At 59.1% G+C, this 103,319-nt stretch carries 92 protein-coding genes, 2 tRNA genes, 1 rRNA gene, 3 pseudogenes and 1 riboswitch (1 of these 99 only partly in view); of the genes and pseudogenes, 47 read left to right on the forward strand and 51 right to left on the reverse strand.

Annotated elements, in window-relative coordinates; genetic code table 11:
• The 4 genes from K5E40_RS15300 to rplM form a co-directional block, all read right to left on the reverse strand.
• On the reverse strand, positions 1–922 hold the 5' portion of the coding sequence (locus K5E40_RS15300) for a cytochrome bc complex cytochrome b subunit (RefSeq protein WP_221731518.1). It extends 290 nt beyond the left edge of the window; the window shows 922 of its 1,212 coding nt (coding positions 1–922); it begins with the start codon at positions 920–922; its stop codon lies beyond the left edge, outside the window.
• The gene (gene petA, locus K5E40_RS15305; RefSeq protein ID WP_221731519.1) at positions 922–1,515 is read right to left on the reverse strand and encodes a ubiquinol-cytochrome c reductase iron-sulfur subunit; all 594 of its coding nucleotides are present in this window, start codon (positions 1,513–1,515) and stop codon (positions 922–924) included. Before petA ends, K5E40_RS15300 begins: the two co-directional genes overlap by 1 nt.
• A 269-nt stretch (positions 1,516–1,784) precedes the next feature.
• Positions 1,785–2,177, reverse strand: coding sequence for a 30S ribosomal protein S9 (gene rpsI, locus K5E40_RS15310; protein ID WP_221731520.1), 393 nt, complete (start codon positions 2,175–2,177; stop codon positions 1,785–1,787).
• Between the two features lie 14 nt (positions 2,178–2,191).
• Positions 2,192–2,620, reverse strand: a complete 429-nt coding sequence (gene rplM, locus K5E40_RS15315; RefSeq protein ID WP_007917032.1) for a 50S ribosomal protein L13 — start codon at positions 2,618–2,620, stop codon at positions 2,192–2,194.
• A 245-nt stretch (positions 2,621–2,865) separates the two neighbouring features.
• On the opposite strand from rplM, the gene K5E40_RS15320 reads away from it, so the two are divergent.
• The gene (locus K5E40_RS15320; protein WP_221731521.1) at positions 2,866–3,906 is read left to right on the forward strand and encodes an NADP(H)-dependent aldo-keto reductase; all 1,041 of its coding nucleotides are present in this window, start codon (positions 2,866–2,868) and stop codon (positions 3,904–3,906) included.
• 104 nt (positions 3,907–4,010) lie between these two features.
• Here the strand turns inward: K5E40_RS15320 and K5E40_RS15325 are convergent, their stop codons facing one another.
• Entirely contained in the window at positions 4,011–5,147 is a 1,137-nt protein-coding gene (locus tag K5E40_RS15325; RefSeq protein ID WP_221731522.1) for an acyl-CoA dehydrogenase family protein, read from the reverse strand.
• A gap of 245 nt (positions 5,148–5,392) precedes the next feature.
• On the opposite strand from K5E40_RS15325, the gene K5E40_RS15330 reads away from it, so the two are divergent.
• Entirely contained in the window at positions 5,393–6,289 is an 897-nt protein-coding gene (locus K5E40_RS15330; RefSeq protein WP_221731600.1) for a GlxA family transcriptional regulator, read from the forward strand.
• A gap of 199 nt (positions 6,290–6,488) precedes the next feature.
• Here the strand turns inward: K5E40_RS15330 and zapE are convergent, their stop codons facing one another.
• The 3 genes from zapE to K5E40_RS15345 all read right to left on the reverse strand — a co-directional run bounded on the left by zapE (position 6,489) and on the right by K5E40_RS15345 (position 9,683).
• Positions 6,489–7,583: a cell division protein ZapE gene (zapE, locus tag K5E40_RS15335; RefSeq protein WP_150652045.1), complete on the reverse strand. Its 1,095-nt coding sequence runs from the start codon at positions 7,581–7,583 to the stop codon at positions 6,489–6,491.
• Between the two features lie 90 nt (positions 7,584–7,673).
• Positions 7,674–9,029: a tryptophan--tRNA ligase gene (locus tag K5E40_RS15340; RefSeq protein ID WP_221731523.1), complete on the reverse strand. Its 1,356-nt coding sequence runs from the start codon at positions 9,027–9,029 to the stop codon at positions 7,674–7,676.
• A 24-nt stretch (positions 9,030–9,053) separates the two neighbouring features.
• On the reverse strand, positions 9,054–9,683 hold the full coding sequence (locus tag K5E40_RS15345; protein WP_221731601.1) for an alpha/beta hydrolase: 630 nt from the start codon (positions 9,681–9,683) through the stop codon (positions 9,054–9,056).
• 144 nt (positions 9,684–9,827) lie between these two features.
• On the opposite strand from K5E40_RS15345, the gene K5E40_RS15350 reads away from it, so the two are divergent.
• Positions 9,828–10,262: a YhcB family protein gene (locus K5E40_RS15350; protein ID WP_221731524.1), complete on the forward strand. Its 435-nt coding sequence runs from the start codon at positions 9,828–9,830 to the stop codon at positions 10,260–10,262.
• A gap of 161 nt (positions 10,263–10,423) precedes the next feature.
• Here the strand turns inward: K5E40_RS15350 and K5E40_RS15355 are convergent, their stop codons facing one another.
• Entirely contained in the window at positions 10,424–11,158 is a 735-nt protein-coding gene (locus K5E40_RS15355) for an OmpA family protein (RefSeq protein ID WP_103306232.1), read from the reverse strand.
• Between the two features lie 116 nt (positions 11,159–11,274).
• Complete coding sequence (locus K5E40_RS15360; RefSeq protein ID WP_221731525.1) at positions 11,275–11,919, reverse strand: MBL fold metallo-hydrolase; 645 nt, start codon at positions 11,917–11,919, stop codon at positions 11,275–11,277.
• Between the two features lie 204 nt (positions 11,920–12,123).
• On the opposite strand from K5E40_RS15360, the gene K5E40_RS15365 reads away from it, so the two are divergent.
• Entirely contained in the window at positions 12,124–17,679 is a 5,556-nt protein-coding gene (locus tag K5E40_RS15365) for a M10 family metallopeptidase C-terminal domain-containing protein (protein ID WP_221731526.1), read from the forward strand.
• Between the two features lie 105 nt (positions 17,680–17,784).
• Here K5E40_RS15365 and K5E40_RS15370 read toward each other — a convergent pair whose 3' ends face one another.
• The 5 genes from K5E40_RS15370 to K5E40_RS15390 form a co-directional block, all read right to left on the reverse strand.
• Entirely contained in the window at positions 17,785–20,520 is a 2,736-nt protein-coding gene (locus tag K5E40_RS15370) for a LuxR C-terminal-related transcriptional regulator (RefSeq protein ID WP_221731527.1), read from the reverse strand.
• Between the two features lie 175 nt (positions 20,521–20,695).
• Entirely contained in the window at positions 20,696–22,060 is a 1,365-nt protein-coding gene (locus tag K5E40_RS15375; protein WP_221731528.1) for a DUF1329 domain-containing protein, read from the reverse strand.
• A 27-nt stretch (positions 22,061–22,087) separates the two neighbouring features.
• A complete protein-coding gene (locus K5E40_RS15380; RefSeq protein WP_221731529.1) occupies positions 22,088–23,977 on the reverse strand; it encodes a DUF1302 domain-containing protein in 1,890 nt (629 codons plus the stop codon).
• Positions 23,978–24,314: 337 nt separating this feature from the next.
• Positions 24,315–25,997, reverse strand: coding sequence for a fatty acid--CoA ligase (locus tag K5E40_RS15385; RefSeq protein WP_221731530.1), 1,683 nt, complete (start codon positions 25,995–25,997; stop codon positions 24,315–24,317).
• A 145-nt stretch (positions 25,998–26,142) separates the two neighbouring features.
• Positions 26,143–27,327, reverse strand: a complete 1,185-nt coding sequence (locus tag K5E40_RS15390) for an MFS transporter (RefSeq protein WP_221731531.1) — start codon at positions 27,325–27,327, stop codon at positions 26,143–26,145.
• Between the two features lie 85 nt (positions 27,328–27,412).
• Between K5E40_RS15390 and K5E40_RS15395 the strand changes: the two genes are divergently transcribed.
• Complete coding sequence (locus K5E40_RS15395) at positions 27,413–28,177, forward strand: helix-turn-helix domain-containing protein (protein WP_221731602.1); 765 nt, start codon at positions 27,413–27,415, stop codon at positions 28,175–28,177.
• A 117-nt stretch (positions 28,178–28,294) separates the two neighbouring features.
• On the opposite strand, the gene K5E40_RS15400 is transcribed toward K5E40_RS15395, so the two are convergent.
• The gene (locus tag K5E40_RS15400; protein ID WP_221731532.1) at positions 28,295–28,924 is read right to left on the reverse strand and encodes a LysE family translocator; all 630 of its coding nucleotides are present in this window, start codon (positions 28,922–28,924) and stop codon (positions 28,295–28,297) included.
• A gap of 91 nt (positions 28,925–29,015) precedes the next feature.
• On the opposite strand from K5E40_RS15400, the gene K5E40_RS15405 reads away from it, so the two are divergent.
• The 3 genes from K5E40_RS15405 (at position 29,016) to K5E40_RS15415 (ending at position 31,848) form a co-directional block, all read left to right on the forward strand.
• Positions 29,016–29,981, forward strand: a complete 966-nt coding sequence (locus K5E40_RS15405) for a 2-hydroxyacid dehydrogenase (protein WP_221731533.1) — start codon at positions 29,016–29,018, stop codon at positions 29,979–29,981.
• Positions 29,982–30,013: 32 nt separating this feature from the next.
• Positions 30,014–31,012, forward strand: coding sequence for a class I SAM-dependent methyltransferase (locus K5E40_RS15410; protein ID WP_221731534.1), 999 nt, complete (start codon positions 30,014–30,016; stop codon positions 31,010–31,012).
• Between the two features lie 40 nt (positions 31,013–31,052).
• Positions 31,053–31,175: riboswitch (yybP-ykoY riboswitch) on the forward strand.
• A gap of 88 nt (positions 31,176–31,263) precedes the next feature.
• Positions 31,264–31,848 carry a TMEM165/GDT1 family protein gene (locus tag K5E40_RS15415; protein ID WP_221731535.1) on the forward strand — a complete coding sequence of 195 codons (585 nt, stop codon included), beginning with the start codon at positions 31,264–31,266 and terminating at the stop codon, positions 31,846–31,848.
• A gap of 122 nt (positions 31,849–31,970) precedes the next feature.
• Here K5E40_RS15415 and K5E40_RS15420 read toward each other — a convergent pair whose 3' ends face one another.
• A complete protein-coding gene (locus tag K5E40_RS15420) occupies positions 31,971–32,789 on the reverse strand; it encodes a M48 family metallopeptidase (protein WP_221731536.1) in 819 nt (272 codons plus the stop codon).
• 1,350 nt (positions 32,790–34,139) lie between these two features.
• On the opposite strand from K5E40_RS15420, the pseudogene K5E40_RS35635 reads away from it, so the two are divergent.
• Together K5E40_RS35635 and K5E40_RS35640 are read left to right on the forward strand one after the other, a co-directional pair.
• A pseudogene (locus K5E40_RS35635) lies at positions 34,140–34,337 on the forward strand (HAMP domain-containing protein); the annotation flags it as partial.
• Positions 34,338–34,448: 111 nt separating this feature from the next.
• Entirely contained in the window at positions 34,449–35,192 is a 744-nt protein-coding gene (locus tag K5E40_RS35640) for a methyl-accepting chemotaxis protein (RefSeq protein ID WP_401138739.1), read from the forward strand.
• A gap of 111 nt (positions 35,193–35,303) precedes the next feature.
• Here the strand turns inward: K5E40_RS35640 and K5E40_RS15430 are convergent, their stop codons facing one another.
• Genes K5E40_RS15430 through K5E40_RS15440 form a run of 3 tightly spaced genes read right to left on the reverse strand, consistent with a single transcriptional unit; the run spans position 35,304 to position 36,416 of the window.
• Positions 35,304–35,927 carry an SOS response-associated peptidase gene (locus K5E40_RS15430; protein ID WP_221731538.1) on the reverse strand — a complete coding sequence of 208 codons (624 nt, stop codon included), beginning with the start codon at positions 35,925–35,927 and terminating at the stop codon, positions 35,304–35,306.
• A gap of 36 nt (positions 35,928–35,963) precedes the next feature.
• Entirely contained in the window at positions 35,964–36,224 is a 261-nt protein-coding gene (locus K5E40_RS15435; protein WP_221731539.1) for a putative signal transducing protein, read from the reverse strand.
• 9 nt (positions 36,225–36,233) lie between these two features.
• On the reverse strand, positions 36,234–36,416 hold the full coding sequence (locus tag K5E40_RS15440; RefSeq protein WP_221731540.1) for a CPXCG motif-containing cysteine-rich protein: 183 nt from the start codon (positions 36,414–36,416) through the stop codon (positions 36,234–36,236).
• A gap of 142 nt (positions 36,417–36,558) precedes the next feature.
• Here K5E40_RS15440 and K5E40_RS15445 point away from each other — a divergent pair, with 142 nt between their 5' ends.
• The gene (locus K5E40_RS15445; protein ID WP_221731541.1) at positions 36,559–37,722 is read left to right on the forward strand and encodes a 1-acyl-sn-glycerol-3-phosphate acyltransferase; all 1,164 of its coding nucleotides are present in this window, start codon (positions 36,559–36,561) and stop codon (positions 37,720–37,722) included.
• Positions 37,723–37,783: 61 nt separating this feature from the next.
• On the opposite strand, the gene K5E40_RS15450 is transcribed toward K5E40_RS15445, so the two are convergent.
• Complete coding sequence (locus K5E40_RS15450) at positions 37,784–38,062, reverse strand: hypothetical protein (RefSeq protein ID WP_221731542.1); 279 nt, start codon at positions 38,060–38,062, stop codon at positions 37,784–37,786.
• Between the two features lie 194 nt (positions 38,063–38,256).
• Between K5E40_RS15450 and K5E40_RS15455 the strand changes: the two genes are divergently transcribed.
• Positions 38,257–38,463, forward strand: a complete 207-nt coding sequence (locus K5E40_RS15455; RefSeq protein ID WP_016770662.1) for a hypothetical protein — start codon at positions 38,257–38,259, stop codon at positions 38,461–38,463.
• A gap of 191 nt (positions 38,464–38,654) precedes the next feature.
• Here the strand turns inward: K5E40_RS15455 and K5E40_RS15460 are convergent, their stop codons facing one another.
• Entirely contained in the window at positions 38,655–39,239 is a 585-nt protein-coding gene (locus tag K5E40_RS15460; RefSeq protein ID WP_221731543.1) for a YajG family lipoprotein, read from the reverse strand.
• A 204-nt stretch (positions 39,240–39,443) separates the two neighbouring features.
• Here K5E40_RS15460 and K5E40_RS15465 point away from each other — a divergent pair, with 204 nt between their 5' ends.
• Together K5E40_RS15465 and mqo are read left to right on the forward strand one after the other, a co-directional pair.
• A complete protein-coding gene (locus K5E40_RS15465) occupies positions 39,444–39,677 on the forward strand; it encodes a hypothetical protein (protein WP_221731544.1) in 234 nt (77 codons plus the stop codon).
• Positions 39,678–40,382: 705 nt separating this feature from the next.
• Positions 40,383–41,891 carry a malate dehydrogenase (quinone) gene (mqo, locus tag K5E40_RS15470; protein ID WP_221731545.1) on the forward strand — a complete coding sequence of 503 codons (1,509 nt, stop codon included), beginning with the start codon at positions 40,383–40,385 and terminating at the stop codon, positions 41,889–41,891.
• 64 nt (positions 41,892–41,955) lie between these two features.
• Here mqo and K5E40_RS15475 read toward each other — a convergent pair whose 3' ends face one another.
• From K5E40_RS15475 to K5E40_RS15485, 3 genes are all read right to left on the reverse strand, one after another.
• Complete coding sequence (locus K5E40_RS15475; protein ID WP_221731546.1) at positions 41,956–42,243, reverse strand: PA4642 family protein; 288 nt, start codon at positions 42,241–42,243, stop codon at positions 41,956–41,958.
• 63 nt (positions 42,244–42,306) lie between these two features.
• Positions 42,307–42,786, reverse strand: a complete 480-nt coding sequence (locus K5E40_RS15480; RefSeq protein ID WP_221731547.1) for a hypothetical protein — start codon at positions 42,784–42,786, stop codon at positions 42,307–42,309.
• 180 nt (positions 42,787–42,966) lie between these two features.
• A complete protein-coding gene (locus K5E40_RS15485) occupies positions 42,967–43,524 on the reverse strand; it encodes a hypoxanthine-guanine phosphoribosyltransferase (protein ID WP_221731548.1) in 558 nt (185 codons plus the stop codon).
• 165 nt (positions 43,525–43,689) lie between these two features.
• Here K5E40_RS15485 and upp point away from each other — a divergent pair, with 165 nt between their 5' ends.
• A complete protein-coding gene (upp, locus tag K5E40_RS15490; RefSeq protein WP_007912842.1) occupies positions 43,690–44,328 on the forward strand; it encodes a uracil phosphoribosyltransferase in 639 nt (212 codons plus the stop codon).
• Positions 44,329–44,330: 2 nt separating this feature from the next.
• Complete coding sequence (locus tag K5E40_RS15495; protein ID WP_221731549.1) at positions 44,331–45,605, forward strand: uracil-xanthine permease family protein; 1,275 nt, start codon at positions 44,331–44,333, stop codon at positions 45,603–45,605.
• A gap of 126 nt (positions 45,606–45,731) precedes the next feature.
• On the opposite strand, the gene hemH is transcribed toward K5E40_RS15495, so the two are convergent.
• Positions 45,732–46,757: a ferrochelatase gene (hemH, locus tag K5E40_RS15500; RefSeq protein WP_221731550.1), complete on the reverse strand. Its 1,026-nt coding sequence runs from the start codon at positions 46,755–46,757 to the stop codon at positions 45,732–45,734.
• A gap of 13 nt (positions 46,758–46,770) precedes the next feature.
• The gene (locus K5E40_RS15505; protein ID WP_221731551.1) at positions 46,771–47,673 is read right to left on the reverse strand and encodes a TIGR01777 family oxidoreductase; all 903 of its coding nucleotides are present in this window, start codon (positions 47,671–47,673) and stop codon (positions 46,771–46,773) included.
• 202 nt (positions 47,674–47,875) lie between these two features.
• Here K5E40_RS15505 and K5E40_RS15510 point away from each other — a divergent pair, with 202 nt between their 5' ends.
• The 12 genes from K5E40_RS15510 to K5E40_RS15565 all read left to right on the forward strand — a co-directional run bounded on the left by K5E40_RS15510 (position 47,876) and on the right by K5E40_RS15565 (position 57,902).
• The gene (locus K5E40_RS15510; RefSeq protein ID WP_221731552.1) at positions 47,876–48,862 is read left to right on the forward strand and encodes an NAD(P)/FAD-dependent oxidoreductase; all 987 of its coding nucleotides are present in this window, start codon (positions 47,876–47,878) and stop codon (positions 48,860–48,862) included.
• Complete coding sequence (locus K5E40_RS15515) at positions 48,859–49,074, forward strand: TIGR02450 family Trp-rich protein (protein WP_221731553.1); 216 nt, start codon at positions 48,859–48,861, stop codon at positions 49,072–49,074. Before K5E40_RS15510 ends, K5E40_RS15515 begins: the two co-directional genes overlap by 4 nt.
• Positions 49,075–49,187: 113 nt before the next feature.
• Positions 49,188–50,150: a DUF523 and DUF1722 domain-containing protein gene (locus tag K5E40_RS15520; RefSeq protein ID WP_221731554.1), complete on the forward strand. Its 963-nt coding sequence runs from the start codon at positions 49,188–49,190 to the stop codon at positions 50,148–50,150.
• The gene (locus K5E40_RS15525) at positions 50,150–51,091 is read left to right on the forward strand and encodes a MerR family transcriptional regulator (protein WP_221731555.1); all 942 of its coding nucleotides are present in this window, start codon (positions 50,150–50,152) and stop codon (positions 51,089–51,091) included. The genes K5E40_RS15520 and K5E40_RS15525 overlap by 1 nt, the downstream gene beginning before the upstream one ends.
• A 20-nt stretch (positions 51,092–51,111) precedes the next feature.
• A complete protein-coding gene (phrB, locus tag K5E40_RS15530; RefSeq protein ID WP_221731603.1) occupies positions 51,112–52,557 on the forward strand; it encodes a deoxyribodipyrimidine photo-lyase in 1,446 nt (481 codons plus the stop codon).
• The gene (locus K5E40_RS15535; RefSeq protein ID WP_221731556.1) at positions 52,550–52,972 is read left to right on the forward strand and encodes a nuclear transport factor 2 family protein; all 423 of its coding nucleotides are present in this window, start codon (positions 52,550–52,552) and stop codon (positions 52,970–52,972) included. Before phrB ends, K5E40_RS15535 begins: the two co-directional genes overlap by 8 nt.
• Positions 52,969–53,751, forward strand: coding sequence for an SDR family oxidoreductase (locus K5E40_RS15540; protein WP_221731557.1), 783 nt, complete (start codon positions 52,969–52,971; stop codon positions 53,749–53,751). Before K5E40_RS15535 ends, K5E40_RS15540 begins: the two co-directional genes overlap by 4 nt.
• A complete protein-coding gene (locus tag K5E40_RS15545) occupies positions 53,748–54,995 on the forward strand; it encodes an FAD-dependent oxidoreductase (RefSeq protein WP_221731558.1) in 1,248 nt (415 codons plus the stop codon). Before K5E40_RS15540 ends, K5E40_RS15545 begins: the two co-directional genes overlap by 4 nt.
• A complete protein-coding gene (locus tag K5E40_RS15550) occupies positions 54,992–55,807 on the forward strand; it encodes a DUF1365 domain-containing protein (RefSeq protein ID WP_221731559.1) in 816 nt (271 codons plus the stop codon). The genes K5E40_RS15545 and K5E40_RS15550 overlap by 4 nt, the downstream gene beginning before the upstream one ends.
• Positions 55,794–57,059 carry a cyclopropane-fatty-acyl-phospholipid synthase family protein gene (locus K5E40_RS15555; RefSeq protein ID WP_221731560.1) on the forward strand — a complete coding sequence of 422 codons (1,266 nt, stop codon included), beginning with the start codon at positions 55,794–55,796 and terminating at the stop codon, positions 57,057–57,059. Before K5E40_RS15550 ends, K5E40_RS15555 begins: the two co-directional genes overlap by 14 nt.
• On the forward strand, positions 57,052–57,543 hold the full coding sequence (locus tag K5E40_RS15560; protein WP_221731561.1) for a DUF2878 domain-containing protein: 492 nt from the start codon (positions 57,052–57,054) through the stop codon (positions 57,541–57,543). Before K5E40_RS15555 ends, K5E40_RS15560 begins: the two co-directional genes overlap by 8 nt.
• A gap of 53 nt (positions 57,544–57,596) precedes the next feature.
• Entirely contained in the window at positions 57,597–57,902 is a 306-nt protein-coding gene (locus tag K5E40_RS15565; protein WP_221731562.1) for a YkgJ family cysteine cluster protein, read from the forward strand.
• 143 nt (positions 57,903–58,045) lie between these two features.
• On the opposite strand, the gene K5E40_RS15570 is transcribed toward K5E40_RS15565, so the two are convergent.
• From K5E40_RS15570 to hemA, 6 genes are all read right to left on the reverse strand, one after another.
• A complete protein-coding gene (locus K5E40_RS15570; RefSeq protein WP_221731563.1) occupies positions 58,046–58,564 on the reverse strand; it encodes an acyloxyacyl hydrolase in 519 nt (172 codons plus the stop codon).
• Positions 58,565–58,675: 111 nt separating this feature from the next.
• Positions 58,676–59,467 carry a glutamate racemase gene (gene murI, locus K5E40_RS15575; RefSeq protein WP_221731564.1) on the reverse strand — a complete coding sequence of 264 codons (792 nt, stop codon included), beginning with the start codon at positions 59,465–59,467 and terminating at the stop codon, positions 58,676–58,678.
• On the reverse strand, positions 59,460–60,215 hold the full coding sequence (locus tag K5E40_RS15580; protein ID WP_221731565.1) for a molybdopterin-synthase adenylyltransferase MoeB: 756 nt from the start codon (positions 60,213–60,215) through the stop codon (positions 59,460–59,462). The genes murI and K5E40_RS15580 overlap by 8 nt, the downstream gene beginning before the upstream one ends.
• Positions 60,209–61,039, reverse strand: coding sequence for a peptide chain release factor N(5)-glutamine methyltransferase (prmC, locus tag K5E40_RS15585; RefSeq protein ID WP_221731566.1), 831 nt, complete (start codon positions 61,037–61,039; stop codon positions 60,209–60,211). The genes K5E40_RS15580 and prmC overlap by 7 nt, the downstream gene beginning before the upstream one ends.
• The gene (gene prfA / locus K5E40_RS15590; protein WP_221731567.1) at positions 61,040–62,122 is read right to left on the reverse strand and encodes a peptide chain release factor 1; all 1,083 of its coding nucleotides are present in this window, start codon (positions 62,120–62,122) and stop codon (positions 61,040–61,042) included.
• Positions 62,119–63,405 carry a glutamyl-tRNA reductase gene (hemA, locus tag K5E40_RS15595; protein WP_221731568.1) on the reverse strand — a complete coding sequence of 429 codons (1,287 nt, stop codon included), beginning with the start codon at positions 63,403–63,405 and terminating at the stop codon, positions 62,119–62,121. The genes prfA and hemA overlap by 4 nt, the downstream gene beginning before the upstream one ends.
• A 182-nt stretch (positions 63,406–63,587) precedes the next feature.
• Here hemA and K5E40_RS15600 point away from each other — a divergent pair, with 182 nt between their 5' ends.
• The 8 genes from K5E40_RS15600 (at position 63,588) to ychF (ending at position 70,508) form a co-directional block, all read left to right on the forward strand.
• Entirely contained in the window at positions 63,588–65,312 is a 1,725-nt protein-coding gene (locus tag K5E40_RS15600; RefSeq protein WP_221731569.1) for a tetratricopeptide repeat protein, read from the forward strand.
• Positions 65,313–65,315: 3 nt separating this feature from the next.
• Positions 65,316–65,933 carry a lipoprotein insertase outer membrane protein LolB gene (gene lolB, locus K5E40_RS15605; RefSeq protein WP_221731570.1) on the forward strand — a complete coding sequence of 206 codons (618 nt, stop codon included), beginning with the start codon at positions 65,316–65,318 and terminating at the stop codon, positions 65,931–65,933.
• 2 nt (positions 65,934–65,935) lie between these two features.
• Positions 65,936–66,787 carry a 4-(cytidine 5'-diphospho)-2-C-methyl-D-erythritol kinase gene (ispE, locus tag K5E40_RS15610; protein WP_221731571.1) on the forward strand — a complete coding sequence of 284 codons (852 nt, stop codon included), beginning with the start codon at positions 65,936–65,938 and terminating at the stop codon, positions 66,785–66,787.
• 36 nt (positions 66,788–66,823) lie between these two features.
• A tRNA-Gln gene (locus K5E40_RS15615) sits at positions 66,824–66,898 on the forward strand.
• Positions 66,899–66,943: 45 nt separating this feature from the next.
• Positions 66,944–67,885, forward strand: coding sequence for a ribose-phosphate pyrophosphokinase (locus K5E40_RS15620; protein ID WP_003171603.1), 942 nt, complete (start codon positions 66,944–66,946; stop codon positions 67,883–67,885).
• A 141-nt stretch (positions 67,886–68,026) separates the two neighbouring features.
• Positions 68,027–68,629 carry a 50S ribosomal protein L25/general stress protein Ctc gene (locus K5E40_RS15625; RefSeq protein ID WP_221731572.1) on the forward strand — a complete coding sequence of 201 codons (603 nt, stop codon included), beginning with the start codon at positions 68,027–68,029 and terminating at the stop codon, positions 68,627–68,629.
• 171 nt (positions 68,630–68,800) lie between these two features.
• Positions 68,801–69,385, forward strand: a complete 585-nt coding sequence (gene pth, locus K5E40_RS15630; protein WP_016773203.1) for an aminoacyl-tRNA hydrolase — start codon at positions 68,801–68,803, stop codon at positions 69,383–69,385.
• A gap of 22 nt (positions 69,386–69,407) precedes the next feature.
• On the forward strand, positions 69,408–70,508 hold the full coding sequence (ychF, locus tag K5E40_RS15635; RefSeq protein ID WP_221731573.1) for a redox-regulated ATPase YchF: 1,101 nt from the start codon (positions 69,408–69,410) through the stop codon (positions 70,506–70,508).
• 86 nt (positions 70,509–70,594) lie between these two features.
• On the opposite strand, the gene K5E40_RS15640 is transcribed toward ychF, so the two are convergent.
• Entirely contained in the window at positions 70,595–71,812 is a 1,218-nt protein-coding gene (locus K5E40_RS15640; protein WP_221731574.1) for an MFS transporter, read from the reverse strand.
• 331 nt (positions 71,813–72,143) lie between these two features.
• Between K5E40_RS15640 and K5E40_RS15645 the strand changes: the two genes are divergently transcribed.
• Entirely contained in the window at positions 72,144–74,201 is a 2,058-nt protein-coding gene (locus K5E40_RS15645; protein WP_221731575.1) for a methyl-accepting chemotaxis protein, read from the forward strand.
• A gap of 115 nt (positions 74,202–74,316) precedes the next feature.
• Positions 74,317–74,393 (forward strand) — tRNA-Met (locus tag K5E40_RS15650).
• 147 nt (positions 74,394–74,540) lie between these two features.
• Here the strand turns inward: K5E40_RS15650 and K5E40_RS15655 are convergent.
• Entirely contained in the window at positions 74,541–74,885 is a 345-nt protein-coding gene (locus tag K5E40_RS15655; protein ID WP_221731576.1) for a cupin domain-containing protein, read from the reverse strand.
• Positions 74,886–75,137: 252 nt separating this feature from the next.
• Between K5E40_RS15655 and ggt the strand changes: the two genes are divergently transcribed.
• Positions 75,138–76,970: a gamma-glutamyltransferase gene (gene ggt, locus K5E40_RS15660; protein WP_221731577.1), complete on the forward strand. Its 1,833-nt coding sequence runs from the start codon at positions 75,138–75,140 to the stop codon at positions 76,968–76,970.
• Between the two features lie 139 nt (positions 76,971–77,109).
• On the opposite strand, the gene K5E40_RS15665 is transcribed toward ggt, so the two are convergent.
• From K5E40_RS15665 to K5E40_RS15690, 5 genes and pseudogenes are all read right to left on the reverse strand, one after another.
• On the reverse strand, positions 77,110–77,643 hold the full coding sequence (locus tag K5E40_RS15665; RefSeq protein WP_311775955.1) for a hypothetical protein: 534 nt from the start codon (positions 77,641–77,643) through the stop codon (positions 77,110–77,112).
• 160 nt (positions 77,644–77,803) lie between these two features.
• Complete coding sequence (locus K5E40_RS15670; RefSeq protein WP_221731578.1) at positions 77,804–78,733, reverse strand: hypothetical protein; 930 nt, start codon at positions 78,731–78,733, stop codon at positions 77,804–77,806.
• A complete protein-coding gene (locus K5E40_RS15675; RefSeq protein WP_221731579.1) occupies positions 78,730–79,680 on the reverse strand; it encodes a DUF6708 domain-containing protein in 951 nt (316 codons plus the stop codon). The genes K5E40_RS15670 and K5E40_RS15675 overlap by 4 nt, the downstream gene beginning before the upstream one ends.
• Positions 79,677–82,964, reverse strand: a complete 3,288-nt coding sequence (locus K5E40_RS15685) for a toxin VasX (protein WP_260455797.1) — start codon at positions 82,962–82,964, stop codon at positions 79,677–79,679. The genes K5E40_RS15675 and K5E40_RS15685 overlap by 4 nt, the downstream gene beginning before the upstream one ends.
• Before the next feature lie 23 nt (positions 82,965–82,987).
• Positions 82,988–83,218 (reverse strand): annotated as a pseudogene (locus K5E40_RS15690) (type VI secretion system tip protein VgrG); the annotation flags it as partial.
• 577 nt (positions 83,219–83,795) lie between these two features.
• On the opposite strand from K5E40_RS15690, the gene K5E40_RS15695 reads away from it, so the two are divergent.
• A complete protein-coding gene (locus K5E40_RS15695; protein ID WP_221731580.1) occupies positions 83,796–84,164 on the forward strand; it encodes a DUF6124 family protein in 369 nt (122 codons plus the stop codon).
• 93 nt (positions 84,165–84,257) lie between these two features.
• Here the strand turns inward: K5E40_RS15695 and K5E40_RS15700 are convergent, their stop codons facing one another.
• The 4 genes and pseudogenes from K5E40_RS15700 to K5E40_RS15710 form a co-directional block, all read right to left on the reverse strand.
• Entirely contained in the window at positions 84,258–84,857 is a 600-nt protein-coding gene (locus K5E40_RS15700) for a flavin reductase family protein (protein WP_221731581.1), read from the reverse strand.
• A 178-nt stretch (positions 84,858–85,035) separates the two neighbouring features.
• Positions 85,036–85,644, reverse strand: coding sequence for a methyl-accepting chemotaxis protein (locus K5E40_RS35645; protein ID WP_409339139.1), 609 nt, complete (start codon positions 85,642–85,644; stop codon positions 85,036–85,038).
• Positions 85,624–86,352 (reverse strand): annotated as a pseudogene (locus tag K5E40_RS35650) (PAS domain-containing protein); the annotation flags it as partial. The gene K5E40_RS35645 and the pseudogene K5E40_RS35650, both read right to left, overlap by 21 nt.
• Before the next feature lie 115 nt (positions 86,353–86,467).
• Complete coding sequence (locus K5E40_RS15710; protein WP_221731583.1) at positions 86,468–87,781, reverse strand: MFS transporter; 1,314 nt, start codon at positions 87,779–87,781, stop codon at positions 86,468–86,470.
• 351 nt (positions 87,782–88,132) lie between these two features.
• Between K5E40_RS15710 and K5E40_RS15715 the strand changes: the two genes are divergently transcribed.
• The 3 genes from K5E40_RS15715 (at position 88,133) to K5E40_RS15725 (ending at position 91,828) form a co-directional block, all read left to right on the forward strand.
• Positions 88,133–89,833: an acid phosphatase gene (locus K5E40_RS15715; protein ID WP_221731584.1), complete on the forward strand. Its 1,701-nt coding sequence runs from the start codon at positions 88,133–88,135 to the stop codon at positions 89,831–89,833.
• A 119-nt stretch (positions 89,834–89,952) separates the two neighbouring features.
• Positions 89,953–91,122, forward strand: a complete 1,170-nt coding sequence (locus K5E40_RS15720) for a hypothetical protein (protein ID WP_221731585.1) — start codon at positions 89,953–89,955, stop codon at positions 91,120–91,122.
• A gap of 181 nt (positions 91,123–91,303) precedes the next feature.
• A complete protein-coding gene (locus tag K5E40_RS15725; RefSeq protein WP_221731586.1) occupies positions 91,304–91,828 on the forward strand; it encodes a lysine methyltransferase in 525 nt (174 codons plus the stop codon).
• Between the two features lie 8 nt (positions 91,829–91,836).
• On the opposite strand, the gene can is transcribed toward K5E40_RS15725, so the two are convergent.
• Positions 91,837–92,481, reverse strand: a complete 645-nt coding sequence (can, locus tag K5E40_RS15730; RefSeq protein WP_221731587.1) for a carbonate dehydratase — start codon at positions 92,479–92,481, stop codon at positions 91,837–91,839.
• Positions 92,482–92,632: 151 nt separating this feature from the next.
• Between can and K5E40_RS15735 the strand changes: the two genes are divergently transcribed.
• On the forward strand, positions 92,633–93,037 hold the full coding sequence (locus K5E40_RS15735; RefSeq protein WP_221731588.1) for a serine kinase/phosphatase: 405 nt from the start codon (positions 92,633–92,635) through the stop codon (positions 93,035–93,037).
• Positions 93,038–93,139: 102 nt separating this feature from the next.
• On the opposite strand, the gene rimI is transcribed toward K5E40_RS15735, so the two are convergent.
• Together rimI and K5E40_RS15745 are read right to left on the reverse strand one after the other, a co-directional pair.
• Complete coding sequence (gene rimI, locus K5E40_RS15740; protein WP_221731589.1) at positions 93,140–93,592, reverse strand: ribosomal protein S18-alanine N-acetyltransferase; 453 nt, start codon at positions 93,590–93,592, stop codon at positions 93,140–93,142.
• The gene (locus K5E40_RS15745; protein WP_221731606.1) at positions 93,585–94,334 is read right to left on the reverse strand and encodes an energy transducer TonB; all 750 of its coding nucleotides are present in this window, start codon (positions 94,332–94,334) and stop codon (positions 93,585–93,587) included. The genes rimI and K5E40_RS15745 overlap by 8 nt, the downstream gene beginning before the upstream one ends.
• Before the next feature lie 233 nt (positions 94,335–94,567).
• Here K5E40_RS15745 and mksB point away from each other — a divergent pair, with 233 nt between their 5' ends.
• From mksB to mksF, 3 genes are read left to right on the forward strand one after another with little or no spacing between them, the layout of a single operon-like run.
• Positions 94,568–95,845, forward strand: a complete 1,278-nt coding sequence (gene mksB / locus K5E40_RS15750; protein WP_221731590.1) for an Mks condensin complex protein MksB — start codon at positions 94,568–94,570, stop codon at positions 95,843–95,845.
• Complete coding sequence (gene mksE / locus K5E40_RS15755) at positions 95,835–96,536, forward strand: Mks condensin complex protein MksE (protein ID WP_221731591.1); 702 nt, start codon at positions 95,835–95,837, stop codon at positions 96,534–96,536. The genes mksB and mksE overlap by 11 nt, the downstream gene beginning before the upstream one ends.
• Positions 96,533–99,373 carry an Mks condensin complex protein MksF gene (gene mksF, locus K5E40_RS15760; protein ID WP_221731592.1) on the forward strand — a complete coding sequence of 947 codons (2,841 nt, stop codon included), beginning with the start codon at positions 96,533–96,535 and terminating at the stop codon, positions 99,371–99,373. Before mksE ends, mksF begins: the two co-directional genes overlap by 4 nt.
• 112 nt (positions 99,374–99,485) lie before the next feature.
• On the opposite strand, the gene K5E40_RS15765 is transcribed toward mksF, so the two are convergent.
• From K5E40_RS15765 to rrf, 4 genes are all read right to left on the reverse strand, one after another.
• Positions 99,486–101,789, reverse strand: a complete 2,304-nt coding sequence (locus tag K5E40_RS15765; RefSeq protein WP_221731593.1) for an intermembrane transport protein PqiB — start codon at positions 101,787–101,789, stop codon at positions 99,486–99,488.
• Positions 101,782–102,405, reverse strand: coding sequence for a paraquat-inducible protein A (locus K5E40_RS15770; protein ID WP_221731594.1), 624 nt, complete (start codon positions 102,403–102,405; stop codon positions 101,782–101,784). Before K5E40_RS15770 ends, K5E40_RS15765 begins: the two co-directional genes overlap by 8 nt.
• On the reverse strand, positions 102,392–103,051 hold the full coding sequence (locus K5E40_RS15775; protein ID WP_221731595.1) for a paraquat-inducible protein A: 660 nt from the start codon (positions 103,049–103,051) through the stop codon (positions 102,392–102,394). Before K5E40_RS15775 ends, K5E40_RS15770 begins: the two co-directional genes overlap by 14 nt.
• A 149-nt stretch (positions 103,052–103,200) precedes the next feature.
• Positions 103,201–103,316: ribosomal RNA gene (gene rrf, locus K5E40_RS15780) — 5S ribosomal RNA — on the reverse strand.
• Between the last annotated feature and the right edge of the window lie 3 nt (positions 103,317–103,319).

Genomic DNA, 103,319 nt, shown 5'->3' on the forward strand with positions numbered 1-103,319 from the left:
TAAGCTTGTCCGGAATCGCCCGCAAAATCGCGTAAAAAGGCGTGAAGTACCAGACCGGAGCAATGTGTTCAGGCGTCTTGAAGGCGTTAGCCACTTCAAAGTTCGGCTTCTCGAGGAAATAACCACCCATTTCCGGGAAAAAGAACACGATCGTGCAGAAGATGAACAGGAACACGACCACGCCGACAATATCTTTCACGGTGTAGTACGGGTGGAACGCAATGCCATCCAGCGGGATACCGTTTTCGTCTTTATGCTTCTTGATATCGACGCCGTCAGGGTTGTTCGAACCGACTTCGTGCAGCGCCAGGATGTGCAGCACCACCAGACCGAGAATCACGATCGGCAGGGCCACAACGTGCAAGGCAAAGAAACGGTTCAGGGTGATCCCGGAGATCAGGTAGTCACCACGAATCCATTGCGTCAGGTCGTTACCGATGACTGGAATCGCGCCGAACAACGAGATGATCACCTGGGCACCCCAATAGGACATCTGGCCCCATGGCAGCAGATACCCCATGAAGGCTTCAGCCATCAGCGCCAGGTAGATCAGCATGCCGAACACCCAGACCAGCTCACGCGGCTTCTGATACGAACCGTAGAGCAAGCCTCGGAACATGTGCAGATAGACCACGATGAAGAACGCCGAAGCACCTGTGGAGTGCAGCAAACGCAGGATCGAGCCGTACTCGACGTCACGCATGATGTATTCGACGGAAGCGAACGCTTCTTCTGCCGACGGGGTGTAGCTCATCGTCAGCCAGACACCGGTGACGATCTGGTTAACCAGAACCAGCAGCGCCAAGGAGCCGAAGAAATAGAAGAAGTTGAAGTTTTTTGGCGCGTAATACTTGCTGAGATGGTCTTCCCACATCTTGGTGGCGGGGAAGCGCGCATCAACCCAATCCATGAACTTGCTCATCACGCTTTCTCCGTATCGATGCCAATGACAATCAGGTCATCAGTCTCATAGGAATGCGGGGGAACTGGCAGATTCAAAGGCGCAGGTTGCGACTTGTAGACGCGGCCAGCCAGGTCGTAACGGGAACCATGGCAAGGGCAGAAATAACCGCCTACCCAATCTTTGCCCAGATCCGCAGGCGCCACTTCGGGACGGAAGGTCGGCGAGCAACCCAGGTGCGTACAGATCCCGATCACCAGCAGGATTTGCGGCTTGATGGAACGTACTTCCGGGTCGACATAGGTGGGTTGCGTGGAGTTTTTGGAGGTCGGATCGGAGAGCTGCCCCTCGATCTTTTTAAGATTCCCCAGGATTTCCTCGGTACGGCGGACAATGAACACCGGCTGACCGCGCCATTCAGCAATCATCTGCTGTCCTGGCTCGATTTTGCTGACATTCACTTTCACCGGTGCACCAGCGGCTTTCGCCTTGGCACTGGGAAACCATGACCCCACGAACGGGACCGCAGCCCCCACCGCTCCTGCAGCACCCACCACGGATGTGGCTGCTACCAAGAAGCGACGCCGGCCTGCATTCACGCCGTCATTGCTCATTCAGTCCTCTCCCATCAGCTTTGTGGCCTGTTAAATCAGGCATCTACTAAATAAATCAATGTTACTTATAAAAATTTTGCCGAGATGGTAATGAAAAGCCCCAGTTCTGACAAGGGAATTACCCGGAGCTCTCACCCTCAAGCCTTGTAGTATAGGGGGTCTACGAATGTGGCAAGTTGTCACAGCGCAATTCTTTGATAAATCGCAGGCATAAAAAAACGCCCGGTTCCGCGAGGAATCGGGCGTTCTTTTTGAACGTGGAAGCGGAATTAACGCTTCGAGTACTGCGGACGCTTACGCGCTTTACGCAGACCAACTTTCTTACGTTCAACTTCACGGGCGTCGCGAGTAACGAAGCCAGCTTTGCGCAGAGCGCCACGCAGGGTTTCGTCGTAGTCCATCAGAGCGCGAGTGATACCGTGGCGGATTGCGCCAGCTTGACCACTTACACCACCGCCGATCACGGTGACGTAGATGTCGAACTTCTCGACAGTCTCAGTCAGCTCCAGCGGCTGACGAACTACCATGCGGGCAGTTTCGCGACCGAAGAAGTTTTCCAGCGAACGGTTGTTGATGGAAATTTGACCAGTACCCGGACGCAGGAAAACGCGTGCGGTTGCGGTCTTGCGACGGCCAGTGCCGTAATTTTGAGTCGCCGACATAATGTACTATTCCGTTAAAACTTCAGTTCTTGGGGCTGCTGAGCAGTATGTGGGTGTGCAGCGCCCGCATAGACTTTCAGCTTACGGTACATGTCGCGACCCAGTGGGTTTTTAGGCAGCATGCCTTTAACCGCGGTCTCGATCACGCGCTCAGGGGCTTTGGCGATCAGCTTTTCAAAGTTGATCGACTTGATGCCGCCCGGGAAACCGGAGTGGGAGTAGTACATTTTGTCAGTGGTTTTAGCACCGGTAACACGAATCTGCTCAGCGTTGATTACGACGATGTAGTCGCCGGTGTCAACGTGAGGAGTGTACTCAGGCTTGTGCTTGCCACGCAGACGGCTCGCGATTTCGGTGGCCAGACGACCCAGGGTCTGACCAGCAGCGTCGACGACAAACCAGTCGCGCTTTACTGTTTCCGGTTTAGCAGTAAAAGTTTTCATTCTTTATAGCCTCAGGGGCCGCCCTGTAAATTAGACGGCGGATCTTACTGAATAGTGCGTACTTTGACAAGTCAAAGGCAGCCGGATACAGACGCTTTCGGGGGCTCGGGTCGGCGCGTCCGTTCAACGGCAAGATTCTTCGGCGGCGGCGCATCACTTCCACTGCAGAAAGAGGTCGGCAATTATGCAGATTGCGAAAAATATTTCAACCTGCTTTTATGATTGTTTTGCCCAAGGAGCACCCGATGGACTATCGCCAGCTAGGCCGTACCGACCTGAACGTGAGTGCAATCTGCCTCGGCACCATGACCTGGGGCGAGCAAAACACTGAAGCTGAAGCCTTCGCCCAGATCGAACGGGCCAAGGAAGCCGGGATCAATTTCATTGACACCGCCGAGATGTACCCGGTGCCGCCGAAAGCCGACACCTACGCCACCACCGAGCGTTACATCGGCAATTACTTCAAAAGTCGCGGCGATCGTGCCGACTGGATCCTCGCCAGCAAAATCGCAGGCCCGGGCAACACCATCGACTATATCCGCGACAAAAACCTGCGCCACAACCGTCAGCACATCACCGCAGCGGTGGACGCTAGCCTCAAGCGCCTCCAGACCGATTACATCGATTTGTATCAATTGCACTGGCCAGAGCGCAGCACCAACTTTTTCGGACAACTGGGCTACAAACACAAGATCGAAGCCAACCTGACACCTCTGGAGGACACCCTCGAAGCACTCGACGAACAGGTAAAGGCTGGCAAAATTCGCCACATCGGCCTGTCCAACGAAACGCCCTGGGGCACCATGCGTTTCCTGGCGCTGGCCGAAGCCCGTGGCTGGCCGCGCGCGGTGTCGATCCAGAATCCCTACAACCTGCTCAACCGCAGCTTTGAAGTAGGCCTGGCGGAAATCGCCATCCGCGAACAGTGCGGCTTGCTCGCCTATTCGCCGCTGGCGTTCGGCTTTTTGTCGGGCAAGTACGAAGGTGGTGCACGTCCGCCGAAAGGCCGTCTGAGCCTTTACAGCCGCTTCAGCCGCTATTTCAACGCGCAATCGGAGGCCGCGTGCACCCGTTATGTGGCGCTAGCCCGTGAACACGGTCTGGACCCGGCGCAGATGGCTTTGGCGTTCGTGACCCAGCAACCATTCGTCACCAGCAACATCATTGGTGCGACGACGCTTGAGCAACTGGACAGCAACATTGCCAGTTTTGATCTGAAGCTTTCGGATGACGTGCTGGAGGGGATTGAGGCGATTCATAAGGATCACCCCAACCCTGCACCGTGATCGGTAGATAAACCGCCTTCGCGAGCAAGCGCGCTCCCACAAGTGATCCCCTTACCTGTGGGAGCGCGCTTGCTCGCGAAGAGGCCCGCCAAGTCACCCTAAGTTCAAAGCGACCGCGCAATGATCTCCTTCATGATTTCATTGGTGCCGGCATAAATCCGCTGCACGCGCGCATCCGCCCACGCCCGGGCCACCGGGTATTCCCACATGAAGCCGTAACCGCCATGCAACTGCACGCACTCGTCGAGTACCTTGCATTGCAGGTCCGTGCCCCAGTACTTGGCCATCGCTGCCGTCGGCACGTCGAGTTTGCCTTGCAGATGCAGCTCCAGACACTTATCGACAAACACCCGTCCGATCTGAATCTCCGTGGCCATTTCCGCCAGTTTGAATCGAGTGTTCTGGAAGTCGGCAATCGCCTTGCCGAACGCCTTGCGATCACGGGTGTAATCGAGCGTCCATTGCAGCGCAGCTTCAGCTGAGGCCAGGCCACCGATCGCCACGGTCAGACGTTCCTGCGGTAGTTCCTGCATCAGATAAGCAAACCCTGCGCCGGCCTGACCCAGCAGGTTTTCTTTCGGCACACGCACGTCCTGAAAGAACAATTGCGACGTGTCCTGCGCCTTCATTCCGACCTTCTCCAGGCGCTTGCCCTTGTCGAAACCTGGCGTGTTCGCCTCGACCAGAAACAGGCTGGTGCCTTTGGCGCCGGCCTTCGGATCGGTCTTGGCGACAACGATAACCAGATCGGCAAGAAAGCCATTGGTGATGAATGTCTTGGAGCCGTTGATCACATACTCGTCACCGTCGAGCACGGCCGTGGTCTTGACCCCTTGCAGGTCGGAACCGGCGCCCGGCTCAGTCATAGCGATAGCCGTGACCATCTCACCCGACACCAGTTTCGGCAGGTACTTGTGCTTCAGCGCTTCGCTGCCGTAATGCAGGATATACGGCGCGACGATGTCCGAATGCAGTGAAAAACCGATCCCGGTCAGGCCCAACCTACCGACTTCTTCGATCACCACGGTGCTGTAAAGAAAGTCCGCCCCCAGCCCGCCGTATTCCTCAGGTAGATGCGAGCAGAGCATCCCAGCCTCCCCTGCCTTGTTCCACAGTTTGCGGTCGATATAGCCCTGTTTCTCCCACTGCGCATGAAACGGCACCGCCTCTTTTTCGAGGAATGTTCGTACGCTGTCGCGGAACAATTCGTGCTCGGAGCTGAACAAGGTTCTGGGAATCATGCGGCACCTTTCTTTGTTATTGGAGGGATACACCCTTCAGAGACTAAGCCTCCCCTCCGACACAGGACACTGGACACATCCGACAAAAAATAAGACGATCCAGCCGTCTGGTGACCACTTTCCCTTATAAAAACAAAAGTTGAATTATGTCTAAGCAAGTCTCCACGCCCTTACGGCGCGTCAGCATCCTGGCGATCGACCAGGTTTTCGCCTTCACCCTCATGCAAGCCAAGGATTTTTTCCATGTGGCCAGCCTGCGCTACGGCAAACAATTGGGCCACGGCCTGACACCGGCGTTTGAAACGCGCCTGGTCAGCCCTGATGGCCAACCGGTGAAAAGCTTTAGCAATGTAGTCATGCCGGTGGATGGCGGTCTCGAAAACACCGATATCATCATCCTCCCGGCGTTCTGGGACGATTTCGATACGCTGTGCAGCCGTTACCCACAAATCCTGCCTTGGTTGCGCGAACAACACGCTCGCGGCGCCGTGCTATGCGCCGAGGCCACAGGCGTGTTCTGGCTGGCCGAGGCGGGGCTGCTTAATGGCAAGGAAGCAACCACTTACTGGCGCTTCTTCAACGCCTTTGCCGAACGCTTCCCGCAGGTTCACCTCAATCAGGACAAGCACCTGACTGACGCCGACAATCTCTATTGCGCTGGCGGCACCACGTCGGCCTGCGATCTCTACATCTATCTGATCGAGCGCTTCTGTGGCGCCAACGTGGCGCAAGCTGTGGCCCGCGACATTCTTTACGAGGTGCAGCGTAACTACTCGCCAGGGCGCATCGGTTTCGGCGGGCAAAAGCTGCATCAGGACGTGATCATTCTGCAAATTCAACACTGGCTCGAAGAACACTTCGCCGACAAGTTCCGCTTCGAAGACGTGGCCCGCGAACACGGCATGAGCATCCGCAACTTCATGCGCCGCTTCCAGACCGCCACCGGTGACAAACCGCTGCATTACCTGCAACGGCTGCGCATCGAAACGGCCAAGGGTTTACTGTCGGGCAGCCGCAAGAGCATCAAGACCATCAGTTATGAAGTCGGCTATGACGATGCGAGCTTCTTTGCGCGGTTATTCCGCCAGCACACCGAGCTGTCGCCGAACCAGTATCGGCAGCAGTTTCAGCAGGCTGCCTAACCCCCGAAGCATACAGAGATCCGCTGTGTGAGCGGGCTTGCTCGCGAAGGCGGCGCATCAGCCGACATCGCTGTTGAATGACACACCGCTTTCGCGAGAAAGCCCGCTCCCACAGGGGGATTGCTGTGAGTCCGAGAAGTCTTCAGCGCAAATAAAAAGGGCCTGCATTGGCAGGCCCTTTTTTAATTGCCGAAGCTGTTCAAGGCTTGTGCGCCCGGGACAGGAATTCGTGGGATTGCATTTCCAGAAGACGGCTCAGCGTGCGCTGGAACTCGAAATTCAGGCGTCCGCCGGTGTACAAGTCTTTCAACTCGACTTCGGCAGAAATGATCAGCTTCACGTTGCGGTCGTAGAACTCGTCGACCATGTTGATGAAACGTCGAGCGATGTCATCGGTGGTGACGCTCATCTGCTCGACACCGCTGAGCAGCACGGCATGGAAGATCTTGCCCAGTTCGATGTAATCGTTCTGGCTACGCGGGCCGTCGCACAGTTCGCGGAAGTCGAACCAGGCCACGTCGTCACAGGTACGCAACGCGCGAATTTCACGATTTTCGATGATCAACACATCGTTCTCGACCGCAGCGGTGCATTCCGGCGTCAGTGCCTTGAAGCTTTTGCGCAGGCTTTCGTGAGCGGCTTCGTCGAGCGGATAGTGGAACAGTTCCGCTTGTTCGAGGTGACGCAGACGATAGTCGACGCCGCTGTCGACGTTGACGATCTCGGTGTTTTGCTTGATCAGCGCGATGGCTGGCAAGAAGCGCGCACGTTGCAGACCGTCCTTGTACAGGCCGTCCGGGACGATGTTTGAAGTCGCGACCAGGGTCACGCCATTCTTGAACAGCTCTTCCATCAGCGTGCCGAGGATCATGGCGTCAGTGATATCGGAGACAAAGAACTCATCGAAGCAGATGACCCGCGATTCAGTCGAAAAACGCTTGGCTATGATGGTCAGCGGGTTTTTCTCACCGCCGAGGGTCTTCATCTCTTCATGCACACGCTTCATGAAACGGTGGAAGTGAGTGCGGGTCTTTTCCTTGAACGGCAGCGCTTCGAAGAAAGTGTCGACCAGGTAAGTCTTGCCGCGACCCACGCCGCCCCAGAAGTACAGACCCTTGACCGGCGTCTGATCCTTTTTGCCAAACAGTTTGCTCAGCAGCCCCGGCTTGTTCTGATCGGCGGCGATCAGATCCTCGTACAGGCGCTGCAAATGACGCACAGCAGTTTCCTGCGCGGCGTCATGGAAGAAGTCCGGGCGTTTCAGATCAGCTTGGTATCGTTCTAGGGGCGTCATAATTCGTTAGCAAGGCAACAAAAACGGGCCGTCACTGTAGCGACGGCCCGTGGGAATGGCAATCAGCCCTTAGTCGGGCCGAGCCGCTGATTATTCCTGAACAGGTGTCAAAGCGATGCGCAGGGCCTCGATAGCCGCATCCCGCGCTGCACTGTCAGCGAATGCAGGGCTGTCGCCAACGCACTCGCCTTCCAGCCACACGCTGAAGTTCAGGTCTTCGCTGCGCACATCCAGAGGCTGGCCAGATTGCAGTTGCTTGGTCACCTGCCCTGCGGTTTTGCCATCGGCGAAGTTGCGCGACAGCAGCAGTTGCTCACCATCGGCGGCCAGCAGACGGAAACGGAAGCTGCCGTCGTCTTCACGGAAGCTGACGAATCGTGCGGCTTTCGCCGCTTTTTTCTTGGTGGTCGCTGCGACTTGAACCTGATTGACGAACGAACGCAGGCCGACGGCCTCACGCAGTTCGTTGAGGAACGGCGTGGCCACGGCACGGGCCTTTTTCGCGCCGATCTGCAGGATGTCTTCGAGATCCGCCGGACGCTCGATCAGTTGGTGATAACGCTCGCGGGACTCGCCCAGTTCGTTGTCGAGCAACTGGAACAGACGATTCTTCGCCTCGCCCCAACCCAGACCACCGAGCAGTTCGCTGCGGAATTCTTCGGACTGCGCCGGGGTGGAGAACGCCTGGAAGAGGGTGAACAGGTGCGAGTTGTCCGGATCTTTCGCCTCGCCCGGCGCACGGGAGTCGGTGACGATCCGCGAGATCGCGTCCTTCATCTCTTTGGCGCTGGAGAACAACGGGATGGTGTTGTCGTAGCTCTTCGACATCTTGCGCCCGTCGAGGCCTGGCAACGTTGCCACGCTTTCCTCGATCAGCGCTTCGGGCATGGTGAAAAACTCTTTGCCCTGACCAAACAAATGGTTGAATCGCTGACCAATGTCACGAGCCATTTCTACGTGCTGGATCTGGTCGCGACCGACCGGCACCTTGTGCGCGTTGAACATCAGGATGTCTGCTGCCATGAGCACCGGATAGCTGTAAAGGCCCATGGTGATACCGGCATCCGGGTCTTCACCGGTTTCAACGTTCTTGTCCACCGAAGCCTTGTAGGCATGGGCGCGGTTAAGCAGGCCCTTGGCGGCAACGCAGGTCAGCAGCCAGGTCAGCTCGGGGATTTCCGGGATGTCGGACTGGCGGTAGAAGGTCACGCGGTCGACATCGAGGCCACCGGCCAGCCAGGTCGCGGCGATTTCCAGACGCGAGCGCTGGATGCGCAGCGGGTCATCGCATTTGATCAGGGCGTGGTAGTCGGCCAGGAAGTAGAACGAATCGGCATTGCTGTCGCGACTGGCAAGGATTGCCGGGCGGATGGCGCCGGCGTAGTTGCCCAGGTGCGGCGTGCCGGTGGTGGTGATGCCGGTGAGGATGCGGGTACGGTTCGTCATGGGTAATCGCTTGTCAGACTGCAATCAATTCGAGAGACGCGGCAGGATCAGATCCTTGAGATCGGTCAACTTGCCATGAAAAAAGTGTCCGCATTCTGCCACTTTCAGCAGCTCATGGGGGCGCTGGAGTTTGTCGGACCAGTCGTAAACCAGTTGCGGATCGATCACTTCGTCGGTTTCCGGCTGGATCACGGTCAACTCGCCCTGCTGGGGCAGTTGATCCTGATCGCCCAGACGCATCACCGCCGGCGCGACCATGAACAGGTGCTTGAGTTGCTCGCCCTGCGCTTCAAGACGCCCGCCGAGACTTGCTGCAACAAATCCGCCGAAGGAGAAACCGAACAGGGTCAGCGGCAGATCCGGGTGCTTTTCCCGTAGCCACGCCGCGACAGCCTGGGCGTCGTCGACTTCACCGGTGCCCATGTCGTGCGCGCCTTCGCTGGCGCCGACGCCGCGATAGTTGAAGCGCAGGGTGATCAGCCCGGCGTCGCGCGCGGTGCGCTGCAGGGTCGAGACGACCTTATTGAGCATGGTGCCGCCCTGCACCGGGTTAGGATGGCAGATCAGCGCGATACCGCGCGGCTGCTCGTTATCCAGATACAGAGACTCAAGTTGGCCGATTGGGCCATCAATCACTACGGGGGTTTCACGCATCAGCAAGGAAGGAACTCCGTGACCTCGAGTCGGGTCGACTCGTCTAGCAAATTGTCTGTGCCAATCTATTGCGAGTGAATCGCGGTATACAGCGCAGGTTCGAGCCGTTAACGTAAAGCAAAGCCGTTTATAGAGGAAGGACTCGTGGAACACTCGCTCTTAGTTTGGTTGTTACCGACTCTTGCCCTGGTTGTGGGTGTCGCCATTGGATTCCTGATCGCGCGCGTTGCGCCGAACGCCGCGCCGAGCCGTACGCAGCGTCAACTGGATGATATCCAGGAGCGTTTCGACAGTTATCAAAACGAGGTGGTCACCCACTTCAACAGCACCGCGATGCTGGTGAAGAAGCTGACCCAGAGCTATCAGGAAGTGCAGGATCATCTCGCCGAGGGCGCCAATCGTCTGGCCCTGGACGAGCAGACCCGCCAGCGCCTGATCGCCGCCCTGCACGCTGACGCTGCGCAGGCACCGCGCGAACGCCTGACGCCACCGCGCGATCAGGAGCCTCCACGCGACTACGCACCGAAGACCCCGAACTCGCCGGGCATGCTCGATGAGCAATATGGCCTGAAGAAATAATCAGCCTTCGCTGCAAACAAAAAGCCCCCGGACAACGCTGTTGTCCGGGGGCTTTTTTGTATCTGATGGTTCTGTGGTGCCGATTTGATCGCCATCGCGAGCAGGCCAGACAAAAAATGCCCGATCACCAGGACCGGGCATTGCTTCACTCAAGCCTTCACTTATGGATACTGCTGAACCGTACCCGGCTGTTGCTGCTGACCACCATACTGCTGACCCGGGATCGCCTTCAGGTTGACTTCAACACGACGGTTCTGCGCGCGGCCATTGACGTCGCCGTTGCTGGCAATCGGGTTATCCGGACCGGCGCCACGGGCAGACAGGTTGGCACCGCTGACACCTTGCGAGGTCAGATAGGTCGCCACGCTCTGCGCACGACGCTGGGACAGGTCCATGTTGTGCTGGCGGCTGCCGGTGCTGTCGGTGTAGCCGACGATTTCGATCTGGTTCTGGTTGAACTCTTTCAGCGAGTTGGCCAGATTGTTCAGCGGTTGGTAGAAGCTGGACGCGATGTTCGCCGAATCGGTCGCGAACGTGATGTTGCCCGGCATGATCAGCTTGATCTGATCGCCCTGACGCTGCACCTCAACGCCAGTGTTGGCCATGCTGGCGCGTAGTTTCGCTTCCTGCTTGTCAGCGTAGTAACCGTAACCGGCCGCCGAAGCCCCCACTACCGCTGCACCGATCAAGGCGCCCTTGCCACGATTGTTGTGGTCGATAGCGGCACCGGCCAATGCACCGGCAAGTGCCCCGAGACCACCATACTTGGCGGTTTTGCTCATGCCTTGGGAGCCACCGTCGGCCTGGCCCTGATTGTCATAGGGGTTAGGCGAAGCACAGCCGGACAGCAAGGCCACGGCCGTGGCGACAATAATCAAACGACGCTTGGTGAACATGAAGAGCTCCTACGTTTCTGCATTCTATGGTGCAGCGGCCGTTTGGCAATGAACCTCTGCGGGCGTTTGATCATGACTATGCGTAAAAATTCCGCCGCACACCCATTACAAATTATTTACGCCCGCACGAAAGGATTTTCACGCATTTCATCACCCAGACGCGTATCCGGACCATGCCCGGTAACGACCGTCGCGTCTTCATCCAGTGTGTAAAGCCGCTGCTTGATCGATCGCACGATGGTCGCCTGATCGCCGCCCCACAAATCCGTGCGCCCTACGCCGCGACGAAACAACGTGTCACCGGCAATTAACAGCTTAGCCTCGGAGAACCAAAAGCTCATGGAACCGGGTGTATGACCCGGCGTGTGCAACGCCACACCGCAGCCACAGGCGAGTTCTTCATCGTCACTCAGCCAGCGATCCGGTGAGGGTACCGGGGTGTAAGGCACGCCGAACATCTGGCATTGCATCTCCAGGTTGTCCCACAGGAACTGGTCTTCCTTGTGCAGATGCAGGGTCGCGCCGGTTTTCTCCTTCATCTGCCCGGAGGCGAGGAAGTGATCGAGATGCGCGTGGGTGTGGATGATGCTGACCACCTTCAGACCGTGGGCATCGAGGCGCGCCATGATCAGGTCAGGATTGCCGCCCGGGTCGACGACGATGGCCTTTTTGCTGATCGGGTCGCCGATGATGGTGCAGTTGCACTGCAAAGGGCCAACAGGGAAGGTTTCGCGGATGAGCGCGAGGCTTGGCACGGTCATGATGATCCTGGACAAACGGCAGTGGGCTTCGCTCAGGATTCTACTGCACGCGCCGATATAGATCGCCAGGTCATTAAATTGGCGCCACTAATCAGAAAGTAGTGGCCCAATGATGTCAAATGTATAAATTCTGGTGCAAAATCGCCTTCTTTTTTGTAGCGGCCGCATTCAGGAAGGGCCGCAGACCTCATCCAGGAACGTCTCATGCCAAGCCCTCTCCGCTATTCGTTTACAACGTGGACTCAAATGACCGGCAACAAGGCCGTCGACGCATTGCTGGCAGATGATCATTGGACGGGGCGTTGGGACGAGCGAGGCATGCCGGTCAAACTGACCTACAGTTTCGTCGACACCGGTTCGTTTTTCGCCCGAGACTACAGCCCTTCCAACGAATACTTAAACGGTTTCTCCTTATCCACCGCTCAGCAAGTCGCCGTCTACAACGCGTTAAATGGCTGGAGCGCTGTGGCCAACGTGCAGTTTTCGCTGGTATCCGAAACAGCCGCGAATGTGGGCGATCTGCGTTTCGGTGGTTACATGGGCATGGACAGCAAATACGCCGCCTGGGCATATTTTCCGGACGAGACGCCAGTGGCTGGTGATGTCTGGATTGGCCCATCGACCGATGACCCGAACCCGGCCAAAGGCTCCTTCGACTATCTGACGTTCGTGCACGAGATCGGCCACGCTCTGGGTCTCAAACACCCGTTCGATACCACCCCGGATAACAGCACACTGCTTAATCCTGCGCTGGATGACGTGCGCTACACCGTCATGAGCTACAACGACTCGTATTCCTATCAGCCGACCACGCCGATGTTGCTGGATATTCTGGCGATCCAGAGCTTGTATGGGGCCAATACTCTATGGCACGCCGAGAACACCATTTACAAGTGGGCGCCCTCCCAGTCGGTGTTCGAGACCATCTGGGATGGCGGCGGCAGTGACACGATTGATGCCAGCAACCAGCTTTCGGGCGTCAGCATCGACCTCAACCCAGGCCAGTTCAGCACCATCGGCAAAGCGTTTCTGGACCCCAATGGCAATTTGTTCAACAGCGGCCTGGCCATTGCGTATGGCACCGATATCGAAAATGCTTACGGCTCGAACTTTGACGACACACTGATCGGCAACGCACTGGACAATACCCTAGTGGGCCTGGAAGGTGCTGACACCATGAGTGGCGGAGCCGGTAATGACGCCTACTACGTCGACAACGTCGGCGACGTCGTGATCGAACAGGATGCGTCGCCGACGCAGATCGATGCCGTCAATTCACTGATCAGCTACACCCTTGGCGCCAATGTCGAGTGGCTGAACCTGATCGGCACCGCCGACGTCAATGGCACCGGCAACGCGCTGAACAACCGTATCCTTGGTAACAGCGGCAGTAACATCCTGGACGGCGGTCTCGGCGCCGACGTGATGGCCGGCGGTGCGGGCAATGACACCTACATCGTCGACAACGTCAACGACGCCATCAACGAAACCAGCACCGCGGCCAGCGAAATTGATACGGTCATCTCCTCGGTCAGCTGGCGACTCGGCGCCAACCTGGAAAACCTTACGCTGACAGGGACGGCCAATAATTACGCCGCAGGCAATGCCTTGAACAACGTGCTGATCGGCAACGACGGCAACAACGAGCTCAACGGCGGCGCCGGGATCGACACCCTGATCGGCGGGAAGGGCGATGACTCCTACGCCGTGGACAACGCTGGCGATGTCGTCATCGAAGCCGCCGGCGAAGGTTACGATACGGTACTGAGTTACGTTAACTACAGCCTGGGCGACAACATCGAGGAAGGTCGGTTGATCGGCAATGCCATCAGCCTGAGCGGCAACGATCTGGACAATGTGCTTGTCGGCAACGCCTTGGCCAACACCCTGTCCGGCGGGGCGGGCAACGACGTACTCAACGGCGGTGTAGGCGCCGACCGCATGATCGGTGGCCTGGGTGATGATGTTTACTCTGTCGATGATGTCGGTGACACCGTCGTTGAAGCCGCGGGCGAAGGTCACGACAAGGTCCAGAGCAGTGTCAACTACACCCTGACCGCCAATGTCGAGGATGGCCAGTTGAGCGGCAATGCCATCAGCCTCACCGGCAACGACCTGGACAACGTGCTGATCGGCAACGCCATGAACAACAACCTCAATGGTGGGGCCGGTGCCGATACCCTCGACGGTGGTGCAGGCAACGACAGCTATTTCGTCGACAACATTGGCGATGTCGTCATCGAACGCGATGCCACGCCGACGCAAATCGACGCGGTAAACTCGACGATCGATTACACCCTCGGCGCTAACGTCGAGTGGCTGAACCTGCTCGGCAGCGCCGACCTCAATGGCACCGGCAACGCTCTGAACAACCGCATCACCGGTAACAGCGGGAATAACATCCTGGACGGTGGTCTTGGCGCCGACACCATGATCGGTGGTACGGGCAACGACACCTACATGGTCGACAACATCAACGACGTCATCAACGAGACCAGCACCCTTGCAAGCGAAATTGATACGGTCATCTCCTCGGTCAACTGGCGACTGGGCGCCAACCTGGAAAACCTGACGCTGACAGGGACCGCCGACATCTACGCCGCCGGCAATGCTTTGAACAACGTGTTGATCGGCAACGATGGCAACAACGAGCTCAACGGCGGCGCCGGAATTGACACCCTGATCGGCGGCAAGGGCAATGACTCCTACGCCGTCGACAACGCTGGCGATGTGGTCATCGAAGCGGCTGGCGAAGGTTACGATACGGTACTGAGTTACGTTAACTACAGCCTGGGCGACAACATCGAGGAAGGCCGGTTGATCGGCAACGCCATCAGCCTCAGTGGCAACGATCTGGACAACGTGCTGATCGGTAATGCCTTGGCCAACACCCTGTTCGGCGGTGCCGGCAATGACTCGATCGATGGTGGTGTGGGTGCCGACCGCATGATCGGGGGCGTGGGCGATGACGTTTACTATGTCGATGATGTCAGCGATAACGTCGTCGTGGCGGCGAACGAGGGTCACGACAAGATCCAGAGCAGTGTCAACTACACCCTCACCACCAATGTCGAGGATGGCCAGTTGACCGGCAGTGCCATCAGCCTGACGGGCAACGGCCTGGATAACGTGCTGGTCGGTAACGCCATGAACAACAACCTCAATGGCGGAGCCGGTGCCGATACCCTGGACGGCGGTGCAGGCAACGACAGCTATTTCGTCGACAACGTTGGTGATGTCGTCATCGAACGCGATGCCTCACCAACGCAAATCGACGCCGTGAACTCGACGATCGATTACACCCTCGGCACCAACGTCGAGTGGCTGAACCTGCTTGGCAGCGCTGACCTCAACGGCACCGGTAATGCGCTGAACAACCGCATTACCGGCAACAGCGGGAACAACATTCTGGACGGCGGCCTCGGCGCCGACACCATGGCCGGCGGTACGGGCAATGACACCTACATCGTCGACAACGTCAACGACGTGATCAATGAAACCAGCACCCTGGCCAACGAAATAGACACCGTCATCTCGTCGGTCAACTGGCGACTCGGTGCCAATCTGGAAAACCTGACACTGACCGGCACCAGTGACATCTACGCCGCCGGTAACGCTTTGAACAACGTGCTCATCGGCAACGATGGCAACAACGAGCTCAATGGCGGCGCCGGCATTGACACATTGATCGGCGGCAAGGGCAATGACTCCTACGCGGTCGACAACGCTGGCGATGTGGTCATCGAAGTGGCCGGCGAAGGTTACGACACGGTGCTCAGTTATGTTAACTACACCTTGAGCGCCAATATCGAAGAAGGCCGGCTGATCGGCAATGCCATCAGCCTCACCGGCAATGACCTGGACAACGTGCTGATCGGCAACGCCCTGGACAACAACCTCAATGGCGGGGCTGGCGCCGACACACTGGACGGCGGTGCAGGCAACGACAGCTATTTCGTCGACAACGTTGGCGATATCGTCATCGAACGCGATGCCACGCCGACGCAAATCGACGCGGTAAACTCGACGATCGATTACACCCTCGGCGCCAACGTCGAGTGGCTGAACCTGCTCGGCAGCGCAGACATCAATGGCACCGGTAACGCGCTGAACAACCGCCTTATCGGTAACAGCGGAAACAACATCCTCGACGGCGGTCTGGGCGCTGATGTGATGGCTGGGGGGACGGGCAATGACACCTACATCGTCGACAACGTCAACGATGTCATCAATGAAACCAGCACCCTGGCCGACGAAATCGACACGGTCAAATCCTCGGTCAGCTGGCGGTTGGGCGCCAACCTGGAAAACCTCACGCTGACGGGGACGGCCAACACCTACGCCGTCGGCAATGCCTTGAACAACGTGCTGATCGGCAACGATGGCAATAACGAGCTCAACGGCGGCGCCGGGATCGACACCCTGATCGGCGGCAAGGGCAATGATGCCTACGCGGTGGACAACGCGGCGGACGTGGTCATCGAAGTGGCCGGCGAAGGTTATGACACGGTGCTGAGTTACGTTAACTACACCTTGAGCGCGAACATCGAAGAAGGCCGGCTGATCGGCAATGCCATCAGCCTCACCGGCAACGACCAGGACAACCTGCTGGTCGGCAACGCCCTGGACAACAACCTCAATGGCGGGGCTGGCGCCGACACACTGGACGGCGGTGCAGGCAACGACAGCTATTTCGTCGACAACGTTGGCGATATCGTCATCGAACGCGATGCCACGCCGACGCAAATCGACGCGGTTAATTCGATGATCGATTACACCCTCGGCGCCAACGTCGAGTGGCTGAACCTGCTCGGCAGCGCAGACCTCAATGGCACCGGTAACGCGCTGAACAACCGCATCATCGGTAACAGCGGAAACAACATCCTCGACGGCGGTCTGGGCGCTGATGTGATGGCTGGGGGGACGGGCAATGACACCTACATCGTCGACAACGTCAACGACGTCATCAATGAAACCAGCACCCTGCCCAACGAAATAGACACGGTCAAATCCTCGGTCAACTGGACGCTGGGCGCCAATCTGGAAAATCTGACACTGACCGGAACCGGCAACATCTACGCCATCGGCAATTCCCTGAACAACGTGTTGATCGGCAACGATGCCAACAACGAACTCAACGGCGGTGGCGGGATCGACACCATGATCGGCGGGAAGGGCAACGATGCCTACGCCCTTGATCAGGCCGCGGAGCTCACTCTGATCCAGGAAAATGCTGCTGAAGGCAACGATACATTGGTGCTGCTGTATCAGGCGACCGAGCAAACCAGCGTTGTCGATCTTGGCATCAGCAATTTGCAGAATGTCGAAAACGTTACCCTTGCCGGCGCGGGTGAATTTACGCTTCAAGGTAACAGCCTGAACAACACCTTGATCGGTAACGCTCAGGCCAACGTACTCAACGGCGGTGCCGGTGCGGACGTACTGACCGGTCGCGGCGGTGCCGACACCTTTGTGTTCAGCGCCGTCAACGAAATGGGCATTGGTGCAAATCGTGACGTCATCACCGACTTCAGCAGCCTGCAAGGTGACAAGATCGATCTGACCCACTTCGATGCCAACCTGCTGAGCGCCGGAGTCGACGGATTCACCTTCATCGGTGCCAATGACTTCACCGGCGCCGGTCAAATCCGTTTCATTGACCACGTGCTGTCGGGCAACGTCAGCGGCAACGCTGGCGCGGATTTCGAGATCCAACTGGTAGGCGTGAACAGTTTCAGCGCCAACGACCTGGTGGCCTGAAGCGTTGAGGGCCTGCCGTTGAATTTGGCCTGAGAAAACCACACACCGCCCGGACATGCGCCGGGCGTTGTGCATTTCAGATCACAGGCAAAAAAGTCCGACGCCCTAGCTGAGGACGCCCAACGCTTTGGCCCTTGCCACTGCCTGCGTACGGCGTTCGACTCCCAACTTGCTGTTGATATGGCTGGCGTGGGTTTTGACCGTGTGCAGTGATATGAACAATTGTTCGCTGATCTCCTGGTTCGAACACCCTTGTGCAATCAGACGCAGTACCGACAATTCCCGACTACTAAGCTGCTCTATCGCAGAAGTCTCAGCGACGGCACGGGCTGGTGGCTTCGGGAACTGTTCCAGCAATTGCAGGCAGACAGCAGTCGACGTAATCGACAGCAACTGCCCGCGTAACCAGTCCGAATGCTCTTTCACCAAGGCATCAAACGGCTGCAACACCCCACCGCCGGCTGCATCCAGTGCCAAGGCCAAGGTTTTCCGCGCTTCCGGCTCACGCCCGTCGCCCAGTAGCAAAGCCACCTTCTGCGTCAACGCCATTACACTGAGCAACTGTCGCCCTGTTTGCTGACCATTTTCATGCAACACATTCAGACGCCCTTCGGCGAGCATCCGTCGTCCCTGAATCACATCCAAAAGCGCCTGTTGCAGTTCGACATGCAGGGGCAACTGTGGATGAAACTCCGGCGGTGCGGCGGCGCGCTCACCGGTGTAGGTCTGGCCCAGTCGCGCCAGCCAGGCTTCGGCCAGATCAGTGCGGCCCTGCGTTAGCCACAGCTCGCATTTGACCAACGTGATCATCGCCAGATAGTAGATTGGCGGTACGTCCCAGATGTGCATCAGCCGCTCGGCTTCGGCCAGTTCCGCGAAGGCTTTGGCGAACTCGCCGGTAGCACCGTCCAAGCGGGCAATCACGCAATGGCCAATCAGCACGCTGATGTCGCGACAGGCGCGAGCCTCGCCAATACCGGCCAATAATCGCGTGCGGGCAGCTTGTGGCTGCAAGCGCATCGCCAACAGAAAACCTTCGTACAGCGTCAGCCGTGCGCGCACCGCGTACAAGCGTTGCGGCGACAACCCTCGCAAACGATCCAGACCCAGATGCACTTCCGTGAGCGCACGCAGAATTTCACCCCGGGACTGCAGAACGCGGGCCCGGTCGTAATGCGCCAACGCTTCGAACAAGGGATTGCCGACACGCTGCGCCAACTCCAGCGATTCGCGATTAAGCCCTCGGGCGCGCCACAGATCGCCATCGGCTATGGCCAGATTGGATAGGGTCGACAAGCACATCAACCGCTGGCCATAACGCTTGGCCGGCAAACTTTCCAGCGCTTCGCTGCAATACTGCAAGGTCAATTCGCGATGGCCGCGCCCTCGGGCAATAATTCCGCTCAAGGCCAGCCACTGCGCCAGCATCGACTTTTGCGCAGTGGCCGAAGGCGCTGGCAGAAAACGGCTCAGATGGCTGGACAACTCCTCGGCGGCATCGAGCTGGCAGGCCAGACCCAGCGCCCAACTGTAGAGAACGATCAGCCGCGGAGTGCTTATCAACAGGCTGTCGGGCAAGTCCATTTTCCAGCGCAACAGCATGCCGACGTTCTGCTCGGCAAGCAGTTGCTCCTCGGAGAGGTTCTGCACCAGATTTGCCGCCACATCGAGGTGACCGGCGCGCAAGGCCTGTTCCACCGCTTCGTCGAGCAGGCCCTGGGCATTGAACCAGCGACAGGCACGCAGGTGCAGCGTGGCGGTCGGCACCATCGCCTGGGCAATCGGCCGGCTGCGCAACAGATCAGAAAACAAATGGTGATAGCGATACCAATGCCCGTGCTCATCCAGCGGCACCAGAAACACCTGATGCGCCAGCAGGAAACGCAGGATCTCGGCACTGTCATGGGCTTCACGCACCGCATCGCAGAGTTCGCTGCAAAAGCGTTCCTGCGGGGCAGTGTCGTAGAGAAACGCCTGCACTTCGGTGGGCAGACAATCGATGACTTCTTCGAGCAGATAGTCGCGGATCAGCCCTTCCCCGCCGTTCAGTGCCTGAGGCAAAGCGGCATCGCCGCCGGCTTCGGACACCGCCAGTAGCCAGAAACGCAATCCCGCCACCCAGCCTTCACTGCGCAGGATCAGATTCTCCAAGGCTTCGCCGCGCAATGAAGTGCTGTGGCGATCAAGTAACGTCAGGGCTTCGTCGTGGGTCAGGCGCAGATCCTGCTCATGCAGTTCAAGCAATTGCCGGGACAGGCGCAAGCGCGCCAGATGCCAGTCCGGGCGCTGCCGACTGGTGACCATCACCAGCAAGCCGTCGGGCAGGTGATTGAGGAAAAACTGCAGGCAACGGTCCAGGACCGGCCCTTGGGCGAGATGGTAATCGTCGAGCACCAACAACAATGGGCTCAGCGGATCGAGGTGCAACGCCAGCTCATCGAGCAGACCGTCGAGCCACTCTTCGAAGGCGAAGGGCTGATGGCGTTGACGCATTTTCAGCAGGCCGAGGGCGCGACTGCCCAATTGCGGAAAATAGTCCTGCAAGCCTTCGAGCAGGCGCTCGAGAAACCGCCCAGGGTCACTGTCGCGAGGGCTCAAACCCAGCCACAGACTTTGCCAGTGCGCAGGCAGGCTCTGACAGAACTCCACCGCCAACGAGCTTTTGCCGAACCCGGCGGGAGCGCTGACCAGCAACAGCCGTCCACCGAGCCCGGCTTGCAGGCGCTCGCAAAGGCGTGGTCGCAACACGTAGCCATCAGGCAACGGCGGGCGAAAAAAACGCCCGGCCAGTGCCGCGACAGCAACGCTTGCGGGGCCCGGAAGTGGGGACAGATCAGTCATGGCCGGCTCTTGTTCGAATTGCAGTTGGCGGCGTTGCAGATGTCCGCAGACTAGCCTTAAACGATCCGGTTATGAAGGTTGCTGCTACAAATGGCTACAAAAAAGCTACAGACAAAAAAACGCCCCGAACCAGTCGGGGCGTTTTCACGAGGATGCGGCCTCGCTTTACAACGGTTTAGCGAACGCCTTCCTGGCGCAAAGCAGCAGGGGTGAAGTCGCTGGTGGTGGCGGTGAAGCCGAAGTCATAGGCCTGTTTCTCTTCGTTCTTCATGCCCAGCGCCAGATAGCGGCCGGATTGCAGGTCGTAGAGCGTTTCCAGCGCGTACCACGGCACTTGCTTGTCGTAGTAGTTCTCGGCATGCGCCTCGGCTACACGCCACAGTTGGCCACGACCATCGTAATGGTCGATGACGGCTGCTTGCCAGGTGTCTTCATCGATGTAGAAGTCACGCTTGGCGTAGATGTGGCGCTGACCTTCCTTGAGAGTCGCCACTACGTGCCAGACGCGACGCAACTCGTAACGCGCCAGATCCTGGTTGATATGGCCAGCCTTGATGATGTCGGTGTATTTCAGTTTCGGATCGTCGAGCTTGTAGCTGTCGGAGGCGATGTACATCTCTTTCTTGCCTTCGAGTTTCCAGTCGTAGCGATCCGGCGCACCGTTGTACATATCGAGGTTGTCGGAGGTACGCAGACCATCCGCCGCAGTACCCGGACCGTCATAGGACACTTGTGGCGCGCGACGCACACGACGCTGACCGGCGTTGTAGACCCACGCCGAACGTGGCTCTTTCACTTGGTCAAGGGTTTCGTGCACCAGCAGCACGCCACCGGCCAGACGCGCCGGCGCGGTCACTTTCTGCTTGAAGTAGAACAGGATGTTGCCCGGGTTCTTCGGATCGTAGTCCTTCATCTTGTCGCGGAACACGAACTGGTCCTGGAAGTACACCAGGCTGAACGAGCCATTCGGTTGCGGCGTCGCCTGGGTCACCAGACGGGTCACGCTGCCGCCGCGATAGCGGGTGATGTGGTTCCAGATGACTTCCACACCGCTTTTCGGGATCGGGAACGGTACGGCCGTTTCGAAGTTCTCCAGCCCGTTGCCGCCGGACACCAGATTGGTATTGGTGGCGTTTTTCTTGATCGCGGCAAACACGTCATCCGGCACGGTAGCACCGCGATGGGACGGGTAAACCGGCATTTTGAAGCTATCCGGGTAGCGCTTGAACATCGCGTACTGCCCCGGGGCGAGCTTGTCCTTGTATTGATCCACGTTCTGCGCAGTGATGGTGAACAGCGGTTTTTCGCTTGCATAGGGGTCAGACAGGAACCCCTTGCTGTCGACTGTGCCTGCATTTTTCGGCAGCGGTTTCCAGGCCGGAATCGAACCGTCGGCATTACCGGCCATTTCGGCGCCCATCGGGGTCAGGCTCTTGCCCAGTTTGTCGGCTTCGGCAGCAGGCACCGCGGCCATGACACCGGTCGCCAGCAGCGACAGGCCCAGAACGCTGGCATGGAACAGACTCTTTGTTATTTTCATAAATTCGTTCGTCCTGAAATGCAGTGCTTAGAAGTTCACGCCGAAGCTGAGCGCTACGAAATCGCGGTCATCCACCGTGGTGTACTTGCCGTCGAAGAAGTTGGTGTACGCCAGGCTCGCGGTGTAGGTGTTCTGGTACTCGGCATCGACGCCCAGGCTGACGGCTTTGCGACCTTCCTCGAAGTTGCCGCCAGGGCCTGGCGAGTAGCCGCTGACGTCATGAGACCAAGCCACGTTCGGCTTGAGGTTCACGCCAGCGAATACATCGTTGTATTCCCAGATGGCGCGACCGCGGTAGCCCCAGGACGCGGCAGTGGTGAAACCTTCGTTGGTGCAATTGCGGCTGCGGTTGTTCTGCGGCGAGCCTGGCCCCGCACCGTTGATGGTGCCGTTGTTGAGAATGTTGGCGCAGGTGTCGACGCCACCGGTGGCTGGCAGTTCACCCGGGCCGTAGACCGGATCACGGCCATAACGCTTGTCGGACTTGCTTTCCAGACCGCCCACGTAAGTCATACCCACCTCACCCACCAGGGTCAGACGGCTGGCGCCCATCACCTGATCGAAGAAGTGCGTGAAGGTGGTTTGCAGTTGGGTGATTTCCTTGCGCTCGTAACCATGCAGATCCTGGCCTGGAACGCCGTCGAGCAGCGATGCATTGCTGTACGGGCCACCCAGCGGACGCACACCGGCGAACAGGATGTCGGTGGAGTTCAGTTGTACCGGTGCGTTCGGGCGATAGCTGATTTCACCGCTCCACGCCGTACCAGTAGGCAGGGTGGTGGAGAAACTCAAGCCGTAGAGACGGATGTCTTCAGGGTATTCGACAAAGTACTTCGAGTTACCCGCGACCAACAGCGGCCCCAGCGCACGAAATGCCGCAGGTAGTGCCGCCACGCCGTTATAGACCGATTGTGGCGCGCCCGTGGCGCTGAAGATCGGCGCACGGCTGTGGTAGTTCATGAAATAAGCACCGAATTCGGTGTCCAGCGGCTCGTACATGTACCGGAAGGAAGCGCCCCACTGACCACTGTCACGGGCATCGCGGTCGGCGCCGCGGCGCACCAGAACGCCCTCTTCGTTGACATTGACCCCGTTGGCAGCCAAAGGCCCCAAGGCGACCCCCGGGATCTGCGAGCGCTTGTTCAGCACCCGCAGGTTGTCGGTGCAGCCGTCGGCAATGATGTCCGGCTGCGCGAAGAAGGTGCCGCAGTTGTCGACGACGGTCTGGTCCCATTCCAACTGATAGAACGCTTCGGCCGACAGGTTTTCAGTCAGGCTCTGGGACACGTAGAACATGTTGACCGGGATCAGGCCTTCCTTGATCTCGGCGCCCGGACGACGGAAGGCAGACACGTCGATCGGGTTGATCGAGTTGATACCGCCGCCGATGAAGGTACTTTCACCCCAGCTTACGACCTGCTTGCCCAGACGCACGGAGCCTGGCTCATCGGCAATGGAGTAGTTGTGGTAGACGAAAGCATCGAGGATCTGACCGCCCGAGGATTTGGCACCCTCCTTGCGGTTGTTGTCGCTGATGTCCTTGAACTGGCGGCTTTCATCCTTGAGTTCAAAGTCGTACCAGTATTTGCCACGAACGAAAACGCCGGTGTCGCCGTATTTCAGTTCGAGATCATGGATACCCTTGAAGATCTTCGAGAAAGTCTCACCGCTCTTGAAGTTGGCGTGACCGTCGTCTGATGTCTGCGACAGGCCATGGCCGCCGTTGTTGACGCCGATGAGGTTCTTGTTCGGCTGCTGAGTAGACCAACTGGCACCGACCGACAGGGACGAGTCGAACTGGCCCTCGATTTCACCGACGTTGAAACTGACGCCGAATGCGGGCCCGGCGAGCGAAGAGGCAAGACTGACCGCCAAAGGCAGTTTTGCCCGGCGCCAGAACTGGTTTACTGAGGTCATCGACGCTACTCCATGTGCATTATTGTTATGGCAGTGAGTACTTTTAAAAACGCCTGAAGGACCGGCTGCCAAAGGCTGACCGAAATCACTCCAAAGATGCATCGCCCCGTTTTGTGCGTGTGCCCCGTTCTTAAAAATCCTTGAGTGGACTATAGCCAGCAGGTTGTAGAGCTTGATCCCTCTAAAGTGTGATTTGCAGCTGCCGGCCACTCTGGAACAGTCCTTTTGCCAGTCCGACAAATGTCGGCACGGCAAGGATGGCTGATTTTTTCGATTTCACAAGCCAAGCGCTTGCTTGGTGGGCCTGGCGCGCCCGTTTAGGCGCGCCGGCAGACACTCAAAGTGTCGAGAGGAAGGTGCTGTTGTTGGCCTGCCATTCGGTGATGTCGAGGCGGATGCGCTTCTTGTCGAGCTTGCCAACGCTGGTCTTGGGAATTTCGGTAACAAGGGCAATCTGGCTCGGAATCGCCCACTTGCTCAGGTGCCCCAGTTCCACAAATGGCTTGAGGTGTTCCTTGAGCTCACGCGCCCCGATCTCGTGCCCTTCACGGATCACCAGCAGGGCAAACGGACGCTCCCCCCACTGCGGATCGGCGATGCCCACCACTGCTACTTCGCGTACCGCGACATGGCGGCTGATCAGGTCTTCGAGGTCCAGCGAGGAAATCCATTCGCCACCGGTCTTGATCACGTCCTTGATGCGGTCACGGATGTCGATCACGCCCATGCTGTCGAGCGTTGCCACGTCACCGGTGTGCAGCCAGCCGCCGGTCCAGAGCTCAGCGCCCTTCTGCGGCTCGTTGAAATAGCCTTCGGTCAGCCATGGTGCGCGCAGCACCAGTTCACCCTGCGTCTCGCCGTCGGCCGGGAGGAAATTGCCCTCGGCGTCGATGATCGCGGCTTCCACCAGCGGTCCAGGGACACCGGCCTTGATCCGATAAGTGGTGCGTTCATCCTCGGTACCGGCCATCAACTCATCGTTGAGGTGTGCGCAGGAAATCAGCGGCCCGGTTTCCGACATGCCGTACGCCGCCGTGAGCTGAATGCCGCGCGCCTTGGCGGTTTCATACAAGGTGCGGTTGAGGGCGCTGCCGCCAATGACGATTTTCCAGCCACCGAAATCGGTGTCCTGCGCACCTTTGGCGTTGAGCAGCATTTGCAGGATGGTCGGCACGCAATGGGAGAACGTGACCTTCTCCTTGCGCCACAACTCCACCAGAAACTCCGGATCGTAACGCCCCGGGTAAACCTGTTTGAGCCCGAGCATGGTCGCCACATACGGCAGGCCCCAGGCGTGTACGTGGAACATCGGGGTGATCGGCATGTACACGTCGTTGGTGCCAAGCAGGCGCACGCTGTCGATGGAGCCCATGATCGTCGACACGCCCATGGTGTGCAGCACCAGTTGCCGATGGGTGAAATACACGCCTTTCGGGTTGCCGGTGGTGCCAGTGGTATAGAACGTGGTGGCAACCGAATTTTCGTCGAAATCCTGGAAGTCGTACTGCGGGCTCGCGGCGGCCAGCAGTTGTTCGTACTCGCCTACCAGATTCGGCAGCCCGGCGGTTTTCTCCGGCAGGTCAGTCAGTAGCAGGGTTTTCTCGACCGTGGTCAGGTGCGGCGCGATCGCTTGGTACAGCCCGACGAACTCGCTGTTGACCAGCACAAAGCGGTCCTCGGCATGGTTCATGGTGTAAAGGATCTGTTCCGGCGACAGACGCACGTTGATCGTGTGGATTACCGCGCCGATCATCGGAACGGCAAACATGCACTCCAGATAACGATGGCTGTCCCAGTCCATCACCGCCACGGTGTCACCGGCCTTGACGCCCGCCGCCGTCAGCACGTTGGCCAGTCGCGCCACACGCTCGATCAGGGTCGGATAGCTGTAGCGCAACTGGTCTCGGTAGACGATCTCGCGGGTTTTCTCGTAACGGGCGCCGGACATCAGCAGCCGTTTAATCAGCAATGGATACTGGTAGGCCCCATCGGCCGGGGGAATGACGCGAGTCTGCAACATAAGAATCCCTTTTCTGACTGCACGGTGTTGGCGTAGAGATTTGCACTCTAGAACCCTTATACGCCAGCCAAATCAGCCGAAGGAATGATTTGCACAGCCGTACAAATGCTAGCTTTGCGCCAGCATTTGCGGTTTTCGCCATCGATCAGGCGGTTTGTCCTACAGCCTCTTCAGAAGGCGTCCGAGGGAAAACCACCGCTGCGAGGAAGGTCAAAGCGCCGAAACCCGCAAGAATCAAGTACAGGCCTACGAAACCATGACGCGGTTCGACATAGGAAATCAGCGGAATCGCCGTCGCACTGGCACCGAACGATAAGCAGTAACGCAGGGCGAAGACGCGCGATTGCCACTGTGGGGCAACGAAGTTGGCAACCATCGCATCGTTGACTGTTACCTGACCGAACACCACGAACATGAATGCCGCACCCAGCGCGATCACTGCCCAGCCCTCGGCATAGGCCAGCGCAAACAACAGTGGCGCCTGGCACAACGTCAACACAATGAACGGCCATTTCAAACTGATGCGGTGCAGCACTCGACCGATGCTCAACTGCGCGACCGCGCCAAAGGCATAAGCCAGGCTGACCACCACACCGAGGGTTTGCGGCGAAGCGAACAGGTCATGCAAACGCTCCTGAAACAGTTTTGGATAAGTCATGGTGGTGGCGTTGAACACTACGCCGCCGGTGGCTGTGGCCAATGCCAGAACGCCGAACACCATAACCATGGAAATGCGCTGGCCGGCGGCCCCTTTGAGTGGCGTGTGCGGGCGTTTCGGAATCGGTTCTTCGCGTACCTGCAAAGCGAAACCCACACCTAAAATAATCGCCACTGCACCCGGCAGCAGAAACGCCGAGCGCCAACCGAATTGCGCCACCAGCAACCCGGTGATCAGTGCCGAAAACGCCACGCCAAGATTGCCCCACATGCCGTTGATGCCGATTTCACGGCCACGGTTTTGTGCGTAGGCCACCAGCATCGCCGTGCCGACCGGGTGATAAATCGCCGCAAAAATACCGATCAGGGTCAGACCGATCACCAGCATGGTCGGACTGCTGCTCAGGCCGGTGAAAATCGCCGAAGCGCCGATGCCGAAGAAAAACACCCTCATCATCTGCCGCCGACGCCAGTGATCGCCCAGCCAACCAGCGGGTAGCGAACAGGCGCCGAAGGCAATGAAACCGCCCAGCGACAGGCCGATCAGCGCGGCGTAATCGAGACCGAACGCCTGAGTCATGCCGAGCACAGCGGCGGGAAAAATCAGCATGAACATGTGGTCGATCACATGCGCGGCGTTGATATAGCGAATGACGTTTCTGGATTGATTCATGGCGGCACGCTTTACGTTGTTGTGTGGCGCTTATGCTAAGTTGGCCATAAAGCGCATTCCTGCCAAGCAAGTCATCGAAACAGACATGTTGATCAGCCACTTCGGACATGGCCCGGTGAGTGCCTATCCACGGGATTATCTGGATGGCGCGCACCAGCCGCTGCACATGCATCGAGAGGCGCAGCTGCTGTATGCCGTCCGCGGGATCATGCGCGTGGTCACGGAATCGGGAGCGTGGGTGATTCCGCCGAGTCGCGCGGTGTGGATTCCACCCGAGGTGGCGCACGAGATTTTCATGAGCGGCGACGTGCAGATGCGCTCGCTGTTCATCGCGCCTGCACTGTCGCCCGCCAGCCTGCAAAAGTGCTGCGTTTTGGCCGTGACACCGCTGCTGCGCGAGCTGATCCTGCGCGCGGTGCAAGGGCCGCCGCACGCCGACAACCCGCTGATTCAGCAGTTGATGCTCGAAGAACTCGCCAGTCTGGAAAACCTGCCGTTGCACATTCCGATGCCCACCGACCGGCGCCTGCAAAATATTTGTCTGGCGCTGCTGCACACCCCGGATCATGCCAATACGCTGGAGGATTGGGCACAGCAGGTCGGCGCCAGCTCACGCACGTTGGCGCGGCTGTTTCAGCAACAGTTGAAGATGAGTTTCAACGCCTGGCGCCAGCAACTGCGCCTGATGGAAGCTCTGCCCCGCCTGCTCGCCGGGGACAGCGTGCAGCGTGTGGCGCAGGATTTGGGCTATGGCAGCGCGCGGGCGTTCAGTGCGATGTTTCGCCGTTTGCTCGGGGAAAATCCCCGCGACTACCTCAATAATCTGAGCAAACTCAGCGAACTGGTGTAAGACCCTGTGGGAGCGAGCCTGCTCGCGAAAGCGGTCTTTCAGCCACCAATAATGTCGACTGACCCAACGCCTTCGCGAGCAGGCTCGCTCCCACAGGTTTAAGTCGCGGTTCTGAGATCAGTGCATCTCGGTGAACGCCAGTTTCACGCCGATGGCGATCAGCACCGCGCCCATGGTGCGGTCGAACCAGTGGCCCATGCGGGCGAAACCGGCGCGCACGCGTTGCTGGCTGAACAGCATCGCCACGAGGCAGAACCACACAGCAGTCGCAACCGCCAGGTAAACCCCGTAACCGGCCTGCACCGACAGCGGCGTGTGCGGGTTGATCACCACGGTGAACAGCGACAGGAAAAACAGCGTGGCTTTCGGGTTCAGGCCGTTAGTCACGAAGCCCGAAGTGAAAGCGCCGCGCGCAGTGCGCTCACCGGCCTCTTTGTGCAGATCATCGGTGACGGTTTTCGCCGGTTGCGCGCGCAAGGCCTTGAAGCCGATGTACAGCAAGTAAGCCGCCGCCGCCCATTTCAACGCGTTGAACAGCACGATCGATTGCGACACGATCAGGCCGATACCGAGCAACGAATAGCCAACGTGCAGGAAAATCGCCGTGCCCACACCCAGCGCCGTCCATGTACCGGCGCGGCGACCGTGGGTCACGCTTTCACGCACGACGACGGCAAAGTCCGGGCCGGGGCTGGCGACGGCCAGCAGGTGGATCAATGCAACGGTCAAGAACTCGGTCCAATACATGGGGCCTCCTTTCGGCCAGGCGTAACGCTTTGTTTCATCTGATAGGCTCGGCAGATTACGCCTTCCGTTCAACGCACAAAAGGTACAGTTGATGACGAACCCGCGCCGCGCCGTATTCCTCGATCACCCTTCGCTGGATCTTGGCGATCTCGACCTCAGCCCGTTGCGCGCCTGCTTCAGCGACTTGCAACTGTTCGCCCAGACCCTGCCTGAACACGTCGCCGAACGCTTGCAAGGCGCCACGGTGGCCATCTCCAACAAGATCCTGATCGACGACGCAGCGATGGCCGCCAGCCCGGATCTGAAACTGATCCTGATCACCGCCACCGGCACCAACAACGTTGATCTGGCCGCCGCCCGTGCTCGTGGCATCACCGTGTGCAACTGCCAGGGTTACGGCACGCCATCGGTGGCGCAGCATACGATCATGCTGCTGCTCAATCTCGCCACGCGCTTGGCCGATTACCAGCAAGCGGTGGGCGAAGGTCGCTGGCAGCAAGCAAAACAGTTCTGCCTGCTGGACTACCCGATTGTCGAACTGGAAGGCAAAACCCTCGGTCTGCTCGGGCATGGCGAACTCGGCGGTGCCGTTGCCAGGTTGGCCGAAGCGTTCGGCATGCGCGTGCTGCTTGGGCAGATTCCCGGCCGCCCGGCCCGGCCGGATCGTCTGCCACTGGATCAATTGCTGCCGCAAATCGATGCCCTCACCCTGCACTGTCCGCTCAACGAGCACACCCGCCACTTCATCGGCGCCCGCGAACTGGCGTCGATGAAGCCCGGCGCGTTCGTGGTCAACACAGCCCGTGGTGGACTGATCGACGAACAGGCCTTGGCCGATGCCTTGCGCAATGGCCATCTCGGCGGCGCCGCTACCGATGTGCTCAGCGTCGAGCCGCCAACCCAAGGCAATCCCCTGCTGGCGGCCGACATCCCGCGCCTGATCGTCACCCCGCACAACGCTTGGGGCAGTCGCGAGGCCCGGCAGCGCATCGTGGGTCAATTGACTGAAAACGCTCAGGCGTTTTTCAGCGCTAAGGCGCTGCGAGTCGTCAGTTGATAAACTGCGGCACTTTTTTTTGAGGAGCAGTTATGGATCCGCGCAGTGAAGTACTGCTTCGTCAGGCCGAGTTATTCCAGGGTTCGCTATTGCTGGCCGGTTTGCCTGCCGACGATTTGCTCGCACGTCTGCCCAACGCGTTTGGCTGGTGCTGGCACGCCGGCGATCAAGCCGCGCTCGACGCTCGTTTCGAAGGCCGCAGCCACTTTGGCGTGAATATCCCGGAGCGCGAATTCGACAGCGCCGTGGTGTTTCTGCCCAAATCCAAAGACCTGACCGATTACATCCTCAACGCTGTGGCCGCACGTCTGCCGGGGCGTGAGGTGTTTCTGGTCGGGGAAAAACGCAGCGGCATCGAGGGTGCGTCCAAGCAACTCAACCCGTTCGGCAAGCCGCGCAAACTCGACAGCGCCCGTCACTGCCAACTGTGGCAAGTGACCGTGGCCAACGCGCCTGAAGCGAAATCGCTGGAAAGCCTGGCGCAGACTTACGAATTGCCACTGGCTGAAGGCCCGTTGAAAGTCATCAGCCTGCCGGGCGTGTTCAGCCACGGCCGACTGGATCGCGGCAGTGCCCTGCTGCTGGAACATCTGGACAAACTGCCGAGCGGTCATCTGCTCGACTTCGGTTGTGGCGCGGGGGTGTTGGGAGCAGCGGTCAAACGTCGTTACCCGCACAACCAGGTCACGTTGCTGGACGTCGATGCGTTTGCTGCGGCCAGCAGTCGTCTGACCTTGGCGGCCAACGGCCTGGAAGGCGAGGTGCTGACCGGTGACGGAATCGATGCGGCACCAATGGGTTTGAGCGCGATTCTGAGCAACCCGCCGTTCCACGTTGGCGTGCACACCGATTATTTCGCCACCGAGAACTTGCTGCGAAAAGCGGCCAAACATCTGAAAAACGGCGGCGAACTGCGCTTGGTGGCGAACAGCTTCCTGAAGTATCAGCCACTGATCGAAGAGCATCTGGGCGTGTGCGCGATCAAGGCCGAAGGCAACGGTTTCCGGATTTACCGGGCCAAGCGTGGCTAGAAATTTGTGCTTGCTCTATCGGATTTGCCTAGGCAGAATCCGCTCCGTCCTAGGGGAGTAGTCTCCCACGAGCGCCAAGCTCGTCCGGCATACGTCAACATACTTGATCCTCAGATCATGGCGTATGCGACCCAAGCGTCCGCACCAGACGGATAGCAGGGTTTGACAAGACCTATGACACGCACACCTTACCCGGGGCGGGAAGGCTGTACGTGTCATAGCCGTGTCGACCCGCCCCTTAGGAAATCCTGATGCTGGACTCGTTACTCGTTCCCACCGCAATCGTTGCCTTGGCCGAAATCGGCGACAAGACGCAACTGCTCGCGCTGATTCTCGCCGCTCGCTTCCGCAAACCCTGGCCGATCATTGCCGGTATTGTCGCCGCAACGCTGGCCAACCACGCAGCAGCCGGTGCGGTCGGCGCCTGGTTCGGCAGCTTCTTCTCCGATTCTGTACTGCACTGGATCCTTGCCGCCAGCTTCACAGCCACGGCGTTGTGGACGCTGGTCCCAGACAAGATGGACGACGATGAAGCGAGCACGGCACGCAAATTCGGGCCCTTCCTGACCACGCTGATCGCGTTCTTCCTGGCGGAAATCGGTGACAAGACCCAAATCGCCACGGTGATGCTGGCTGCGCAATATCCGGAATTGTGGCTGGTGATTATCGGCACCACCCTGGGCATGTTGATTGCCAACGTTCCGGTGGTATTGGCGGGTAATTTTGCGGCGGAGAAACTGCCACTGACATTGATCCGTCGCTTGGCGGCTTCGGCATTCCTGATTTTGGCAGTCGTTGCGGTGTACAAGGCGATGCAGAGCAGTGGCTGGGTTTGACGACGTAAGTCAATAGACCCTGTCATCGTTCTTCGCGAACAAGCCCGCTCCCACCATGGAATGCATTCCAAAGTCGGAGCGGGCTTGCTCGCGAAGGGGCAATCAGCCTCGCTGCATAACCATCAGGACTTCGGCGCTTTCTCGTACAGCGGCATGACTTTCGGAATCGCCGCCTGCAACGAGGCAATACGGCTGGTCGACGCCGGGTGAGTGCTCATGAACTCCGGTGGAGAACCTTCCGAAGCCTTGCTCATCTTGTTCCACAAGGTGATCGCCGCGTTCGGGTTGTAACCGGCGCGAGCGGCCAGCTCCAGACCAATCAGGTCGGCTTCGTTTTCGTTGGCACGGCTGTTGGGCAAGGTCATGCCGTAGTTGGCCACGGTGTCGGCCAGCGCCAGGCTGTCCTGCCCCAGACCAAACAGTGCACCCGCGCCCTGCTTGGCCATTTCAACGCCATAGGCCTTGGACATCGCTTCACGACCGTGCTCGCGCAGGGCGTGGGCAATTTCATGGCCCATGACCGCCGCGATTTCATCGTCGGTGAGTTTCAGGCTGTCGATCAGCCCGGTGTAGAAGATGATCTTGCCGCCGGGGCCGCAGTTGGCGTTGAGCTCATCGCTCTTGATCAGATTGACTTCCCATTGCCACTGCGCGGCATCCGGGCGGAAGTTCGGCGCCTGAGCGATCAAGCGGTTGGCAATCGCCTGAACGCGCTTGGCCTCAGGACTGGTTTTGTCCAGTACGCCTTTGCTCGAAGCCTCGCCGACGGTTTTCTGATACGACTGGGCATACATCTGGTCGACCTCTTGCGAGGACAGCATGCTGAACATGTACTGCTTGCGCTCCACCCCTACGGCTCCGCCGCTGGTGGTGTTGACCGACTGACAACCGGCCAGCAACAGCGCTGCGCTCAGTGCACTTACAACCAATGTCTTGTTCATTCAAAAGCTCCCTGAAAACGTGCGCGTATCGTAGGCGGGTAATTGTATCCGCGCCAGATACAACAGACGTGTTGCAGCAGCTTTCAGATATTTCCCGCCCGCACTGTCGTAAAAAATTCACAGCGACCGCAAGCCCCCTACAACTGCGCCGCGCACGCATCCATTTGCGACATCCCCACCCAATTGCGCCTCGCGCCACTCATGGCTCATTGCCCGCTGCCGATACATCACCGCAGACGTCCTCTTGCGTGCGGAGCTCCCATGAAGTTCAAGTCGATCCAGTTTTCCGTCGCCGCCCTGGCCGGCGCTATCGTACTCAGCGTGGTTGCCGCGCTGGTGCTGTACGCGCTGTTCTCCGGCGCCCGCACTCAGGAAATGGTGCAGCAACGCACCCAGGCCCAGTTTGAACAAGTCATCGAACAGCGACTGACCTCACTGGCACAAACCCAGGTCAGCCAGATTCAGCGCGAACTCGAAGCGCCGTTACTGATTGCCGGCGGACTGGTGCGGGTCAACGCCTTGCTCGGCACGCCCGGCGCCGATGGCCAGCCACGCCTGAGCGTCAGCCGTGAACAGTTGATCAGCCTGATCAAAGAGAACGTCGAAAAGAACCCGAAGATTCTCGGCACCTACATCGCGTGGGAAAAAAACGCACTGGACCACAATGACGCAGCCTATGTCGGCACCCGCGTCGTCGGTATCGACGCGGCCAACGGGCGCTTCCTGCCATGGTGGTTCCGCAACGACGATGGCACCCTGGGCCTGGACAAACTGGTGGACGTCGACGACCAGAAAGTCCTCTCTACTGGTGTGCGCGCCAGCGAGTATTACTTGTGCTCGAAAGAGAGCAAAAAATCCTGCGTGATTGATCCTGCGCCCTACAAGGTCGGCGACAAGATCGTCATGCTCGCCTCCTTTATCGAACCGATCATGCTCAACGATGCATTCCAGGGCATCGTCGGCGCCGACCTGTCGGTGAACTTCATCCAGGAAATGCTGCTGGGCGCCAATCAGAAACTCTACAGCGGCGCCGGAGAAATGGCCCTGATCGGCAGCAATGGCCGGATCGTCGCCTACACCAAGGATCCGAGCAAATTCGGCGAAAAGGTCAGCGACATTCTCGACGCCGAACAGATTGCCAACATGGCCAACCTCAAGCGCGGCGAAGTCACCTACTCCGTCAATAAGGACAAGGGGCGCATCGAATTGTACTTGCCGTTCGGCATTGGCCAGACCGACGCGCGCTGGACGTTGATGCTGCAACTGCCGCTCAACGCGGTGATGGCTGATCTGCAAAAACTGCAGGGCGACCTCGATGCCCAGCGCAAGTCCGACACCTTCGGCATGGCCATGGTCGGTCTGATCATCGCGGGCGTCGGCCTGCTGGTGATCTGGCTGGTGGGCCACGGCATTGCCCGGCCACTCAAGCAGATGGTCGCGATGCTGGATGACATTGCTCAGGGCGAAGGTGATCTGACCCGTCGCTTGAGCAGTGATCGCAGCGACGAATTGGGTTCGATTGCCAAGGGTTTCAACACCTTCCTGAGCAAGTTGCAGGCGATGATTACCCAAGTGGTGACGTCGGTGCAGAGCGTCAGCGACTCGTCGGAACACACCGCCGACATCGCGATTCGCACCAACATCGGCATCCAGAAACAAATGGCCGAGATCGATCAGGTCGCCACCGCCGTGCAGGAAATGACCGCCACCGCGCAAGATGTGGCGCGCAACGCGACCCAAGCGGCGCAAGCGGCGAGCCATGCCGATCAAGCCGCCAGCCAGGGCATGCAGATTGTCCGCGACACCTCCCACTCGATTGGCGTGCTGGCGGTGGAAATCGGCAAGGCTGTGGGGGTGGTGCAAACCCTGGCCAAGGACAGCGAGAACATCAACGCGATCCTCACCGCGATTCGCGGGATCGCCGAACAGACCAACCTGCTGGCGCTGAACGCGGCGATCGAAGCGGCGCGCGCCGGTGAACAGGGCCGTGGCTTTGCTGTGGTGGCGGACGAGGTGCGCAATCTGGCGCAGAAGACCCAGAAAGCCACCGAAGAAATCCAGACCATGATCCAACAACTGCAACAGGGCACCCGCGATGTGGTGCGGGTCATGGAAGACAGCCAGAACCGCACCGACGAAAGCGTGCAGCACGCCTCGAAAGCGGCCGAGGCGCTGGAGACGATTACCCAAGCGGTGTCGGTGATCAACGACATGAATACGCAGATTGCCAGTGCGGCCGAAGAGCAGAGCGCGGTGGCCGATGACATCAACCGCAACGTGATCAATATCGGGCAAGTAGCCAATGAAGTGGCGGGCGGTGCGGATGAGTCGAGTTCGGCCAGTGCCGACCTGACTAAATTGGCGGAGCAGCAGCGGCGGTTGATCAATCAGTTCAAGGTTTAGGACGCTGGAAGGCTCTTCAAACCTTTTCGCGAGCAGGCTCGCTCCCACCGTTGCAATGCATTCGAATGTGGGAGCGAGCCTGCTCGCGAAGGGGCTGGCACTGACAACCCATTAACCCGGAGTCAGACACTCCGGCCCGTTGAGCTTCGGATCATTGACCAGGTTCGCCAGCACCCGCTCGCGCAACGCCGTGGGTTCACTGGCGAGCAACGCCTGCAGCACATGCAGCGGCGTCTCGGGATTGAGCCAGGCCGCCTGCCCCGCCTCATCCAGAATCAACGGCCGGCGCTGACTGGCCGCCGGCTGAGTGATCACCGCCGTGCTCAGCCATACCTGTTCCTGAACCGGATACGCTTCCCAGATCGCCGCAAAAAACAGCGAAGAGCCCTCCCCCGGCGTCAGCCAGTACGGGCGCTTGCGCTGGGTCCCGCGCCATTCGTAAAAGCCGTTGGCCGGCAGCAGGCAGCGACGCAGGCGCAGTGCTTCGCGAAACATTGGCTGCTCGGCCACTGTTTCTGCCCGAGCATGAGCAGGCGTGCGGGACAGATCGGTCAGCCACGGCGGCGTCAGCCCCCAACGGGCACGGGCCAGCGAGCGCTGACCGTCCGGCTCGGCACGCAGCATCAACACCGAATCATTGGGGGAAATGTTCCACTGGGCCAGTTGATCGGCAGGAAAACCTGGCAGGGCCGCGAAGTCGCGGTTCCAGCGAAACAGGGCATAACGTCCACACATGGGGCAACACGACTCAGAAATAAAACGAACGTCAGCCTAACAGACCAGCGTACCGGGGAAGCTCTCCGGTTCATCGCCGGGCAGCGGCAGCGCGGCATTGTACGCGGTGATCAGTTCGCGGGCGTATTGCGCCTGATCGTTGTCCACCGACAACCCCAGCAGGCCAAAGATCGGCAACTCGCCCGTGCCGCCGAGCAAATCCCGGCCCACCAAGTGCGCTTCGATGCCTTCGCTGGCGAGCATGCCTTTGAGCATTTCGCCTTCCATCAGGCTCTCCGGTTCGTAGATTCGCTGCATGGGCGCCCCTCACTCGTTTTCGCTGAAGACTTCCAGGTGCCATTCTTCTTCGTGAACCTGCAATACGAATGTGATCGGCCGACAACACACCTGACAGTCCTCGATGTAGGTCTGATCGCCGCCGGACAGGTCCAGCGTCGTCTCGACACCTTCACCACAATACGGACATTCATACAGTGCGCTTTCCAGCATCGCGGTCTCCCAAGTGACTTGTGCGTATAATCGCCGGTCTATTTGCAGGGCTATTTTTGTCTGGCTGACTTTTCAGACCGTGCCCCGTTGGTTTTCGATCAAAACCTTTACTTACCCTAGCCGTTTCCAACAAGAGAGCATGATGGGCGAATTCGATGCCATCCGACCTTACGACGACAGCGAAGTACCTGCGGTACTGGCAAGACTGCTCGGCGACAAGGCGTTTCTAGATATCCTCACCCACTTCCGCTTCCCGCGTTTTGCCGGTGCTTTCGGCTGGATGCTCAAACCCCTTATAGCCCATCGGCTGCGTCGTGAGTTCGCCGGCGTCAACTCGGTAGCTACCTTACAAGATAAAGTCGAGTTCTACGTCGACCACACCATTGAACGCGCCACCGATGGCGTGACCTACACCGGTGTCGAGCAATTCAAGTCCGGCAGCGCCTATCTGTTCATCGCCAATCACCGCGACATCGTGATGGACCCGGCCTTCGTCAACTACGCCGTCTACCACGCCGGCCTGCCGACCCCGCGTATCGCCATCGGCGACAACCTGCTGCAAAAGCCGTTCGTCAGCGATCTGATGCGCCTGAACAAGAGTTTTATCGTTCACCGTTCGATCACCGGGCGCCGCGAGAAGATGGCCGCGTACCAGTTACTGTCGGCCTACATCAACCACTCGATCCGCAACGATTGCGCGTCGATCTGGATCGCTCAGGCCGAAGGCCGGGCGAAGGATGGCGACGACCGCACCGAGTCGGCGATCCTCAAGATGTTCCACATGAGCCGCAAGGACGAACCGTTCGGCGAAGTGATTCAGTCCCTGAACGTCACTCCGGTGTCGATCAGCTACGAATACGACCCGTGCGACCAGGCCAAGGCCCGCGAGCTGTACATCCGCGCCACCACCGGCACCTACGCCAAAGTGCCGGGCGAAGATGACGTGAGCATTGCCAAGGGCATCACCGGCTACAAGGGCCGGGTGCATGTGAACTTTGCCGTACCGATCACCGAGTGCTTCGAAGACACCAAGCAATTGGCGATCGAGATGGACAAGCAGATTCTGGGCGGTTATCGCCTGTTCCCGGTGCATTACCTGGCGTATGCGCAGTGGGCGGACGCTGATCCACAACTGAACGTGCCGAAGGCTGCCGAGGTATTCCCGGCCGATGAGCTGGCCAAGGCGCAAGAAGAGTGGCAGAACCGACTGGACGCTTGCCCTGAAGCGCATCGCCCGTATCTGGTGCTGCAATATGCGACACCGGTGCGCAATCAGTACCGGGTCAAAGCGGGTTTACCGCTGTAAGCGGTGTCGGCCAGATACAGAAACGGCGCTCTCGAGCGCCGTTTTTTATGCCTGAAAATCATCAGTAGCGCGTGCTGATCCACGAAATGAGCAGCGCCAGGCCCAGGCAGGCAAAGCCAAAGCGATAGAAAAACCGGTTCATGCGCAGAGTCGCCCAATCCAGAATCGGTTCGGCGTTGGGCTGAGCCTGACGCTGGGCCGCGATACTGGCCATGGCGCGCTGTTCACGGCGGCGGGTCGCGTGCAGCAACCAACTGCCCGGAAACGCGAGCAACAGTGCCAGCAGATTGATCAATTTGGCGGGATGGGCGGTAAACAGCGTCATCAAGTGCAGCGACATCACAGACCCTCAAACTTAATCGGTGTGGCAGGCGCCAGACGCGACGACCGCGGCGCGGATTTTACCGAAACATACCTTCGACGCCTCACCTTTACGACAAATAACGCATCAATCGACCGATGGCTGTCCTGTGTCACGGCTTCGTCATGTGGATGCACCACCATGCGCGCCTCGAAACCGACACGGAACACGTCATGCTTCACGCTGAAAACCAGGATCGCCTGTACCTCATCACACCATACGACGATCAGCAAAGCCTCGTCGGCAGCCTTGCCTTCAATGTTCAGGATCGCCACTGGCTGGTGTATTGCGCCCTCGGCGGGCATCAGCATGCGGATTTGCCCGAAACGGATTTGCTGACGGGTGTGAGCGTCCTCGACTTCTATTCGCAAGCCGCCTGACCCGCCGCTGTTCACTGCGGGAGGGGGCTGGCTCCCGAAGACTGAGTATCAATCAACTTCCAGATTGACTGATCCAGCGCTTTCGCGAGCAAGCCCGCTCCCACAGGGGATTTGTGCAAGGTTCAAAATAGCGGCCACGAAAAAGCCCGGAGCCATCACTGGCACCGGGCTTTTTTATCTGCGCCGAAAGCTTACTCGGCGAGGACCTGACCCACGGTCGGATCCTTGAACAGACGCGTCAGCGCATCGCTCAACACGTCGCTGACCAGTTTGGTGTTGGTTTCCTGGTTGGGCGCCATGCCGAAGCGCTGGTCCAGCGAAGCGCCGTAACGGCCGCTATAGCGACGGTTGGCGTTCTGCACGTCGGAGCGGAAGGTCGCACCGATCGTCGCTTCGGTCACGTACATGCCTTCTTTCGGCGACTGGTATTTCAGCTCCGCCAGGGTCACGGTCAACTGCGGCGCGTTCGGTGCGTTGTTGGTCGGGGTGAACCCGAGCAGACGCACGGCGGCTTCAGCCTGAGCCTGCAACTTGGGCAGGATCTGCTCGCGCTGCACGCTGATGACGCTGGTTTCCGGGTACAGACCGCCACGGGTACCCAAGGTTGGCGACGGACGACCGTCGACCACACGCACCACCACCGGCTGGCCACGGCCGACCGCCGCCAGTTGCGTGGTCAGCTTCGGCTCCGGACTCAGTTGTTGCGGGCTGTGGGCGCAGCCGGCCAGAGTCAAACCGGCCACAGTGATCAAACCGAACAACAGGCGTTGCAACATGCTCTTCTCTCCAGAATCAGGCACAAACAGGCCGGCAGTATAGCGGTGGGCCACTGCGCGGAACCAGCACCGCACAATGAATACTGAAATGTCTGACAAACCCTGATGAAAGCGGTTCCTGTCACAGATTGTTCACCGCCCATACACCTTGACGTCACGGCCTGCGGGCAACCTTGAACCAGTCCTCCAACAAGGTACTCGGCCATGCGCTATTTGATCTCGTTGTTCGCCCCACGCCCGCTGCACCGCTGCTTTGCCCTGCTCGACCGCAACGGCCACTGCCAGGCGTTCAAGCAGTGCAGCCTGCAGCCAATGGGCGACGGATGGGTGGAAATCGAAGAAATCCGCCTTAATTGGTTGCATAAGCCGCTGCCTGCCAGCGCCCGGATCGCCCAGCGTCAACCGCGCGCAAACGCTCAGGTACAGTTGAGCATCTGACCGGATGCCTAATAAAAGTCATTAAACACAACCAACTCCGCGCATTTCTTCGATACAATCTCCCCCCGATTATAAGGACGTCTCCTGATCGGGCCCCGCAACAGCGTCAATGCGCATGCATCGACATCCAAATCGCCCACAGAGAGCCGCCCACACAGATCGAGTGAAGTTGGCGTGCTTGCCTGTTCTTGCGGCAAAAACCCGCTTTTCGCGAATCTGCAGAGCTGTCATTACGCTCGGCCACCGAGATGTTTTGCCCCTTCGGGCAGGTTGCCAGGCTTGGACAGCCCTTTTTTGAGGTTCACGTCTTCAAAAGAGCGTGAAAAAAACGGGTTTTCACAACTTCACAAGAGTGTGGCGAGCAAATGAATAGTTTTGCGTCTGAACATGCACCATTAGCGTCTGAAACAGCCCAACGACACAGGACCGGATATACCTCGAATACCGGAGCCTGAAGCCTGTCCGCTACGGATTTGGTTGCACAAAACGGATGTCTCGACCATAAGTCGAATTGCCAGCCGCGCGCTGAAATGAGTTCATGGAACTCGTAAAGCCAGGCCGCATGCGTCCGTCGAAGTTGCGAAAAATTGCGAAGATTCGGACATGGCGAACCTGACCATGGGTATCCAGGGTTTACTGACCTGCCCTTGAATGCCTGGCAGCCATGCCGACAATTTGGTGCTGCAGATTTTGGAGACGCGTTAAATGGCGCATAACGAAGCAGTCGATGTAGTTCTGGTTGGGGCCGGCATCATGAGTGCCACCCTTGCCGTACTGCTCAAAGAGCTCGATCCGGCGATCAAGCTGGAAGTTGTCGAGCTGATGGATTCCGGTGCTGCCGAGAGTTCCAACCCATGGAACAACGCCGGTACCGGCCACGCCGGCCTGTGTGAGCTGAACTACACGCCGCAAGCGGCTGATGGCACCGTCGACATCAAGAAAGCCGTGCACATCAACACCCAGTTCGAGGTGTCCAAGCAGTTCTGGTCGTACCTGACCAAGAAAGGCACCTTCGGTTCGTGCAAATCCTTCATCAGCCCGGTACCGCATCTGAGCTTCGTGCAGGGCGACAAAGGCGTTTCCTTCCTCAAGGAACGCTTTGACGTGCTGCACAAGCACCACGCGTTTTCCGACATGGAATACACCGAAGACAAGGCCACAATGGCCGAGTGGATGCCGTTGATGATGCCGGGGCGCTCGCCGGACGAAGTGCTCGCCGCAACCCGCGTGATGAACGGCACCGACGTCAACTTCGGCGCCCTGACCAATCAATTGCTAAAGCACCTGACCAGCGCCCCCGACGCTCAAGTCAAATACTGCAAACGCGTCACCGGCCTCAAGCGTAACGGCGCCGGCTGGACCGTCAGCATCAAGGACGTCAACAGCGGCAGCAGCCGTGAAGTCGACGCCAAATTCGTTTTCCTCGGCGCGGGTGGCGCGGCACTGCCGTTGCTGCAGGCTTCGGGTATCGAAGAAAGCAAAGGTTTCGGCGGTTTCCCGATCAGCGGCCAGTGGCTGCGTTGCGATAATCCGGAAGTGGTCAAACACCACCAGGCCAAGGTCTACAGCCAGGCAGCGGTGGGTTCGCCACCGATGTCGGTGCCGCACCTGGACACCCGCGTGGTCGATGGCAAGAAATCCCTGCTGTTCGGGCCATACGCCGGTTTCACCACCAAGTTCCTCAAGCACGGTTCCTTCATGGACCTGCCGCTGTCGGTCCGCGCAGGCAACATCGGCCCGATGCTGGCGGTAGCAAAAAACAACATGGACCTGACCAAGTACCTGGTCAGCGAAGTGATGCAATCGATGGAGCAGCGCCTGGATTCCCTGCGCCGTTTCTACCCGGAGGCGAAAGCCGAAGACTGGCGCCTGGAAGTGGCCGGCCAACGCGTGCAGATCATCAAGAAAGACCCGAAAAAGGGCGGCATCCTGCAATTCGGTACCGAGCTGGTTTCGGCCAAGGACGGCTCCCTCGCCGCCCTGCTCGGAGCCTCGCCGGGTGCGTCGGTGACCGTTTCGATCATGCTAGAACTGATCGAGAAATGCTTCCCGGCCAAGGCCAAGGGTGAGTGGGCGGCCAAACTGGCGGAAATCTTCCCGGCCCGTGAAAAAGTCCTGGAAACCGACGCTGCGCTGTATCGCAAGATCAACACGCAGAACAACATCGCTCTGGAATTGGTTGAAGAAAGCAGCGAGACCCCAAGCTACGCTTGATCTTGCCGCATAAAAAACGCCCCGCACTCAGTGAGTACGGGGCGTTTTTTTGTGCCTTGGGTTTTTAGCCGCGGGCTTTTTCGATCAGTTCGATGTAGTCAGGAGCGTTGCGCTGATCCTTGATGTGGTCAACAAACGTCTGGCCCTGCTCATCCTTGCCATCCACGTCGTAACCCGCCGCGACAAAGAACGTCAGAAAACGCTCGAAGTCATCGATGCGCAGGCCACGGTACGCCTTGATCAATTTGTGCAGCGACGGCGAAGTGGCATCGATCGGTTCAAAATCGAGGAACAGCTTGATCTGCTCATCGCCAATCTCGTCACCAATCACTTGTTTCTTATCTTTACGCATTGCCGACTCCAACTCGCAGACATGACACGGGGTCGGCAGTTTACCCCTGCCCCGCCGCCGGGCTCAACGCGATCGAACAGCCCCGGTGTGCAAATCGGCCCAGATATGGCCGTTGGCGTAGCTGAGGAACTGCACATACACGGTGTCGTTTCGCAGCAAGTCGATCACCACGCGGTACTGCGCCAGCGGGTAAAACAGGGTGAGGGTTTTGCTCTTGTCGTCGTAAACCGGTTTTTTCAGGCTTTTGCTTTCACCATCAAAACTCACCAGCACCTGAGTGATCGTCGCACCCTTGTTCAGGGGTTTGCCCTTGAGGCGAATCATCAGGGACGAGGTGACTGGAATCGGCTGCTGATTGGATTGGCGTTGCGCCCCCACGACGACCGAATAGTCGATGACTTGCAGCAGTTGCTGCTGTTCGGGCGGGGCATCGCGCAGGGTCAGATCGTCCGGCGGCAGGAATTGACTGTGCATCGGCGCGGCGGCCAGAGGCAGGCTTAGGGTCAGCAACAGGGCGGCAAAGCTGCGGATCAAAAGGCTCATGACAGGCTCCGGGTGCGGGGCCGAGCACTCTAGCATGGGGTGTATGAAAATCGATCAGCGCACACCAAACAACTGTGGGAGCGAGCCTGCTCACGAAAGCGATGTGTCAGTTTTCAATGATGCTACTGACACGACGCCTTCGCGAGCAGGCTCGCTCCCACAGGGGATAGTGCAGGGTTCTTACATGCCTTTAACGGCAAAGATCCCGTTGGCGTTGCGCCAGTAGCCTTTGTAGTCCATGCCGTAACCGAAGATGTAACGGTCGATGCAAGGCAGGCCGACGAAATCGGCTTTCAGGTCAGGACGCGCTTTGCGGTCGTGATCCTTGTCGATCAGCACGGCGGTGTGCACTTTGCGCGCGCCAGCGTGTTTGCAGAAGTCGATGATCGCGCCCAGGGTATGACCCTCATCGAGGATGTCGTCGATGATCAGCACGTCGCGGTCGATGAACGAGACTTCCGGCTTGGCTTTCCAGAACAGGTCGCCGCCACTGGTTTCGTTGCGATAGCGGGTGGCGTGCAGGTAGGACGCTTCCAGCGGGAAATTCAGATGAGTCAGCAGTTTGCCGGAGAAGATCAGGCCGCCGTTCATCACGCAGAACACCACCGGATTGCTATCAGCCAGTTGTTCGTTGATTTGTGCACCGACGCGAGCGATGGCCGCCTCGACTTCAGACTCGGTGTACAGGCAGTCAGCCTCTCGCATGATTTGACGGATATGCTCGAGATCAGCGGACATGGTGCTCTCCAAGGGGTGGCGGAATCAGGAAAAGCGGGCAAAGGTACGCATCAAGCGAGGCCAGATCAAGCCTTTATGGACTAACGTACTCGATGTCCTATAGGACATCACCCTCGGATAGATTAATCTAGGCCGGTTTTTTTGCCCGCCGCCGGAGCCTTTCCCATGCCCATCCTCGAGATCCGCCATCCGCTGATCCGTCATAAACTCGGTCTTATGCGCCGCGCCGACATCAGCACCAAGAATTTCCGCGAGCTTGCTCAGGAAGTCGGCGCACTGTTGACCTACGAAGCTACAAAAGATTTGCCGCTGGAATCCTACGACATTGCCGGTTGGTGCGGCACGGTGTCGGTGGAGAAAATCGCTGGCAAGAAAATCACCGTGGTGCCGATCCTGCGCGCCGGCATCGGCATGCTTGAAGGCGTGCTGAGCCTGATCCCGGGCGCCAAGGTCAGCGCTGTGGGCGTTGCCCGCAACGAAGAAACCCTGCAAGCGCACACCTATCTGGAAAAACTGGTTCCGGAAATCGACGAACGTTTGGCCATGATCATCGACCCGATGCTCGCCACCGGCAGTTCCATGGTCGCGACCATCGACCTGCTGAAGAAGGCCGGTTGCAAGGATATCCGCGCCATGGTGCTGGTGGCCGCGCCGGAAGGCATCGCTGCCGTAGAAAAAGCTCACCCGGACGTGACCATCTATACCGCGTCCATCGATGAACGTTTGAACGAACACGGTTACATCATCCCAGGGCTGGGCGATGCCGGTGACAAGATCTTCGGCACCAAGCAGAAGGACGCGTGACCATGCAGCAAGAGTTCAACGATCCGCTCTGGCGCACGGTGTTGTCCGGCGCACAGATGCTGTTCGTGGCTTTCGGCGCCCTGGTGCTGATGCCGCTGATCACGGGCCTTGACCCGAACGTGGCACTGTTTACCGCGGGTCTTGGGACGATTCTGTTCCAGATCGTCACTGGCCGTCAGGTGCCGGTGTTCCTTGCGTCGAGCTTTGCGTTCATCACGCCGATCATTCTCGCCAAGGGCCAGTTCGGCCTCGCCGCGACCATGGGCGGCGTGATGGCGGCCGGTTTCGTCTACACCTTCCTGGGCCTGGCCGTGAAGATCAAAGGCACCGGGTTCATCGACCGTCTGCTGCCGCCGGTGGTGATTGGCCCGGTGATCATTTCGATCGGCCTGGCCATGGCGCCGATTGCCGCGAACATGGCGATGGGCAAGGCCGGCGACGGTTCCGAACTGATCCACTACCAGACCGCCATGCTGATCTCGATGCCCGCACTGCTGACCACGTTGATCGTGGCGGTGTTCGGCAAAGGCATCTTCCGCCTGGTGCCGATCATTTCCGGCGTACTGGTCGGTTTTGCCATGGCGTTCTATTTCGGCGTGGTCGATACCGCGAAGATTGCCGCTGCGCCATGGTTTGCGATCCCGCACTTCACTGCGCCGGAGTTCAACTGGCAGGCGATTCTGTTCATCGTTCCGGTCGCGTTGGCACCTGCGATTGAACACATCGGCGGCGTGATTGCAGTCGGCAGCGTGACCGGTCGCGACTATCTGAAGAAGCCGGGCCTGCACCGCACCCTGCTCGGTGATGGCATCGCCACTACCGCTGCGGGCCTGTTCGGCGGCCCGCCGAATACCACCTACGCCGAAGTAACTGGCGCGGTGATGCTGACCAAGAACTACAACCCGAAAATCATGACCTGGGCGGCGATTTTCGCCATCAGCCTGGCGTTTGTCGGCAAGTTCGGCGCGCTGCTGCAGAGCATTCCGGTACCGGTGATGGGCGGGATCCTGTGCCTGCTGTTCGGTTCGATCGCGGCGGTGGGCATGAACACCCTGATCCGTCACAAGATCGACCTAGGTGAGGCGCGCAATCTGGTGATCGTTTCGGTGACGCTGGTGTTCGGGATTGGCGGCGTGCTGGTCGGCACGGGCACCGGGCCGGACGACTTTGGCCTCAAAGGCATCGCGCTGTGCGCGGTGGTGGCGATTGCGCTGAACCTGATTCTGCCGGGCAATGACAGCTGGAAGCACAAGAAGGCGGATGAGCCGCTGGTCTGACGGCTGAAAATCTTTATTGCCTGAAGGACCGCTTTCGCGACCAAGCCCGCTCCCACAGCGGATCTTCTGAGTACACAACATTGTGGCAACAGAAACCCTGTGGGAACGAGCTTGCTCGCGAAGCTTTTAAAGCGCCAAAGGCGCTCTTTCACACAGAGTGGCCAACGCCTTCGCCCATTGCGGGTCGTCATTGAGGCACGGCACCAGCACCAGATCCTCTCCCCCGGCTTCGCAGAACTGCTCCTTGCCGCGATCACCAATCTCTTCCAGCGTCTCGATGCAGTCAGCGACAAACGCCGGGCACATCACCAGAATCTTCTTCACGCCGCTTTTCGCCAACTCATCCAGCCGCGCCTCGGTGTAGGGCTCGATCCACTTCGCTCGGCCCAGACGCGACTGAAACGACACCGACCATTTGCCATCCGCCAGCCCCATGCGCTCAGCGAACAACGCCGCCGTGCGCAGGCATTGTGCGCGATAACAGGTGGCCAAGACCTCGGGCGATGCGTTCTTGCAGCAATCTTCATTCTTGAGGCAATGATTGCCGGTCGGATCGAGTTTGGTCAGGTGCCGCTCGGGCAAGCCATGGAAGCTCAGCAGCAGGTGATCGTAATGCTGCTGCAAATGCGGCCTGGCGCTTTCGACCAGCGCTTCAATGTATTCCGGCTGATCGTAGAACGGTTGCAGCAACGAGAGCTGCACATTGAGATTTTTGGTGCGAATGACACGCTTCGCCTCTTCGATCACCGTGGTAGTGGTGCTGTCGGCGAACTGGGGATAAAGCGGCGCCAGCGTGATGCGTTTGTGCCCCGCCGCGACCAATCGCAACAGGCAGGTCTCAATCGACGGCTCGCCGTAACGCATCGCCAAATCAACCGGGCCACGGTTCCACTGTTGGGTCATCTGCTGCTGCAAACGACGGCTGAGCACCACCAACGGCGAACCCTCATCCCACCAGATCGAGGCATAGGCGTGGGCCGATTGCTCGGGGCGCTTGATCAGGATCAACGACACCAGCAAACGCCTTACCGGCCACGGCAGGTCAATCACGTACGGGTCCATCAAAAACTGATTGAGGTAGCTGCGCACATCGGCCACCGAGGTGGAGGCCGGGGAGCCCAGGTTGACCAGAAGCAAGGCGTGATCGGTCATGCAACGTCCTATTTCAGAGGCGGCTGGAGAGATCATCCAGGGCCGCGCGTAAATCCGTGAACTGGAAAGTGAAGCCCGCTTCAAGCAAGCGTGCCGGCGTGGCCCGTTGGCCGCCCAGCAACAACAAAGACATCTCGCCGAGGCCGACTTTCAGTGCGAGCGTCGGCATCGGCATGAACGCCGGGCGATGCAGTACGCGGCCCAACGTCTTGGCAAATTCGCGATTGCGCACAGGGTTCGGCGCGCACGCATTATAAGGACCACTCGCCTGATCGCGGAGCAGAAGAAAATCAATCAAGGCGATTTGATCGTCGATATGAATCCACGGCATCCACTGCCGGCCATTGCCCAGCGGCCCGCCCAACCCGAGCTTGAAAGGCAGTAACAGCCGCGACAAAAAACCGCCCTCAGCCGACAGCACCAGACCGGTTCGCACCAGCACCACGCGAATGCCCTGAGACTCGGCACGCAGGGCCGTTTCTTCCCAGGCGATGCACAACTGACTGGCGAAATCGTCGATGACCGGCGGCGACTCTTCCGTCAGCTCACGTTCACCACCGTCGCCATACCAACCGATGGCTGACCCGCAGATCAGCAGCGACGGTTTCTGCGCCCGCGTTTCGAGCCATGCCAACAACGTTTCCGTCAGCGTGATACGGCTGCTCCACAGCAACGCTTTGCGTCGATGCGTCCAGAGTCGGTCGGCAATCGGTGCGCCAGCAAGATTGATGATGGCGTCGACAGTTTCTTCGCCGAGGTCCTCCAGGCGCGCAACTCCACGCACTTGGGCACCACAGGTTTTCGCGACCGTTTCCGGACGTCGACTCCACACCGTCAGACGATGGCCCTGCCCAGACCAATGTCGGCAGAGCTGACGTCCTATCAAACCAGTACCGCCGGTCAGCAATATATGCATGACATCTTCCTCGCGTGGCGTTTTACCCGGATCACTAGTCTATTTTTAGAAGCAGGGATCTTTTCTATCGGGCAGGCTCTATTGTTTAACCATAGGCCAAGCTGTCCGAACGAGAATGCTAGAAGTTATACCAAAAAACAAAATTGTACAGGTTTCATCAGCAGCGTAGTCTGTTCTGTACAGAAAGGTAAACGAGGCCCCTATGACTGTACCTATCGCAATCATCGGCACCGGCATCGCCGGGCTCTCGGCGGCCCAGGCTCTGACAGAGACCGGGTACACCGTCCAGTTGTTCGATAAAAGTCGCGGCAGCGGCGGACGCATGTCGAGCAAACGCAGCGACGCCGGTTCGCTGGACATGGGCGCGCAATACTTCACCGCCCGCGACCGGCGCTTCGTCACCGAGGTGCAGCGCTGGCAAAGCCAGGGCTGGGTCGCCGAGTGGACGCCGCAGCTCTACACCTACCAGGGCGGGCAACTCAACCTTTCCCCGGACGAGCAGACCCGTTGGGTTGGCGCGCCACGCATGAGCGCAATCACACGCGGCTTGCTGGATGGCATGGAAGTGCATTTCGCTTGCCGGATCACCGAGGTCTTCCGTGGCGAAGAACACTGGCATCTGCAAGACGCCGAGGGTTTCACCCACGGGCCTTTCAGTCATGTCGTGATCGCTACGCCCGCGCCGCAGGCCACCGCACTGCTGGCCGCCGCGCCGAAACTCGCCGGGGCCGCTGCCGGGGTGAAAATGGACCCCACCTGGGCCGTTGCCCTCGCCTTCGATACGCCGTTGGATACCCCCATCGAAGGCTGCTTCGTGCAAGACAGCCCACTCGACTGGCTGGCGCGCAACCGCAGCAAGCCCGGGCGCGACAACACCCTCGACACTTGGGTGTTGCATGCCACGAGCGCGTGGAGCCGGCAGCACATCGACCTGTCCAAAGAGGCGGTCATTGAGCAACTGCACGGTGCTTTCGCCGAATTGCTGCACTGCGCGATGCCCGCCCCGACCTTCAGCCTCGCCCATCGCTGGCTCTATGCCCGCCCGGCGACCGGCCACGAATGGGGCACGCTGGCCGATGCCGATCTGGGCTTGTACGCCTGCGGCGACTGGTGCCTGTCTGGACGTGTCGAAGGTGCATGGCTCAGTGGTCAGGAAGCCGCGCGACGCTTGCACGAGCACCTGCAATGAACCGCATCAATCCGCGCAAGTTGCTGCTGTCGAAATGGACAGCAGCCCAGCCGAAAAACCGCGAGAAGCATTTTCTGGTGACCGAACTATTCTGCGATGAGGAAGGCACAGTGCTCGAGATTGAGTTGCAGGCGGTGCTGACCCAGCGCGCCGAGCGACTCGATTGGCAAATCCTGAAAAACCCGGCTGAATGGCATTTGGGCTGGAAGTGAGCCCGCTCCCACAAAAACCTATACAAAACATTTGACTTGTACACCCCACAATCTATGCTGAGGAAAAGTTGTACAGAGGTAAACCTCTGTACAGGTATAGATTCGAGGTGCTCATGTCCGAACCTTCTGCGCTTAAACCCAAAATCGCCATCAGCGCCTGCCTGCTGGGTGCCGAGGTGCGCTACAACGGTGGTCACAAGGAGTCGCGACTGTGCAGCCGCACTCTCTCAGAATATTTCGAGTTTGTCCCGCTGTGCCCGGAGGTCGCCATTGGCCTGGGCATTCCTCGCGAACCGATTCGCCTGGTCGGTGACCCGGAGCATCCCGAAGCTATCGGCACCGTCAACCCCACAATCAACGTCACCCAGCCACTGGCCGAGTACGGCGAGAAGATGGCCGCCGAACTGAATGACATCTGCGGCTACATCTTCATGCAGCAGTCACCGTCCTGCGGACTGGAACGGGTCAAGGTCTATCACGCCAACGGCGCCCCGGTGAACGGCGGCGGACGCGGCATCTATGCTCAAGCCTTCTGTGCACGGCACCCGGACTTGCCGGTGGAGGAAGCCGGCCGCCTGAACGATCCGGTGCTGCGCGAGAACTTCATTACCCGCGTGCTCGCCTACCGCGACTGGCAGCAGTTGCTTGCCCACGGCCTGAGCCGCCGAGCCCTCACGGAATTCCATTCGCGCTACAAATATCAGCTGATGGCCCATAACCCTCTGCAATACAAGGCACTGGGGCAGTTGTTAGGCAATATGGCGCAGAGCGACCCTGCGCAACTGGGCCCACGCTACTTCAGCGAACTGATGGCGGCGCTTAAAAAATGCGCCACCCGCGGCACGCACAGCAACGTCCTGTTACACATCAGCGGCTATCTGAAACAGGCGATCAGCGCCGAAGACAAACAAGAGATGCAACATGTCATCGGCCAATACCGCCTCGGCATCGTGCCGCTGGTCGTGCCGTTGACCCTGCTCAAGCATCACTTTCGCCTCCATCCGGACCCGTACATTGCGCAGCAGGTTTACCTGCAACCGCATCCGGAAAATCTCAGCCTGCGAAACGCCATCTAATGACCGAAAAGACCGATAGCAGCGCCCAGGAAGACTTGGGCGCGGACTTTAAAAAAGCCCTCGACGAAGGCTGGCTGCCGATCCGCGAAGTAGCGCGGCAAACCGGCGTCAACGCGATCACTCTGCGCGCATGGGAACGCCGTTATGGGCTGATCGTGCCGCAGCGCACACCCAAGGGGCATCGGCTGTATTCGGCCGAGCATGTGCAACGGATCATGACCATCCTCACCTGGCTCAACCGCGGCGTTGCGGTCAGTCAGGTCAAGCCGTTGCTCGATACCCCGCAAGCGTTCAGCGAAACGGTGGAAAACGACTGGCAGCGATTGCGTCAGACACTGTTGATGGCCGTCACGCAACTCAATGAACGCAACCTCGACGACAGCGTTAATCAAGCCATGGCGCTGTATCCGCCGCGCACCCTGTGCGAGCAATTGCTGATGCCGCTGCTGGCCGATCTTGAGCAACGCTGGCAGGGCCAGTTCGGTGCGCAGATGGAGCGCGTGTTCTTTTATTCATGGTTACGCAGCAAATTCGGCGCGCGCATCTACCATAACAATCGTCAGTTGCACTCCGCGCCCCTGCTGCTGATCAATCACTCCGACCTGCCACTGGAACCTCATCTGTGGCTATGCGCGTGGCTGATCAGCAGCAACGATTGTCCGGTGCAAGTCTTTGACTGGCCATTGCCAGCCGGGGAACTGGCATTGGCGGTCGAACATCTGCAATCGCGTGGCGTACTGCTGTATTCCAGCAAAGCCATGCAACTCGCACAGTTGCCGAAACTTCTGGCGGGGGTCAGTGGCCCAAAAATAATTGTCGGACCAACGGTATGCATCCACCACGCCGAGTTGTCCGTAAGAACTTGCGAGATGGCTGATTTGTACCTGGCTGAAGATCCGCTTTCAGCGCAACAGGTGCTCATTCAGCGCGGGCTGATTTGATGAACCCAGTGAAGACCGACATGCAATTGATCTGGCTGCGCACTGACTTGCGCCAACATGACAACACCGCCCTTGCGGCCGCCGCCGCACGCGGCCCGACGGTCGCCGTGTACCTGTTGAGCCCCCAGCAATGGCAACAACATGACGACGCGCCGTGCAAGGTCGATTTCTGGCTACGCAATCTGCGCGAACTGAGCAAAAGCCTCGGCGAGCTGAACATTCCCTTGCTGATCCGCACCGCTGCGCACTGGGATCAGGCCCCAGCGCAGCTGCTCAAACTCTGCCAGCAACTGAAGATCGCCGCCGTTCACGTCAACGAAGAGTACGGTGTTCATGAGAGCCGTCGCGATGCGGCGGTGGCCGACACGCTGAAAGGTGAAGGCGTCGAATTTCACAGCTATCTTGATCAACTGCTGTTCAAGCCCGGCACGGTACTGACCAAAACCGGCACTTATTTTCAGGTGTTCAGCCAGTTCCGCAAGGTCTGCTATGAACGCCTGCATCGCTCGATGCCGGCCTTGGTGAAAACCCCAGGCAAGCAGACCGCACTGGCGCTCGAGAGCGATTCGGTGCCTGACTGCGTCGACGGTTTCGCCGCACCCAGCGAGTCCCTGCGCGCCCTGTGGCCGGCAGGGGAAGAGGAAGCTCAACGCCGCCTCGATACCTTCGCCGATGCGCAAATCGACTACTACAAAAGCGAAAGAGACTTCCCGGCCAAACCGGGCACCAGTCAGCTTTCTGCTTACCTTGCCGCCGGGGTGATATCGCCTCGCCAATGCCTGCACGCGGCCCTGCAGAGCAATCAGGGCGAATTCGAAAGCGGCAAGGTTGGCGCGGTCACCTGGATCAACGAACTGCTGTGGCGTGAGTTCTACAAACACATCCTGGTCGGCTATCCACGGGTATCGCGCCACCGCGCCTTCCGCCCGGAAACCGAGGCCTTGGCCTGGCGCCATGCACCGGATGATCTCGCGGCGTGGCAAGAAGCGCGCACCGGGCTGCCGATCATCGATGCGGCCATGCGCCAATTGCTCGAAACCGGCTGGATGCACAACCGTCTGCGGATGGTGGTAGCGATGTTCCTGACCAAAAACCTGCTGATCGACTGGCGTGAAGGCGAACGCTTTTTCATGCGCCACCTGATCGACGGCGATCTGGCGGCCAACAACGGTGGCTGGCAGTGGAGCTCATCGACCGGGACCGATTCGGCGCCGTACTTCCGCATTTTCAATCCGCTGAGCCAGTCGGAGAAATTCGACAGCGAAGGGCTGTTCATCAAGCACTGGCTGCCTGAACTGGCCGGGCTCAATAAAAAAGAAGTGCACAACCCGGCCAGCGCCGGTGGGCTGTTCGGTGTCGCCGACTATCCCGCGCCAATCGTTAATCTAAGCGCGTCACGGGAGCGCGCGTTGGCCGCCTTCAAGAACCTGCCTGCCCGCCAAGCGGCCGGAGGCGATCATGAGTGAATTCCTGCGCAGCTTCGCCCGGCAATTTTGCGAATTGAACAAAGACAATTTGCAACGCTTGAGCGAGTTCTACAGCGATGACATTCACTTCACCGACCCGTTGCACGACGTGCAGGGGTTGACGCAACTGCGCAACTACTTTGCCCAGATGTACGCCAACGTCAGCGAACTGCGCTTCGACTTCCACGGTTTCGACCAGATCAGCGACGGTGAAGGCTACCTGCGCTGGGTCATGAGTTATCGCCACCCACGGCTGGCCAGCGGCCGGGAAATACGCGTCAGCGGCTGCTCGCATTTGCTTTGGCGCGACAAGGTTTATCGCCACCGGGATTATTTCGATGCCGGGGCGCTGCTGTACGAACATTTGCCCGTATTGGGCCGAGTAATTGCTTGGTTGAAAAGGAGAATGGGATGAGTCGTACACCTCCACGGCGCTATTGGTTGACCGGTGCCAGCAGTGGTATCGGCGCGGCACTGGCTGAGGAAATTCTGAAATCCGGTGCGCACCTGGCGGTCAGTTCACGTCAGGTCGCCCCGCTCAAGGCCTTGTCGCAACGTTATCCGGGACAAGTGCTGGTGGTGCCGGGCGATTTGACCAACAGCCAGACCGTGCGCGAAATCGGTGAGCAGATCACTCAGGACTGGGGATCGCTCGATAGCGTGATTCTCAATGCCGGGACGTGCGAGTACGTCGATGCCCGCCAGTTCGACGCTTCGATCGTCGAGCATGTGGTGCGCACCAATCTGCTCGCCAGCAGCTACTGCATTGAAGCCGCCCTGCCCTTGCTGCGTAAAGGCACCGCACCGCATTTGGTCGGGGTTGCCAGCTCCGTCACCTATCTGCCGTTGCCTCGGGCCGAAGCCTACGGTGCATCGAAGGCCGGGCTGCGTTACCTGTTCGAATCGTTGCGCATTGACCTGGCGGATGAAGGCATTGAAGTCACGGTCGTCAGCCCCGGTTTTGTCGAGACACCGCTGACCGCCAAGAACGATTTTCCGATGCCTCTGAGCTGGCCTGTGGATAAAGCCGCACGGCACATCTACGCCAAACTCAAGGACCGGCCACTGGAAATCGCCTTTCCCGCGCTGTTCATGGCCGCCCTGTGGCCGTTGTCGAAATTGCCCGCCCGTGCGCAACTCGCCATTGGCAAACGCATGGTGCGACGCAATCCACCGCAGCAGGAACCAACGTGAAAATTGCCATCATCGGCAGCGGGATCTCCGGGCTTACCTGCGCCTACCTGCTCAATCGCCGACACGACATCACGGTGTTCGAGGCCAGCGACTGGGTCGGTGGTCACACGCACACCGTAGAGGTGACCGTCGACGGCCGATCCTACGCGGTGGACACCGGCTTCATCGTATTCAATGACTGGACCTACCCCCACTTCATTCGCTTGCTGGGACAGCTCGGCGTGAGCTTCAAAGCGACCGAAATGAGCTTCTCCGTGACCGATCCGGACACGGGGCTGGAATACAACGGCAACAACCTCAACAGCCTGTTCGCCCAGCGCCGCAATCTGCTGTCGCCGGGATTCTGGGGCATGCTGCGCGACATTCTGCGCTTCAACAAAGAAGCGCAACGCGACCTCGCAGAACAGCGGATCGCCGCCGACACCACGCTGGACGACTACCTCAAGGCTGGCGGCTGCGGCGAGCGTTTCATCCTGCATTACATCGTGCCGATGGGGGCCGCGATCTGGTCGATGCCGATGGCGGAGATGCTCAATTTTCCGCTGCAGTTTTTTGTCCGTTTCTTCAAGAACCATGGGCTGCTATCGGTCAGTAATCGTCCGCAATGGCGGGTCATCGAGGGCGGTTCCAGCGCCTATGTCGCGCCACTGACCGCTTCGTTCAAAGAGAACATCCGCCTGAACTGCCCGGTGACCCGTGTTGATCGCAACGAACATGGCGTGGTTATCCACAGCCCGGCAGGCAGCGAACATTTCGACCAAGTCGTGTTTGCCTGTCACAGCGATCAGGCCTTGCAACTGCTCGCCAGCCCCAGCGATGCCGAACGCGCAATCCTCGGCGCCCTGCCCTACGCCGACAATGAAGTGGTGTTGCACACCGACACGCGTCTGCTGCCCACTCGCAAACTGGCGTGGGCGAGCTGGAACTATCGGCTTGGCGGATCCGGCCACACTCAGGCTGCGGTCACTTATGACATGAACATCCTGCAAGGTATCCAAAGCGACACCACGTTTTGCGTCAGCCTCAACCAGAGCGCGGGCATCAGCCCATTCAAAGTGCTCGCCAAATACACCTACGCCCACCCGCAATTCAGCCTCGCGGCAGTGGCGGCGCAGAATCGCTGGGCAGAACTGGACGGCGCACAACACACACATTATTGCGGCGCCTACTGGGCCAACGGTTTCCATGAAGACGGTGTGGTCAGCGCATTGCGCGTGGCTGCTTCGTTCGGGGAAACCTTATGAACAGCGCCCTGTACAGCGGCTGGATCGGTCATCGGCGCTTTTCGCCGCGCAAGCACGCGTTCCGTTACAAGATCGGCTTGCTCTATCTTGATCTGAGCGAACAGGACGCTGTACTGGCGCTGTCGCCACTGGCGGGGCGTAGCCGCTTCGCGCCGTTCTCCTTTCGCGAAACCGACTATCTGAAGACCTTCACCGGGCGCGGCATTCGCCTGATCGATGCCGTGCGCCAGCAGGTCGCTGCCGCCATCGGCCATGAACCGCAAGGCTCGATCTGCCTGCTGACCCAGGCGCGCAGTTGGGGCTTGTCGTTCAACCCGGTGAGTTTCTTTTACTGCCACGAAGCCGACGGGCAACTGGCCGCGATTGTCTGCGAAGTGACCAACACCCCATGGCGCGAGCGTTATCACTACGTGCTGCCTGCGCGCACGCCGGCCAATCTGCAGGATTTTCACCAGCATTTCGCGGTGGCCAAGGCGTTCCATGTCTCGCCGTTTCTGCCGCGCGATCTTGAATACCGCATGAGCTTCAGCCCCGCCGCCAAAACCCTTGGCGTGCACATGGCCGACTGGCAGGGCGAACACAAGCTGTTCGACGCCACGCTCAATCTGCAACGCGAAACCCTCAACCGGCAAAGCCTTCATCGCTACCTGCGGCGCTTCCCGTGGATGACTGCAAAAACCGCGTTGGCGATTTACTGGCAAGCGTTGCGACTGCTGTTCAAACGCGCGCCCATCTTTGCTCATCAGGCTGCCGACGGCAGCTTTCAAACCGCCACTGTGCCTCCCAAGGAGCAACGCCATGAAATCCTCTAGCCCGTCGCTCAGTCGGCTCAGCACCCATGGTTTGACCGGATCGCTGCTGCGCCGTGGTGTATTACGCCAATTGGCTCAACTCAAACACGGGCAACTGCTGGTAATCGAGGATGGCGAACGCTTGATGTTCGGCGCGCCGGGCAGTGCCTTGCTCGGGGAAATCCACATTCAGGACCCGGCAGTCTGGGGCATGGTGGCCGGCAATGGCTCGATCGGTGCCGGCGAGGCGTTCATCCATGGTTACTGGAGTTCGCCAGACCTGACCGCCGTGGTGCGGGTGTTCGTCAGCAACCTTGAGGTGCTCGACGCGATGGAGGGCGGTCTGGCCCGCCTCGGCCGGCCGCTGGTGCAAGGCCTGCACTGGCTCAACCGCAACACACGCAAGGGCTCGCAGAAAAACATCGCCGCGCACTATGACCTGGGCAACGATCTGTTCGAGCAGTTTCTCGACCCGACCATGATGTATTCGGCGGCACAGTTCCTCACCCCCGAAGACAGTCTGGAACAGGCGCAACTGAACAAGCTCGAGCGGATCTGCCAGAAACTCGCGCTCACGCCCAGCGATCACCTGCTGGAAATTGGCACCGGTTGGGGCAGCATGGCGCTCTACGCGGCGCAAAATTATGGCTGCCGCGTGACCACCACAACCCTGTCGAAAGAGCAGTACGCGTTTACCGCACAGCGCATCGAACAACTGGGCTTGCAGGATCAGGTCACGCTGCTGCTCAAGGACTACCGCGACCTCACCGGCGAGTACGACAAGCTGGTGTCGATCGAGATGATCGAAGCCGTAGGTCATCGCTTCCTGCCGACCTACTTCAAGCAATGTGCACACCTGCTCAAGCGCAATGGTCTGATGCTGATTCAAGCCATCACCATCCGCGAACAGCGCTACGAGCAAGCCAAGCGCGGCGTCGACTTCATCCAGCGCTACATCTTCCCCGGCGGCGCCCTGCCCTCTGTGCAGAAGATGCTTGAAGTGGTCAGCCGCGAAACCGACATGAACTTGCTGCACATGGAAGATTTCGGCCTGCATTACGCACGCACCCTGCGTCTGTGGCACGAAAACTTTCGCCGTGCACACGGCCGCTTGAGCGAATTGGGCTACGACGATTACTTCCTGCGGTTGTGGGAATTCTATCTGTGCTACTGCGAGGGCGGATTCCTGGAGCGCACCATCGGCACCGCGCAATTGCTGCTGGCCAAACCCGCTGCCATGCCCGCGCCACTGCTCGGCCGCTTCGATGCTTGAGCGGATCGCCAATGCCGTGTTGTTCCAGATCGGCTGGCTGGTCTGTGTGCTCGGCGGCAACAGTTTGTGGCTGTTGCTGGCGTTGGCGGTGCTGGTGATTCATCTGTGCTGGATCAGCAGTTGGGCGGCTGAGGGCCGTTTGGTACTCAGTGTGGTGCTGGTCGGTACGGCGGTGGACAGCGTTTTGCGTGGCCTAGGCGTGTTTGAGTTCCAGGATCAGTCACCATTGATTCCGCTGTGGCTGATGCTGCTCTGGGCCTTGCTCGCCACGACCCTGCGTCACTGCCTTGCGTGGACTGCCCGGCCATGGTGGCTGGCCAGCGCACTGGGCGCCGTCGGCGGCGCATTGTCGTACTACGGCGGCGGACGACTGGCCGGGGTGCAATTTCCCTACGGCGAATTACCGACCCTGATCGGCATCGGCCTGCTTTGGGCACTGCTGTTTCCGTTGTTGCACACCATGGCGCGACGCCTGAACCGCTGAGCGTCCGTCAGAGCTTTCACACACTCGACGAGCTCTGCCTTACACTGCCGGCCATGAAAAACATTCCCCACCAGCAAATCACCGAACCGGCGGTCACCTGTTCGACTTGCGCAGCGTGCTGCTGCCAGCTCGAAGTGATGCTGATCACCGACACCGGCGTGCCTGATCGCTTTATCGATACCGATGAGTGGGGCGGCGAAGTGATGCTGCGTCTGGACGACGGCTGGTGTGCGGCACTGGATCGCGACACGATGATGTGCACGATCTATGAGAAGCGTCCGCTGATTTGTCGCGAGTTCGAGATGGGCTCACCCGAGTGCATCGAAGAGCGCCAGGGTATCGCCACGGTATACCGCTGATCCCGAAAACACCCCAAAACCAAATGTGGGAGCGGGCTTGCTCGCGAAAGCGGTAGGTCAATCAACTCACATGTCGACTGATACACCATATTCGCGAGCAAGCCCGCTCCCACAAGGTTTTCTGCAAGCAGTTAAATCTGTGCTTACAGTGGCATCGTGTAATGCAGTGAGTAACTTTCTACCCCGTCGTTGTCGCTGGCAAGACCGGCGTTGGAATAGTGCATCGCACGAATCCCGACTTCATGCCCACCGTTGAAACGCAGACCAAAACCCAGGCGGTCTTCGAACTGGAAGGCGCCGCCCAGATTGTTCGATTCGTACTGGGTATTGGAGAATACCGCCACACCAATCCCGGCCTCGACATACGGTTTGACCGACTGCCCGGCAAACTCGTAAACGAACACCGGCGAGAACGACAGGCTGTTGTTGCTGGAGGTCTTGTCGCCTTCCCAATAGGTGTAGGCACCGCTCCAGTAACCGGTCAGGCGACCGACGTCACTCTGCAGCCAGCTCTTGTCCCAATCGAAATTCATCCCCAGGCGATACGTCATGGTTGAATCGCTGGTTGCCCCGACCCCGAACTCAACACCTGCTGCTTGTGCGGTAAAACTGTGCCCCATCAGTGCGGCCGCAATCGCGGCCAAACAGAATAGTCGCTTCACTTTGAAACTTCCTTTTCCGGAACGATCGTTTGGTTTTCTAGATAACTCACGCTATAGAAGGCGGCGGTTGATCAGAAGTTCAGCCAATTTTTTAGTTATTTCACACTTTTTTTACAATCCGAAGTGATGCACTTCGCTTGCGGTTTGCCCCAGCAGCGGCAGGATGTTTTTGAAGTACTGCGGGCTGGCACTGGTCCAGAATCTGACCGACCGGTTCGGCCCTTCGGCAAGCAAATCGCGTTCGGCCAGAAGACGCTGAAGTTGCCGTGCCACGGCAGCGCCCGTGTCGATCAGGCTGATGTTTTCGGGGAGCATCGACTTGAGCATCGTTTTAAGAAAGGGATAGTGCGTGCAGCCGAGAATAATGGTGTCGCAACCATTGGCCAGCAGCGGATCGACGTAGCTTTGCAGCAACTGGCGCAACGCGGTGCTGTGCAGATCGCCGCTCTCGATCAACTCGACCAGCCCCGGGCACGGCTGGGTGATCACCCGCACATCGGTGGCGAAGCGATCCAGCAGCGCTGCAAACTTGGCACTCTGCAAGGTGCCAGTGGTGGCGAGTACACCGACCACACCGCTGCGGGTGGCAGCAGCGGCAGGCTTGACCGCTGGCTCCATGCCGACAATCGGCCAGTCGGGAAAGTCCCGGCGCAGATCGGCCACAGCGGCCACCGTCGCGGTATTGCAGGCGACCACCAAAGCCTTGGCGCCCTGCTCGCGGAAAAACCCGGCCATCACGCTGCAGCGCTGGCGGATGAACGCAGGGGTTTTCTCGCCGTAAGGAATGTGCCCGCAATCGGCAAAGTACAGCAGCGACTCTCGGGGCAACAATCGCTGGATTTCCGCCAATACCGACAAGCCGCCGACACCGGAATCAAACACGCCGATCGGCGCTTCACGCATGGCGCGAACCACAGACACTGCAACCCGGATCACGCTTGACCCGCAACTCGCGAAAGCGCGAGCCCAAGGCGTCGATCAACAGCAAGCGCCCCACCAGCGGTTCGCCGAACCCGACCAGCACCTTCAACGCTTCGAGTGCCTGAAGGCTGCCGACCAGCCCCACCAGCGGCCCCACTACGCCAGCCTCGCTACACGTCAGTTCGGCTTCGCTACCGTGGCCGTACAGACAGTGGTAGCAAGGACTTTCGGCGCGACGCGGATCGAACACCGACAGCTGCCCTTCAAGACGAATCGCTGCGCCGCTGACCAAGGGTTTGCCAGCGGCCACACACGCGGCGTTGACCGCTTCGCGCGTGGAAAAATTATCGGAACAGTCGAGGACCAGATCCACCGCCGAAACGGCAGCGGCAAGAGAGTCCTCGTCCAGTGCCTGACGATGAGGCACCAGTAGAATCTCGGGGTTGATCGCACTCAAACGCTTGAGCGCCGAGTCGACCTTGCTCATGCCGACGCTGTCGGTGTCGTGGATGATTTGGCGTTGCAGGTTGGTCAGATCGACCGTGTCGAAATCCGCCAAATGCAATTCGCCCACACCTGCTGCCGCCAGATACAAGGCAACCGGCGCACCGAGACCGCCGAGGCCGACGATCAGGACGCGACTGTCCTTGAGCTTCAACTGGCCATCGATGTCGATGTGTTGCAGCAGAATCTGTCGGCTGTAGCGCAGCAATTCCTCATCATTCAGCACGGCAGGCGCCCCAGGCTGATGCGTTGATGGCCGCCCAGGTCGGTGCGGCTGTGGACTTCTTCAAAACCGCGTGTGCTCAACAGATCGCGAACGGCCTCGGCTTGATCATAGCCGTGTTCGAGCATCAGCCAGCCGCCGGCCTGCAGGTGATCCGGCGCTTGGGCGACGATCAGACGCAAGTCGTCGAGCCCGTCCTCACCGGCCACCAGCGCGCTGGCCGGTTCGAAGCGCACATCACCTTCGACCAGATGCGGGTCAGCGGACGCAATGTAGGGCGGATTGCTGATGATCAGATCAAAACGCTGACCTTGCAGAGCGCTGAACCAATGGCTGCTCAGCACCGTGGCATTGTTGAGATGCAGACGCTGACGATTGCGCTCCGCCAGGGCCACGGCTTCCAGAACACGATCCACGGCAGTGACTTGCCACGCGGCACGCTCACTGGCCAGGGCCAAGGCAATCGCGCCGCTACCCGTACCGAGGTCTAGAACGTTGGCCGCGGTCGCGGGCAATAACTCCAGCGCGGCTTCCACCAGCAACTCAGTGTCCGGGCGCGGAATCAGTGTGTGCGGCGCGACCTCCAGATCGAGCTTCCAGAACCCCTGCTGACCCAGAATGTAGGCCACTGGCTCACCGCCGCGACGACGTTGCAGGTACTCGGCAAAGGTCAGCGCCGCGTCACTGGGCACGATGCGCTCGGGCCAGGTGTGCAGAAAACTGCGCGACTTGCCCAGCGCCGCCGCGAGGAGCAATTCGGCGTCCAGACGCGCGGTGGGCGAATCCGGCAGTTCGGCGGCACGCAACAGGCTGGCAATGATGGTCATTTATTCACCTATCGCAGCGAGTTGGTCGGCCTGGTATTCGGCCAGCAAAGGCTCGATCACTGCCTCAACGCCACCGGCGAGAATTTCATCGAGGGAGTACAAGGTCAGGTTGACGCGATGGTCGGTGACCCGGCCCTGAGCAAAGTTGTAGGTGCGAATCCGCTCGGAACGATCACCGGAACCGACGAGCAATTTTCGCTCGCTGGCAATCGCATTGGCCGCCGCTGCGGTTTGCTGATCATTGAGTTTGGCTGCGAGCCACGCCATCGCCCGCGCACGGTTCTTGTGCTGGGAACGTTCTTCCTGACACTCGACGACAGTGCCGGTCGGTATGTGCGTGATGCGGATCGCCGAGTCGGTGGTGTTGACGTGCTGACCACCGGCCCCGGAGGAGCGGTAAGTGTCGACGCGCAAATCCGCCGGGTTGATCTCGATGGCTTCGCGCTCGTCTGGCTCGGGCAACACCGCGACGGTGCAGGCCGAGGTGTGGATACGGCCTTGGGATTCGGTGGCCGGCACACGCTGGACACGATGGGCGCCGGACTCGAATTTCAGCTTGCCGTAAACGTTATCGCCTTCAATGCGGGCGATGACTTCTTTATAGCCACCGTGTTCGCCTTCGTTTTCCGAAAGGATCTCCACGCGCCAGCCACGACGTTCGGCGTAACGCGAGTACATGCGGAACAGGTCGCCGGAGAAAATCGCCGCCTCGTCGCCACCGGTGCCGGCGCGAATTTCGAGGAAGACGTTGCGGCCGTCGTTGGGATCCTTGGGCAGCAACATGCGCTGCAGATCGCCTTCCAGCGTGATCAGCAATTCCTTGGCTTCGTGGACTTCTTCCACGGCCATTTCACGCATGTCCGGGTCGCTGTCCTTGAGCAGCGCCTGCGCGCCTTCAAGATCGCTTTGTACGCCGAGCAGTTTTTTATAGGCTTGCACGACCGGTTCAAGTTCGGCGTATTCCTTGGAATAGGCGCGGAACCTGGTCTGATCGGCAATGACTTCGCCGTCGCCGAGCAGCGCGGTCAGTTCCTCGAAACGGTCCTGGAGGATGTCCAGCTTATTGAGCAGTGACGCTTTCATTGCGGTTTTTTATCCGAAAAGCTATCCGGTGAGCCCTCGAGGGCAAAGAGTTCCTGGGCCATGGCCAGCGCATCGAGGCGGCCTTCGGCAGAAAGCTTTTTGAGCTGCACGCTGGGTGCATGCAACAGTTTGTTCGTCAGACCGCGAGCCAGTTGCCCCAGCACCTCTTCGGCATTGCCGCCATTGGCCAGCAGGCGCAGGGCTTTTTGCAGTTCTTCGTCGCGCAGGCGTTCGCTCTGTTGACGATAGGCCTTGAGCACATCGACCGCCGCCAGTTCGCGCAGGCGCACCATGAAATCATCGGCGCCGACCGAGACCATTTCTTCCGCCGCTTGCGCAGCGCCTTGGCGGCTCTTGAGGTTTTCGGCGACCACTTCATGGAGGTCGTCGACGCTATAGAGATAAACGTCGTCCAACTCGCCGACTTCCGGTTCGATATCCCGGGGAACAGCAATGTCGACCATGAAGATCGGTTTGTGCTTGCGCAGCTTCAGTGCACTCTCGACCGCGCCTTTGCCTAGGATCGGCAACTGACTGGCCGTCGAGCTGATGACGATATCGCTGCGCACCAACTCCGCCGGAATGTCCGACAGCAACACCGCGTGAGCGCCAAACTGCTCAGCGAGCAAGCTGGCGCGTTCGAGCGTGCGGTTGGCGACGACGATGCGCCTGACCCCCAACTCGTGCAAGTGACGGGCAACCAGAGTGATGGTCTCGCCGGCGCCGATCAGCAGGGCCTGGCTGCGTTGCAAATCACTGAAAATCTGTTTGGCCAGGCTGACGGCCGCAAATGCCACGGAGACCGGGTTTTCGCCGATCGCGGTGTCGGTGCGCACCTGTTTGGCGGCATTGAACGTGGCCTGGAACAGTCGCCCCAGCAGCGGCCCGATGGTCCCGGCCTCGCGGGCCACGGCGTAGGCCGATTTCATCTGGCCGAGAATCTGTGGTTCGCCCAGCACCAACGAGTCGAGCCCGGAGGCGACACGCATCATGTGACGAACTGCCGCATCATCTTCATGCACATAAGCACTCGCGCGCAGCTCATCGAGGCTTAAATGGTGATAGTCGGCCAGCCAGCGCAGCACGATATCCGCAGAAAGCTGATCCTGTTCTATATAAAGCTCACTGCGATTGCAGGTGGAGAGGATCGCAGCTTCGCGGCTGTCGGTCAGTCGGCAGAGCTGCTGCAGGGCCTCAACCAGTTGCTCAGGGGTAAAGGCCACGCGCTCGCGGACGTCTACTGAAGCAGTCTTGTGGTTAATACCGAGTGCAAGGAAGGCCATTCAAGGTCGCTGATGGTGACGTGAAGCCGGCAATTGTCCACCTTCGAAAGATTCAGAACAACTACCGCTGACTATTGTCCCAATTGTCGCCCCCTATAATGGGCACAATTGAGACTCGGTTATGTTTGGCCCAAGGCTTGTGTCATGATGATCCGACCGCAGGTTAGTCGTCCTCTTCCTATATGAATAGATCTTCCGCGTTGCTCCTTGCTTTTGTCTTCCTCAGCGGCTGCCAGGCCTTGGCACCCGTTTCGCCGGACGGTACGCCACCGGTCGAAGACACCACGCCCGCGCCTGAAAAGCCCAAGGTTTACAGCTCGTTCAGCGAGGAAACCATTTTCAGCCTGTTGAGCGCCGAACTCGCCGGCCAGCGCAATCGTTTCGACATTGCGCTGGATAACTACGTGACCCAGGCCATCAACACCCAGGACCCGGGCGTCTCCGAGCGTGCTTTTCGCATCGCCGAGTATCTGGGCGCCGACCAACCGGCTCTCGACACGGCACTGATCTGGGCGAGAAACGCCCCGGACGATCTCGAAGCGCAACGCGCCGCCGCCGTACAACTGGCACGCGCCGGGCGCTATGACGACTCCATGGTCTATATGGAGAAAGTCCTGCTGGGCAAGGGCGACACCCATTTCGACTTCCTCGCGCTGTCGGCGGCTGACACCGACCAGGAAACCCGCGACGGCCTGATGAAAAGTTTTGACCGCTTGTTGCAGCGTCACCCGAACAACGGTCAACTGATTTTCGGCAAGGCCCTGCTCTTGCAGCAGGATGGCGACAATAAAGCTGCGCTGACCCTGCTCGAAGACCACCCGCCGGAAGACGGCGAAATTGCCCCTATCTTGCTGCGCGCGCGCCTGCTGCAGCTATTGAATCGTGGCGACGAAGCGCTGCCACTGCTGCAAAAAAGCATCAAGAAGTACCCGGACGACAAACGTCTGCGCCTGACTTACGCACGCATGTTGGTCGAGCAGGACCGCATGGACGACGCCAAAGCCGAATTCTCCGGCCTCGTTCAGCAATACCCTGAAGACGACGAACTGCGTTATTCGTTAGCGCTGGTGTGCCTGGAAGCCAAGGCCTGGGACGAGGCCAAGGGCTATCTCGAAGACCTGATCGCCCGCGACAGCCACGTCGATTCGGCGCACCTGAACCTGGGGCGCATCGCTGAAGAGCGCAATGACCCGCAAGGTGCACTGATCGAGTACGCCCAGGTAGGACCGGGCAACGACTATTTGCCCGCGCAGTTGCGCCAGGCCGACATCCTGATGAACAACGGCAAAACCGCCGAAGCGCAAAGCAAACTGACGGCCGAACGCGACGCACAACCCGATTACGCCATCCAGTTGTACCTGATCGAATCAGAAACCCTGTCGGCCAACAAACAGGACGACAAAGCCTGGAAAGTCCTGCAGCAAGCCTTGCAGCAATACCCGGACGACCTGAACCTGCTTTACACCCGGGCCATGCTCGCGGAAAAACGCGATGACCTGGCACAGATGGAAAAAGACCTGCGCCTGATCATCAAGCGCGACCCGGACAATGCCATGGCGCTGAACGCTTTGGGCTACACCCTGTCTGACCGCACCACGCGCTACGCTGAAGCCAAGACGCTGATCGAGCAGGCGCATCAGATCAACCCGCAAGACCCGGCAGTGCTCGACAGCCTCGGCTGGGTGAACTTCCGCTTGGGCAATCTGGACGACGCCGAGAAATATCTGCGTCAGGCGCTGGAGCGCTTCCCTGATCACGAAGTCGCCGCTCACCTCGGTGAAGTGCTGTGGGCCAAGGGCAACCAGCGTGAAGCCAAACAAATCTGGGGCAAATTCCTCAAGGATCAGCCCGACAGCACCATTCTGCGCAGCACCATCAAGCGCCTGACCGGATCCGAGACTCTTTAACTCATGTTTTTGCGCCACGTTATTGTTTTCAGCTTCATCGCCCTGCTCGCCGGTTGCGCGGGTTTCGGCGCTCGCGAATCGGTCGAGGGCCACGGCAGTCCGGCTCAATGGGCCGCGAACAAACAACAGCTGACAGGCCTCGACGGCTGGCAGATCGACGGCAAGATCGGCATCCGTGCGCCGAAGGACTCCGGCAGTGGCACGCTGTTCTGGTTGCAGCGTCAGGACTACTACGACATTCGCCTGTCCGGCCCACTGGGTCGCGGCGCGGCACGCCTGACCGGGCGTCCGGGCAAGGTTTCACTGGAAGTCGCCAACCAGGGCCGCTACGAATCGCAGTCGCCGGAAACCCTGCTTGAAGAACAGCTCGGCTGGAAATTGCCAGTCTCGAATCTGGCTTGGTGGGTACGCGGTCTGCCGGCACCCAACAGCCAAAGCCGCCTGAATCTGGACGCCAACAGCCGTCTGGCCAACCTTGAACAGGATGGCTGGAAAGTCGAATACACCGCCTACACCGAACAAAATGGTTACTGGTTGCCCGAGCGCATCAAGCTGCACGGCACCGACCTGGACGTAACGCTGGTGATCAAGACCTGGCAGCCACGCAAACTGGGGCAGTAAGCATGACCGCTCCTCGCCTGACCCTGCCCTCGCCGGCAAAACTCAACCTGATGCTGCACATCCTGGGTCGCCGTGAAGACGGCTATCACGAGTTGCAGACGCTGTTTCAGTTTGTCGATTACGGCGATCAAATCACCTTCGCCGTGCGCGATGACGGCGTGATTCAACTGCACACCGCGTTCGCAGGCGTGCCCCACGACAGCAACCTGATCGTGCGCGCGGCGAAATTGCTGCAAGAGCAGTCCGGCTGCTCGCTTGGTATCGACATCTGGATCGACAAGGTTCTGCCTATGGGCGGCGGCATTGGTGGCGGCAGTTCGAACGCGGCGACCACGTTGCTTGGGCTCAACCATTTGTGGCAATTGGGCTGGGATGAAGATCGACTGGCCGTACTGGGTCTGTCGCTCGGTGCTGACGTGCCGGTTTTCGTTCGCGGCCATGCGGCTTTCGCCGAAGGCGTCGGCGAGAAACTTACCCCGGTCGATCCCGAAGAACCGTGGTATCTGGTGCTCGTGCCGCAAGTCTCTGTAAGTACGGCAGAAATTTTTTCCGATCCTTTGTTGACACGTAACACGCCGCCCATTAAAGTGCGCCCCGTTCCCGAGGGAAACAGTCGAAATGACTGCTTGCCGGTGGTTGCAAGGCGTTATCCAGAAGTACGTAACGCATTGGATTTGTTAGGTAAATTTACCGAAGCAAAGCTCACCGGAACTGGAAGTTGTGTGTTTGGGGGCTTCCCAAGCAAAGCTGAAGCTGATAAAGTCTCGGCCCTTCTGACAGAGACCCTTACAGGGTTTGTAGCAAAAGGAAGCAACGTTTCGATGTTGCATCGCAAGCTGCAAAGTCTGCTCTAAAGGAACCAAGTGCTCGGCACTTGAAGCAACAGATACAGGGGCGTCGCCAAGCGGTAAGGCAGCAGGTTTTGATCCTGCCATGCGTTGGTTCGAATCCAGCCGCCCCTGCCATTTTCTATACTCATCCAGGTTACCCTCAGCCTCTAGGTACTGCGCGTGTCCAAGATGATGGTCTTTACGGGGAATGCTAACCCCGATCTGGCTCGGCGTGTTGTACGTCAGCTGCATATCCCTCTCGGTGACATCTCTGTCGGTAAGTTCTCCGACGGCGAAATTACTGCCGAGATCAATGAAAACGTTCGCGGTAAAGACGTTTTCATTATTCAGCCGACCTGCGCTCCGACAAACGATAACCTGATGGAACTGGTAGTGATGGCTGATGCCTTCCGCCGCTCCTCGGCTACTCGTATCACTGCTGTTATTCCTTATTTTGGTTATGCCCGTCAGGATCGCCGTCCGCGTTCCGCACGTGTGGCTATCAGCGCGAAAGTCGTCGCTGACATGCTTACCGTAGTCGGCATCGACCGTGTTCTCACGGTTGATCTGCATGCTGACCAGATTCAGGGTTTCTTCGATATTCCGGTAGATAACATCTACGGCTCCCCGGTTCTGGTGGATGACATTGAAGATCAGCGCTTCGAAAACCTGATGATCGTGTCCCCGGACATTGGTGGCGTCGTGCGTGCACGTGCCGTTGCCAAGTCGCTGGGCGTGGATCTCGGGATCATCGACAAACGCCGTGAGAAAGCCAATCACTCTGAAGTGATGCATATCATCGGTGATGTCGAAGGGCGTACCTGCATTCTGGTCGATGACATGGTCGATACCGCCGGCACTCTGTGCCACGCGGCCAAGGCCCTGAAAGAGCATGGCGCAGCCAAGGTCTTTGCCTACTGCACACACCCTGTGCTGTCGGGTCGGGCCATCGAGAATATCGAAAATTCCGTGCTGGACGAGCTGGTGGTGACTAACACCATCCCGTTGTCCGCTGCAGCACAAGCTTGTGCACGTATCCGTCAACTGGATATCGCACCGGTTGTTGCCGAAGCGGTTCGCCGCATCAGCAATGAAGAATCGATCAGCGCGATGTTCCGTTAAGGGCCCAGCCCTTCTCGAAATGTCTCGTTGACGAAAAGCGCCCCGCCCCGGCATTCCTGTCGGGGCGGGGCTTTTTTGCCCATACCGTGTTTGGCGCTGGTCGCAAACGCCGCTCGGTCATGGCTATTTTGGAGATACAAAATGAACGAATTTACTCTGAATGCTGAAGTGCGTTCCGACCTGGGGAAAGGTGCGAGCCGCCGCCTGCGTCGTCTCGCCGCTCTGGTTCCTGCTGTTGTTTACGGTGGCGAAAAAGCCCCTGAATCCATCAGCATGCTGGCCAAAGAAGTTGCCAAACTGCTCGAAAACGAAGCGGCTTACAGCCACATCATCGAGCTGAACGTTGGTGGCACCAAGCAAAACGTGATCATCAAAGCTCTGCAACGTCACCCGTCCAAAGGCCACGTGCTGCACGCTGACTTCGTACGCGTTGTAGCGGGTCAGAAACTGACCGCTATCGTTCCTGTGCACTTCGTCAACGAAGCTGCTCCAGTGAAGAAAGGCGGCGAGATTTCGCACGTTGTTGCTGAAATCGAAGTGACCTGCCTGCCGAAAGATCTGCCTGAGTTCATCGAAGTCGACCTGGCTAACGCTGAAATCGGTTCGATCATTCACCTGTCGGACCTCAAAGCTCCTAAAGGCGTTGAGTTCGTTGCTCTGGCACACGGCGATGACAAGGCTGTTGCCAACGTCCACGCTCCACGTGTTGCTCCAGAAGCTACCGAAGAAGGCGCAGCAGAGTAATTCACTCTGTGAAGCCGGAGTGATCAAGTAACATCGCGGACTGGAACGTAGCGAGAAAGCGGGCGAGAACGCGGAGTTTACATCCATGGTAAATGAGCATTTTTCGTCCACTTTCGCCGCCTTTTCAGATCGCGGCGATGTTATCCACCACTCCAAGGAAGGGCCCCTATCGTGACTGCCATCAAACTGATCGTTGGCCTGGGAAATCCAGGCGCTGAATACGAACAGACCCGGCATAACGCAGGGGCCCTTTTTGTTGAGCGTATCGCCCACGCACAGAATGTAAATCTGGTGGCCGATCGCAAATATTTCGGCCTGACCGGGCGCTACTCGCATCAAGGTCAGGATGTTCGTCTGCTGATTCCCACCACCTACATGAACCGTAGCGGCCAGGCCGTGGCGGCTCTTGCCGGTTTCTTCCGCATCAAGCCTGAAGAAATCCTGGTGGCACACGACGAACTCGATCTGCCTCCCGGCGTCGCCAAGCTCAAGCAGGGCGGCGGTCATGGCGGTCACAACGGGTTGCGCGACATCATTGCGCAACTGGGCAATCAGAATACGTTCTACCGCCTGCGGCTTGGCATTGGCCACCCGGGCGTCGCCAGTATGGTTTCAAATTTCGTCCTGGGTCGTGCGCCACGCGCCGAACAGGAAAAACTCGATGCCAGCATCGACTTTGCCCTCGGCGTGCTGCCGGATATCCTCGCCGGTGAATGGAACCGCGCGATGAAAAACCTGCACAGCCAGAAGGCCTGACTCTACTCCGAGGGGAAACACCATGGGATTCAATTGCGGCATCGTCGGCCTGCCTAACGTCGGCAAGTCCACCCTGTTCAACGCCCTGACCAAATCCGGTATCGCGGCCGAGAACTTTCCCTTCTGCACCATCGAGCCGAACAGCGGCATCGTGCCGATGCCGGATCCGCGTCTGGAAGCCTTGGCGGCCATCGTCAATCCGAAGCGCATCCTGCCGACCACCATGGAATTCGTCGACATCGCAGGCCTGGTCGCCGGCGCTTCGAAAGGTGAAGGCCTGGGCAACAAGTTCCTGGCCAACATCCGTGAAACCGACGCCATCGCCCACGTCGTGCGCTGCTTCGAAGACGAAAACGTGATCCACGTTTCCAACAGCGTCGACCCGAAACGCGACATCGAAATCATCGACCTGGAACTGATCTTCGCCGACCTCGACAGCTGCGAAAAGCAACTGCAGAAAGTCGCGCGTAACGCCAAGGGTGGCGACAAGGACGCCGTCGTTCAGAAGGCTCTGCTGGAGCAACTGATCGCGCACTTCACCGAAGGCAAGCCTGCACGCAGCCTGATGAAGAACATGAGCACCGACGAGAAAACGGTGATCAAGGGCTTCCACCTGCTGACCACCAAACCGGTCATGTACATCGCCAACGTGGCTGAAGACGGTTTCGAGAACAACCCGCACCTGGACGTGGTCAAGGCCATCGCCGAAGAAGAAGGCGCTATGGTGGTTCCGGTCTGCAACAAGATCGAAGCCGAAATCGCCGAGCTCGATGACGGCGAAGAGAAGGACATGTTCCTTGAGGCCCTGGGCCTGGAAGAACCTGGCCTGAACCGCGTCATCCGCGCTGGCTACGAAATGCTGCACCTGCAGACCTACTTCACCGCCGGTGTCGAAGAAGTCCGCGCCTGGACCGTTAAAGTCGGCGCCACCGCGCCTCAGGCGGCTGGCGTGATCCACACCGACTTCGAGAAAGGCTTCATCCGTGCCGAAGTCATCGCCTACAACGACTTCATCCAGTACAAGGGCGAAGCCGGCACCAAAGAAGCCGGCAAATGGCGCCTGGAAGGCAAGGATTACATCGTTAAAGACGGCGACGTGATGCACTTCCGCTTTAACGTGTAAGCATCACGCCCAAGAAAAAGCCGCGTTTGATACGCGGCTTTTTTGTGCCTGAAATTCACTGTTACTTCTTGTGGAATGGTGGTGAATCAGGCCTTTTTGGTACGCGGCAAAAAGATCGCCAACCCCCCAAACAACGGCAAGAACGAGCACAGGAAATACACGTACTCAATCCCGTGCACATCTGCCAGATGCCCAAGCAGCGCCGCACCAATTCCGCCAAAACCAAACATCAAACCGAAGAACACGCCCGCGATCATCCCGACATTACCCGGCACCAGTTCCTGTGCATACACCACAATCGCCGAGAACGCCGAGGCGAGGATAAAGCCGATGACCACGCTGAGAATGCTGGTCCAGAACAGGTCGACGTGGGGCAAGATCAGCGTGAATGGCGCCACGCCGAGGATAGAGAACCAGATCACCGCCTTACGCCCGATCTTGTCGCCAATCGGCCCGCCGAAGAACGTACCCGCCGCCACTGCGCCCAGGAACAGGAACAAATGCAGCTGCGAACTGGCCACCGACAGGTCGAACTTCTCGATCAGGTAAAAAGTGAAGTAGCTGGTGAAACTGGCCATGTAGAAATACTTGGAAAATACCAGCAAACCAAGGACTACCAGCGCACTGGTCACCCTGCCCTTCGACAGTCCGTGAGTCGCCGCTTGACCGGCCTTGAGCTTGAACAGGTTGAGGTGATGGGCGTACCAGCGACTGATGCGGTAAAGCACGAACAGCGCAAACACCGCGAACAGACCGAACCACGCCACGTTGCCCTGACCGAACGGAATGATGATCGCCGCCGCCAGCAACGGGCCGAACGCCGAGCCCGCGTTACCACCGACCTGGAACGTCGATTGCGCCAGACCAAAGCGTCCGCCCGACGCCAACCGCGCGATACGCGACGCTTCCGGGTGAAAGGTTGAAGAACCGATCCCGATCAGCGCCGCCGCCAACAGAATCAACGGGAAGCTAGCGACCACCGACATCATCAGAATGCCGATCAATGTGCATACCGTCCCCGTCGGCAACAGCCACGGTTTCGGATGACGATCCGTGTGATACCCGACCCACGGCTGCAGCAGCGACGCGGTCAATTGAAAGGTCAGAGTGATCAGACCGACCTGGGTGAAGCTCAAGCCATAGTTGGCCTTTAACATCGGGTAGATCGACGGCAGCACCGACTGGATCAGGTCGTTGATCAAATGCGCCAGCGCCACCGCGCCGATGATGCGCATCACCAATGGACTGCTTTGAGCAGGAGCGGACGCCGAGGCAGCGGCGGGCTGAACGTTGCTGATAGCCATGAAAGTTTCCGTACAGCAGAGGGGTGCACGCAGGCAGGTGCGCCAATGTGCCATTTTTCGGTGCAGCAAAGCCATCCCCTTAGGCAGCTAACTAACTGGTTACTCGTCACCTCAAACTGATAGCGCAACGCCATGGTCTGAATCTTGCCTTGCTTCTTCCCCTGAACGCGGCCCCTTACAAAGGGGATCGAGAATGGGAAGTTTCGCTACAGAGCCAGCCTACAGAGCCGGCGAGAGTGAACTTTCGAGGCCTTTTAGCAGGGCACAACATCAAGGTCGCACGACCGCGATGCGCGCCAATGGTGCGTGGTGTCCAGAGGAGTCATGGGGCATGCAGGCTTTTTTATCACCGGGAATCAAATTGCTGGGGCGGTTTGGATTCGCGCGTAAATTTCAGCTGTTGTTTCTGCTGTTCATTCTGCCGCTGGCCGGCAGCCTGTTGATGATCGGCCAAGGTTATCGCGACAAACTCAATCTGATTGCCGTTGAACGCGCCGGCGTACAGCAGTTGCTCGCCCTTGATGCGCTCGACAACCTGCTGGCGGCACAACGCGACCGCGCTGCCCGCTGGCGTGCAACCGAAACCAACCGCCAGCCAACACCGGCGACGCTCGCCGCGATGGCCGCCTTCGACGCTGAACAGCCAGCGGTCACGCAAGCCGTCAGTGACCTGGGCGATGCGTTGAAGAATCAAGGCGCCGAGGGCGAAACCCTTGCCCGCTATCAGGCCTTGCAAACCGCATTGGACGGTCTGGACTCAAAAAGCCTCAGCGGCGTCGGTTGGTGGCCGGACGGTTACGACCGTTTCACCCATGCACTCAGCACCCTGCAAGCGTTGCGTGAACAGATCGTCATGGAAAACCGCCTGACCCTCGCGCCGTGGCTGGAAACCTACTTGCTGACGCAAATTTCGACGCAAGACGCGCCGGATCTGATCGAACGAGTCGGCCGCCTCGCCGCTGTCGGTCAGGCCTCGGTGGTGTCCGGACAGTTCACCTTGCAGAGCCGCCTGCAACTGCGCGATCTGCGCAGCCGGATTGGCGACGCCCGTGAACAATTAGTAAAAAACGCCGACCTTCTCAAAGCGCGCCTGCCCAGTGATCAACAAACCTGGGGGGCGCAGTATCAAGACAGCCTGCAGCGCCTGGATGCCGGCCTGAAAGTGCTGGATGACGGCATGTTCGGCGGCAGCATCAACCTTAAGCCTGAGGACTTCGAGCGTAGCCTGGACGCCCTGCTCGGCGATCTCGCCACACTGCGCCAGCAATCGCTGATGTCCCTGGATCAGCGACTGGACTACTACCATGGCTCGGCCATCCGCCAGTTCATTATCGTGGCGGCCATCTTCGGCTGCCTGCTACTGGCCGCGCTGTACCTGTTCATTTGCCTGCAAGCCTCGATCCGGCGCAGCGCCAGCGGCATCACCGTGCTGGCCGAAGCCCTGCGCGACGGCAATCTGAGCCTGCAAGTGCCGGTGGTGGGCCGTGATGAGTTGGCGGCGATCAGCACCGCCCTCAACGTCGCCGTGGTGCAATTGCGCACCAGCATGCTCGGCGTCGATCACGAGACCTCGCAACTGAGCAACGCGGTGCGTAGCCTCAATGATCATTCCAGCGGCGCGCTGGGCGAAGTCGAAGCGCAGCAGTTGCAGATCAGCCAGATTGCCGCTGCCGCCACACAACTGGCCGCCACCTCCCAAGGTGTGGCGCAGAGTTGCGAACAGGCTTCCGACAGCGCCCAGCACACCCGGCGCATCGCTGCTGACAGCAGTCGCGACAGCCAGCGCACCACGGCGAGCATTCAACAGCTCAATCAACGCCTCAACGAAACCGCTGCGGCACTGGGCAGGGTCAGCGAACAAGGGCAGCAGATCCAACTGGTGGTCGACACCATTCGCGGCGTCGCCGAACAGACCAACTTGTTGGCGCTCAACGCCGCGATTGAAGCGGCACGCGCCGGTGAACAGGGGCGCGGTTTTGCCGTGGTCGCTGACGAAGTACGCAGCCTGTCGCAACGTACGCAGTCGTCCACCGCGCAGATTGCCGGCACCGTCGATAGCCTGCGCGCCACGGTCAACGAAGCGGTAAGCCTGATGGAAGCCGCCTGCGGCCAGGCGCAATCGGATGCCGAAGCGGTCACCGGCCTCGGCGAACGGCTGGGGGAAATTGCCAGCGCCGTGCAGAGCGTTACCGATACGCTGGCGCAGATCGCCACGGCGGTTGAAGAGCAAGCGAGCACCGCCGATGAGGTCAGTGGCAATATCCAACAGGTTGATCAGGCCGCCGTGCGTTTGCTTGAAGGCGCACGGGCAGTGAATCTGGCGGCGGACACATTGAGTCAGGGCAGCCATGCCTTGAGCGCCAATACCGCAAGATTCCAACTGCGTTGACACCCTGCCCGGCCCGGATTTTCCGGGCCGGAGGATAAGCGGTTGAAAATAAGAAGAAATATTTTAAATTTACGCTTGACGCTTTTCCATTTCAGGGGAATAATGCGCGCCACTTGGCTACATAGCTCAGTTGGTTAGAGCATAGCATTCATAATGCTGGGGTCCGGGGTTCAAGTCCCTGTGTAGCCACCAAGTACTAAAAACGGCTTACCGAAAGGTAGGCCGTTTTTTTATGCCTCAAGAAAAGTGGCGGCGCTGTAGCGAAGGCCTCTGGCAAAGGGAGCGGCGCAGGAGTCATCAAAACACCTTGAGTTACGCACCTGACCAAAGCGTCTGATATTAATCTTGCCTGACGATATCGACCGAGATCTCCACTGCCGCAATAGGGCCTCTGTTCTCAAGCCAGTGCGTAGTGTTTCTGTCCTCGGGCCACCCCACCCCGGGTCCATAGTCCGTGGCGACGCCATGTCGATGGTCAGTGATCGTTCCTTGCAGTATGTAAACAGTACCGGGTCGGTCTTGATGGCTATGAACCGGCCCGAAGACGCCTCCAGGCTCAATGGTCACCATCCGCATTCGAAGTTGACGCCCTGCCATGCCTTCAATCTCAGGGCCGAGGTCAACGGTTGCAAGTAATGTCACCGCCACACCTTTTGTCTCAGGTGCCATCTGTTCGTTGATCATCACGCGCACCTCTCAGGCTATACAGGAACGACTGGATATGAGCACCTTCGGTGCGATCACATGTCCCTATCAGCGTAGAAGTATCTGAGCCATATCGGGCGCTCGTTGTGCAGAATCCTCAGGCCTCACGCGGGCCATTGATCCATCAGAAAAGTCGCCAGTACATGAAGGACAAATACCCGCATGGTTTGCGTCCTTCATGGTCGGTCGATAAAGTCCCACAGACTTTTACCCCACGGACGGAGAGCCCGCGTGTTTTCAGCCTTGCCCTTGAGCCGCTTTCGCCTGCCAGCCCTGACGCTGATCATCAGCGCCCTGACCCTCACCGCGTGCAACGCCCCGCCCGCCTCGACCCTGCCTTTGGCGCCGGAAGCCGCCTCCGGTTATCGCACCGATCTGCAAACCCGTCACGCCAGCAAACACTTGGCCGCTGCGGCGAACCCACTGGCCGCTGAGGCCGGGCGCGAGATGCTGCGTCAGGGCGGTTCGGCGATTGATGCGGCGATTGCGATGCAAGCGGTGCTGACGTTGGTTGAACCGCAATCCTCCGGGATTGGTGGCGGCGCGATGATCGTATTGTGGGATGGCAAAAAAGTGCAGACCTATGACGGTCGCGAAACCGCGCCGGCCGGTGCCACCGAGAAGCTGTTCCTGCAAGCGGACGGTAAACCGATGCCGTTCCCACAGGCGCAGATTGGCGGCCGGTCGGTCGGCACACCGGGCGTGTTGCGCGCACTGGAACTGGCGCATAAACAGCACGGTCGCCTGCCGTGGGCGAAGCTGTTCGAGCCGGCGATCAAACTTGCCGAGCAGGGTTTCGCAATCTCTCCTCGCCTGCATTCACTTCTCGTGTCAGATCCGGTGATTCGCCAGTCGCCGGACATGGCCAAGTATTTCCTCAACGCCGATGGCAGCGTCAAAGCCATTGGCACACGCCTGCAAAACCCGGCGCTGGCCGCCGTGTTCAAACGCATTGCCAGCGAAGGCGCCGATGCGCTGTACAAAGGCCCGATTGCCGAAGAGATCGTCGCCAAGGTTCAGGGGCACGCCAACCCCGGCAGTCTGTCGCTGAACGATCTGCAGCGTTATCAGGCCAAGGAACGTGCGCCGCTGTGCACTGACTACAAACGCTGGCAGGTCTGCGGCATGCCGCCACCGTCGTCGGGCGGGATCGCCGTGGCGCAGATTCTCGGCACCTTGCAGGCCCTGCAAATCCGCGATCCGCGCTGGGCACTGGCACCACTCAAACCGCTGAAGACTGACAAACCGGCCGGCATCGAACCCGATCCACAAGCGGTGCACCTGATCGCCGAAGCTGAGCGACTGGCCTACGCCGACCGCGCGCAATACGTCGCCGACACTGACTTCGTGCCGGTACCGGTCAAAGGTCTGGTTGACCCAGGCTATCTCGCCAGTCGCGCCAGCCTGATCGGCGAACGCAGCATGGGCAGCGCCAAACCGGGCACGCCGCCGGGCGTGCAGGTAGCCTACGCGCCGGACCGCTCGCCGCTGCGCATTTCCACCTCGCAAGTGGTGGCGGTGGATGACCTCGGCGGCGCCGTGTCGATGACCACCACCATCGAAGCGGCATTCGGCTCGCACCTGATGGTTCAGGGCTTTTTGCTGAACAATCAGTTGACCGACTTCTCGTTCATCCCCGAAGAGAACGGGCAGAAAGTTGCCAACCGCGTCGAACCCGGCAAACGCCCACGCTCGTCGATGGCACCCACGCTGATCTTCGATCGCAACAGCGGCGAATTCCTCGCCGGCGTCGGCTCACCGGGCGGCTCGCAGATCATCGAATACGTCGCCAAAACCACCGTCGGCCTGCTCGACTGGAATCTCGACCCGCAAAGCGCCATCAGCCTGCCCAACTTCGGCAGCCGCAACGGGCCGACCGAACTGGAGCAAGGCCAGTTCAGCCCGGCGCTGATTCAGGCGCTCAAGGACAAAGGTCACGCGGTGAATGAAATCGATATGACCAGCGGCACCCAAGCCATCGTGCGGGTCAAGGATGCGCAGGGGAAAGCGACGTTGGAAGGTGGCGCGGACCCACGGCGTGAGGGGGAAGCGTTGGGGGATTGAGGATTATGTAGTGAATGGAAAAGGCTTACCGGGAGGTAGGTCTTTTTTGTTGGGCAGTTTGCGAAATATTGATAGTCGCCATTGGCGGCTGCTTATTTCGCGGGCACGGAGTTCGGCTCCGTGCCATGAATCCACAAAGCTATTCAGCGAGTTTTTGGTGTGACTCCAAATCCACAAGCCGAGAAGTTGGACCATCGGCTTTCAGGCGATCAGTGACCACTTTTGGCCACAGGTTTCGGGAGCGGCGTTTGGCAACGCTGTAGGTGAGTTCCTGGATTCGAAAACAGGGATTAAGAAGAAGTGTGCCGACAACCATTACTACGTCGGTTCCACCCAAGTATTTTCTTCCGCCATTTTCGGCTCTGGTTTTTTTAATGCCAGCGAGGGTGTCCCTGAACCAGCCACTCATGTTGGGTTTCACCGCCAATTGGCTCTGAACAAAAGCATCTGACTCACTGTGATTCCCGTATTCATCGAAATAAGGGCCGTTGTTCATGTATGAGCGGATGTACTCCCAAAAACTCTTTTGCATTTCCAGGGATTTACCAAACGGGGCACCGAGGCTGACCATGAGCGCCGTTTCCGGCTCTTCAAATTTCCACACCCGGATTTCCAGCGATGCGCTCTGCATTCCGCCTATGTGGGTGCCAACGACCTGGAACTCATTGGCCACGGCTGACATGCCATCCCATAGTGCGTGGAACAGTTCACCGTCGTAATCAAAATACTGCCGAACAACCAGACGGGCGTCATGTCACGCCACGGCCTCGGTACCTTGTAGCTATTGGTCGGGCTGTTCTTGATCAGATGCCGATAGACCTGAGTATCCGACCTCAAGCCAACTCGCTTTGAGCCTGCGCGGCCAGTTCAGCCTCGCGTTTGGCGATGGCTGCTTCCAGCTCTGGAGAGCCTTTGGCCCATTGTTCCGGCGGGAGTGGTTTTGACCATTCGATGATGTCGGGATAGGGCAAGTCGGGAGGCGGGTTCAACTTCCAACGCTCTAGCACATCGATCAGCAAAGTGTTGAATATGAATATTCCGCAGAACCCTTCCCAGAGAACGGTTACGAACCAGCCTCTTAACTTCGCTGCTTTGATCAGATCATCCAGATAAGTCGCCCAGATTCCTTTTGACCTGTCGAAACGGGCGGTTTGATCCTCTACAGCCTCTGGCCCGATCTCCATATAACTGCGCATGCATTCCCACAGAGCCATCGCCGTGGTGCCACCGCCACAGTTGAAGCCTAGTGAAAAGTGTTTGTTGTCTTCCGATGCGTGCGGGTCGGGGTTTTCGAAACCGATGACCAGAAGGCCCATCGTGGCTTTGCCGGCCTGACTGACTGATGAATGCTGGGTGGCAGCCGCTGTAACAGTTTCCCAGGGGACAACCCAGTACTCGCCGTTATTGCGGGGGACGCAGACTTCGCGGCGTTGGCGGTTGAAGCGTATGGGTAAAGGAACTTCGCGGAACAGACCCTGAATCAACCAAAAAATAGGGAGAGCCATGATACAAGCTCCCAATATCAACGCGTCAGGGTCATCGAAAACGTATGCCAGCCCCAAAAACAACATCACTCCGGGCCACATCACCATCACTGCCGAGCCGATGCTGTAGTTACCAATATCGAGAAACACCTCGTTCTTACGCCAGATGATGTTGAGCACGTCAGAAGGATTTCTACCCGTAGGAATCGGCAATGGCGCCAGATAGTCATTGCGCGAAAACATCCGTTTTTTCGTCGTTCCTGCCGGTGGCGTACTCATGACTGCGCCTCCACTCGCTCGGCCAACTCGGCTTCGCGCTTGACGATGGCTTCTTCCAACTCCGGGGAGCGTTTGGTCCATTGCTCCGGGGGGAGTGGTTTTGACCATTCGATGATGTCGGGATTAGAAAGCTCGGGCGGTGGCGATAACTTCCACTCCTGCAACATCATCGCCAGTGGTGCCCCCAAGAGCACTGCAGCAATGATCAGCCAAGCTGCCTTGCCAACTTCTTGCGCGACCAAATGATGTCTGATGCCATCCACATATTCACAACAAATGCCCCAAAAGACGCCTCTGCCCCGCAGCTTTTCTCGTCCGCCCTCGAAGTCATTTGTCTGTGGCAAAACTTGCGGGCCAATTTCCATATAACTGCGCATGCATTCCCACAACGCCATTGCCGTGGTGCCACCGCCACAGTTGAAGCCCAGCGAAAAATGCTTGTTGTCTTCCGTAGCGTGCGGGTCGGGGTTTTCGAAACCGATGACCAGTAGACCCATCGTAGCTTTGCCGGCCTGACTGACTGATGAATGCTGGGTGGCGGCGGCTGTCACGGTTTCCCAAGGGACAATCCAATACTCGCCGTTTTCGCGGGGGACGCAGACTTCGCGGCGTTGGCGGTTGAAGCGTATGGGTAAGGGGACTTCACGGAAGAGGCCCTGAATCACAAATATTGAAGGAATGCCTATGATCAATAACGCCGCAATCCAGATCAGCCCGGGGTCTGGAGTGATGAAGCCCATAAATACAAATACCATCAGCGACGGCCACATCACCATGACCGTCGAACCGATGCTGTAGTTACCAATATCAAGAAAAACCTCGTTCTTGCGCCAGATGGTGTTGAGCACATCGCAAGGCTTTTCACCCGTAGGAATTGGCAATGGCGCCAGATAGTCATTACGCGAAAAAATCCTTTTTCCCGTTGTGCCCGCCGGTGGCGTACTCATCGTTTGTCCTTGGGTTGCAGGTAAATGGCGCCGGGGTGATCCTCTCCGAGCGGGTAGTTCGGCACACGATCAAGTTCAGGCGTTGGGTCGGCTCGCAGCGCTACGACACCCGTGGAGTTGTTCAAGGTAAAAGCCAAACCTGCCTCCCCGCCGATAAAACTTCGAGCGCCGAGTATCGCGATCAGTGGGGTGCGATAACGCAACCTTAGCGACAACGTGCTGGGTGGTGTGCTCAGCAAGTCTTTCACCTCTTTGAAAGGACCGCTTATACGCAGGCCCTGACCCTCCTCGAACGGTATCCACTGGCAACTACTGTCGGACAACCAGACGGGCGTCATGTCACGCCATGGACGGGGAGGTTTGAAATTGCCGGTTCGACTGTTTTTGATCAAATGTCGGTTTTCGAGAGTATCTACCGGATCACCGACCATGCTCAGTTCCAGGTAGACACTGCCTGGCTCGGCGCCCGGCAAGTCGATGGTTACTGAATCAATAGCGCTGACGAAAGCCAGGCCAGAACGGCCATTATCAGGCGCCGGCTTGGAACTGCTTTGCATGGTGACCCGAGGCGTATAGAGGATGAGGTACAAACGGTCGAGTTCGTCCTGTTGGGCTTTGGGCGCAATAGGCTCCAAGTCGTTAGCTCGGGCCTTAGACCAACAGCAATTGTTCAGGAAGTTTTGCAGCGGTGTTTTCTCAAAAATCCAGGCAGTCAAGTACAGCACGCCAAGGCCCAGAATGATCCAGTTCAACGGCCCCATGTAGAGCGTGTAGCGCAAGATGGCGACTTCCGCAGTTATTGAACCTGCCAAGGCGCGGGCGGTATAGCCAAGCCCCAATATCGCTTGGGCGCCGAAGGCTGCTACCTGCCCTCCGACCGCGATCTGACGCATCTGCAGCCATGGATCGACTTGGTTTTGGACGCTTTCCAATCGTGATTGCAGGGATTGGAATTCGTTTATTGCAGCACCAGTAGAAAGCGCACCAATCACCCCACCAAACAACGTCAGCATTGGTGCGCTTCCCATCCTGCCGCCTGGAAGCTTGACGGACATTTCCTTAACCCCCAACCCCATCCGCACCTGACTATCCACCACCGCCACCAACGCCGCCGCCCCATACAAACTCGCCGACACCGTGTCATTCACCCGCCGGGCATCCATCCCCTCCAGCACCCCGGCCTCGCTCAAATAGTTCTGCACATTCACCACGTTCACCAACAACGCCGCCAACGGCACCACTCCCCCGCTGTTGACCACCACGGGCGAATTCACAATCCGCTCCACCCGCCCAACGCCAATGGCTTTGCCCGTCTTGTTCACCCATTCACTCAACGCCTCGGCCCGTTGCCCGAACAACTTCCACACTTGCCGCGCGCCCTCGGTCACGAATTGCAAACGGCTTTCCCCGCCCAACCTCGCGGCAAGAAAAATGCTCATCCACGAGGCACTGAAACCCTTGTCACCCTTGAGCAACAACAACGCTGCACCCAGTCGATTGACCAGCATATTCCATTGACTGTCGGCCTCGCGGGCCATGGTCGCGATGTCGTCCAGCACCACCACACTCAACGGCGCCAGGGCCTGATGGGTGGCGCTGATGTTGTCGGCGGACAGGGCGGCCATCAACTCGCCAAGGCGCGAGGCGTTGTTGACTGCGGCCTCAAGCGACGGTGTCCAGGCGTTGAACAGTTGCCGGAGTGCGCCACCGTCGGCGGCGCGCACATAGTCGGCGTATTGCTCGGCGCCTAGGGCGCGGAGGCATTGCGCGGTCAGGCAACCGCTGGCGAGTTCGGTCAGCCATTGGCGGGTTTCGAGGTCGTCGTAATCGACAAACCAGGTGCCGCTGACCGAGCGTTTCAGGTACACGCCACGGTCGGCGAACAACACAGTGTGGCGTTGTTCGAGTTGTTGGAAGTGGCCGGCGGCGGTGTCGGTGAACCATGTGTCCATGGCATCGAGGTCGATGTACTTGCCGACCTTGGCGCTGAATGCGTGATTGTTGAGGTTGGCGTGTTTTTCCGCGCGGTATTGCCGGACCACTTCCTCCGCTTCGTAGTACAGATCGGCCGGAATAAACGCCCGCACCGGGCCGACAATGGCTGCGATACGCGCATCACGAGTGGCCGCTTCGGCCTCGGTCGGCCGACCGCCGTATTGACGATCCCGGGTTTCAACCCTGAGTTCCTCATTCAGCCGATCCTGGGTGTCGAGCATGATCTGGCCCTGCTCGGGCGTGAGGCTGATGTCGCGATCCTTGTAGCGATAACTGAGATTACCGGCCAGTTCGGCGCCATCCTCGCTGATCAAGCTGCGCACAAAGCCGCCGATGCTCAGGCGCAGATTGTTTTCGCCCAACCATTTTTCGTGGCCGGCTTCCAGCCATTCCTGTTCGTGGTTGATGTCGCGCAACACACCCAAGTCATCGTCCAGACAGGCGAAGACGGCGAACAATCCCTCTCTTTGCGCTTTGGCGTTTTCCAGCCAATCCCGCGTGCCCTGCCCGTCCCATGACTCGGCGCTCCATTCGCCCGGCGGCTCGTCGCTGGCGTCAGGATGTTGATCGAGAACCTTGTGACGCTCGCGGATGCGGTGTTTGGCGTCTGTGTAGGCTTTGATGTTGGATGGAGTGGGGTCGTCTAACAGCGTTGCGCCAAGGGCGTCGGTGTCCTCGGCGTTTTTTTGCTGATCGGCTTTCATCGACCGGGCGTAGGTGTCGGGGATCAGTTCGGCCAAGACCTCATCGCACTTGTCCAACGGCGGACAGTGCGGAGCTTGTAACTCATCGGCCACCGTGCGCAGGGCAATGTGGCGCATGCGCTGACTGCGTTTGGCGCTGCTGTCGCTCAGTGACTGGCAGTACTCGGCGTTCAAGGGGAATTCGCTGTAAAGCATCCAGGCGTCGTGGATTTTTTGCAGCGCCAGGCCCGTGAGTGTGGCGTCGGCTACCGGAGTGGCCGCCGCGTCCAGCGCCTGTTCCTGCAACAACCCCTGCGGCGAAATAGCAAAACGCTTGAGCGGCCCCTGATGCTGCCAGAGGTACACAAACCCTGCGCGCAAACGACGTGCTGCCATCGGTCGGCTCTGCGGCGTAATACCGGGAACGCAACAAGCGTGTTCAGCCTTTTCGTGCGCCAGCGCGTAACGCACCGGCACCACAAACAGTTCGGGCTGACTGGCGGGACACGGATGCACCGTGCAGTTGATATCAGCGTGTGGCTGGGCTTTGGCCTCGCGTTCGGCCTGAGCGGCCTCGTCGACCATGGCCAGTTTTTCGGCGCTCATCGGGCGAAGTCCTTGTCGGTCAGCACGTCTTCGATGCGCCCGTGAATGCCTTCGCCGTTATGGCCAAATTGCAGAAACGCCGGTTGGCTGAGCAAGCTCTCCAGATCGAAGTCCGGGTGCTCACTGACCAGTTCAATGTGGATGTTGTAAAGGTTGCTGATCGCTTCGGTGCCGCTGAAGGCCAGCACCTTGAAGTCGTGACGGATAGCAGGAATCTGCAACGAGAAATGCGCCGCATTGGCCGGTCGGAACATACGCTTATCCTTAAGCAAAGAGGAAAAGAGCGCGATGTCGAAACCGTCCCTGGTTTGTGCTCGCGAGAACTGGCGGGCACGGTAACAAGGGAGCTGATTATTCTATGTAGGGAGATTCGCCAACACTTGTAGGACGCGTCGCGAATTAGAAAATCCCCCCTCATCGAAGATCAGTGGCGGGTAAATCACTAACTCAAATTCCACGGCAAACAACGCCCGGATTGATGGGCGGCACATTGTGTATTTCAATTCGGGATGTTTAACAACTGAGGGAAAAATACAGAACCGTCCCACAAGGTTTTCAGGTTGTCCGTCGGACGTCCGATCTCTAGGCTGTGCTCGTCGCTGCCAATTCAGCGACCGGGATTGGAAACCCCGAGTAGAACCGAGCGCACAAGCTCCTTTCATAACGTATCCTTGCGCACCTTCATGGTGTGCACTCCGTTATGGCGGCTGTGCGTGGGAGACCTTCGGGTCAACCGGGTTCTCCGTTCCCCGGGTTTCCAACCTGCGCACAGCTGCCACCTATTCGTTCGGAAACCGAATCGGCCAGCTCCAATCCTGATCGGAGAACACCATGAAAAAACCAACACCCAATCCCCCCGAAACAAACACCGATCCAACCTCCCCCTACGCCTCCATCGACAGCAAAAAGCTCCACGAAGCGGCCGACCGCGCCCTCGACCACTACCTGAACCCGACCGCCCACATCATGGCGTCCACTCGCGCCGCTGAACCGATGTACCTCGCCAACCCGGCGTATGACACCGAGTCCCTGCTGGCCAATGCCAGCGAAACCCTCGGCTCGGTCACCGAGATGCTCAACAACTTCGCCGCCGTGCTCGATACCTCACACCGCAAGACTGCGTTGGGCATCGCGCAAATCGTCATGCTGAGTGAGTTGGCGGTGAATCAGGCACTGGATAACGTTCAGCCGACGGCGTAAGTACGGCGGCGCATAAAAAATCCGATGCCCGTACAGGCATCGGATTTTTATTTCTGGTGGCCAAAGGTCAAATAGCAATCACGAAGCGGCCATTCAAACCGAAAGCGTCTTGCCATCCACCGGATCACCAATCGTCAGGAAATGCCCGCCCGCCACATGGTGCAGCGTGCGCAAACCCTCCTGCCCGTCGAAATGCCAGCGCCCCTCACTGAACACGCGTTCGTCGGCATGGGCGGCGATGACTTCGGCTAGAAACAAATCGTACTGTTCGTGATTGCGCGGCTCAGGCAACAAGCGGCATTCGAGCCAGGCGACGCAACCGTCGAGCAATGGCGCGTCGACTTGTTCACCACTGAAGGTCTGCAAGCCATACGCCTGAAACTTGTCCTGCCCTTGGTTTTGAGTGATTTCCAGCCCCGACGTGTTACCGACGGTTTGCACAATGTCGGCCTGATTGGCGCACGGCACGTTGAGGACGAAGGTGCCGGAGGCTTCGAGCAATTGCCGCGTCCAAGTGGATTTGTCGAGCACGACGGCGACTTTCGGCGGTTCGAAATCCAGCGGCATCGCCCATGCGGCGGCCATGATGTTGCGTTGCCCGTCATGGGCAGCGCTGACCAGTACGGTCGGCCCGTGATTGAGCAATCGGTAGGCTTTGTTCAGGGGAACCGCGCGGCGGTGGGCGTCGCTCATAGGGGATCTGCTCCGGGGAAAAGGAGCCGATTGTAGCGCCAGTGCACAGCAAGCAGTGGCGATGAAACAACATGTGGGGGCTTGCTCGCGAAGACGTCAGGCCTGTCGACATCAATGCTGAATGTAACGGCCTCTTCACGAGCAAGTTCAGGCCCACAGGTGGGCGGGTTGTTCCCGATCAGTTGGACAATTGATTGGCAAACTGACCGACCGCATCGACCACTTTCTGCGCGCCGTCCTGGATTTCGACAATCACCGTGCCCGCCTCCGCCGCCAGCGCCAGCCCTTGTTCGGCCTGCAACTTACCGTCGGTCATCAGTGCGACGGCGTTGCGCGCCATGTCCTGGTTCTGTCGTACCACGCCGACGATTTCCTCGGTCGCCTGGCTGGTGCGTGAAGCCAGTTGTCGCACTTCGTCGGCCACCACAGCAAAGCCGCGCCCCTGCTCGCCCGCGCGGGCCGCTTCAATGGCGGCGTTAAGCGCCAGCAGGTTGGTCTGTTCGGCAATCCCGCTGATGGTTTTGACGATGGAGCCGATCACTTGCGATTGTTCGTTCAGTGCTTCGATGCCTTCGCTGGCTGTCTGCATGTGCCGCGACAAGTCTCGCATCACATTCACCGCTTCGGTCACCACGGTGGTGCCACGCTGCGCAGTGCTGTCGGTTTGTTGCGAGGTGCTGTAGGCAATGCTGGCGGCGTCGGCGACGGCTTGTTCGCGGTTGACCTGATCGGTGATCACCGTGGCGAATTTCACCACTTTGTACAGTTTGTTGTTGGCATCGACCACCGGGTTGTAGGAAGCCTCCAGCCACACCGTACGACCATGGCTGTCGACCCGTTTGAAACGGTTTGCGACAAACTCACCGCTGTTCAGACGATGCCAGAAGTTCTGATATTCGGCGCTGTTGTATTCCTCCGGAGTACAGAACATGCGGTGATGTTTGCCTTTGATCTGCGCCAGGCTGTAACCCATGCTGCTGAGGAAGCGCTCGTTGGCATTCAGTACGTTACCGTTGAGATCAAACTCGATCAGTGCCGTGGAACGTACCAGTGCGCCGATCAGGTTTTCGTGCTCGCGGGACGCTTCAATGGTGCGGGTCAGGTCGCTGGAGTAGATCGAGATGTGCCGGGTCCGCCCATCGGAGGAGCGCACAGGCTGCACGATCGAACGCAACCAGGCCTCGTTGCCATTGCCACGCAACAGGCGCACGGCACCGGCGAAATGCTCGCCGCGGACCATGGCGTTTTTGAAGCGCTGGTGGAATTCGTCGGATTTGACGTGAGCCGGCACGATGTCTTCAATCGCACGGCCAATCAGGTCGTGACTCTTGTAGAACATCTCATTGAGGAAGTTCTGGTTGACCGATTGAATCCGTCCGTCCGGTTCAAGGGTCAGCACCAGCATCTCGCTATCCAGACTTTCCTTCACTTGCTTAAGGCTGGAAAGTTCTTCACGAAGAGCAGCCAGCTCTTGCTTCAAGCGTTTGTTGAACATGGAAAGCACCGATGGATAGGTTGAGAGGCGGTGTACAGCCTAACCATCGGCCTTGGCACGCTTTTCTGAAGAGCGCTTGAGACTGGTCAGTCAAAAATACTTCATGCACGCCGAATCAGGCATTTCCCGCCACCTGACATTGGCCCGTGCGCGGCATCCGAGAGCCGAAATACGCGGCGCTCAAAATGCCCACCGCGCCCATCACCGCGCAGAAAATGACGCAGATCCACGGGCTCCACGGCATCAGACCGATCAGCAACAGCGGTGTGATACTCGCCCATGCGGCGTAGGCAATGTTGTAGGTGAAGGAAATGCCAGACACGCGAATGCGCGCCGGAAACAGCCCGACCATCACCGAAGGCACCGCGCCGACGACCCCGCAACCAAGACCGGCGACGGCATAGGCCAGCCCTACCCAGTGACCGCCCGCGATCAAACTGCCGTAAAGCATGCCAATGCCCAGCGGTAGCAACAGGCTATAGAGCATCACGGTGCGCCAGGCGCCGATACGGTCGACCAGCAGGCCGGCGATCACGCAGCCGATATTGAGGAACACAATGCCCAAGGCGCTGAGGGCGAAGGTGTGGCTGGCCGTCATGCCGAAGGTTTTCTGCATCATGGTCGGGGTGATGACGACGAACACCACCACGGCCGACGTCAATACGCAGGTCAGCAACATGGCCGGCAACATCGCCAGTCGATGCTCGCGCAGCACCGTGCGCAACGGCAATTCGACCCGCGCCTCGCGTTGCACTTCCATCGCCATGAACACCGGGGTTTCGCTCAACCAACGACGCAGGTAGACACCGATCACCCCAAACACGCCGCCGAGCAGGAACGGATAACGCCAGGCGTAATCAAGAATTTGCGCTGGGGTGAAGACTTGCGCCAGGAAGGTCGCGGTCAACGCGCCGATCAGATAACCGAAGGTCAGCCCGGCCTGCAAAAAACCCAGGGCATAACCGCGATGGCCGGTGGGGGCGTGTTCGGCAACGAACACCCAAGCACTCGGCACCTCACCACCAACCGCCGCACCTTGCAAAATACGCAGCGCCAGCAACAGCAGCGGCGCGAAATAACCGATCTGGGCATACGTCGGCATGATCCCGATCAGCAGGCACGGCAGCGCCATCATCAGGATGCTCAAACTGAAGACTTTCTTGCGCCCCAGCCGATCGGCGAAATGCGCCATCAGAATCCCGCCCAGCGGCCGCGCCAGATAACCGGTGACGAATATCCCGAAGCTCTGCAACAGGCGCAACCATTCGGGCATTTGCGGTGGGAAGAACAACTGACTGAGGGTCAGGGCGAAGAAGACGAAAATGATGAAATCGTAGATCTCCAGCGCCCCGCCAATGGCCGCAAGGCCGAGGGTCTTGTAGTCGGAACGGCTGAACGGCGCGGGTTTGGCCGTGGTTTGGGCAGTCATGGCAAAGAACTCTGGCAGGCATAAAACCAAGGCGCACATGGTCTACGCAAAAGGACTGAGGGACAACCCGTCAGCCCCTAGTCACGGCTTGGCAAGCCTGAGCCAAAAAAGGGCCGTAAATTTACTCTCAATGCCTGTCTACAGAACCTGTGGAGCGGGCTTGCTCGCGAATGCGGTAAGCCATAGACCCATGATGTGACTGGCACGCCGAACTCACGGCCCCGTCGAATCGTCGCACCGCCGCTGCCGCATGAGTTTCTCATCCACCTCAAAATCGTAACCCAACCGTCACATCCGCTTGCTAGCGTCCGCCAGAAACATACTGAAACAATTAAGCAAAACGGGCGCGATATGAACGACGAGACAAACGACAAAGACTCCTCCTCGCCAGAATCCGACAATCCCACCGACACCAGTCGCCGCCGCTTTCTCGGCGGCGTCGCGGTGCTGGGCGTTGGCGCAACACTGGCCGGGTGCAGTCATGCCGGCGATCAGCCTGGCAAACCGGCCGAACGCCCATTGTCCCCGGCAGAGCTGGACAAGGCCCTGCGCGATCAGGTGAAAACAGTCGTGGTCATCTACGCCGAGAACCGCAGTTTCAACAACCTGTTCGGCGATTTCCCCGGCGTGGAAAAACCGTTGTCAGCGCTCAAACCTGCCGATTATCAACAACGCGACCGCGACGGCAGCCTGCTGCAAACCCTGCCACAGGTCTGGGGCGGCGTGTTGCAGATCGGCCCGCAAACCCTCGATGGCGTGACCTACCCCAGCGCCACCCAGTTTCAGGAAAACCTGCCCAATGCACCGTTCGCTCTCAAAGGCCCGAATGGCGAAGATTTGCCGTTCGGGCTGGTGACTCGCGACTTGTGGCATGTGTTTTATCAGAACCAGATGCAGATCAACGGCGGCAAGAACGACGGTTTTGTCGCTTGGGCCGACTCCGGTGGCTTGACCATGGGCCACTACGCCCAAAGCCGTTATTCCTTGCGTCTGTGGGACGTCGCGCAGGAATTCGTGCTGTGCGACAACTTCTTTCAGGGTGCCTTCGGTGGTTCGTTTCTCAACCACCAGTATCTGATCAGCGCTACCGCACCGTTCTATCCAGACGCTGCCCACTCGGTGGCCAAGAGCCAAATCGCCGCCCTGCGAAGCGACGATCCGGCCGATCCGCGCCTCAAGCCGCTGGAGCAATCACCGGCCAGCGCCATGACCGGGCCACCGCAGTTCGGCCCGAGCGCACTGACGCCGGACGGTTTTGGCGTCAATACGCTTGCCCCGCCCTACTGGCCAACGTGGATTCGCGACCCGGAGCGCCCAGCGTACGCAAAAGCGGATCTGCCAAACGTCATGGTGCCCCAGACCCACGAACACATCGGCGACAAACTGTCGAAGAAGGACGTCGACTGGGCCTGGTACGCCGGGGCATGGCAGGCGACGCTGGAGCAATACAAGGATTCCGGTGGCATTCCGAAAATCCCGAACTTCCAGTATCACCATCAGCCGTTCAACTACTTCAAGCAGCAAGGCCCGCAAAACCCGGACGAGCGCAACAAACGCCTGCGCGATGCCGGTTTGGGCGACGAGTCGACTACCAATAAGTTCTTCGCGGACGCCGAGGCCGGCAAGTTGCCGGCGGTGAGTTTCTATAAACCTCAAGGCAACCTGAACATGCACGCCGGTTATGCCGACGTGGCGTCCGGTGACCGGCACATCGTGCGTGCCCTGAAAGTGCTTCGCCAAAGCCCCCAGTGGAAAAACATGGTGGTCATCGTCACCGTCGATGAAAACGGTGGCTGGTGGGATCACGTTGCGCCGCCCAAGGGCGACCGCTGGGGGCCTGGTTCACGGGTCCCCGCCCTCGTGGTGTCGCCGTTCGCGCGCAAGGGCACGGTGGATCACACGGTCTATGACACGGCTTCGATCCTGCGGCTGATCACCCGCGTCTTCCAACTGGAAACGCTCGACGGCCTCAAACAGCGTGACGATGCGATGATTGCCCGCGGCCAGGAACCCATGGGCGATTTGACCAACGCCCTGCACTTTCAGGCCTGAGTGCCAGTCCTGCAACACGCTGCAAAAAACTGCGAATGATGGCTTCTCTACGTCACGCGGCTGATCCAATATGAGGCGCCCCCGACTCGCGGGGAAACCACGCTGAAAAGGATCTGAGCATGTTCAAACTCGCAGGACTCACCCTCGCCGCGCTCACGCTGAGCGCGGCAGCCCACGCCGATGTCGACCTGAAACTGGGCAGCACCGAGCGCGTTACCCGCCTCTTCGCCTACCCCAACAATTGCAGCGTGATCTGCTTTCGCAATTGGTCGCTGGAGCAGACTGTCGCCCACTACCTGAGCCAAAGCGTGCAACGCGACGGTTACACCGATGCGAAAGTCTTGGTCAAAACCGATAACGGCCAGCTCTACGCCGAAATCACTGGGGTGCCAAAAGACTACGATAAACCGCTGTCAGCGCTGCTCGATGCTGGCGATCTGGCCTACACCGGCGCCAGCAAGCTCAACGCAGACGGCAAATGGGCCTATAGCTGGTACCTGTTCCTGCCGCTGGGCATGGCCCTGGAAAATCGCAAGAGCGTCGAGCTGCTGCACTTCCCACCGGATTATTCGCTGACCCAGGCGCAGGATTATCTGCGCTCGAACACCACCGACCGCTGGGCAACGCTGTTGACGGTCAATGGCATTGCCGCCGATCAGACGCCGGCCTACCAGACCATCATCGACATCGCCCCGATCGCTGCGCCGTCCAACGCTGGCAGTGACCTGGAAGGCGTGTATGACTACTTCAAGGACTACCAGACCACACTGGTCAAGCAGTTCAGTCAGACCGCCAGCGGCACAACGCTGCCGATGGTCGCTTTCGGCGCTCCGGTACGCAACTGGATCAAGCAGCAGTATGGGCCGACGGTCGGCGTGCTGGGGCTGGCGACGATCAGCCCAAGCGCAGGCGTGAATGTGCCCGTCCTCGGTTCGAACCACCCAAGTTACATCTGGTACGCCGCTGACCCTAAAAGCTATACCGGCGATGATGCGCAAGCCAAAGCTGACGCAGCAGGCCTGAAAGTCATGGGACAGGATTTGAGCGCCGCTTGCTGGCAGGCCGGCATGGGTAGCAAACCGGGGAGTAATCCACAGACCACGCTCAACAGTTGCACCCAGACCTGGCAGGTGACGCAGAAAGTCAAAACCTGCGAGTTGTTCTACACCTCAATCCGCGACATGACGCCGGAACAAGCCACTGCCCAGTGCGCCACCCCACCGATCAAGGTGCAACTGCAACAGCTCAAAACCCCGCCGGCCGCCGCCGTCCCCTCTCCGCACCTGTAACCACGCCCGTGCCATTCCCGCGTCAGTGATGACTGACGCGGGAAAGCGTCTTTATCGCCTGTCATATCTGACAGTAGACGGGCTATACCTTACAAGACAAGATTGGATCCAAATAGCCATGTTGCAGAGCCGGCAGGACGCCAGTGCAAGGGAGTCGCAACTTTTTCGATCAAGGATGGTTATGAACACTCAAGCCCGCGCAAAACCCCTCCCACCTGATACCGAAGGCATCTACCCGTTTGCCGGGCTGCCCGTGCGTCTGGGTTTTCCATCCAGCGCCGACTACACCATCGTCCACGATGAACACGGCACGCCCACGGCAGTCGTCGCACGCCGTGAATTCATGCGTATCAGCCGAATGTGCCGGGTCTCGGGGCAATTGCTGCCCTACCGCTGCCGGCAAACCCGCCAACTGATGGAGGGCATCCACATTTACGACCCGCGCTTTTGCGGGCTACTGGAACACTCTTGCGACCCGAACGTGTTTCTGGACATGAGTGAGTTATGGCTGTGGGCATTGAAAGATATCCACAGCGGCGAGCGGCTGACCATGGACCACGCCGCCACCGAAGACACACTGCCGCACCAGTTCGCCTGCCACTGTGGTTCCCCACGTTGTCGCGGCTGGATCACTGGTTACAACGAACCACCCAACCGCGAAGGCCAGCACTTTTTGCAGCGCTGGCGACACGCCCGCTCACGTTGATCAGCCGATTACAACGCGCCGATCGGACGTAAACGGTACTGCGGCGGCAACTGCTCGAAACCACTGATGGTCGTGTCCAGGCTTTTCCAGCGACCGTCCTTGATGCCGTAGATGCAACCGTGGATCGACAGGCTCTGCCCGCGATGCCAGGCATTCTGGACAATGCTGGTATGGCCGACGTTGGCAACTTGCTGGATCACGTTGAGTTCGCACAGGCGATCGACGCGCTCTTCTTCGGTCGGCAGTTTCGCCAGCTCATCGCGCTTGTCGTAATACAGGTCGCGAATCGAACGCAGCCAGCCATCGATCAGACCGAGCTGGCCATCCTGCATCGACGCCCGCACACCGCCGCAGCCGTAGTGGCCGGTAACGAGGATGTGTTTGACCTTGAGCACGTCGACGGCGTACTGGATCACCGACAGACAGTTGAGATCGGTGTGCAGCACCACGTTGGCCACGTTACGGTGAACGAACAGGTCCCCCGGCAGCATGCCGACGATTTCATTGGCCGGCACTCGTGCGTCGGAGCAGCCGATCCAAAGATATTCAGGCGTTTGCTGGCGCGCCAGTTTGGCGAAGAAGTCCGGGTCTTCCTTGGTGATCGCGTCAGCCCAACGCTCGTTGTTATCAATCAGATTTTGTAAGTCGTGCATGCTGTAAGGCCTCAAGAAAGATGCGCAGGTATGACAGACGACCGCCCGTCGAGGTCACGAATGCGCGATGGATAACGCGAGAGTATTTTCTTGGAATTTCTCCCGTGCCCGGTGTGTCCACCCAGTAAGGCCCACAGTATGAGGAATTGCCATGACTGATTCACGACGCCCTTTTGACGCGGTGCAACCGGAACCCATCGATGATAACGAAGACCGCATGGGATCGGTGCATGAACTGGATTTCGACGACGAGCAGCCCAGCGCGAAGATCGGTGATGAATTGCCCGAACGCGAACGCGAGCAGTTGATGCCAGAGGAACGTGTGCGTGAGGCGGGGCTCACAGGTGCATCGACTGCTGACCATGAGCCGACTGATGATGATATGAGTCCAGAAACACTGATTCATGAAGACGGTGCGCGGGATGCCGAGGAAGCCGGTGAAGGTAATCAGGCGGATTGGGATTTGAGCATTGTCGATGAGGATGACATTGGCGGTGGTAATGGGCTGGATGAGGCGCAATTGGCGCGGCGTGATCCGATTGATGGCAACCGCTGATCTTTGTTGCCCGCTAAAACGCTTTCGCGAGCAGGCTCGCTCCCACAGGAAAATGCATTTCAAATGTGGGAGCGAGCCTGCTCGCGAAGCTTTTAAGCAATATCAGTCAACCAGGGTGCAGGCCATGACCACGGCATCTTCACGCCCGCCCACCGCCGGGTAGTAATCCCGACGCCGGCCAATCTCATTGAAGCCATAGCGCTCATACAGCCTGAACGCCGACCGATTACTGTCGCGCACTTCCAGGAAGCATTCTCGGGCAGACGCCGCATACGCCCGCGACATCAGGTGCTCAAGCAACGCAAGGCCCAGCCCGCGGCCCTGATTCTCCGGTTTGACCGTGATGTTCAGCAGATGCGCCTCATCCAGAATGATCTGCACCACCCCATGACCGACCTGCTGCTGGCCTTCGAACATCAGCCAGATCTGATACTTGCCCAGGCCATCGAGAAAAATCCCGCGGGTCCACGGATGGCTGTAGGCGGCGAACTCAATCTTCAGCACAGCGTCCAGGTCTGCCTCGATCATCGGGCGGAACGTTACAGCGTCACTCATTCGATTCTTTCCAGCGCGCCATCAGCCGACGCATGGCTTGCCACACAGCGGCCTTGCGCTGTGGCTCTTCCATTAACAATTCCAGACCTGGGATGGCCCAGGCCGAGCCCAGACCTTCGATCTGCAATTCACGATTGAACGCTTCGGCGTCCGCTTCACCGGCAAAACGCACCGCTGGCAGGCCGATCAGCCACAGGCAGGCACACGGCGCCGCCTCCATTTGCACCGAGAGGAAACCCTGCACGAAGTCGCGCGCCGCTTCCGGGCCCTGATCCATCGTGCCGCGGTTCAACCACGGCCAGCGCACCGGCTCGCCGACGATCTGCGGCGCATCCGGCAGCCCGGCAGCGCGCAGCATGTCTTTAAGCAGCAGATAAGCGGGGTCGCGACTCTGGAACGGCTCCCCTGTGGGTAACTCGACCAGCAGCAGGCAACGCCCGGCACGCAGCAATTGCAGGGCGAAACGCGGTGGCGGAACCGGCGCCGGTTTGGCGACGACCGGTGTGTCGTCGACCTCTTCCACCGGTTTGGCACCGGTGCGGGTACTCGCCAGCGATGGGCGTGGCACTTCGATCTTCGGCCGCTCGGCCGGGCGCGCGGCAGCCGCTTGCACCGGGGCTTCGGCCTTCGGAGCAAGCACCACCGGCACCTCAATCTCAGGCTCGGGCATGTCCAGCAGCTCGGGGCGCGAGGGGGCGGCGAAAGGCAGTTCGGTGCGCGGCAGCCAGTTGACCACCTGCATGGCGTTCAAATAGGCGCGGCGGCGGGACTCGATAAGCAAGGGTCGGCCACTTGTGGATAACTGAAAGTGTGCCGATTCTACCGCCCTTCGCTCAAGATCGCTTGCTGTTGATCGATAGCCTTGGCCTGAGCTCTCTACCTTCGAAAATGCGACAGCCCGTCCCGAGAGTGAATCGCATCCTTCGTGATGCAGTACAATCGCGGCTTTTAATCGCCAACCAGCCGGCCATTCCGATGATCGAACCCAAGCGCGTCTTGCGCGCCCTCGCTGAACACTGGGCACTTCTGGAGCCACTGTGCGAGCACTTCGACCAAGGCACCCTGAGCCTCAACGAACTGCGCACGCAACTGGCCGCCCAACAACTGGACAGCACGCCGCAGGACATCACCAGCCTGCTCGACGTGTGGATTCGCCTCGACATTCTGGTGCCTGTGGCGAAAAGCCCGAATCGTTTCGAGCTCAACGCACAGATTCACGACTTTCTCGCCTACCTGCGCCGTGAGCACCGTCTGGGCCTGTGCCTGGAGATCGAAGCCTATCTGCGTCACCTCGAACGTCTGGCCGGTTACATCCAGGACGCGTTCGACATCCGTGATGGCAATGACCTCGCCCGCCAATTGCGCTTGCTCGACATGCGCGTGCGCGACGTCCTGAAAAAACTCGATAACGACGAGCAAGCGCTGGTGGCCGTGGCCGAACGTGCCAAAACCAGCGATCGTCAGATTCCGTTGCGTCAGCGTTATGCCGAAGTGTTGGCAACCTGGGACGAATACGTCGAGCCGATGATCGATCTGGTGAACGCCGACGGCGCCTTCGAGCAAGGCGTGCGCAAGGTCGAAACCGTGTTGCTGAAGATGCTCAGCGAGCAACAGCGCCTCGGCCATCTGGTCGACGACGATATGCTGCTGCGCACCCACGCGCGCATCCTCGAAATGCAGACCAGCGCCCAACTGACCCTGCGTCATGCCCGCGAACTGCTGCTGCCGTTGCGTGAAGAAGCCCGTCGACATAACGCCGTGACCCGTGGTGCCGCGCTGGCCCTGGCGGCCATTCGCCGTAAAGGCATCGATGCCGTGCCACAAGCCGCGATGCCGCTGTTCACCCGCCCGCAAAGCACCTTCCTCGGCAGCGCCAGTCAGGTCGAAGCCTACGTTTACGCGTTGGCGCGTTTCGAGCCAAAACCGGCGCGCTTCCCCAAGGCGCACAAGACGCAAAAAGGCGAGGCCCCGCGTGCGCCGCGTACCGTGCGCGAGATGCTCGACCGCTGCGAAGACGCCCTGCCGATGCCGGACTTGATGGTCTGGCTGCTGGAGCAGGAACCGGACGGCGCCACCGACGAATTGCTTTACTGGTTTTCGCGCCTGTCTCGGGAAAAACGCTTCAAGCGCGAGCGTCTGGAACGCCGCGAATACCACACTCACGAGCACCAGGTCAGCCTGCGCTCCTTCGCCCTGCTCTCGGCCCGCGACACCGCCGCCGAGGATTCTGCGAGCATCCCACATGCATCTTGATCTCTCCGAACTGTCCCAACTGGCGCCGATCTTCCGCGAACTGTTCAAGGGCTACCACGTCAGCCGCCGCGACCCGGAACTGTACGCACAACTGTCGAACTTCCAGGATCAGTACCGCACGTTGTTCAAAGCCTTGGGTTTCGAACTGGTCTGCGACACCCGTGGTTTCTATTACTTCGTGCCGGACATGGCCGCTGCGGCGGTGAACAAGACGGCCCAGCGCCTGGCGCTGTTCACCTTCATCCTCGTCGAGCACCTGGCCGATCAGGGCCGCGACCCGATTGCCGTGCTCGACGGCGGCAGCCTGGGTCGCGAAGAACTGCCGTCGCTGCTGGAGAAGTACCGCGACCTGTTCATTCAGGCTGAAGTGCAGACGGTTGAAGAGCTCGAAGAAAAAATCATGCGCCGCATGACCCAACTCGGTTTCGCCGGCGAAGAAAACGGCGTTTATCGCTTCCTGCCGCCGATGCACCGTTTCCTCGACGTGTGCCTGTCGGTGCAGCAGGACCGCGATCTGGCGGCCAGCGTCCACAGCGTCTTGCCGCTGCCGGCGCCAGTGCTGATCGACGAAGCCGCCGAAGCCAAACTGCTGGAAACCGACGACCCGCTCGATCTCAGCGAATTTGACGAAGAAAGCGAAGAAGACGCACTGGCCCGTGCCATTGCCGAAGAACAGGAGTCCGACGCATGAGCCAGGAACGCTACGGCATCCGCCGCTTTGCCCTTTTGAACACCGCCGGTTACAGCCTCGGCCTGTTTCCGCTGGAAGAACCGCTGTCGGTCTATGGCGCGAACAACCTCGGTAAATCGGCGTCGATCAACGCCTTGCAGTTCCCGATTCTGGCGCGCATGTCGGACATGAGTTTCGGCAAGTACAGCCTGGAACAATCGCGACGCTTCTACTTCGCCTCCGACACCAGCTACATCCTCGTCGAAGTGAACCTGCCCCACGGCCCACACGTTATCGGCGTAGTCGGTCGTGGCCCGGGCGGCGGTTTCGGTCACCAGTTCTTTGCCTACGCCGGCAAGCTCGATCTGGCCCACTACCAGAAAAACGACACCTGCCTGCGCCAGAAAGAGCTGTTCAGCAACCTTGAGCGTGAAGGCCTGAAAGCCTACGAACTCAAACCCGATGAACTGCGCCGCTTGCTGGTCGGCGGTCACACGTCGATCCCGCTGGACCTGACCCTGATCCCTTTGCGTTCCACCAGCGAACAGAGCCTTAAAACCTTCCGTGCCCTGTTCATCAACCTGCTGCACATGCGCGAAATCACCGCGGCCAAGCTCAAGCAACTGTTCCTCGATGCCTTCGAACACAGCCTGCGTTCCGGCAGCGTCGATTACATCGCCGCGTGCGAAGAAGCGTTCCGCGATGTACGCCGCATGGAGCAGGACTACAACTCGCTGGTTGCCGCTGGACCATTGGTCGAAGCCTTGGCCAACGGCGTGAAACAGCGCGACGTGCTGCGCGGCAAACTGCATCGCCTGTCGCCGCTGCTCGACTCGTTGCTCGGCACCTGGTCGGACTACGCCAGTGCGCGCAAAGAAGAGCTGACCATTCAGGCCGACCACTACCGTGGCGAGCAGGACGCGCTGCAAAACAATCAGCGCGGCGGCACACAGGAGCTGATGCGGCTGGAACGCGAAATCGCCGGCATCCAGCGCTGGCTCGGCGAGCTGTCCGTGTTGAAGAATCGCTTTGCCCTGGTCGACGACGTCAAAGTGCTGGAGCAGCAACTGCTCGCGGCCAAAGACGCCCACGACGAACTGGCCGGTGCGCTGGCACAGTCCCGTCAGTTCAGCGCCGAGGATCTGGAAGAGCGTCTACGCGATCTGGAAAAACGCCTGAAGTCGGTGAAGCAGCAACTCGATCACGCCGACAACAACAGCTATGCACGCCTGCGCGAAGAGTTCTCGCAGCAGGACGTCGAGCGCTTGATGCGCCTGTTCAACAGCGCACTGTTCAGCCTGCCGCTGGGCGAACACGGCATCACCCTCGACGAGGATGGCGAGTGGGTCAAATCGGTTGAGCTGATCCTTGATGGCTTCAAGGGCGAGCGTTTCGAAGTGCCGGGGCTGTCGATCGACATCTCGCACATCGAGCCACCGGCCCTGCAAGCACTGGCCGACCGTGCCGCGCTGCGCGATCAGAAAGAGCGTCTGGAAAAAGAGCTCAAGCAACTCAAGACTCAACAGGCTGTAGCCGCCGACCGCGCCGCGAGCAAGACCCAGACCGAAGCGCTGTACCAGCAAGTGCTGGATGCGCAGAAAGCCCTGGAAGACTTCCGACGTACTCAGACGCTGAGCGCCGAAGAAGGCGACAAGCTTGAGCAACTGGCGCAAATGGAAGGCGCGCAGGACGAACTGAAGCGCTCCAGTGATGCCTTCACCGAGCGCGTCCAGCAACTGTCGGCGAAGCTGCAACTGGTCGGCCGCCAGATCGCCGACATGGAAGCCAAACAACGCACCCTCGACGATGCTCTGCGTCGCCGTCAGTTGCTACCGGCGGACTTGCCGTTCGGTACGCCGTTCATGGATCCGGTCGACGATTCGATGGACAACCTGTTGCCGCTGCTCAACGACTATCAGGACAGTTGGCAGGGCCTGCTGCGCGCCGATGGCCAGATCGAAGCGCTGTACGCACAAGTGCGCCTCAAAGGCGTGGCCAAGTTCGACAGCGAAGACGACATGGAGCGCCGTCTGTCACTGCTGATCAACGCATACGCGCACCGTACCGACGAAGCCCTGACCCTGGGCAAGGCCCGTCGCGCGGCGGTCACCGACATCGCCCGCACGCTGCGCAACATCCGCAGCGACTACGACAGCCTTGAGCATCAACTGGCGCTGTTCAACCGCGAGATCAACAAGCGTCAGGTCTCCAACCTGCAGAGCTTCCGCATTGTGCTGGCGCCGAACAAGGAAGCGCTCAAGCACATCGATCAGATCATCCACAGCGCCGGTCAGTACGAAGAAGGCGAAACCCTGTCGGTGTTCGATCTGAGCCGAAGCGCCGAGCAGGACAACAAAAACGAAGAGGCCAAGGAATACCTGGCGCGGCTGGTGGCGGCGAACCACAACCAACTCGGTCTCAAGGACTTGTTCGAACTGGCCTTCGAGATCACCAAGGTCAACGGCCAGCCGGTGATCCACACCGACATCGACGGCGCGGCGTCCAACGGCACCACCATGACCATCAAGGCGCTGACCAACATGTATCTGTTGCTGCACTTGATGGATCGCGATCAGGCCGGTCGCGTGCGCCTGCCGTACTACCTCGACGAGGCGGCGGACATCGACGAGAAGAACCAGGCTGCGCTGCTGGAAACCAGTCTGCAACTGGGCTTCGTACCGATTCTGGCGAGTGTGAAGCCGCAAGTCTGCGCCAGTGTCGCCATCGACCTGGAAGGCGGCAGCGGCCCGGCCGGTATCTACATCGACGAAGCGGACTGGAAGTACATCCGACGTCACGATGTGGTGAAGGCGACCCTCAATGTTGAAGCCGATGAACCGGAGATGGATGCGGTGTGATCGGCCTTAACAGCAGGCAATAAAAAGGGCCGCGATCTGTTTGGATCGCGGCCCTTTTTTATGGCTTGGGGTTTGTAGTGACGGTCTGGGAAGACGCCAGATCAAATCCTGATCACTTACCGAGCGAAATCTTCGGCGCCCAGGTCAGCCACTCATCCTCAAACTTGTCGAACAACGGGAACGTCTGTTCAGGACGCGCCGGATTGCCCATCCGCTCACCGTCCGGTGTGGCAAAAGCAATCCCGCCCTGAATCACCGTCTCAAGCGACTCCGTGCGTACCGTCACACCTTTGAACAAGCCGATATCGAAGCCCACGCCGCTGGTGTTCCAGAATCGACTACCGCTGCGCACCAGAGGCGCGTATTTCGGCTCAATCAGAATGTGTACCAAGACCCGGTCGGCCGTCTGGCCCAACTCGTAACCCGTGACCTTACCCACAGTGATTTCACGATAGGTCACCGGCACACCAGGCTTGAGTGAACCTCGGCGAGCAGCACTCAACACCAGACTCAGACCCGCCTCTTGCTTGGTCACCTCCGGTGGATTGGCCAGTGCAACGAAGTTTTTCTGCGGACCAAGGTTCTTCGCGGCCGGTTGCACCTCGATGTATTGGCCCGTGACCAGGGTTTCCAGATTGGACGTTTTGATCAGACCCAGTTCAGGTTTTACCACCCAGAACTGACTACCGGAGCGGGCGATCTTCTCTGGCACTTCGGTGATTCGCGCGGTCAGGATGACGGCTTGCAGATCGTCGGTCAGATCAACGCTTTCGATCTTGCCGACATCCAGCCCCTTGAAGCGAACCGGGGTACCACTGCGCAAACCATCAGCGCGATCGACCTTGATCGTCACCACGGCGCCTTTCTGATTGGCTTCATCATGATTGGCGAACAGACGGAAGCGCGGAATGCGTTTGTGCAACGGTGCTTTGGCCACTGGCGTTTCAAAGGCGATGCCACCGGCCATCAGGCTTTGCAACGATTCACTTTTAACCTCAATCCCCCCGGTCAAGCCGCCCGTCAGCGTAATGCCACTGGCGTTCCAGAACCGGGTCGAGGCGTTGACCAGATTTTCGTACTCCTTCTCGATGTGAACACCGATCACCAGTTGCTTCCTGGTTCTGGAGAACTGATAGCTCTGTACTGAACCGACCTTGACCTGTTTATACAGAATCGGGCTACCGACCTCGAGCGAGCCCAGGGTATCGGTAAAGAGTACCAAGTGCAGGCCCGGTGAACGCAGATCCAGCGGTGGCGCTTTCGGGCGAGCCTCGAATTCACGTTTCGGTGTACCGCCCTTGTCGCCCGGGCGCACGGCGATGTAGTTACCTTTCACCAGCGCTTCAAGCCCGGTTATACCCGCCAGGGAAATCGACGGTTTAACCACCCAGAATTGAGTGCCATCCACCAGATAGTCTTCGGCCAGTGGATCCAGCGTCAGCTCCGCGGTGGCACTGGACAGATCCGGGTCGATTTTCAACGCTTTCAGATTGCCGACCTGGATGCCTTTGTACATAACCGGCGTGCGGCCAGCCTGCAGGCCTTCGAAGTCACTGAGTTTGACCTTGACCCGGAGCCCGGCGGCGGCGGCATCGAAGTCTTCATAAAGACGGAACGGCAGGCTTGGATCAGTCGGCGGACTGTCCTTGCGGTTCTCCGGTGTGGCGAAGGCAATACCACCAGCGACAATGCTGGCCAACGATTCGCTGCGCACTTTTACCCCGGACAGATTGGCATCGATGCTGATGCCGCTGGCGTTCCAGAAACGCGTGTGTTTGCGCACCAGTTTGGCGTAAGTCGGCTCGATAAAGACTTTGAGTTCGACGGTACTTTGATCTTCCGAGAGCAGGTAGCTTTTGACCTGACCGACCTTGATCTGCTTATAAAACACTGGGCTGCCGCGGTTCAGCGAACCGAGTCGATCAGCCTTGATGGTCAGGTGCAGACCGGGCTTGGCGTCAGACAGCGGAGGCTCTTCGGGCAGCGCCTTGAACTTGCGCGCAGGCTCGCCTTCGCCGGGACTGATCGCGACGTAGTTACCTGAGACCAGCGTTTCCAGCCCGGTAATACCGGCCAGCGTCACGCTCGGCTTGACCAACCAGAAGCGGGTGCTGGTCTTGAGGTATTGCTCAACGTCCTTGTTCATCTCGACCGTGGCGATCACGCCTTTGGAGTTGCCTTCATCATCAAGCTTGAGGGCCTTGACCTTACCAACCGACATGCCTTTGTACATGACCTCGGTCTTGTTGGCCTGGATGCCTTCACCACTTTCGAAACGCACCTGAATCTCGATGCCGGTTTCAGAGTAGGCACGCCAGCCAAGCCAGCCGCCGATGATCAGGGCGATCAGAGGCAACACCCAAATGGCAGACCAGTTCGAAGCCGGTCGGGTTTTCGCTACAGGCAAATCAGTCATGGTCGTCGTCCGACTCCGTGTTATCCCAAATCAGTCGGGGATCGAAAGTTACTGCTGCAAGCATCGTCAGAATCACCACTGTGGCGAAGGCGATGGCGCCAAGATTGGCTTCGACACTGGCAAGCCGGCCGAAGTTGACGACCGCCACGAGAATGGCGATCACAAAAATATCGAGCATCGACCAGCGGCCAATGAACTCGATGAAACGGTACATCCAGATACGCTGACGCGCTGACAACGGCTGACGTCGTTGCACCGAAAACAGAAGCAATGCAATGCCGACCAGTTTGAAGGTCGGCACCACAATGCTGGCGATGAACACTACCGCAGCAATGGGGATCATGCCGTGCTGCACCAACTGAATCACGCCCGACATGATGGTGCTCGGATCACCCTGACCCAAAGAGCTGACAGTCATGATCGGCAAGACATTTGCCGGGATATAGATAATCGCGGCCGTGATCAACAATGCCCAGGTTCGGGCCAGACTGTTCGGGCGGCGAGCATGAACCAGCGCGCCGCAGCGGGTGCAGGTTTGCTCATGGGTGTCCGCCTCTTGCCTGTTCAATTCATGGCATTCGGTGCAAATCAGAATGCCCGCATCAATCGCCCGCATGAGCATCCTCTCCAGATAACGCCTGCCAGATCTGATGCGGTGACATCACCACTTCCAGCCAGACCTGTACCAACAACAAGCCGATGAAGCACACCAAACCGAGGCCAACAGTGATGGCCGCCATATCCGCCAGTTTGACGATCGCCACCAGTACGCCCATGAGGTAAACCTCGAGCATTCCCCAGTCCCTGAGGTGATGATAAATGCGGTAGAGCAGCAAGCCGTAGCTGCGACCGACATTGAAGCGGATCGTCAGCAATACCATCAACTGGCACAGCAACTTGAGTAGCGGAATTGCCATGCTGCACAGGAAGACGACGATTGAGACGCCCTGCATGTCGGTCTCGAACAGACCGACTACGCCACTCCAAACAGTGTCGTTAGACGACTGCCCGAGTAGATTGAGCTGCATGATGGGTAAAAAGTTCGCGGGGATGTAGAGCAGCAGTGCAGCGATAACCAAGGCAAGGCTGCGCTGCACCACGTTATGGCGGTGGGCGTATAACTCGTAACCGCAGCGTGGGCAGAGCGCTTTCTCGCCATGAGCAAGTCTTGGCTTGCGCATCAGCAGGTCGCACTCGTGACAGGCCACCAAGTCTTCCAGCGGTAAATCTGACAGCCCGGGAGCGTCAACCGACTCTGACATAAAGACTCTGGCTCCGAAAAAGGTGGGACTATTCTAGTGTTCTGATTCGAAAATAACTGTGCAAATTTGTTCGCTACCGTGAGTAAAAAACTTTCCTGCGAGCAAAACAAAACCCCAACTGCTTTCGCAATTGGGGTTTCGGAATTTAATCTTGACGATGACCTACTCTCACATGGGGAAACCCCACACTACCATCGGCGATGCATCGTTTCACTGCTGAGTTCGGGATGGGATCAGGTGGTTCCAACGCTCTATGGTCGTCAAGAAA

The sequence above is a fragment of the Pseudomonas baetica genome, from assembly GCF_019733355.1.
Taxonomy (GTDB): domain Bacteria; phylum Pseudomonadota; class Gammaproteobacteria; order Pseudomonadales; family Pseudomonadaceae; genus Aquipseudomonas; species Aquipseudomonas baetica_A.

Excerpts from the sequence above, each read along its gene's own strand:
- petA (WP_221731519.1), bottom strand. The coding sequence starts at position 1,515 with ATGAGCAATGACGGCGTGAATGCAGGCCGGCGTCGCTTCTTGGTAGCA.
- rpsI (WP_221731520.1), bottom strand. The coding sequence starts at position 2,177 with ATGTCGGCGACTCAAAATTACGGCACTGGCCGTCGCAAGACCGCAACC.
- rplM (WP_007917032.1), bottom strand. The coding sequence starts at position 2,620 with ATGAAAACTTTTACTGCTAAACCGGAAACAGTAAAGCGCGACTGGTTT.
- K5E40_RS15320 (WP_221731521.1), top strand. The coding sequence starts at position 2,866 with ATGGACTATCGCCAGCTAGGCCGTACCGACCTGAACGTGAGTGCAATC.
- K5E40_RS15325 (WP_221731522.1), bottom strand. The coding sequence starts at position 5,147 with ATGATTCCCAGAACCTTGTTCAGCTCCGAGCACGAATTGTTCCGCGAC.
- zapE (WP_150652045.1), bottom strand. The coding sequence starts at position 7,583 with ATGACGCCCCTAGAACGATACCAAGCTGATCTGAAACGCCCGGACTTC.
- K5E40_RS15340 (WP_221731523.1), bottom strand. The coding sequence starts at position 9,029 with ATGACGAACCGTACCCGCATCCTCACCGGCATCACCACCACCGGCACG.
- K5E40_RS15345 (WP_221731601.1), bottom strand. The coding sequence starts at position 9,683 with ATGCGTGAAACCCCCGTAGTGATTGATGGCCCAATCGGCCAACTTGAG.
- K5E40_RS15355 (WP_103306232.1), bottom strand. The coding sequence starts at position 11,158 with ATGTTCACCAAGCGTCGTTTGATTATTGTCGCCACGGCCGTGGCCTTG.
- K5E40_RS15360 (WP_221731525.1), bottom strand. The coding sequence starts at position 11,919 with ATGACCGTGCCAAGCCTCGCGCTCATCCGCGAAACCTTCCCTGTTGGC.
- K5E40_RS15365 (WP_221731526.1), top strand. The coding sequence starts at position 12,124 with ATGCCAAGCCCTCTCCGCTATTCGTTTACAACGTGGACTCAAATGACC.
- K5E40_RS15370 (WP_221731527.1), bottom strand. The coding sequence starts at position 20,520 with ATGACTGATCTGTCCCCACTTCCGGGCCCCGCAAGCGTTGCTGTCGCG.
- K5E40_RS15375 (WP_221731528.1), bottom strand. The coding sequence starts at position 22,060 with ATGAAAATAACAAAGAGTCTGTTCCATGCCAGCGTTCTGGGCCTGTCG.
- K5E40_RS15380 (WP_221731529.1), bottom strand. The coding sequence starts at position 23,977 with ATGACCTCAGTAAACCAGTTCTGGCGCCGGGCAAAACTGCCTTTGGCG.
- K5E40_RS15385 (WP_221731530.1), bottom strand. The coding sequence starts at position 25,997 with ATGTTGCAGACTCGCGTCATTCCCCCGGCCGATGGGGCCTACCAGTAT.
- K5E40_RS15390 (WP_221731531.1), bottom strand. The coding sequence starts at position 27,327 with ATGAATCAATCCAGAAACGTCATTCGCTATATCAACGCCGCGCATGTG.
- K5E40_RS15395 (WP_221731602.1), top strand. The coding sequence starts at position 27,413 with ATGTTGATCAGCCACTTCGGACATGGCCCGGTGAGTGCCTATCCACGG.
- K5E40_RS15400 (WP_221731532.1), bottom strand. The coding sequence starts at position 28,924 with ATGTATTGGACCGAGTTCTTGACCGTTGCATTGATCCACCTGCTGGCC.
- K5E40_RS15405 (WP_221731533.1), top strand. The coding sequence starts at position 29,016 with ATGACGAACCCGCGCCGCGCCGTATTCCTCGATCACCCTTCGCTGGAT.
- K5E40_RS15410 (WP_221731534.1), top strand. The coding sequence starts at position 30,014 with ATGGATCCGCGCAGTGAAGTACTGCTTCGTCAGGCCGAGTTATTCCAG.
- K5E40_RS15415 (WP_221731535.1), top strand. The coding sequence starts at position 31,264 with ATGCTGGACTCGTTACTCGTTCCCACCGCAATCGTTGCCTTGGCCGAA.
- K5E40_RS15420 (WP_221731536.1), bottom strand. The coding sequence starts at position 32,789 with ATGAACAAGACATTGGTTGTAAGTGCACTGAGCGCAGCGCTGTTGCTG.
- K5E40_RS35640 (WP_401138739.1), top strand. The coding sequence starts at position 34,449 with ATGGCCGAGATCGATCAGGTCGCCACCGCCGTGCAGGAAATGACCGCC.
- K5E40_RS15430 (WP_221731538.1), bottom strand. The coding sequence starts at position 35,927 with ATGTGTGGACGTTATGCCCTGTTTCGCTGGAACCGCGACTTCGCGGCC.
- K5E40_RS15435 (WP_221731539.1), bottom strand. The coding sequence starts at position 36,224 with ATGCAGCGAATCTACGAACCGGAGAGCCTGATGGAAGGCGAAATGCTC.
- K5E40_RS15440 (WP_221731540.1), bottom strand. The coding sequence starts at position 36,416 with ATGCTGGAAAGCGCACTGTATGAATGTCCGTATTGTGGTGAAGGTGTC.
- K5E40_RS15445 (WP_221731541.1), top strand. The coding sequence starts at position 36,559 with ATGGGCGAATTCGATGCCATCCGACCTTACGACGACAGCGAAGTACCT.
- K5E40_RS15450 (WP_221731542.1), bottom strand. The coding sequence starts at position 38,062 with ATGTCGCTGCACTTGATGACGCTGTTTACCGCCCATCCCGCCAAATTG.
- K5E40_RS15455 (WP_016770662.1), top strand. The coding sequence starts at position 38,257 with ATGCTTCACGCTGAAAACCAGGATCGCCTGTACCTCATCACACCATAC.
- K5E40_RS15460 (WP_221731543.1), bottom strand. The coding sequence starts at position 39,239 with ATGTTGCAACGCCTGTTGTTCGGTTTGATCACTGTGGCCGGTTTGACT.
- K5E40_RS15465 (WP_221731544.1), top strand. The coding sequence starts at position 39,444 with ATGCGCTATTTGATCTCGTTGTTCGCCCCACGCCCGCTGCACCGCTGC.
- mqo (WP_221731545.1), top strand. The coding sequence starts at position 40,383 with ATGGCGCATAACGAAGCAGTCGATGTAGTTCTGGTTGGGGCCGGCATC.
- K5E40_RS15475 (WP_221731546.1), bottom strand. The coding sequence starts at position 42,243 with ATGCGTAAAGATAAGAAACAAGTGATTGGTGACGAGATTGGCGATGAG.
- K5E40_RS15480 (WP_221731547.1), bottom strand. The coding sequence starts at position 42,786 with ATGAGCCTTTTGATCCGCAGCTTTGCCGCCCTGTTGCTGACCCTAAGC.
- K5E40_RS15485 (WP_221731548.1), bottom strand. The coding sequence starts at position 43,524 with ATGTCCGCTGATCTCGAGCATATCCGTCAAATCATGCGAGAGGCTGAC.
- upp (WP_007912842.1), top strand. The coding sequence starts at position 43,690 with ATGCCCATCCTCGAGATCCGCCATCCGCTGATCCGTCATAAACTCGGT.
- K5E40_RS15495 (WP_221731549.1), top strand. The coding sequence starts at position 44,331 with ATGCAGCAAGAGTTCAACGATCCGCTCTGGCGCACGGTGTTGTCCGGC.
- hemH (WP_221731550.1), bottom strand. The coding sequence starts at position 46,757 with ATGACCGATCACGCCTTGCTTCTGGTCAACCTGGGCTCCCCGGCCTCC.
- K5E40_RS15505 (WP_221731551.1), bottom strand. The coding sequence starts at position 47,673 with ATGCATATATTGCTGACCGGCGGTACTGGTTTGATAGGACGTCAGCTC.
- K5E40_RS15510 (WP_221731552.1), top strand. The coding sequence starts at position 47,876 with ATGACTGTACCTATCGCAATCATCGGCACCGGCATCGCCGGGCTCTCG.
- K5E40_RS15515 (WP_221731553.1), top strand. The coding sequence starts at position 48,859 with ATGAACCGCATCAATCCGCGCAAGTTGCTGCTGTCGAAATGGACAGCA.
- K5E40_RS15520 (WP_221731554.1), top strand. The coding sequence starts at position 49,188 with ATGTCCGAACCTTCTGCGCTTAAACCCAAAATCGCCATCAGCGCCTGC.
- K5E40_RS15525 (WP_221731555.1), top strand. The coding sequence starts at position 50,150 with ATGACCGAAAAGACCGATAGCAGCGCCCAGGAAGACTTGGGCGCGGAC.
- phrB (WP_221731603.1), top strand. The coding sequence starts at position 51,112 with ATGCAATTGATCTGGCTGCGCACTGACTTGCGCCAACATGACAACACC.
- K5E40_RS15535 (WP_221731556.1), top strand. The coding sequence starts at position 52,550 with ATGAGTGAATTCCTGCGCAGCTTCGCCCGGCAATTTTGCGAATTGAAC.
- K5E40_RS15540 (WP_221731557.1), top strand. The coding sequence starts at position 52,969 with ATGAGTCGTACACCTCCACGGCGCTATTGGTTGACCGGTGCCAGCAGT.
- K5E40_RS15550 (WP_221731559.1), top strand. The coding sequence starts at position 54,992 with ATGAACAGCGCCCTGTACAGCGGCTGGATCGGTCATCGGCGCTTTTCG.
- K5E40_RS15555 (WP_221731560.1), top strand. The coding sequence starts at position 55,794 with ATGAAATCCTCTAGCCCGTCGCTCAGTCGGCTCAGCACCCATGGTTTG.
- K5E40_RS15560 (WP_221731561.1), top strand. The coding sequence starts at position 57,052 with ATGCTTGAGCGGATCGCCAATGCCGTGTTGTTCCAGATCGGCTGGCTG.
- K5E40_RS15565 (WP_221731562.1), top strand. The coding sequence starts at position 57,597 with ATGAAAAACATTCCCCACCAGCAAATCACCGAACCGGCGGTCACCTGT.
- murI (WP_221731564.1), bottom strand. The coding sequence starts at position 59,467 with ATGCGTGAAGCGCCGATCGGCGTGTTTGATTCCGGTGTCGGCGGCTTG.
- prmC (WP_221731566.1), bottom strand. The coding sequence starts at position 61,039 with ATGACCATCATTGCCAGCCTGTTGCGTGCCGCCGAACTGCCGGATTCG.
- prfA (WP_221731567.1), bottom strand. The coding sequence starts at position 62,122 with ATGAAAGCGTCACTGCTCAATAAGCTGGACATCCTCCAGGACCGTTTC.
- hemA (WP_221731568.1), bottom strand. The coding sequence starts at position 63,405 with ATGGCCTTCCTTGCACTCGGTATTAACCACAAGACTGCTTCAGTAGAC.
- K5E40_RS15600 (WP_221731569.1), top strand. The coding sequence starts at position 63,588 with ATGAATAGATCTTCCGCGTTGCTCCTTGCTTTTGTCTTCCTCAGCGGC.
- lolB (WP_221731570.1), top strand. The coding sequence starts at position 65,316 with ATGTTTTTGCGCCACGTTATTGTTTTCAGCTTCATCGCCCTGCTCGCC.
- ispE (WP_221731571.1), top strand. The coding sequence starts at position 65,936 with ATGACCGCTCCTCGCCTGACCCTGCCCTCGCCGGCAAAACTCAACCTG.
- K5E40_RS15625 (WP_221731572.1), top strand. The coding sequence starts at position 68,027 with ATGAACGAATTTACTCTGAATGCTGAAGTGCGTTCCGACCTGGGGAAA.
- ychF (WP_221731573.1), top strand. The coding sequence starts at position 69,408 with ATGGGATTCAATTGCGGCATCGTCGGCCTGCCTAACGTCGGCAAGTCC.
- K5E40_RS15640 (WP_221731574.1), bottom strand. The coding sequence starts at position 71,812 with ATGGCTATCAGCAACGTTCAGCCCGCCGCTGCCTCGGCGTCCGCTCCT.
- K5E40_RS15645 (WP_221731575.1), top strand. The coding sequence starts at position 72,144 with ATGCAGGCTTTTTTATCACCGGGAATCAAATTGCTGGGGCGGTTTGGA.
- K5E40_RS15655 (WP_221731576.1), bottom strand. The coding sequence starts at position 74,885 with ATGATCAACGAACAGATGGCACCTGAGACAAAAGGTGTGGCGGTGACA.
- K5E40_RS15670 (WP_221731578.1), bottom strand. The coding sequence starts at position 78,733 with ATGAGTACGCCACCGGCAGGAACGACGAAAAAACGGATGTTTTCGCGC.
- K5E40_RS15675 (WP_221731579.1), bottom strand. The coding sequence starts at position 79,680 with ATGAGTACGCCACCGGCGGGCACAACGGGAAAAAGGATTTTTTCGCGT.
- K5E40_RS15685 (WP_260455797.1), bottom strand. The coding sequence starts at position 82,964 with ATGAGCGCCGAAAAACTGGCCATGGTCGACGAGGCCGCTCAGGCCGAA.
- K5E40_RS15695 (WP_221731580.1), top strand. The coding sequence starts at position 83,796 with ATGAAAAAACCAACACCCAATCCCCCCGAAACAAACACCGATCCAACC.
- K5E40_RS15700 (WP_221731581.1), bottom strand. The coding sequence starts at position 84,857 with ATGAGCGACGCCCACCGCCGCGCGGTTCCCCTGAACAAAGCCTACCGA.
- K5E40_RS15710 (WP_221731583.1), bottom strand. The coding sequence starts at position 87,781 with ATGACTGCCCAAACCACGGCCAAACCCGCGCCGTTCAGCCGTTCCGAC.
- K5E40_RS15715 (WP_221731584.1), top strand. The coding sequence starts at position 88,133 with ATGAACGACGAGACAAACGACAAAGACTCCTCCTCGCCAGAATCCGAC.
- K5E40_RS15720 (WP_221731585.1), top strand. The coding sequence starts at position 89,953 with ATGTTCAAACTCGCAGGACTCACCCTCGCCGCGCTCACGCTGAGCGCG.
- K5E40_RS15725 (WP_221731586.1), top strand. The coding sequence starts at position 91,304 with ATGAACACTCAAGCCCGCGCAAAACCCCTCCCACCTGATACCGAAGGC.
- can (WP_221731587.1), bottom strand. The coding sequence starts at position 92,481 with ATGCACGACTTACAAAATCTGATTGATAACAACGAGCGTTGGGCTGAC.
- K5E40_RS15735 (WP_221731588.1), top strand. The coding sequence starts at position 92,633 with ATGACTGATTCACGACGCCCTTTTGACGCGGTGCAACCGGAACCCATC.
- rimI (WP_221731589.1), bottom strand. The coding sequence starts at position 93,592 with ATGAGTGACGCTGTAACGTTCCGCCCGATGATCGAGGCAGACCTGGAC.
- K5E40_RS15745 (WP_221731606.1), bottom strand. The coding sequence starts at position 94,334 with ATGCAGGTGGTCAACTGGCTGCCGCGCACCGAACTGCCTTTCGCCGCC.
- mksB (WP_221731590.1), top strand. The coding sequence starts at position 94,568 with ATGATCGAACCCAAGCGCGTCTTGCGCGCCCTCGCTGAACACTGGGCA.
- mksE (WP_221731591.1), top strand. The coding sequence starts at position 95,835 with ATGCATCTTGATCTCTCCGAACTGTCCCAACTGGCGCCGATCTTCCGC.
- mksF (WP_221731592.1), top strand. The coding sequence starts at position 96,533 with ATGAGCCAGGAACGCTACGGCATCCGCCGCTTTGCCCTTTTGAACACC.
- K5E40_RS15765 (WP_221731593.1), bottom strand. The coding sequence starts at position 101,789 with ATGACTGATTTGCCTGTAGCGAAAACCCGACCGGCTTCGAACTGGTCT.
- K5E40_RS15770 (WP_221731594.1), bottom strand. The coding sequence starts at position 102,405 with ATGCGGGCGATTGATGCGGGCATTCTGATTTGCACCGAATGCCATGAA.
- K5E40_RS15775 (WP_221731595.1), bottom strand. The coding sequence starts at position 103,051 with ATGTCAGAGTCGGTTGACGCTCCCGGGCTGTCAGATTTACCGCTGGAA.